A 115,343-nucleotide genomic window follows, 5' to 3' on the forward strand; every position below is an offset into this window, starting at 1 on the left:
GCCGCATTTTCTTGCAAGGAAAACTTGCCTCGCAGATTGTGGGCAAGGTGGGTTTCGATGGCGTGGGAAGCATGGGCGTGGAACGCGTCTTTGACTTGCGTCTCCGCGGCAACGAAGGATTCCGCGTGGGAATCAAGGACGCAAGGGAACACGAAATCTACGGACGTTCCGAAAATGTGGCCGAGGCGAAGCCGGGAAAGAACCTGGTGCTCACCATCGACAAGAACATGCAGGAAATCGTGGAGAAGGCGCTCAAGGACGGTGTGACCGAGTTCAGCGCGGCGAGTGCCTCTGCCGTGGTGGTGGACCCCTACACGGGCGAAATCCTTGCCATGGCGAGTTACCCGACATTTGATCCGAATTCCAAGAAACAGGGTGTCGGCCGCATGGCGAAAAATGACATCGTTGCGATGTCGTATGAACCGGGGTCGACGTTCAAGGTGATTACGGCTGCAGCTGCCCTTGAAAACGATGTGGTTCCCGAAGATACCGTGTTTGTGAACGAAGGCAAGTGCTGGAGCTGGAATCCTAAATCAGAACGCATCTGCGATACGCACGTCTATGGTGATATGGATATGGCCGAGGCGATGGTGCAGTCGTCGAACATCGTGTTTGCAAAGATTGCCGACAAGGTGGGGGCGGATCGCTTCTACCGCATGGCTCGCAATTTTGGTTTTGGCATGAGAACGTCGGAAAACCTTTATGGCGAAGAATCCGGACGCTTGTACATGCCCTACGAGCTCACGAAGGACGACCGTACGCTGAAGACGATGGGCTTTGGACACGCCGTGTCCGTGACGCCGATTCAGATGGTGATGGCGTATTCGGCGGTTGCCAATGGCGGGAACCTGATGGAGCCCATGATTGTAAAGGAATGGCGCGATGCCGATGGAAACCTGGTGGAAAAGAAAAACCCCGTAAAGGTGCGGCGCGTGATTTCGGAGAAGACGGCTGCCTCGATTCGCAAGATGCTGAACCGCGTGGTGAATAGCGGAACGGCAAAGCGCGTGGCGAGCAAGAAGATTCCCGATGTGATTTTTGGCGGAAAGACGGGTACGGCCGAAAAATATAACCAGGAAACGGGAAAATACGACCGCGAACACCAGGTTGCGTCTTTCATTGGTCTTGCTCCGGTTGAAGATGTCCGCTACGTGTGCCTGGTACTGGTCGATGATCCGAACGCCGACAAACTTTACGGGCATACGGGCGGCGCGACGGCAGGGCCTATTTTCCGCCGTATTATGGAAAGTATCTATTACCATCCCGAGCTTTCGCCTGCAGCTCATGCACTGGCCTTGGTAAAGCCGGAATCGCCCTGCAAGGACGATTATGTGGGAATGGTTGCCGGTGCTGCAGAGGCTTTGGCGAAGTCCAAGAAGTGTGCGGTCTCGTTCGAAGGCGAGGGAAACCGCGTGGTCTCGGTTCGCAGGGATAAGGCGGATTCGCTGTCGCTTGTCCTGAAACTTGGAAATGTGGATGCGGAAAAGATGCCGAACTTGAAGGGGCTTTCGTTGAAGGATGTTCTTGAAATTGCGGGAAACATCCGTATGAACGTGGAGTATTCCGGAATGGGCCGCGTTGTATCGCAGAGCCCGAAGGCGGGTGAACCGCTCCGCAAGGGACAGATTTGTATGCTGACGCTAAAGGAGAAAGGCTGATGATTTCTGAGACTTTGATGCAGAAATTGAATGTGCAGGGCCTATGCGACGACTCCCGCCGCGTGAAGCCGAACGACTTGTTTTTTGCGATGCCGGGTGCCGAAGGCTTTGCCGTGAATGCGGTTGCGTCCGGTGCAGTTGCCGTGGTGAGTGAAGCGGTTGCTCATGCTGAACTGACCTCGAAATGGATTCAGGTGGCCGACGTGAAGGCTGCCCGTCAAGAATCGGCAAGGATTTTCTATAAGGATCCGTTTGCAAGACTGAATGCCCATGCGGTTACCGGAACGAACGGAAAGACCACCAGCGCGTTCCTGATGGATGCGATGCTTACGGCGGCCGGCCACAAGGTGGCGCTTTTGGGAACCATCAAGAACAAGATTGGTGACAAGTCGGTGCCGGCCACCCTGACGACGCCGGGACTTCTGGACTTGTATGCATTTGCCGCGAAGGCCGTCGAGGCCGGTTGCACGGACTTGGTGATGGAAGCGTCTTCGCATTCCTTGGATCAGGGCCGTATGGCGGGCGTGCTTTACAAGAGTGCCTTGTTCAGCAACCTGACGCAGGACCACCTCGATTACCATAAGACGATGGATGCCTACTTTGAGGCAAAGAAGCTCTTGTTTACGCGTTACCTCGCAGACGACGGCGTGGCCGTTGTCAATATCGATGACGCGTACGGAAAGAAACTATACGATTCCCTAGCCGGGATTGGAGCGGACCGGAGGGTGGCTGTCTCGCGTCTAGGGGTCGTTGGTGCTACTGTGAAGCCCGAAGGGGCTATCGAAAATACTGAAGACGGACTCAAGCTTCGCCTGCCCGCGATTAGTGCCGACGTGTTTGAAACTCCGCTGTGCGGCGACTTTAACGTGGACAACGTGATGCTCGTGCTTTCGTGGGCGAAGGCGATTGGAATTGCTGAACCGGCAATGCGCAAGGCTCTCTCCGAAGTTCGCGTTCCGGGCCGTTTCGAAAAAGTCTGGAACAAGAATGGCCGTCACGTGATTGTGGATTACGCCCACACTCCCGACGCCCTGGAACGCGTCCTTACGACCGCTCGTAGCCTCTGCCGAGGTAAGCTTTCGTGTGTGTTCGGCTGCGGCGGTGACCGCGACAAGACTAAGCGCCCGATTATGGGTGCAATCGCCGAACGCATTGCGGACAAGGCTTGGCTCACCTCCGACAATCCGCGTACCGAAAATCCGACCGACATCATCAACGATGTGCGTGCCGGCATGAAGACGGACAAGTTCTGCGTGGTCGAAAAGCGCGAAGAGGCGATTGCCAAGGCTTGTGCCGAACTCAAGGACGGCGATTGGCTCGTGATTGCGGGCAAGGGCCACGAAGACTACCAGATTGTGGGTAAGACCAAACACCATTTTGATGACCGCGAAGAAGCGGTGAAGGCAATGGAAAATGTATAAGCTGGACTTGAAAATCAAGGAACTCTTGGAAATCCTCGAAACCTACTCGGTAGGCATCGATGGACGTACCAAGAACCGCAAGGTGAATCTTTGCATGGATTCCCGTGAACCTGCCAAAGGTGTTGTGTTTTGGCCGATCAAGGGCGCCCGTTTTGACGCCCACCAGTTTGTAACTCAAATGGAAAAAAATGGAGCATTGATGAGTGTCGTGAATGCAGATGCCGAAGGCATTGAAAACTTCAAGATGTATGCGCCCGTCGACGATACGACGAAAGCGCTCCTCAAGCTCGCCAAGGGCTACCAGAAGAATTTTAAGGTAAAAAAGGTTGCCATTACGGGCAGCAACGGCAAGACGACTACCAAGGAAATGGTGAAGGCTGTTCTTTCGCAGAAGTACAATACGCATGCTACCGCCGGTAACTTCAACAACCACATCGGTGTGCCCATGACGCTGTTCCAGCTCAAGCACAGCCACGAAGCGGCTGTCATCGAAATGGGCACGAGCGGCCCGGATGAAATCCGTCCGCTCTCGCTCGCCGTCGAGCCCGATGTGGCCGTGATTACGAACATCGGTGCCTCTCACCTGGAACGCCTCAAGGATTTGGATGGCGTGTTCGCCGAAAAGAAGACGATTGTCGCTGGCCTCAAGAAGAACGGTGTGCTCATTGTGAACGCCGATGATCCGCGCCTTTGCAAGTGCCGTAGCAATACCAGCTACAAGGTGGTGACCTTCGGCGTAAAGCGCGGCATCATCAAGCCCGAAAAGCTCGAATGGAGCGAAGACAACTGCGCCACTTTCTTTGTGGAACGCACCAAGTTCACGCTGAACGTGCCGGGTATCCATAACCTTTACAATGCCCTCGCCGCTATTGCCGTGGGGCTCCAGTTCCGCGTGCCCAAGGCCGAAATCGCGAAGGCTCTTGCGAATTTCCGTTCGACCAATATGCGCATGGAAATCAAGAACGCAAATGGCTTCAAGATCGTGTCGGATTGCTACAATGCGAACCCGTCTTCGACCAAGATGGCCTTGCAGACCATTGGCAACATGAAGGTGAACCGCCGTATCGCTGTTCTTGGCGATATGCTGGAACTCGGCGCCCAGACCGACGCCCTGCACCAGGAAATGGGTGCCATGGTGCCCGAAATGAATTTCGATATGCTCCTGACTGTGGGCGAAAAGGCGAAACTTTATGTGAAGGGCGCAAAGTCCAAGGGCATGAAGGCCGCGCATCATTTTGCCTCTGTTCAGGAACTGATCGACACCCTCACCGAAATCGTGGCCGAAGGCGACGTGCTCCTGATCAAGGGCAGCCGCGGCATGCACATGGAGACTGTGGTGGATGCCCTGCTCAAGCTGACGAAGGTTAACGCATAGGTTGTAGTGTAAATGGAAAATACGGCAGCACATACCGGCATGAACAAGTTACTGCTTATTGCAGCGCTGTTGCTGATCTGTATAGGTGTACCTATCATCTATACAGCGTCATCGCACTTTGCCGTAGCCAAGGGCTTGCCTGCGGAATTCTACCTGCAGAAGCACCTGGTTAAGGTTGTGGGCGGTCTCGTGCTGATGTTTATTTGTGCGCGCTTTGTGGATTATGGACACTGGAGCTGGCTTGGAAGGATCACTTTTGTAATAGGCGTGGTCCTTACGATAGCGGCTCTGGTCAAGGGCGGCGCGGTTAAGGGTGCGAATCGTTGGATTTTTGGCATCCAGCCCTCCGAAATTATGAAACTGGGAATGCTGATTTGCATTTGCTGGAAGTTCTCGCAGGCGGGCGATAACATCAAGAGTGTCGCCTGTACTTTGGTGCAACCGGGAATATTCTTTGGAATTACGGCGTTGCTGCTTATTCTGCAACCGAACTATTCGATGATCGTGATGCTCTCTTTCGTGGTCGGCTGCGTAATGATTACGGCTGGTGTGAACCTGAAATACCTCGCGATGACTGTGGGTGCCCTAGCTCCGCTTGGCTTGATTATGTTGCTTGTAACGGGACATTCCAGCAAGCGTATCCACGCGTTTTTCGCTGACGAAGGAGAAATGGTCGCTTCTAACTGGCAGGGGGACCATGCTCTGCAGGCTCTTGGAAATGGCGGTTTCACCGGGACGGGATTTGGCATGGGCGTGCAAAAGCTGGGTTATTTGCCTGAAGCGCACAAGGACGTTATTTATGCGGTGGCGGGCGAGGAATTTGGCTTTGTCGGTACATTTGTCCTGCTGGCTCTTTATGCAATTCTTTTTGCGCAGGGTTTCAAGATCGCGCGTCAGTCCTCGACCCGTTTTGGCAAGTACCTGGCGGTGGCGTTCACTTATTCGTTGTTCTTTAACTTCTTGGTGCACGTCTGTGTTTGCGTTGGACTTTTCCCGATGACGGGGCAACCGCTGCCGTTTATCACCTTTGGTGGAACGAACCTGATCTACAGCTGCGTCGTGGTTGGAATTTTGCTGAATATCTCTAGACCCAATACGGGCAAGATGATCAAGGAACCTTATATGAGCGGCGCGTCGTTGGAAAGTAGCGCTTACAGAAATGTTGATTTTACAAGGAGTGGCGTATGAAAAAGTTTCTTTTCGTATGTGGCGGTACCGGTGGCCATATTTTCCCGGCCGTAGCCATTGCAAATAGCCTCAAGAAGATGGGCGTGACCGATATTACTTTTGCTGGCCGTAAGGATTCGATGGAAGAACGCCTCGTGGCTAAGGATTGGCCCTACGAATATATTTCGGCGGTTCCTTTGCACCGTGGCCCGTTTCTCAAGAATTTGGCGCTGCCCTTTAACCTTTCCAAGGCGCTGGTACGCGCGAAGAGTGTCATCAAGAAGGTTAAACCCGATGTCGTCGTGGCGACGGGCGGTTACGTGTCGCTCCCGATCGTGCTTGCCGCAGGGACAGCCGGTATTCCCGTTTATCTGCAGGAACAGAATGCGGTGGCGGGTGTCGCGAACAAGGTGGGTTCCCGTTACGCAAAGACCATCTTTGTCACTTCCGAATCGGCCTCCAAGTTCTTCCCTGCTGAAAAGTGCATGATTTTTGGAAACCCCGTCCGTGAATTGCCTGCAAAAGGCTCCATGACTCGCCCTGCTGAATTTGCTCCGGGCAAGAAGGCCGTGTTTATCGTGGGTGGCTCGCAGGGTGCCGTAGGCATCAACAACAAGATCGAAGAAAGCATCAAGACCATTGCTGCCCGCGACGATGTGTCCGTGGTGTGGCAGGTGGGTGTCAAGAATGTGAATTCCATCAGTGCCCGTGTCGGCGATGTGCCGAATGTGGCTATCCGCGGATTCCTGGATGGCATTTACGCCTATATGATGCATGCGGACTTGATTATCAGCCGCGCTGGAGCTTCGGCCTTGGCCGAAATCCTTGCCTTCGGCAAGCCCTCTATCTTGCTCCCGTTCCCGCATGCGACGGCGAACCATCAGGAATTCAATGCACGCGTCGTTGAAAAGGCGGGAGCCGCCCTCGTGGAACTCGATGCCGAAGAAAATCACCTGTGGGAAAAGGTGGAACAGCTCTTGGGCGATGAAACTCGTTTAAATGCGATGGCCGAAGCGGCGAAAAAACTCGGAATGCCCGATGCCGCAGACCAGATTGCGCGCGTTATCCTTGAAAAGGAGAATTGTTTTAATGCAGATTAATGATTGTAAGCGTGTCCGCAAGCTTCATTTTGTCGGTATCGGTGGCGCCGGTATGTCTGGCATTGCCGAGGTGCTCCATGCGAATGGATTTATCGTGAGCGGTTCCGATACGGGCGAAAGCGCCGTAATCGATTACCTCAAGGGTCTTGGTATCCGCGTGTTCTCGAAGCACGAGGCGTCCAATGTCGAAGGGACTGATCTTGTAGTCTATTCTTCTGCGGTTCCGCACGACAATCCGGAACTGGTTGAAGCGCGTAACCGTCGCATCCCCGTGATTCGTCGCGCCGAAATGCTCGGTGAATTGATGCGCATGAAGTACACGCTCTCGATTGCGGGTACTCACGGCAAGACCACGACCACTTCTATCGTAGGCCAGATTTGGGAAGAAGCCGGCCTCGACCCGACCATTATCGTGGGCGGAGTCGTTAAGGGCAAGGGCAGCGGTGCTAAGGTCGGTAAAGGAGACTACCTGATTGCCGAAAGCGATGAATTTGACCGCAGCTTCCTTTCGATGATGCCGTCTTCTGCAATCATCACGAACATTGATGCCGACCATCTGGACACCTACGAAAATATCGAAGACATCAAGGATGCCTTCGTGCAGTTCGCGAACAAGATTCCGTTCTACGGTCAGGTGATTGTCTGTCTCGACGACCCGAACGTGCAGCAGATTCTAGCCCGTCTCAAGAAACCGGTAATTACCTATGGCTTTACGCGTCAGGCGAAGTACCGCGTGGATAACCTTCGGTTCGAGAAGGGTTACCCTGTATTTGAAATTTTGAACGACGGCGAAAGCTTGGGTGAATTCAAGCTCCAGATTCCTGGCCGCCACAATGTGCTGAATGCGACTGCTGCCGTGGCCCTCGCGATCGAAGAGGGTATCTCTGCCGATGTCGCTCGCAAGGCCTGCGCCGAATTCGAAGGCGTCAAGCGTCGCTTTGAATTTATTGGTGAAAAGAACGATGTGCTGGTCTTTGATGACTACGCGCACCATCCGACCGAAGCCGCAGCGACACTGCTCGGTTTCCGCGATGCGTTCCCGGACCGCCGCATTATCGTGGCTTTCCAGCCGCACCTGTTTACGCGTACCCGCGACCAGCACGATGCCTTTGGCGGTGCGTTTGCCAACTGCGATGTGCTCTTGGCAACTGATATTTATCCGGCCCGCGAAAAGCCCATCGAGGGCGTGACCGGTGCGCTGGTGGCAAACAGCGCAACGGACCGCGGACATCGCGATGCCCGTTTCGTGGGCGACCAACTGAACTTGCTGCCGATTTTGAAGTCGGAACTCAAGCCGGGTGATGTCGTAGTCCTCATGGGTGCTGGCAACATCTGGAAACTCGGTGAACGCATTCTCAAGGAATGCCTCTAGGAGATTGGATTGAAGGAACGTAGTACCACATTGTTTGGCCGCCGCATTGGCACCAACGAACGCAAACGCAAGCAGGAACGTGCCCGCAAGGTAAAGCACGGGTTTAGCTGCGTGTGGTGCTGGTTCAAGCGACGGGGCTGGATTTTCGGCGTGGTCCTTGCCGTGATTGCGTTCCTCGCGATTCACAACCGGTTCTATTTGCAGCGATTCAATCCGCTGGAACTGCGCTACCTGCAGTATGTGGAAATCGAAGGCAACCGTATGCTTTCGTGGGAAGACGTGATGCAGAACGCCCAGGTGGAAACGGGAATGCGGATGTCCGAACTGAACGAAGATTCCGTAGCGGCCGCCCTAACGCAGCTTCCGCTAATCCTTTCGGTCAGTGTCGAAAAGAAGTTCCCATCTTCGCTGTACATCAAGTTGCAAGAGGCTACTCCCGTGTTGACCGTGCTCGAAGGTGGCAAGGCGACCATCTATTCGGAAAAGGGGCATCCGCTTCCGTACTCGGTGGCGACCGCTATGCGGCTCCCGGTGCTAGAAGTAGAGGCGCTCGATAAGGTCAAGATGATGTCGCAGTTCCTGCTTTCGATGCGAAACGCGGACAGCGAACTCTACGACAGGGTCTCGCAGCTGAGCTGGAGCGAAAAGGATGCCGCTATAAAGGTGTTCTTCAGGGATGTGGGCTATGTGGCCCTCTTCCCGGCAAAGAATTGGAACAAGGATATGTTTGTCTTGTATAAGGCCGTTGAAAATGGATTTGTACCCGACTTGCAGTGTGCAGGTGAACTCGATATGAGGTTTTCGGGCTTTGCGTACGTAAGGAATTATGATAAGAGGTGCGTCAATGGATGACAGTAAACAGGAAAAGAGAAAAGAGGAATACATCTTTGGTCTCGATATCGGGGCTTCGAAGCTGAACCTTTTCGTAGGCATTTCGGAAGGCGAAAATGTCCGTGTTGTGGAATGCGGCGATTTCCCTCTCAAGAATGCGGACGAATTTGACTCGGTGGTGGATACGATCCAGCAAGCGGTCCAGGTAATCGAGAATTCGACTCGCGTCGATGTCCGCGATGTCTACGTGGGCATTGCCGGCAAGCATGTCCGCTCTTACAGTTTTCAGGGAATTGTGACGCTCCCGACGGGCGAAGTTCGCGAAGAGGATATCGACAGTGTACAGCGTCAGGCTAGCGCGGTGCCGCCTTCGGCGGGCGAGATTATTCACGTGTTCCCGGGCGAATACTCGCTGGACGAAGAAGAACATATCCGTAACCCGAAGGGCCGTTCGGGCCGTCGCTTGGGAGTTGAAGTCCAGGTGGTGACCGCTCGTCAGAATGCCATGCAGAACTTGGGCAAGATGATCAACCGTGCGGGTCTCAATGTAGCGGGTTACGTGTTGGAACCTCTGGCCTCTGCATGCTCCGTGCTTACCGATGACGAGCGCGAACTGGGTGTCGCCTTGATCGACTTTGGCGCGGGTACGGCGGATGTTGCCGTTTTCGTGAACGATTCCGTGCGCTTTACGACCTCCATTGACTATGCCGGAAACGTCATCACGAGCGATATCAGCCGCTGCCTCAATGTTCCGATTTCGCTTTCGAAAGCCGAAGAAATCAAGAAGAAATACGGAACATGTACCATCAACAATCTCATTGAGGACGAAACGTTCCCGGTTCCTGCTGTCGGAAACCGTGGCGATGTTCAGTGCTCCCGCAAGTTGCTTGCGAATATCATTACGGCGCGCGTGGAAGAAATTTTCAGGTTGCTGAATGAGGAATTGAAAAAGTGCCAGATTGATACCATTATTAATGGAGGTATCGTCTTGACGGGCGGTTGCTGCGCCTTGGAAGGTATCGAAGATGTGGCGTGCAGGGTGTTCAAGAAGCCTGTCCGCATCGGTCGCCCCAAGGGAATGAGCGGCATCCAGGAAGCCTACCAGAATCCGTCGTATGCGACCGGAATTGGCCTCCTGTACTATGCGAACAAGCAACACCGCGAAAAGAAGAAAAATGAAACGAGCAAGATGCAGATCCCGGATACTGTCAAGAAGGGGTTCCAGCATTTCGTTGAAATCATCAGGAAGTATTTATAACAACAACCAACACTCACTACCAGGGAGATAATTAACATGAGTGAAATCGACAACTTCAATTTCGAAGTCAAGTCTCGCGTTATGGGCGAGGTGCCATCTTATAACAACGCCAAGGTCAAGGTGTTCGGCGTCGGTGGAGCAGGTGGAAACACCGTGAACCGCATGAAGGACATGAACATCGAGGGCGTGGAATACTACGCCGTGAATACGGACTCGATGGCCCTTGACCAGAGCAAGGCTGATCATACCATCCAGATCGGTGACAAGGCTACTCGTGGCCTGGGCGCCGGCATGGATCCTGAAATGGGCCGCAAGGCTGCCGAAGAATGCATCGACCAGTTCAAGGAAGCCATGAAGGATTCCGACATGGTGTTCATCGCTGCCGGTATGGGCGGTGGAACCGGTACGGGTGCAGCTCCGGTCGTTGCCGGTGTGGCCCGTGAACTCGGTATCCTCACGGTGGCCGTGGTGACCAAGCCGTTCCGCTGGGAAGGTAACGCACGTTCTTCGATCGCGCAGTCCGGCATTGCTGCACTCCGCGAATGCGTCGACACGATTATCGTTGTCGAAAACAAGAAACTGCTCGGTCTCCTCCAGGCCTCTAACCAGAAGGCGACCATGGAAGAAGCCTTCAAGATGGCTGACGAAATTCTCGGCAACGCCGTCAAGAGCATTTGCGGCATCATGTTCCACCATGGCCTTGTCCATGTGGACTTTGCCGATATCCGCAAGGTCATGCTGAAGGGCGGCACCGCTCTGATGGGTACGGGTTACGCACAGGGTGAAAACCGCGGTATCATGGCTGCCGATATGGCTCTTGCCTCTCCGCTTCTCGAAGATATCAATATCGAAGGCGCTTCGGGCGTGCTCGTGAACGTGGCTCACGGCGAAAACTACTCCTTGCTCGAACACAACGACGCTATGGAACACATCTACGAAAAGGTGGGCGAAGAAAACAACCCGAACATCATCGTCGGCGACATTACCGATCCTAACCTTGGCGACAAGGTCTGCATCACGATCATCGCGACGGGTTGCGGTGGTACTTGCAAGCCTGCTTCGAACCGTGTGAACGTGGGACCGCTTCCGTCCAGCTTCATTCCGCATCCTACGATTGCGATGAATACGACGGCTCAGACGAATCCGTTTGCTCCGGCGAATTCCTCCGCGGTGACTCAGGCCGCTCCTGCCGTTCAGAAGGCAACGCCGCGTCCGACCAGCGTGAACTTCTTCGCCCAGCTTCAGGCCCAGCAGCAGGTTCAGACTCCGGCTCAGCCCCAGGTGCAGCCGCAGGCCGAAATGACCGCATCGATTCCGTCTATTACGGAAACGCAGGTGGTTCGTTCCATTAACGCAGCCATGTTCAATTCTCCGGATTTCAACGCGACTGCCCCTGCTGAAGAAGAGGTCGTTGGTCAGGGTTCCGATACTGCGGAATTCTCTGCTGTTGCCGATGAGGACCGTATGAACGGTGGTCGTGGTGGCGTGGAAACCAACAATGTTGGTAGCCGCGAAGCTTCTTACACCTCTCAGAATGAGTTCGATATGCCTGCGTACGCTCGACAGGAAAAGTTTGCCGCTATGGAGCCTGCCATGGCTTCTGCCCGCAACGAAAGTGAAACGGAACGCGAAGTGGACTATCTCCAGCCCGCTTGGCTCCGTAACGCTCAAGGCAGCATGAACAACTTCTAATATGCGCTTGCTGATAAATTCGGCGAAAATATCTACGGGACTCACGTCTCGGTAGGTTTTGCCGGAATTCTCCAAGAAAATCACACACACAATGAGTGCGCAGGTGCGTACTCACCACAACACAAGGGGTTGCCCGGGACTCCCTGCCTGGGCAACCCTTATTATAACCGGAACGGCTTAGTGAATGTGGGTTCGTCCCCATGGCCGTTCCTCTCGCCTTCGTTACCAGTTTGCGCTTGGTAACTCCGGCTCACGGTTTTATACCGCTCGCGCTCAATTATGTGAATTCGTCCCCAGCGCGCTCGCTCTCGCGACCGCCACGGCTTAACGCCTGTGGCTTTGTCGCTCACGATTATACCGCTCGCGCTCAATTATGTGAATTTGTCCCCGGCGCGCTCGCTCCCCCCGCAAGGGGGGCCATGTCCACATAAGCACTAAAGTGCTAAGTGGCCAAAGGTCGCCAACACAGCACGCTTAACGCCTGTGGCTTTGTCGCTCACGATTATACCGCTCGCGCTCAATTATGTGAATTTGTCCCCGGCGCGCTCGCTCCCCCCGCAAGGGGGGCCATGTCCACATAAGCACTAAAGTGCTAAGTGGCCAAAGGTCGCCAACACAGCACGCTTACGCCTGTGGCTTTGTCGCTCACGATTATACCGCTCGCGCTCAATTATGTGAATTCGTCCCCAGCGCGCTCGCTCCCCCCGCAAGGGGGGCCATGTCCACATAAGCACTAAAGTGCTAAGTGGCCAAAGGTCGCCAACACGGTTCGCTCGCGCCGTGTCGCTCGCGTTCAATCGTATAAGTTTTACAATTAAGTCATCCTGGAACCCGAAGGGTGACGGGATCCATTTTTTTTTATAAATTTACGCATTATGCGATTCCGTGCTCTTTTGGTTGCAATAGGCTGCTTTGTGTCCGTCGCCCTGGCGACGGATTCTGTGAATAATTCCGCCCCGGCGGATTCCTCACACTACAAGGGCTACTTCCAAATCGGCACGGACTTCAACTTCGGCTTTAACGGCGGCCCGACCGACCCGACATTTGCTGTGGATACCGCCGAAACCTATGGCGGCAACTGGCGCGGGCTCCGCGTTCCGCTAGAAAACGCTCGCAGCTACGAGGAACATATCGAGCCGTTCTTTACGCTTGCGTTCCGTGCGGGCTACGGTGATTTCCATTTCCTTTTGGAAGCCCCGCTCCGCAGGGATATCGAAGCCTGGTACGATAGTGACCTCAAGACGAACTTTACCTACAAGCCGAGCGAACTCGACATCGGCGTGCCCATCAACGCCTACGCACTGTGGAACAATCCCGTGGGCTACGTGCAGTTGGGTCGTTTCGATCCCGAAGACCTCAAGGTATCCCCGAACGACCTGACGATTGGCGGCGTGCCGTACCACGACGGTCTGCATTGGAAATTCAAGGCCGGCATCTTCCGCTACGACTTCCTGCTTTCTTCCTTGAACGCGTGGCTCTTTGACGATGTCCCCGGCGAACCGGACGAAACTGGATGCCGTTACCCTGCAGGCTCCGAGGCGGCGGAACAGAAATGCCCCGAAAAAGACAAGCAGGCCGCCAACCAGCGCGACCGAATCTACGACGAGAATGTGAAAAATCTCGTGTACCACCGTATCGGTGTCGAAACTAAACATTTCTGGACTTATGTGATCGAAGAAAGCATGGTGGGTGGCAAGGACCTGGAATTCCGCTCCATGAACCCGTTCATGTTCCTGCACAATAATTTTGCGGGCGGCTACACCAAGGCGGTCACTTCGTTTGAACTCGGCTTTACCCCGATTCAGGGTTCCCGTTTTTACGGACAAATTTGCATGGAAGACATCAACAGCCCCGTGGGCGAAGATGACGACAAGGGCACGAACCGCAGCATGATCAGCTACATGGCGGGCTACTATCAGGAAATCCCGACACGCCGCTACGGAACGTTCTCGTGGCGCTTCGACGCCGTGCGTACCGATCCGCTGCATGGCAACGGACGTCTTCCGCTGCTGGAATATTCTAGCCGTCGCCTCTACCGCAGCAATTATCGCGAACAGGACGATCCCGATTACGCCGACATGTACTTTGTCGATTATCCCATCGGCTACCGCCGTGGCTCCGACGCGCTTGACCTGTGGCTAGACCTCGGCTGGAAATGGGGACGCCACGCTGCCAAGGTGACGCTCGCCTGGCTCCGTCAGGGCGACAAGGAACTCTACACCGACTACGACATCGCCATCAAGGAAGAATACTCCCCGTCGGGAATCGAAGAAAAACAGTACGTCCTCGACGGCCTTTATTCCATGCAGTATAACAGCTGGTTCGGTTTCTACCTGGGTGGCGGAGTACGCAAGTACAGGAACCTCGCGCACGACAGGGACGAGGACGGCGTAGACGGCTGGATCCGCTCTGGCATCAAGATGACCTTCAACCCGGTCGATACGAAGTTTTAATCATGGTGGGAGAGGCCTCTCCCAATAAAAATCCCCTTTCTGCAAAAAAATACGGAATGATACGGAATGTATCATTCCCGTTTAATTTATGCATTTTTATTTAAATTTTTAGGCCTTTTTGCTTAAATTTTGCACTTTTGTATCATTCCGGCTATTGCGCAATTTACATTTTCTAGGTAGATTTATAGACATGAAATCAATAACCGAATACAGAGACTACCGCAAGTTCATGCAAGACTTCTACGATGAGCGCAAGCGTACGGGCGCATTCTCGTGGAGGGAATTTTCGAAACTTGCTGGATTTGCCTCGCCAACGTACCTTAAACTGGTATGCGAAGGCAAAAGTGGGTTGAGCAAGGTTAAGATGAAACAGGTTTCCAAGGCGATGGGACTCACCGGATACGAAGAGGAATACTTCTCCCTCCTCGTGGTTCTGGCCAAGGCGACCAAGGATATCGACAAAAAGGACGCTCTATTAAAAATGGAGAAAATCGCCGCGGAACACAAGGTGCGCGTCGTCGACAGCGATGTCTTCCAATACTATGAATCCTGGAAATACCCCGTGATACGCGAACTCGCTCCGATGATGCCGGGGGCACGTCCGCGCGACATCGCCGAGGAATGCAAGGAATACGTCTCGGCCGAAGAGGTCCGCGACATCCTCGCCTTTTTGGTTAAAGCGGGGTTCCTGAAGAAGGACGGCGAGAAAATCTATTCGCAAACCGAGAAGGCCGTTATCGGTTCGGCAGAAGCGCAACCGATTGCCATCCGCGCGATGCACAAGGAGATGGGCAACGTGGCCGTGCGTGCGGTGGACCGCTACAATGCAAGCGAACGGTACTTCACCGGGATGACTATCGGCGTGAACGAAGCGAACTACGCGCGCATCGTCGCAGAAATCGACGCCTGCGCCAAGAAAATCGCTGCCATCGCAAACGAAACAGAAAACTTAAACCAGGTTTACGGGCTGAATTTCCAGCTTTTTCCGTTTACAAATAAGTTAGAAGGAGTGAAAGATGCTTAACCACAAAAAGAACCTCTATGTCGCAGGCGTGTTCGCCCTTTGCATTTTGGCGGCCTGTTCGTCGGACAATCCGTCAACCGCAGGATCTACGACCATACCGAATGCAACTGCAGATGGCGACACTGTCACCCTTGAAGGAAACGAGCTTGTTATTCCCGAACTCAGGGATCGTTGTTACTCAAGCCGAGACAGCAGCACAAATCAAGACAGCGCCACCTATCTCTGCGGTGCAGACCAAGATTTCTCCTTCTACTCAAAATTCACCGCATTCGAGACAGAACCGACTTCCCTAAGCAGCGACATGGACTGTCTTGATGTCATGCTCTACGACAAGGAAAATGGAGCGTCAGCGACTTGCTCCGCAGGCGACCAGTCCTTCGATGCCAAGTTCAAGATGGAAGCAAGATACGGCTATATCTTCAAGACATTGACAATGCACAATGTCGGAGCCGCCTGCGACAGCATTCTCCAGGAGTTCCAGGATGTATGCAACACAAACCCGAAAATCATCGTGGATGGCGGTTACAGTGGTTTCTGTACTTCAACGGGAGACTTGTACGCTTTCTGCGCCGATTTAAGCCATCTTACATTGGAATGCTCTGAACCCGAAGCTGATGGGACAAAGAAATGCCATGTAAAACGGGATTCCACGACAGCTCTCGACACGAACCGCTTTATCCAGGACTTCGTAAAGAAATCCGAAAGCGTCTGCACCGACATTAACACCGGCAAGCTTGACGTTTCGGACTTTGACCCCATCGAAGATTACTGGGCTCCCGGGCACAACCCCATTGACCACCTCGACACAAGCAACAAGGGAGAACCTATCGATACAGCAGCCTTCACTCTGGAAAAATATGCGGAGCAATTCGCGGATGTATCCGAAGGAATTTCGTTCGACAGTCTCATACTCGCCTACCGCATTCTGCCGACAAGCGAAGTAACCCTTGACACGACCTCAACGAGCTGGCTCACCATCAGGGAACCCTCACCCGCCGAAGTTGCCAAGTACTTCCCGATGACAACGGCCATTACCGGAGAAAATTTCAATTCCGAGCATTGCGATATCTACACTGTCGCCATCTCAGGGTCCCAATTCTTAGCCATAATTCTGACGCATATCGAATATGAATACGTCAAATACGCGCTTATCTTCGCCGACGGAGACTGCAAAAAAGGTGATGACTTCGTGCAAATCTTCCTTATAAAAGACTGCACAGGCGAATTCGATGAATATGCGATGACATCTGCAGATGGAGACTTCTTCGAAAACACTCCTTGGACATGCGACGAGAACGGAGTGCCCCCCGGCAGAGAGAACGGCCCCTACGGCGAATGGTACCGTGCGGACTTGCGCCAATAGGCTCTGTCCCATCAAATCGTGTAGCTACGGAAACATTGCGAAGTCGGAACCGGCCGAAATAGCCTAAAAACTACGGTTACGCAGCGAATAAACAGCCTGGAAGAGGCTTACGAAATAAGGAATGTTTGCTTGCCAGGGCTAAGTGTACGGATTGGCCTAGCAGAGCCTGATATATTTCTACACAAATGTTCACTAAAAATTAGACGGCAGGGCCGTCTTTTTCTATATTGAGTGGCATGACAAAATCTATTGAAATCCGCGATGCGCACGAGCACAATTTACGCCATGTGAACCTTTCTATTCCCCGCGATTCCATCGTGGTGGTGACCGGCGTTTCCGGTTCGGGCAAGTCGAGCCTTGCCTTCGATACGGTGTTCCAGGAAGGCCAGAGGCGCTTCGTGGAGTCGCTCTCGGCGTATGCGCGTCAGTTCATTGGCCGCATGAAGCACCCCGAGGTGGAGAGCGTGCGCGGCATTTCTCCGACGATTTCGATTGACCAGAAGACGGTGAACCGAAACCCGCGTTCGACGGTGGGTACGGTGGTGGAAATCTTGGACCATTACCGCTTGCTGTTTGCGCGCCTCGGCGTGCCGCATTGCCCCGATTGCGGGCGCGTGATCCAGGCGCAGACGGTGGATCAGATTGTCGATAATTTGTATGTGAGTGACGAGGGCAAGCAGATTACGGTGATGGCGCCGATTGTGCAGGAGCGCAAGGGCGAATACCGCAAGGAACTGGCCGAACTCAAGGAAAACGGATTTGTGCGTGCCCGCGTGGACGGCACGATTTATCGCCTGGAAGATGTCCCGGCGCTGGTGCGTTACGAGAAGCACACGATTGAAGCGGTGATTGACCGCCTGACGCTGGAACGCAAGAATATGAGCCGCCTGCGCGAGGCGCTGGAAGGCGCGCTGAAACTGACCGACGGAAAACTGGTGAGTTTCTTGCTTGCTGCGGCTAGTTCCGCAGGTGCGGGGGATGCGTCGCAGTCTGGAAATGCGTCGGCCAAGGAAGAATATCGCTTGCAGGGAACGCTGCTCGCTTGCCCTAAGTGCGGCATCTCTATTCCGGAACTGGAACCGCGGTTCTTCAGCTTTAACGACCCGAAGGGACGCTGCCCCGCCTGTAAGGGTATGGGCGAAAGCTACAAGTTCGACCTGGACTTGATTATCCCGGATAAGACGAAATCGATTAAGGACGGTTGCATCGCCACCATCAAGAAGGACGACGGGACGCTGATTTTCAGCGACTTCGGGCGCCGCAACCTGCGTAACATTGCAAACGAGATGCATTTTTCGCTGGATACGCCGTGGAACAAGCTCAAGAAGGCGCAACAGGATGCCGTGCTGTACGGCACGCCCAGCGGGAGCGAACGGGGAATCATGCCCATCATGGAAGAACTGTGGGACATGTGGCACATATACCATTTCCGCAAGTACATGCAGATTGGCGTTTGCCCTGAATGCCACGGCACGCGAATCAACCGCACGGCGAATGCGGTCACGTTCCATGGCGTGAATTTGACCGAGATGACGGAATGGTCCGTCGAGAAGTCGGTGGAATTTTTCAATAAGATAGACTTGTCCGAAAAGGAAAAGCGAATCGGCAAGGAGATTCTGAAAGAGATTCGCGGGCGACTTTCGTTCCTCAATGCGGTGGGGCTGGGTTACCTGACCATCAACCGCAAGGCGTCCACGCTTTCGGGCGGTGAAGCGCAGCGAATCAGGCTTGCAAGTGCCGTGGGCGCCGGCCTGCAGGGCGTGCTTTACGTGCTTGACGAGCCGAGTATCGGACTCCACCCCCGCGATAACGATAAACTGCTCGGGATGCTGGAACATTTGCGCGCGCAGGGCAACTCTCTGATTATCGTGGAACACGACGAAGATACCATGCGCCATGCGGACTGCGTGATTGACGTGGGGCCGGGTGCCGGCGTGGAAGGCGGTCGCGTAATTGCGGCGGGAACTGTCGAGGAACTCGAGAAGAACAAGGCGTCGCTGACGGGCGCGTACTTGAGCGGCCGCAAGGCCATTGAAATTCCCGAAAAGCGCAAGAAGATTGACAAGAATACGCCGAAACTCAAGATTTGCGGTGCCGCCGAAAACAACCTGAAGAACATCGATGTGGAAATCCCGCTCGATGGCGCGCTCACGGTGGTGACGGGCGTTTCGGGCTCCGGCAAGAGTACGCTGATTAACCAGATTCTACGCCGCGAACTGGCCCGCGTGTTCTATAACTCCGAAGAACCGGTCGGCAAGTTTGACCACCTGGAAGGTCTCGAGAATATCGACAAGGTAATTGAAATCGACCAGACGCCGATTGGCCGCACGCCGCGAAGCAACCCGGCGACGTACACCAAAATTTGGGACGATATCCGCGACCTTTTCGCCAGCATGGAAGAAAGCAAAATTCGCGGTTACAGCAAGAGCCGATTCAGTTTTAACGTGAAGGGCGGCCGCTGCGATGCCTGCGAAGGCGCGGGCGTGAAAATTGTGGACATGCACATTCTGCCCAGCGTGCAGGTGACTTGCGAAGTTTGCGGCGGCAAGCGCTTTAACGATGCCACCCGTGAAGTGTATTTCAAGGGCAAGAACGTCTCCGAAATTCTCGATATGAGCATTGCCGATGCGGCGGAATTCTTCAAGGACATTCCGAAAATTGCAGAACCGCTGAACTTGCTTGTGGAAGTGGGCCTCGGCTACCTTACTTTGGGCCAGCCTTCGACAACGCTCAGCGGCGGTGAAGCGCAGCGCATTAAAATTGCTTCTGAACTGCGTCGCCCGGGTACAGGCAAGACGCTTTACCTGCTCGACGAACCGACGACGGGCTTGCATTTCGAAGATATCCGCAAGCTGATGGATTGCCTGAATCGCTTGCGCAGTCTCGGCAACAGCGTCGTGATTATCGAACATAACCTGGACGTGATCAAGTGTGCCGACTGGATTATCGACTTGGGTCCGGATGCAGGCATCCACGGCGGGCGAGTGATTGCGACAGGTACGCCGGAACAGATTGCGAAGAGCAAGAAGTCCGAGACGGGTAAGTACCTCGCGCCGGTGCTTGCGAAAAAGCACGGCGAAAACCATCATTTTGACCGCACGCTCAAGGGCGGCGAAGACTTGTCGCTGGATATCGAGGTGCATGGCGCCCGCAAGCACAACCTCAAGAACATCGACGTGACGATTCCGCGCCACAAGCTCACGGTCGTGACGGGCGTTTCGGGCTCCGGCAAGTCGAGCCTCGCGTTTCATACGCTCTTTAGCGAAGGCCAGCGCCGCTTTGTAGAGACGTTGAGCACGTATGCCCGCCGCTTCTTGGGTCGCCCCGACCACGGGAGCATCGATTCCATTTCGGGCCTCGCACCTGCGATTGCGATTGACCAGAAGAGTGCGAGCAAGAGCCCGCGCTCTACGGTGGCGACCCTCACCGAAATCTATGACTACTTCCGCATTTTCTGGGCGAGGGTCGGCACCCCGCATTGCTTGAAATGCGGGAAGCCTGTGTCTTCGTACAGCGCGGGCGACCTGATGCAATACGCCTACGACCGCGACTTGAATAAGAAAGTCACGGTGCTTGCTCCGTTCGAAATCAAGGATGTGCTCAAACTTTCGAAAATCCTCACTGAGAAGGGCTACCGCAAGGTTTACCTCGGCGATAAGCTGGTGGAACTCCCGCTGCCGAAAATCCCGACCCGCGAAAAGCAGTTGTTCGCTGTCGTCGATACGGTGGTGGTCAAGGAAGAAAATCGTGCCCGCCTGGTAGAAGCCTTTGAACGCGGCTACCGCGATGGCAACGGAATTCTGTATGTGGAAGACGAGAAGGGCGGTCGCTTGGCCTGCTCCGAAAAGCCGGGCTGCCCCGATTGCGGCTGGTACATGGATTCGGCGCTGAACCCGAAACACTTCAGTTTCAACACGCACTGGGGTGCCTGCGAAACCTGCCTTGGCCTTGGCCACTTTAAAGATGGCGAAGTCTGCCCCGATTGCCACGGCGAACGTTTGAAACCGGAATATCTGGCGGTCCGCATCGGCGACAAGAACATTATGGATGTGAACCACATGAGCATCGCCCAGGCGCTCGAATGGTTCAGCAACGAAAACTTCAAACGCGACAATTTCGGAAAAGACAAAAATCCCGATGGCAAGATGACGGTCGCGGAACCCTTGCTCCGCGAAATTGTGGGGCGTCTCAACTTCTTGAAGGGCGTGGGGCTCGGCTATATTGGCCTCGACCGCGCGGGCGACACGCTCAGCGGTGGAGAATCGCAACGTATTCGCCTTGCAAGCCAGATTGGTAGCGGCCTCGAAGGCGTACTTTACGTGCTTGACGAACCCACGGTGGGCCTGCACGAAAGCGATACTGCCATGCTGCTCGATACGCTTTACCGCCTGCGCGACCTCGGTAATACGCTTGTCGTTGTGGAACATGACATGAAGATGATGCAGGCGGCGGACCATATTATCGATATGGGCCCCGCGGCGGGCGAGTTCGGCGGTGAAGTCGTCGCCGAGGGCTCTCCGGAGCAACTCTCCAAGCCGTATGCCTTGCAGCAGTTCCCGCGCAGCGAAACGGTCAAGTACCTCACGCATACCATCCCGATGGCGAACGAGATTGCGGCAAAGCCCATTACCGATTCTACGGAATTCTACGAGTTCGAAAAGCTCAAGCACAACAACTTGAAGAATTTGTCTGTAAAGTTCCCGAAGGGCGCGATTAGCGTTGTCTGCGGTGTATCTGGCTCGGGCAAGAGCTCCATGGTCATGGACGAAATCTACCCGCGCCTCAAGAAGAAATTCCAGGCCCGCGGTCGCAAGAAGCAGAACGGTGAAGTCTTGCTGGTGGACCAGAGCCCGATTTCAGGGACTCCTCGCAGCACGCCCGCCAGTTTTACGGGCGTGTTTGACGAAATCCGTAGGCTTTTCGCCAAACTGCCGCAAGCCAAGTTGAAGGGCTTCGACTATGGCCGCTTCAGCTACAACTTGGCTCGCGGCCGCTGCGAGGCCTGTGAAGGCCGCGGCGCCATTTCGGTCGAAATGCACTTCCTTTCGGACGTGTGGGAAGTCTGCGATGTCTGCGGCGGCAAGCGCTACAATCAGGAGACTCTCACCGTCACCTTCAAGGGTAAAAATATCGCCGATGTGCTCGACATGCGCGTCGCCGAAGCCTGCGAATTCTTCAAGGACCAGCCGAAAATCCTTCCGAAACTGGAATGCCTGCGCGATGTGGGCCTCCCGTACGTAAAACTTGGCCAGTCTGTAACGACCCTCAGCGGCGGCGAATCCCAACGCCTCAAATTGGCGGCGGAACTTGCCCGCAAACCTGCCCAGGAAATGGTCTACCTGCTCGACGAGCCGACTACCGGCCTCCACCTTAAGGATATTCAAATTCTCTGGAACATGCTTCGCAAGCTTTCTGCCCGCGGCGATACGGTCATTGTCATCGAACACCATCCGGACATTATCCGGCTTTCGGATTGGAAGGTGGAATTAGGCCCGGTTGGGGGCTCCGAAGGCGGTTATTTGCTCAAAATGGGGGTGAATGATTGAGTCTTTTTAGCAAAAATGTTATCTTTATGTGAGAAAAATGGAACATTTTGTGTGTTCTGGCGGATTTGAATATAGGAGTTGATATGTCCTTAAAACGATTGCTTCCGTTCTTGCTGTTGCTCCCGATTCTTGCGCTGGCTGACAGCGACAAGAACTTTAGGGTCGCCCCGGTGATGTTCAAGGAAGGCGTTTCCCTTCAGCCGATTGCCAATATGGCGATTATCAAGGAAGGCAATATGATCCTCTCGGAACCTCCCATGGTTCCGCTTAAGCCGAGTATCATGTTCCTGCGTCATAAGAAGGGCCCGAAGGAATACCTCTGGTTCTCCGGTCCGGTCAATGTTGAAAACTTCGAAAAACTCCATGCGTTCAGTATGGCAGATAACTACCTGAAACCAGCCGAAGTAATGCTGATGCGTTTCTATGCGACGCAGAATTCTAGAGCGTTCCAGGACGAAGCCGATATCTATTTCGACAAGGACTATATCTATTCTCCGCGTGTTCCCAAGCTCTTTTTCAAGAAGAACGGCCAGTGGCAGGTGCTGCAGGAAACGAGTCGCCCCGGTATCTTGACGATTGAATCTCCGGTTCCCAATTTGCAGGTGACATCCATTTCTGCCCGTATGAAGAATGTCCCGCCGCGCATTTACCCTCTGTCCCATGGAATGTACGCCTTCATTTTCGAGGCTCCTAATTACCTTCCGTATGTCGATGCCGTTTCCGTAGAGGATTCCGAAGTCAAACTCCAACCGCAAATGGTGGTTGCCGATACGGTTTCCAAGGTGAAGGTGACGACTTCGGTGACCATGGAGGCTGTTGCCAACGCGAAAACCCTGGAAGAAACTGAATCCCTGTTCGATATCCTTTCCAAGGAAATCCAGAGTTCGATTCCCAAGGTTGATACCAATGATTTCGGAAAAAACTATCCGTCGCTGCGTAAGCCCCTTTCTTTGGGTGTTGCTGCGGATGACAGCGTCTATATCAAGTATCGCAACCGCTACAACAATAAGCGCGAAGAATCCCTGTTGATGTGGCGCATGAACAAGATGGGTTCCGCAAGCATCATAAACAGGGCCCTGCGCCATAAGCTGGATAGCTTGCAGAGTCTTCCGTTGCAGGTTTCGCTGGTCCCGACAAAGATTGAACCTGTTTATGAAGACGAGACTTGCCCCGAGGAACTGGCTCCGGCTCCCGTTGATTCTGCTGTTAAAGCTGATTCTGTGAAGGCCGATACTACGGCTCAGACTGATTCTACTGCCCATGCGGCGGATTCCTCTGTGGTGACAGACTCTTCTGCGACGAAGAGTGCGCCGGCTGCGGCAGATTCTGCTGCGGTGGATTCCTCCAAGCAGGCTCCTGCCCCGGCTGCGGCTGAACCTGCTCCTGCCAAGGTTTGTAAACTCAAGGCCATCCGTCTGGTATTCGGCAAGCAGGGTGAACGCTTTGATGTGTCCTGGAGCGGTAACGCCAAGGGATACACGGCGGATTCTCTCTACGCGCTCCTTTCTTCGGGTGTTGCCGTGCGCGCGTTCATTAGCCTCGAGAACAACAAACCGGTGTGGCTTTATAACGGCGCCGACTTGGTCGGCCGTCACCATTACCGTTATGTGAAACTTGAACTCTCCATAAACAATGCGAAGGTTCCCTGCCGCGGTGCCTTTGAATTGCCGGGTTACATCTTTGATCATCAGGAAGTCCAGGAATGGCTGAACCGTCCAGTCGAAGAAAAACCGCACCTGCTCACTGAAACTCCTGAAAAGGTCAAGCCGCAGGAAGACGACGGTCTTGTTCTTGATATGGCTTTGCGTGTCCCTCGCGTGATTCGCGACAAGATGCACGGCAATGTCGCCCTGATTGATTCCGGTTCGTTCCGTTACAAGGGTAAGGTCGTGGCGATGTCCGGCTTTGGTATTCAGACGACCGAAGTGACGCAACAGTACTTCAAGGATGTCATGTCTCATCTGGATTCGACGAAACAGGTGAAGGACCGCTCCACTTTCAAGGGGGCCCGTATTCCGGTGCACAATATTACGTGGAGCGATGCCCGTGCGTTCTGCAAGGCTATTGGTGGTGACTTGCCGACTGAAGCCCAATGGGAATTTGCCGGCCGTGCCGATAACAACGAAGGCGCCTTGTGGAACCTGGACGAAGATCCGAACCCGGGACTTTATGCCATTTACAAGGCGAATTCTTTTAGCTTGGGCAAGAAAAATCCTGCGTATGGCCCGCAACCGGTCAGCAGCAAGAAGTCCAACGCCTGGGGTATTTTCGATATGTCGGGTAATGTGGCCGAATGGACCCAGGACTCCTACTTCATGTTCTCTGTCTGGGTAGAATCCTCTAACCCGACGGGTTCCTTCTTCGGTTCGTCCAAGGTCTATAAGGGCGGCTCCTGGAAAGACAAGGAAGATGACTTGAACCTGACTGAAAGCGACGATGAAGATCCGCGCTACTGGTCCGACAGGCTTGGTTTCCGTTGCGCCTTCCCGCGTAACATCTTTGAGGGACAGCAGAAGTAATGGCTGATATTGCTAAAAACGATATACCTACAGGAAAACGCGAAATGAGTCTTTTCAAGAAGTTGACGGCAATTCCCTATTTGCTGGTCCTTTTGGCTCTGTTGATGCCGTTAGCCAATGTTTCTTGTAACGATGAAAAGGTCGTTGCCGAGCCGAACCTGTATGAACTTGCTTCTGGTTTGAATCTGGAAACCGCTTTGAAGGAACCTGCGTTGGGCATTCTCCATAAAATGCAGTCCGGCAATCCGGCAGCTCTGGAAAAATTCAAGGACGCTATGCCCCATTTCCCGAAAATGGAACCTGTCTCGGCGCTTTATGCAGTGTTGATCGGCACTGTAATCGCGGCGGTCTTCGCCCTGTTTACGCCGCTCGGATCAATCGCCATGGGGATGATTACGATGGTCGCAATGTGGTTTTTCCTGGCTCAGCTAGGACAAGTTAATGCGAGCATGGGGATTCCTCTTTTGAAGGTGGAACCCGGCCCCGGAATCCAAGCGGCGTCGTTCATGATTCTGATTGGAACCGCGATGAACCTCGCAAGTATCATCCGCCCGATTGTGGACGAAATCAAGGCGAAGCGCGCCGCAAAGAAGAAATCGTAGAAGTTTGACGCTACGTCATCCTGGCCCCTCAAGGGCTTAAATGAAAAAGCTCGCCAATAAGGCGAGCTCGTTTTATAATTGTAACTTAATTGGTGTAGCCGCGATTACACGTTGAACAGGAAGTACATGATGTCGCCATCCTGTACCACGTAGTCCTTGCCTTCGGTGCGGACGAGGCCTGCTTCCTTGGCGGCGTTCCAGCTGCCGTGCTTCAGGAAGTCTTCGTAGCTCAATGTTTCGGCGCGAATGAAGCCGCGTTCGAAGTCGGTGTGAATCACGCCTGCGCACTGCGGGGCCTTGTAGCCTGCGTGGAACGTCCAGGCGCGGCATTCCTTTTCGCCGGCGGTAAAGAAGGTGCGGAGTCCGAGGATTTCATAACCCTTGCGCACCACGGCGTCGAGGCCCGATTCCTTCATGCCGAGTTCCTTGAGGAATTCGGCCTTCTCGTCGGGTTCCATGGCAGAAAGTTCTTCTTCGATCTTGCCGCTGATCATGATGACTTCGTGACCGTTTGCGGCTGCGTATTCCTTGAGCTTTTCCACATAGGCGTTACCGGTCAAGATATCGTCTTCCTTGACGTTTGCGCAGTAGAAGAGCGGCTTTGCAGTCAACAGGGCCAAGTCCTTTACGATCAGTTCCATTTCTTCGCTGTCGTGCATCACGGTGCGGGCGGCCTTGCCTTCCTGGAAGGCGTCGCGGAGCTTTTCGCAAGCGGCGAGGCGGGCCTTGGCTTCGGCACCACCCATGCGGGCGGCCTTGGCTTCGGTAGCGAGGCGCTTTTCGACAGAGTCGAGGTCCTTCAAAATCAGTTCGGTTTCGATGATTTCCACGTCGCGGACCGGGTCAACGGAACCGTGCACGTGCACGATGTTTTCGTCGTCGAAGCAGCGGATGACTTCCATGATGGCTTCGCATTCACGGATGTGAGTCAGGAACTGGTTGCCGAGGCCTTCGCCCTGGGCGGCACCCTTTACAAGACCTGCAATATCCACAAATTCTGTAACGGCGGGGACGATGGATTTCGGATTGTAGACCTTGACCAGCTCGTCGAGGCGGCTGTCAGGCACGCTCACCATGCCCACGTTCGGTTCAATGGTGCAGAAGGGGTAGTTGGCCGCTTCGGCGCCGGCGTTGGTGATGGCGTTAAAGATGGTGGACTTGCCCACGTTGGGGAGGCCTACGATACCGCATTTAAAACCCATGATAATCTCCGTTTGATGGCGACCTGGAAAATTGTGGGCCGCTCTATTTTTTTGCGTAGTAAAGGTAGAAAAATGCCCTTGTGGGCGGCTGCGTGAAAATCTAAATTTACGCCCGATTTTAAGGTGAGTATGGCAAAGACCAATGTAGATATGTTGAATGGCCCCTTGGGTAGGAAAATCCTGTGGTTTGCCATTCCGATAGCCTTGAGCAGCATTTTTCAGCAGCTGTTCAACTTGACGGATGTTGCTGTGGTGGGGCAGTTCGCCGGTGACAAGGCGCTGGCGGCGGTCGGTGCGAACACTTTCGTCATCAATTTGCTCATCAACCTGTTCGTGGGAATTTCGGTCGGGGCGAATGTGGTGGTCGCCAATTCCATCGGTGAACGCAGTTACCGCTCCGTGACCCGCAGTGTACACACTTCGGTGATGGTGTCGTTCTTTAGCGGAATTTTCCTTTCGTTCGTGGGAGTCCTATTCGCGCATCCCATTCTTTCGGCCATTTCGACTCCGGCAGACATTCTGGACGACGCCGTGCTTTACCTGCAAATCTACTTTGTGGGAATGCCTTTTGCCATGGTCTATAACTTTATTGCGGCGATCCTGCGCGGAAAGGGCGACACCAAGCGCCCGCTCTATGTGCTCATGGTGGCAGGTGCAGTGAATGTGGTGCTGAACCTGGTTCTGGTGGCGGGCTTTGGCCTGGGCGTGTCGGGTGTGGCAATCGCGACGGTCATTGCCAATGCTATCAGTGGCGTTACTTTGTTCTATCTCTTGCTGCATGAGGTGGGGCCTTTCAAATTGGAATTCTGGAAGTTGCGCGTGACACCCTTCTTCTTGAGCCGAATCCTGCGCGTAGGGATTCCGACGGGACTCCGCGGCGTCGTATTCTCGTTTAGCAATGTGTGCCTGCAGTCGGCTATCAATAGCCTCGGTTCTGCAACGGTGGCGGCTTCGTCGATAGCCCTCAATTACGAATTCGTGGTGTACTATTGGCTGAGTTCTTTTTCGCAGGCGTGCGTGACATTCGTGGGGCAGAATTTCGGTGCAAAGAATATGGATCGCTGCCGCCGCACCGTCCGCTGGTCGCTTTTACTAGGGTGCTGTTCTACGGTTGTCTTGAGCGCGCTTTGCTGCATTTTCGCCTATCCGATGCTTTCGGTGTTTACGTCGAATACCGAAATTATTGAAATTGCCTCCATCCGCATGTATGTGGTGGTGGGGCTCTTGTTCATTAACGTTTTCCTGGATGTGTTTTCCGGGGCGCTTTCGGGAATGGGCAAGTCCCTGGCGCCTGCGCTTACCTGCATGGCGGGGGTGTGCGGAATCCGAATCCTTTGGGTGATTTTCGTGTTCCCCAGGTACAAATCCTTTGCCTCGTTGATGGTGGTTTATCCGATAAGCTGGGTTCTTACGATTTCTGTGATTATGGGAATCTACTTCTACCACATAAAACGGGTTAAGTTTTAGTATATTTCGGTTGATGCGATATTTAAGCCTTACAGCCTTATCTTTAATGTTCGCCCTTTCGGCATGCGTTTACGAACCTGAACAGTTCGTGGAATCTGAAAAAGGGGAAAATTCGAACTCCAACAATTCGGTGACCGATATGGGGACGCTTTATGCGGTGAACGACGGAAAGCAAATTTGCAATCCCTCGGTCTCTCAAGATCCTAAAAACTACCCGGCTTCGATGCTGTGGTTGAATTTTGGCGGCACGCTCAAGGTTAAGGCTCCGGATTCCGTTTACACGACGTCGAAGGTGGTGCAGCATGATCGCCTTTCGGTGTCCGATACGTCGGGCAAGGTGCTCTGGTACCTGATGCGCGATACCGAGGCGGGAGATTGCCAGTTCCAAGATCCTGAATGGAGTACGCATCCGAATTATATCGTTGCTCTCCGCGCTTTCAATTCCAAGGGAGAAAGTGGCTGTAAGGAAAGCGATATGGATTACGGCATGTTTGCAGTCCGTATGTCCGACAAGAAAAAGTTCTTTTTCTACAACAAGGAAATGAGCGAATTTGCGACGCCTCACCTGTGGGTAGAAACTGGTGCCGAACCCGATACGGCTGCCGCGGATAGCACGGTGGAAGGTTTCTTCGGTACGAATCAGGTGCGCCTGGTTTATGTGAACAAGAAAGATGAAATTGTATTTGTGGATTATGCAAACGGCGGAACCAAGGGGGCAAAGACGCTCAAGAAACCGTCGGGAGTCGATGGCTGGATGATGGACAGCCCCATGATTTCGCCTGATGGAAATTATGTGGTCTACAACATGATCAATTCTTCGATGACGGGGTGGAAATCCTTTATTCAGGAATTGTCCGGAAATTCGAAGCCTATTGAAATTGAAAAGTCTTCGGGCATGATTTCGGAACCGGTTCAACCGCGCTGGTTTGCCTATGCGGAACGCCTGTTCGTGATGTGGACGGAATTCCCGCAGGGATCGCAGTTTGTGAACAAGAATGACTTGTCCGAAGTTTCGGTGCAAGATGGGAGTGCTGGTCGTACGGTGATGCGCGAAGTCTCGGTTGCGACGGGGGCTCCTGCCGACCTTGCTTTTGCCTGGGCCGGGGATGTGATTGAAATTGCCCCGATTCCGATGATTGGCGGACGTTCTCCTGATGGTCGCTTTGTGGCGACCGGTACAAACTTGGGCTTTTTGCTTGAACTCCCGTGAGGTGAATCGTGAAGAAGAGTTTATTTAGCGGGATTTTGTCGGGAGCTGCCGTGGCGGCTCTTTCGGGCGTTGCTTTTTATGCTGGTTTGAATTCGCCTGTCGAAGTGGCGACTCCGTGGGAGTCTATCGGCGGTTGCGGTGCCGGTGGCTCGGGTGGCGGCTCGGGAGATGGTATCAAGTGGATTGGTCAGGGTGTTTCGGGTGGATACCTTGAAACCGAAGTCTTTACCAAGTACAGCGTCGGGCAGAATTTTTCGGGTGTGACATTTACTCCGCATTTTTCGATTAAGCCGACATGGTCCACCAAGCTAGGCGTGTCCATTCCGTGGATGAGCCACAGTGGCGAAGTGCAGTACCGCAGCAACCAGATTCCGACCGACCGTACGACGGGCGGTATGGGTGATATCAGCTTTGACTTCAGCAAGACAATCGGTAGCGGTGGTGCCGCATCTCTTTCGGCAAGTCTCACCATTCCTACGGGGCAGTACGACATCAAGCGCGGTACTGATGCCGCCGAAGAAATTTTGCCGAGTAGCTTCCAGAAGGGCTCGGGCCTGTATTCGCTCACTCTCGGCTGGGATTACAGCCGAGATACCGACCAGGGAATTTGGCTTTACGGTCTTAGCTACACGCATCCGTTTGCCATGCACCTGATTTCGGGTGAAAACGAATTCAACGATTCCTACTGGAAGGATATGGACCATAAGGGCGATCGCTTCGAGTACCGCTTCAAGCCGTATGGCGAAAACGACCTTGGCGCCTACACTCCTCCTTCTGTCGGTGGTTCTATCGCTTATGGTTACCGTGGCCGTCCGGGAATCGTGCAGAGCTTCGGCGTGAATTTCTCGATTCCGCTCGGAGTCGCTTGGATCAACTCCGAAAAGGTCGGTACCTACGATCCGCGTCCGGACCCTGATCATCAGGCGTGGTCTGTGGCTTTCGCTTATGGCATCGAGTTCTCGAATGCGGATTTCCCGGTGTTCCTCGCCGTTTCGCTGCCGCTGCACGACAAGGCCAATGCGGCTGACCCGAGCGACGAATACGATGAAAGCCCCATGCGTAAGTGGGACGCTCCCGATTGGAGTGACTTTGGCCAGCAGTGGACCATCGCCGTCGGCATCAAGGGAAGCTTCTTTTAGTTAGACAGTGGTTAGTAAACAGTGGTTAGTAAACAGGTTTATAATCCTAACCACTAATCACTAACCACTAGCCACTTTTTATGCTCTTGGGTGCGTCTTCTTGAAGGCGGCGCGCAGGCGTTCTGCATTTACATGAGTATAAACTTGAGTGGTGGAGATATTCGAATGCCCGAGCATCTCCTTGACGCTCATAATTTCGGCGCCGTTTTCGAGCAGGTGCGTGGCGAAGCTGTGTCGTAGCACGTGCGGGCTTGCCTTGCCTTCCCAGCCGATTTCGCGAAGCAGGTGCTGGATGTCGTTCCGGAGCGTGCGTAGTCCGAAGGGCTTGCCGTCTTCGCTTAAGAAAACGTAGCCGGTGGCGGTGGGAACGTGTCCCGCCGCAAGTTGCATTTGTTTGTAATTTGCGATGCGACTCACGAAACTTTCGGTGAGCGGTACGATGCGTTCCTTGTTGCCCTTGCCGAGTACGCGCACCAGGAATTCCTTTTCGTTGATGCGGTCCCAGGTGAGCATCTGGCATTCCGAAATACGCAGGCCCGAACCGTAGATGAGTTCTAGCAGGATGCGGGCGCGCACTTGCGGAAGTGTCGCATTCTCGGGTAGTTCGGGAAATTTTTCTTCGGCGAGGTCCTTTTGCCCGAGCACGTTCACGAGGCGCTTGGGGCGTTTGGGCATCGGCACGTTTTCGGCGGGATTCTTCTCGGTGATTTTACTCTTGACCAGGTACTTGCCAAAGCTCTTTAAGGCTGCCAAATGTTCGCAGATGCTTGTCGGGGCTAGCTTCTGCTTCATCTTCAGGTCCCATACGAAGGCCTTGACGTTCGTATCCGAAAATGCGGAGAGTTCCGGAGAGTTCTCGAACGGTGGAAACGATTCCTGCGGGGCGTCCTGAACGGGGGTTGCACCCAGATGCTCCAGAAATTTCGTCAGCGACTTGCGGTAAGTGTCCACCGTGCGCGGCGAAAAACGCCGCCTGTCCGCGATGTACTGCAAAAAATGTCCGATGTGTTCCGAAAGGTTCATCTAAAACATGTTCCTGGTGGTCTTCACCCTAAAAATAATTCTATTTTGAGAATCAAAGTATGGCGTTTGCAAAAAAATATGTGGGTATTGCTCTGGTTGCCGTGTCGAGTGCATGGGCTGCCGACCGTGTCGTGGGTGCAAATGCGACTCTCGATATCGAACCGGGGGCGCGCTCGGCGGCACTCGGTTCTGCGACCATGGCGGTCGACGGTGACTACCTGGGGCTGATGTCGAACCCCTACCAGCTTGCAAACGTGAACTATGCCTGGGCTTCCTTTTCTCATACGGAATATTACGAGGACACCAAGTACGATTTCGCATCGGCGGTCGTTCCGCTGGGCGAGGGACAGGGCCTCGGTATCTCGTTCTCCCGTTTCGGTGCAGACGATATTCCCTATATCAAGGAAGGAGAACCGCTTCCCGAAGGCTCTAACTATAACACGCTTTCGATTGCCGACTGGGTTTTCTCGCTGACTTTTGGCCGACGCATTACGGATAGGCTCGAATTGGGTATCGGCTTCCACGGGCTTTATCGCGAAATGGACCAGACCGGTTGGGGCTTCCGTGGCGATGCGGGACTGCGCTACCGCCTTGTCGATGAACTATTCGTATCGACCCTCTTGAAGGGGTGGACTTCTTCGGCGGCGTCCTGGGAATCGGGCGAGTTCGAGTATTCCTCTCCTGAACTTTATCTGGCCGCAAGTTACGGTCTCCCGGTACCGTACCTGTACGGCAAATTGAACCTGTACTGGCAGGGAGCGGAACTCTTGCATCGCGAAGCCCGCGACATGGATTACGAAACGGACGAGTCCCGTGGCAAGCGCGTCTGGGAAAATCCCCTGGACTGGCTCTCGGGTGGCCGCGGCGGTATCGAGTTCGCCTTTGACTTCGGCCTCAGCCTGCGTGCGGGTCTTTCTAGCTTTACCACCTTCCAGAGCGTGACTGCGGGTGCGGGTCTAACCATTGCGAAGTTCGTGAAGGTTGACTACGCATTTGAATCGCATCCTGTGCTTTCGCCGGTGCACCGCGTGAGCGTGAGCATCAGCCCGTATCTGTTTTCTCATTCACCTAGGCCGGGGACGACCGAGGCGACCGTCCGTACGACCAAGGTGCTTACCGAGGAATCCGAAGAGACGGATGCCTACGAAGAAATGGAACGCGTACCGGATGAACCTGTGGAAAAATCCGTCCAGGAAATGCCTGCCGAATCCGCTCCGAAAGTCACTGCGACTGAATCGTCTACGCCCGAAAAGGAACCTGTGCAGGCAGCCCCCGCTGCTCCTCAGACCTCGGTTCCTGCCCCTGCACCTATTATCGAGACAGATGACGAGGTGCTGGAATAAATGGGAGTTTTTTTGACTTTTTTTGTGATTAATCGCACAACTTGCATTTTTTAGGTTATATTTAAGGTATGCCGCAATTAAAGAACTATCGCGAAGTTGGTGTTTTCGATTTGATTTCAGCCCCCTTGAATCCTATCGGGGCTTTTGATGCTGAACAGTTTAAGAAAGACGTTCGCGCGCTCCTTGCCGAAAAGAAGGACGAACAGTTCTTGGCCGTTGACTTGACCGGACTTGACTTTGTCTATAGCGATGCCTACAACGCTTTTATCCAGTTCCAACAGGAAATGGAAGATCGTAGGGGAATGTTTGCTGTCCTGACCAATAACAAGACCATTGTCGATGGACTCCGCAAGGCGGGGCTCGACAAGAACATCAAGGTTTTCGCCCTGGAAGCGGACATGATGTCGTTCTCGCTGCACGCCCAGTCGCCCGAGGGCGAATCTGCTACGGAATCTGCTGGCGAACCTGCCGCTGTTGCCTCGCAGAATGTCAGCGCCGCGTCTGAGCCTGCTCCTTCGCCGCATCTGGATCGTCGTACGGGTCAGCACCGTCGCTTTACCAAGAGCTTCAACGCCATTGCGAAAGAAGAACCGGGTTCCAAGAAAAAAGGCCTGGATGTCCCGTTCGACGATGAACCGTCTTCGGCAAAGACCGTAATTATCGTGGTCCTGCTGTTGCTTGCGGCTGTGGGCGGAACGCTCGCGTTCTTCTACATCTAGTCCGATGTCGTTCGAAGTCCAAGAATATAAGGGAAAGAGAAAAAACTACAATCCCCAACATAAGTTTCCGCTGATCCGGCTATTGTTGCTGGCATTGGCGGCTTTCTTTGCTTATTGGTCCGGTCTGACATCCAAGATCGCCGATGCGCTCCCGTTGCCGGGAAACTCCGATGAGGTCCCGATTGAAACTTGGGATTCCCGTTGCAAGCTGTACGGGGGAACTCCGTTTGAGTTGCCGCGTGGGTTGGCCCAGTGTTCGTGGATTTTGGATGATTCCGTTCCGGTGGTACGCCTGCCCAATCCTTTTTTGCGCTACGTGGCGTCGCTTCGCAAGGGTGAAAAGTCCAAGTTGCACTGGGTCGCCCCTGTCGAAGATTTCAAGGACGCGATTCTCGTGGTGCACGAGGATTCCACGAATGCCGTTTACCTGCGTTACATGAACGAGGATTCGACCCGTTTCTGGATTTCCAAGAATACCGGCTGCAAGTTCCCGGGCGTGTGCCCGCAGCTTCCGCTGGAATGGTCCGCCCTCCCGATTAGCGAAGGTTTCGACTTCGAGGGGCAGGAATCCCTCCTGGCCATGGACGTGTTTTACGGAATAGGCGAGGCCCCGATTTATCCGGTGCTGCCGGGCCGAGTTATCGAGATTGGGCGCGATTCCCTGGGTTTCTTTGTCGAACTGGATCATGGCTACAATGTCGCGAGCAAGACTTCCGGAATGGGGGCTATCGGTGATTCCCTGTCTGTCGGTGATTCTGTCGGCATCGGTTCTGTGCTGGGACGGCTTTTGCCTAGGGACAGTGCCATGTTTTTCTTGACGGTCCGTCAGAACGGTCAGTTTGTTCGCTGGACCGATTTTTACGCTTTGACTCACCCTGTATTGCCAGACTCGCTTTCTTCTTTTGAAAAGTCGATCGGTTTTTAATACTTTTGGTCTTATGAAGTTTTGCCTTAAGTCTCTATCCGGTCTCTTGACGATACTTGCCTGCATGGCCTTGTTCCTTGCGGGTTGCGAAAAGGATAGCGATGGCCCGATGGAAGTATCCGTCGATCATTTCAGCTACCGTGGCGAGGGATTTTTCAAGGCGGCCAAACTAGATTCGGGCCGGACAATCCATCTGTCGAAGGATACCCTGTTCCTGAACATGGGGCAGATGTGGACCTTTTCTAACTGCGCTCTGGAATCGATCGACCTGCAACTCCATAAGGAAGATTCCGTCCTTTGGATTTCACCGGTGCTAAAAATTCACGCGACTTCTGAAGATTGCCCTGCGCCTTATTACCGCCCCGATACGGTTCTCAAGTTGTTGCTTTCAAATTCGCAGATGGATGGTGTCGGGCTCATCAAGGTGAAAAACGATACGGATTCCCTTCTGGATTCAATCCTGCTTCGTCGTGGGAGCATTACGAAGGATACTTTCGATATCTACCTAGATTCCTACTTTGCGGATGTGCACGCCTATCCGCTCCGTACCAAGGAGAAGAAGAATGGCAAGACCGTTCCGACTGTTATGCGTGTGCTGGATTCACTGACGCCGCGCGTGTTCTACTGGCGTACGATGAAGTCCATTTGTACCTATCGCGTCGATAACTGCGTCAACACGGTTGCCGATACGATTTATCCGAGCCGCTGGAATATTAATGATACGAACCTGGTTCCCGTGCATTACGCCTGTGCCGATTCCGATTCCGTTTACTGCATCAATTCCAAGTGGGAAAACGATTCTACCGAACTGGGAAGTGTTCAGGAACGCCCCGATACGATTTGGCATTACAGCACTTACTATATGGAAAATATCCCTGATTGCGGAAGCTACGATTCGATTGCGGTCAGCAATTACGGCATTGGCAACCGGGTGCGTTTTATCCGTAAGCTATTGACTCCCGATGGCGATGAAACCTTTTGTGGTCCGTCATCGCTGAAAAATTGGATGGTGTATAATTTGTCTGGAACGGTGATGGTCGTGGATTCGGATTCGCTAAAAGTACTTGATAGCTTGTCTGCAACTTGGAAAAAGGCGACCGTCGCTCCGGATACGTTGATTCAGAAAGAAAAATGATCGAATATACTTATTCTCCCGAAATTGCCGAGGCGGACCGCCCGATTATCCTGGAATCCCGCATTTACAAGGATTGGCTCGAAGCCTCCCAGAAAAAATTTGTCGTCAATAAGGTGCATTTTGCATCGGTGGATTTTTTGCGTAAGGGCCGTCAGCCGTTGTTTATCAAGCTAGCCGCCACGGCGACACTCCCCGACGGGCGCCCGGTGCACGGGATTGTCCTGGTGCGCGGTAATGCGGTCGGTGTTCTGGTGGTGCTCCGTTGCGAAGGGAAAAAGTACTTGCTGCTCGTGCGCCAGCCGCGCTTTGCCATCAGCGAACAGGCTTCCCTAGAGATTCCCGCAGGAATCCTCGACTGGACGGGGGACTACCGCAAGGTGGCGCTTTCTGAACTGGAAGAAGAAGCTCAGATCAAGGCGGAAGATTCCGAACTGATTGACCTGATGGATTTTTGGTACAAGGGAAAGAGCGACGGATTTGCAGCGAGTTGCGGCCTGTTGGACGAACGCATTCGTTTGTATGCCATCGAACGTGACGTGACTCCCGAACAGCTGAAAGCCATGGATGGCCGCGACCAGGAATACACCGAAGAAATCGAATGGATCAAGACTGTGGTGATGCCTTACGAAGAGGCCGCCCACGAATTTGTCGATGGAAAGAACTTGATCGCGCTCTTCTTGTACGAACGCTGGCTACGAGAAAATTCGGAATTATGATTTCAGATTTCAGAATTTGAATAATCGCGGCGGAGCTGCTAGAAGAAAATAATTCCGAACTCCGAATTCTGAAATCCGAATGAACTACCAGTTGCCAAGGTTATTGATGGTCAGGCCTAGGAAAAATATTGTCAGGTAGCCGTACCAGAGACCCGTGAGCACGTAGTTCAGCTTGCGCTTGTAGGCCTTGGGCTCGTTCTTGTTCTTTTCGCGGATTACAAGAATGTTCTTGCGCAGAAAATATGCGCAACCAGCAAGACCGATCAACGAAGCGAGAATCAAAAGAACGTAAGCCATGCGCGAAATATAGCAATTACGGAACGAGCTGGAAAACTTTCTCGCCCTTGCGGCTCATACCGTAGCGAGTACGAAGGAGGCTTTCCTTGTAGAGCGAATCGTTTTTGAGGCGTTCGATTTCGATATTGCAAGAATCGATGGCATGCTTCAGCGAGTCGATTCTGGCCTGGTAGAGCTCGATGTCATGGGCGACCTTGTTCTGTTGGTTGATGCTGTTTTTACCGAACAGCAACTGAGACGCCACCACCGCGATGGCGATGACGACTGCGAGCAAGGTTAACCAGAATCGTTTGTTCAAGTCAGGGTGTCCCGTTAAAGTAGAATTGGAAATTGTCCGGAGTGCTTGCCAATCCGGCAAGTTCCAGCTCTGTTAATATAGCTAATATGTTGACTGGCTTGAGGTTACATTCCCGCTGAAGGTCGGGAAAAGTCTTGCGGAAACCGTTGAACTGCTTGAAAAGGCGGAGCGCGTCGGGTGAAAGGGTGCATCCGGTGGCGGCAACTTGAGAAAGACTCGGTGCCGTACAGAGAGAATCGTTTGACTTGACCTGCGGAAGCCCGGCAACCAGACGCAGACTTTCGGGGATGAAGACGGGGGTTGCCTTTCCCTGGTCCAAGTAGAAATTCGGGCCGCTTGCGACTTCGCTGTCGAAATCTCCGGGGACGGCGAACAGAGGCTTGTTCTCTTGCAGGCAGTTGTCGGCGGTGATCAGGGCTCCGCCCTTAAGTTTACTTTGTACTAAAACCGTTCCTTGAGAGAGTCCGCTGATGATGCGGTTCCTTGCCGGGAAGTTCCCCTTGTAGGCGGGGAAGTCTTTTTCGTATTCAGTGAGAATGCAGCCTCCTTTGTCGACAATCTGCCTGGCGAGTGTGGCGCGGTCTCCGGGAATGGGAATGTCGAGCCCTTGAGCGATCACGGCGATGGTCGGAATCCCGTATTCAATGGCGGCCTCGTGGCAGTAGCTGTCGATGCCCTGGGCGAGTCCCGATACGACAACGGCGTTCGTTCCGATGAGCGATTTGACGAGCCTGCGACAGAGTTCTTTGGCGGAATTGCTCGGACGGCGCGTGCCGACCATGGCGATTCCGACGGATTCTTTTTCGGGGAGTGTCCCGATGCCGTACAGGCGCTTCGGCATGAACTTGGATTGGGAAAGGGCGAGAGGAAAATCTTCGGGCGCAAGTTCCATATACTTTCTATCTTTGTGGGTCATGAAATACTCCTTTCAAGACTTGTTGAATATCATGGCCACCCTCCGTTCGCCCGAAGGGTGCCCTTGGGACCGTCAGCAGACGCACCAGTCCCTGTTGCCGTATCTTGTCGAAGAATCCCACGAATACATTGACGCCGCACAGGCGGACGACAAGGTCCACATGGCGGAGGAACTGGGCGATGTCCTGTTCCAGGTGGTATTCCATTCCCAGGTCGCAAAGGAAAATGGGGATTTCTCAATCGACGACGTGGTGCAGGGAATCTGCGAAAAGATGATCCGACGCCATCCTCACGTTTTTGGGGACGCGAAAGTCGATGATTCGAAAGGCGTTGTTCGCCAGTGGGAACGCATCAAGGCGCAGGAAAAGAATAATCTACCAATGGCGGGCAAGTCTGCTATGGACAAAGTAAGCAAGAGCTTGCCGACGCTCGCACGTGCCCAGGAACTTCAGCGCCGTGCAGCCAAAGTGAGCTTTGACTGGACCGAGGCTGAACCTGTCTTTGACAAGGCTGTAGAAGAATTTAGTGAATTTCGCACCGAAATGCAAGCGGCCTCGCCAGAAAATCGCAATATTGAGCGTATGGAAGATGAATTTGGCGACATCATGTTCAGCTTGGTGAATGTGGCGCGCCACTGCGGCTTCAACGCGGCCCTTGCGCTGGAACGCGCAAACTCCAAGTTCGAACGCCGTTTCCGTGTTGTCGAGCAGATGGCCCGCGATCAGGGCAAGGAAATGAAGGACATTGGCCTCGAGGGCCTGCAAGAATTGTGGAAACAGGCTAAAAAAAAAGTCATTGCGAGCGTAGCGCGGCAATCCATTGGACTCTAATTTGGAGCATTCCACTTTGGAATAAGACTTTTACGAAATTTTTTCCGCAAGCAAATTTTTTACGGTATATTATGTAATGTGCTTCCAGTCCATTCTGGTTTAGCGAAGGGATGCTGGAGCAAATCACGGGGTAGAATAGACCGGAAGCACGCTTGTTTTCTTCTAATTCCACTCGTCCCGCAGGGTAAAACCTGCGGGATTTTTTTGTGGATCCCGTCGCGATTTTCAATCGCTCCAGGATGACTAGCAAAAAAAGAACCCGGTGAGTATTATGACCGCACGAGCTGCAAATAAGTTGGTTCTTATACTTGGCTCGTGCTCTCGCCACCGCCCCAACTTTACGTTTGGGGCTTTGTGGCTCACGGTCTCCCATCAGGATGACCAACTAAAAAATCCCCGGTGCATTGCACCGAGGATTTTAAACTTCTAAGAAGTTTGGCTTAGCTTTTTTTTGTGAGCCTCAAGCGACTCGTATTGCGATAATATCGCATAAACCAGCGCCTCAACAATATAAACAAGCAAGCTTGTTTCTGCTGTATTCGGCTTAGGCTTATTTAACGAGTCGTGGTGGCGAGAGAACTGGCTCCAGAGTAAGAACTCTGTTGAATTTAGCCGGTTCGGTCGTCTGTGAACGACGAAGCCCCGGTTATTAAACCGGGGCGGTCGTGAGAGGTTTGACTGAAGAGTAAGAAACTACTTAAGTCTAGTCAAACCGGTCTGTTTAGGCTCTAGCCTTGGCCTTGTCGCCGTACTTCTTGATGAGTTCGTCCTGGATGTTCTTCGGAACCGGGAGGTACTTGCAGAATTCCATGGTGAATTCAGCCTTACCCTGGGTCATAGAACGCAGGTCAGTAGCGTAGCCGAACATTTCGGACAGCGGGACTTCGGCGGTGATGGTGGTCATGCCGAGTTCTTCGTTCGTACCGGTGATGGTACCACGACGCTGGGAAACGTTACCCACGACAGAACCCTGGAATTCGGTCGGAGTCTGGATTTCGACCTTCATGATCGGTTCGAGGATCTGAGCGCCAGCCTTTTCGAAAGCTTCGCGGAAGGCCATACGGGCTGCAACCTGGAACGCCATATCAGAGGAGTCAACCGGGTGGTATGCACCATCCTGGACTTCCATTTCGATACCCACAACCGGGAAGCCGATCAAGGAACCAGCTTCCATGCAGCTCTGGAAACCCTTGTCGCAAGACGGGATGTATTCCTTCGGAATACGGCCACCCACGACGGAGTTCACGAAGTTGTAGACCTTTTCCTGGTCGCCTTCGACAGCCATCGGACGCATTTCGCCGACAACCTTAGCGTACTGACCAGAACCACCGGTCTGCTTCTTGTGAGTGTAGTCGAACTTGGCCGGACGGGTAATGGTTTCGCGGTAAGCCACCTGCGGAGCACCGGTCGTCACGTCGCACTTGTATTCGCGGCGCATACGTTCGATGTAAACGTCGAGGTGAAGTTCGCCCATACCCTTGATGATGGTCTGGCCGGATTCCTTGTCGACTTCCACCTGGAACGTCGGGTCTTCCTTGGTGAAGCGGTTCAGAGCCTTGGACATGTTGTCCAGGTCGTCGCGGTTCTTGGCTTCGATCACGAGTTCGATCACCGGATTCGGCACGTGCATAGAAGTCATGTTGTAGTGGTTCTTGCCATCGGTAAAGGTAGTACCGGAAGCGCAGTCGATACCGAACAGGGCAACAATGTCGCCTGCACCGGCTTCGGTGATATCCACCATCTCGTCGGCGTGCATACGCACGAGACGGCCCACGGACACCTTCTTGCCGGTGGCCATGTTGGTGATCATGTCGCCCTTCTTGAGGGTACCCTGGTAAATACGGATGTAGGTGAGCTGGCCATAGCGGTCGTTCACGAGCTTGAACGCGTAGCAGACGAGCGGAGCGTTGTCTTCGGACTTCAGCACGACTTCGGCTTCGTTGTTGTCGAGGTCGAGAGCCTTGTTTTCAACTTCGGTCGGGTTCGGGAGGTAGTCGATAACGCCGTCGAGGAGCTTCTGGACACCAACGTTCTTGTGAGCGGAACCCATGAACACCGGGGTCACTTCGAGGCTGATGGTAGCCTTGCGGATGGTGGCCTTGATGAGGTTCTTGTCGATTTCGTCGACGCCATACTGGCCTTCCATAGCCTTTTCCATGATTTCGTCGCTGTAGTCTGCGCAGCAGTCGATCAGCTTTTCACGGTATTCGTTAGCCTGGTCAACGAGTTCGGCCGGGATTTCCTTTTCGATCATGTCGTCGCCGTTAGCGCCTTCGAAGTAGTAGGCCTTCATTTCGACGAGGTCGACCACGCCCTTCAGTTGGTCTTCGAGACCGATAGGAATCTGCATGACGCAGGGCTTGTGGTTGAGCTTTTCCTTGAGCATGACAGCCACGCGGAGCGGGTTTGCACCGGAGCGGTCGCACTTGTTCACGAACACGACGCGCGGCACATGGTAGCGCTTCATCTGGCGGTCAACGGTAATAGACTGGGACTGAACACCTTCCACGCCGGTGAGCACGAGGATAGCACCGTCGAGCACGCGGAGAGAACGTTCCACTTCGATCGTGAAGTCCACGTGCCCCGGGGTATCAATGATGTTGATGGTGTCGGCTTCGCCAGACTTGGTGTGGGTCCAGTTTGCAAACGTGGCAGCAGACTGAATCGTGATGCCGCGTTCGCGTTCAAGTTCCATGGAGTCCATCGTGGCACCGACGCCGTCTTTACCACGAACTTCGTGGATAGCGTGGATACGCTTTGTGAAGTAGAGGATACGTTCGGTAAGGGTGGTCTTACCGGAGTCGATGTGGGCAGAAATACCAATATTTCTGTGCTTTTCAATGTTTTTCATATTTTATTCCACAAATGGAGTTGATGTTTGAGTTGCGCCCAAAGATAGAAAAAAAAAGCCCCCTTTCAAGGGCTTAACTTTGGAGAGGGGTGGGTTTATGCTTGAATTTCGGCGTCTTCGACTACCGGTTCCTCGGGGTTGTCCGCCAGGGCCTTGAAATAGGCGGCGGCCGTTTTCCCGACTTCGTAGGTGTCGTAGAAGGAGTACGCCCCGTTCCCGATTGCCCCGATGGCCGGGATGGCGCGGAGGGCAATCTTGCCGAGGAGCTTTGTCGAAATCTTCAGACCTATCTTTTTGAGCAGTACTTCAAGGGCGGCAAGCGAGAGCTTCTGGACCACGATGCGGCTTCCGGTACGGACGGCAATGTCGCGGACCAGCTGCGCTGCACTGTGGCGGAAAAGGCACCAGACCATGGCTTCTCGGCTGAGTTGGGCGAACTTGCCGTAGGTAGCGGCGATATCGGATACGAGCTGCGCCTGGATGCGCCAGATGGCGGCAATGTCGGGAATGGAGGTCAGAACGCCCGTGACGCCCGCCGGAACCGAAAGGGTGGCGCTGACCATGGAGGCCTTGACGGCCGCTTGACGGATCAGTTTGTTAATCTTGTCGTCCGAGTTCTCGGTGGGGGAGTACAGGGACTCCGGAATGTCCGTTATCAGCTCGAACAGCAGCGAACTCAGCTTTTCCTTGATTTTTTCCATCTTTTCGTCGGTACAATCGCTCATAAGAAACTCCTTAAGAGACTAATATACATTATTATGAGGTATGAGGTCGCTCGCAAGCTCGCTATGAGCTATGAGGTCGGCACTTTGTGCCTTTGAGGTGTCTAGCCTCACGATTCATAGCCTAGAATATAATCTTCGCGATTCCGCCGGCGAGTCCGGGGAGGGTATAGCGGAAGGTCTTGCCTTCGAGCCAGTACGAAAGCGCCTGGTCTATCCATTCGCGTTCGCTGGTAATCTTGCGGATGACGATGTCGGTACCTTTGTCGGTGTCGTCAAAGTAGTAGTAGCCGCGGAACTTAATCGGGAAAATTTCGCCGTGCAGGAGCACGCTAACGTCGGCGGTGCCGTTGTCCGAATCAATAGAGATGGACTGGACATCGCCGAAGCGCTTGACCAGTTCGTGATTCTTGACAAAGGCTTCGACCGCCTTGTTGCGTAAGTTACCTAACAGCGACATAATCAATTATGAGTTCGGATTTCAGAATTCAGAGTTAATATTAAGTTGAACTTTAACTCCGAAATCCGAATTCCGAAGTCCGAATTATATTAGCGAGGGAGCGTTAAAATTTCAATTCCGTTCTTCGTGCGGGCCACGGTGTGTTCCCACTGGGCGCTCAAGGAGCCGTCGCGGGTCACTGCTGTCCATCCGTCACTGAGCGTCTTGGTGCCCGGACGACCCACGTTGATCATGGGTTCCACGGTAAACACGTTTCCGACTTCGATAAACTGCTTGAGCACGTTGTTGCGGAAGTGGTACAGGGTCGGTTCTTCGTGGAAACCGCGACCGATACCGTGACCGCAGTAGTCTTCGACCACGCTGAATCCGTGTTCGTCGGCGATGTCCTGGATGGCGTTACCGATGTCATAGTAGCGAGCACCCTGTTCGCCAGCGGCGCGGATACCTTCTTCCATGCAGAACTTGGCGGTGTCCACCAGCTCCTGGGCGAGGTTGCTGACGCGGCCAACGCAGAACATGGCGGATGTATCGCCGTGGTAGCCCGAAAGAATTGTTGTGATGTCGATGTTCACGATATCGCCGTCTTTCAGGATGGTGTTTGCACTCGGGATGCCGTGGCACACGACTTCGTTGATACTGATGCAGGCGTAGCGCGGATAACCGTGGTAACCCATGCAGGCCGAAATACCCTTGTGCTTGCGGGTATAGTCGCCGATGAATTCGTCAATTTCGAGTGTGGAGACGCCGGGCTTGCACATTTCGCCCGCGCGGATCAGCGTTTCGGCAGCGAGAGCGCCGGCGTCGCGGATCAGTTCGATTTCTTTTGCAGATTTGATTTTAATCTTAGCCATTTGAAGTTTTGAGCTCGCGCTTCGCGCTTTGAAGTGTGAGGGCGCTCGCGTTGCTCACTTTGAGGTTAGTTCTTAGCGGTTAGTGGTTAGGATAATTTCCTGTTTGCGGCCTGACGGCCTAACCACTGTCTACTGTTTACTTTTTCCACGCGTAGCGGTCAACAAGGTAGGCGAGCAGCATCTGGTCTTCTTCGGTGCCGTTTGCGAGTTCCTTCACCAGCGGAATCACGCGGCTGATACGTTCGCGGGCCTTCTGGCCACCGAAGTGGTTCTTTTCCTGTTCGAGCTTGGCGCGTACGCGTTCGCTTACTTTCTTTGCAATTTCTTCGTTTGTCGGTACTTCCATCTTGATGAAGTTGATGCCGAAGTCAGCGGCAGTCTGCTTCATGTCGATTTCTTCGACCGGTGTAATCAGCGAAATGCAAAGACCGCTGCGGCCCGCACGGGCGGTACGTCCGCTACGGTGCACGTACACTTCGTGGTCGTCGGGGTGGTCGTACACAATCACATGCGTCACGTGGTCCACGTCAATGCCGCGGGCCGCCACGTCGGTACAAATGAGAATGCGGAGCTTTTTGTCGCGGAAGGCGTTCAAGGTCTTTTCGCGCATGCTCTGGGCGACATCGCCACTCAGGGCACCCACGTTGAATCCGTAGCCCGAAAGCACCTGTTCCAGGTAGCTCACGTCGCTCTTCTTGTTGCAGAAAATCATGCAACTTTCGGGGTTGTAGTATTCCAGCACCTTGATGGTCATGGAATCCTTGTCCATCACGTCGCAGGGGTACCAGCGGTGTTCCAGGTTATTTGCGATCACCTTGTCGTAGCTGAGCGACAGGAATTCAGCACTCGGACGCTGGAATTCGCGGGCGAGGCTCTTCACCGTCTGCGGAATGGTGGCGCTGAACATGGTGCAGGCAATCTGCTTGGGCAGGTAGCGGCGAATCTTCTGCATGTCGGGGTAGAAACCCATCGAGAGCATTTCGTCGGCCTCGTCCAGAATCAGGTCGCGGATGTCGAGGAAGTCTACATTGCCGCGCTGCACATGGTCCATCAGTCGGCCCGGTGTTGCTACAATGATATGCACGCCGTTCTTGAGTGCCTTCAGCTGCGGTTCGTAACTCACGCCACCGAAAATCGCAACGGAACGGATGCCCGTGCCGGCAGAAAGTTTCTCAATTTCGTCTTGAACCTGCAAGCAGAGTTCGCGAGTCGGCACCAGAATAAGAGCCTGCGGGAAAATATGGTCGCGTACAATCACCTGCAAAAGCGGGAGCACGTAGGCGCCGGTCTTTCCCGAACCGGTCTTGGACTGCACCAGCATATCGCGGGCGGCCAGCATGTAAGGAATCGTCTTGCGCTGCACCGGCATCAAGTCGGTCCAGCCGTGCTGTGCGAGAACAGCCTTCTGTTCTTCGGGCAGCATGTCAAAAGTGTAGTCGGGGAGCTTGTGTTCCGGCTCGATAATCTTAACGGGAGTCAGGAACGGGTTGACTTTCTCTTCTTTCTTTTCTTCTTTAACTTCTTCGCTCATAGTGCGAGCAAATTTAGAAAATAGACGAGAGGCGAAAGACGAGAGACGAAAGAAATGCTCCCTAAAATGTCATTTCCGTGAAGGCAAGAATCGTTTTTTGGTGTTAGAACTGGGCTAATCTATTGGTTCTAATTCAATGTTTTTGACCTGCTTTAATTCTTCAATGATTTCATTCCATGATTCATGGTGTTTTTGAGGGTAAAGAATTGCGCATGTAATATTAGGGAATGCTTTAGCGAAATCAAGATTGCTTTCGTTTAAAAAAAGAGTGACTCTATTTATGCTTGGATATTTTTTTCGCAATGTTTTGAACTGGTTAATTATGAAATAAGGATCCCAGGTAAATATTTTGGAATACCTCATTTTTAATATGATGCTTTTTTGTTCGTCATCACAAAAACGAAACCAGTCGAAATCAATGCCATTTTCAGTTCTTTTTGTTAAGCAAAGTGTTTTGTCTTCGAGTTGCTCTTCAAAATTAGCAAGCCATTCTAGTTTATTTTCAATATTATTGCATTGAATAAAATTCGATTCGTCTAGAATATATTTAGAAAATGGATCGTTTATAGCATTTTGCATTCCATAGGCAAATGAACCCATAGTGTGTTTGGCAAAATGGTCAAAATCGGGCAGGTTGTTTAGATGAATTGGATTTTTGCAGAGAAAACGGGTTCCTTCTAATGAGTATTCTAGGCCGTGCATAGATTCAATAAGGGAAACTTCTTCTATTTGCGTATATTCCCATAAGAAAAAATCTTTTCATTTGTGAAAATCCTGTTTTATTCCAAGAATTAAGTAGATTTTCTGGCCTTTCAGTTTTAAGCAGTCTCTTTTTTTTGATACTGTGGTTGAAAAATCTTCTGCTTGATTGTTTAGAATGGATTCTTCTCCAGGTATGTATCTTAACGCATCGTAATTATGGTATTGCACATAGCAGAATTCTTGATTGTTGTTGTCCTTTCTAGGCCACATTCTGTCGGGGCTAGGTGGACACATCATTCTGTTATATTCTGGTTGAAGCTCGTCTATTTTTGCGTATTCGTATTCTGTTAGGCTATCTCTGTCACATTCTAAAAGAACTTCAAATTTGAAATTGCCATAGATACCCGGTTGCGAAACTTGTTGCGTTAGCCCGTATTTGCAAAATGCTCTGCGGAGTGGATTTTCTTCATCAGGATTCTTGATTTTATCAAGTGATTGCGTATGCTGTTTCCATCTGCTTGAAATGTTGATGGATTGTCCAATGTAACTTTTTCCATTGACTAAGTTTGTGATTTGGTAAATACCGCAGACGGGTTGCATAGGTCTAAAATAAATAGGCTTTGTAAATCAATGAAAAAAATAATAAAAAACAGCTTGGCTTTGCGATGCTCAAATTGAAGTTCGCGGATATAAAATAAAAAACAATCATCAATAAGTTTTTGCACATACATCGTTTTTGATAAAAAGAAATCTTGGCGAAAATAATTTTTACAGTTAAAAGTTGAAAAAAATGTCTGAAAAAAGCGTGTATAGTAATAGGGGCCTAAAATGAGCCTTTGAAAAAATCTCTGTAAATTTAATATAAGACATTTATTGATGGGTCTTCTATGATAAAATCTTAAAATATCAAGGAGGCCCATTTTATATGGCAAACAAGAGACACGACATTTACAAGGCAAAACCAAAGACAGAAGGAAAAAAGGCTGTAATCCAAGGCTTACTTAATGAGTATGATATTCAAATTTGTCATCGTGTATGAAACTGAATTTTATAGATCTGCACTTTTCGTTACGTTGTAAAGAGTTACTCCTTCCAGTCTAAAATCCATCTGAACTTCCCAAAACTCAACACCTGCTTCTGATGCCTCTTTGAAGGTTTGAGAAACCTCTTCATAATGTGTTGAACGGAGTCTTTCTTTCCTTTCGGTAATGCGATACTGAAACACCTGGAGAAAAACAGCCTTCTCATGATTCTTAAGAGAGCCTGCAAGTTCCTTAAGATGTTTTACCATCCTATCTGTTGATGAAAACGGCTTAGGTGGTAGTGTTTTAATGTCCTGTCCATATTTTACATTGATAGTTGTCAGCGGAGTCTTTACTTCCATATAGGTATCTCCGACTTTGAAATCAAGTTTGGATATTCCCAGTTTAACCTCTCGCTGGACACTGTCAAAATCGGGCACGATCGCATCCAGTTCATGTTCTTTTAGAAAGAACTCTACAAGTCTGTTGGAAAGAATCTGATTAATCCCTATCCAGTTTTCATCATCGGAAAGAAGCACCGCTTCTATATCATATTTTAGTTTACGCTTTGGATCATCATGATATGAAAGAAGGCAGGGCAGATTCTTATTCTCCACATCTCCGATACGATTTGTTGTCGGAATATGAGCAACAAGTTCCTCACCATCTATCTCTACCAGAGCAGTAAACTGACTCTTTCTTTTTAACATTTTCCCTCTGATAAGAGGTTTCTCAAATATATATGTACTCATTTCTTCACCACAATGGTTAGCATAACCAGGTCTTCCTCTCCTGTATTTATGATAGAATGTTCTGAACTTTGAGGACAAATGTGCATTACTCCAGGCATCAGTAATTCCTCTACCCCATCACAAAATGCTTTTCCTGTCCCGCTTATTATATAATTCATGTCATCTCCGGAATTCTGCTTATGCGTTCCTATACTTCCTCCTGGATGAATTGATGTTGGAATTATCCGATAGGAATCATCATTATACATACGGGCACTCATAGTACCGGTACCGTTATCCATACCTGGGAAGGTCATTGAATCTATCTTGTTAAAATCTATAAGCATTGGTTTTGCCTCCATATATCATGTATCATTCAGAAATTATGCTTCATCACTCATCCCGACAAATGCCGATTTGTAAAATTCTTTACAGCAAAATAATACAATAGTGTCATCAAAAATCCAAATATATCTTGACTTACATTTAAGATATAATGTATATTCAGAAAAGGATGTAGCCAATCTGACTACATCCATCAAAAATCTAAATAGTCATAGAAGTTCCATATTTACAGAAAAAAATTCAAAGGCTCGGGGGAAAAATGAAAAATCGAAAAAATTCATTTAGATGAAGCTCTTTTTAGCAGGTCTATTCTTGAATTTTCAATAATTTGGCGACACCACGTCTCTCTTTCGGCGCTGTATTCGGAGCCTGCCAAGTACTTAGCGTTATATTCCGCTTGGCGGTTGAATTCCTCGGCAATTTCTCCCGTTAAAACAGGAATGTAAACAAATGGAAAAGCCATACCTTAAATATACTTTTTTAATGATCAAGATGCAATAGTATCAATGTTTCCGGTAAATCTACCAAATGAATTTGAAAAATGTGACAACAGTTGTTTGCAAAATTCAAATTTTTTTGAGAGCGGGTATTACCTCAGCATCTCGATGGCTTCTTTGTATTCGCTGAGTTTGCCTGCTTTCTTGATTTTCTTGAAAATCTTTTTAGGAATGTTCGGCTCCAGATAATCCCAAAAGGTTTGGATGTGCGAGAGGATTTGGCTGTCGCCTTGGTATGTTTTGCAGGCGTTGTCGAAAATCGCTTGATGCATTTGCAGAATCTTGCCGAGAAGTTCCTGCGGGGTGGCCTCGCAATCCGTGCTGTGGACACTTGTGGAATCCGTTTCGTTGCGCAAGGCTTTGTATTCTGCGGCGAGGCTGGGGCGGGCGAGTAATCCGCGACCCATCATGATACCGGCAAGTTTCGGATACTTGCGTTCAAGCTCGTTGATTTGAGAAACCGTTGTGATGTCTCCGTTGTAAACGAGCGGGTGCTTGCATTCGTTGTAGAATCGCTCGAACGAATCAAAGTCGATGGCTCCCTTGTATTGCTGCTTGCCGAGTCGCGGGTGGAGCGTGATATGGGCGAGGGGAGTGTCGTTCAGGAGCGGAAGCAGCGCGAATGCCTCGTCGGGAGAATTTTGCCCGAGCCGCATCTTGACGGAAAATTTGATCGGTACTGTTCTATTTGCAATTGTGGACGCGGTTCCATTTAAATCTTTGGACGCGGTTCCTGTTGCGGAATCTGACATTTTTCTGATTTCGTCCATAATGTCCTGGACAGCGTGTACGTCGCCTAGAATTCCTGCGCCACGGTGGCGGTTGACCTGCATCGGAAAGGGACATCCCATATTGAAGTCGATTTCCGTGAAACCCTTTTGCAAAAGAGCTTTGGCGAGAGTCTTGAATTCATGAACGCTGTTCGCGATAATTTGCGGCACGACTTTATAATCTGCGCCAGTTGCATCTGCGTTTCCGACGCTGTTTGCGTTTGCAATCCCGTCAATGTCCGGACTTTCCAAATCCCGCAGGTCCTTTTCGCGAGGCAGGCCGTTTTCTATCCGCAAAAACGGAGCGTAATAAGCGTCGACTCCGCCAAAAATTTTGGCATGGGCCTTGCGGTAGGGGCCTGTCGTATAACCTTGTAGCGGTGCGAATAGGATTTTAATCTTTAAATCTCCGAGTTACTTGAACGGAGTCCAATGGTATTCCAAACCGACACTGATGAACCAGTCGACAGTGGAGGCGCCAATCGTTGTAGGTTCTGCGGCAGCATCGGGCGAGGGCTCGGTGTAGATGTCCTTGCCGCGGCTCGAAATACCGGTGCGAACGCTTAAGCCGTAGTGCTGCAGGAATACGCTTTGAAAGCCGAATCCGAGGAGCGCGCCCTTGTAAGGGTCTTCGGTCTTGAAGCGAGTCTCGTATTCCTTGGAGGGCTTTTTCTTGGAACTCTTGAGTTCGATATCTTCGGAGTAGAAACTATACTGGAATCCGAGGAAGGCGAACAGATGGAGGTCCATCCACTTGATGGGCGAATAGCTCCTGGAAAACATGACGTTCAGGCCGATTTCGTGCTGGGTAAAATCCCAGTGATCAAGTTCCTCGTATACGGAGTCGCGTTCGTCGATCTTGACTTCGTGATTGGAATAGCGGTAGAAAATTTCACCACCGATAAAACCGAACCAGATTCCGCCTGCGTACAAAGTAAATAACGGAGTGGAATCGTCCATAAAGTTCCAAAGGCTTACGGAGTCGCGGGTGGCGCGGTAGTTTCCGACGCGGCTCTTGATATGGCTTCGGTACCAACTGTCGGGGGTGAATGGAATTTGCGCCTGGGCGTACCCTGCCGAAATTCCGACCCACGATCTGAAAGTTGGAGATTCCTTGTAGAGCTCATCGGGCTCGGTTTCCATCTTGAGGCGTTCTTCCTTGGTCAGGCGACGCTTGGTATGACGGTCGAACAGGGCGCTGGCGATTTCGTCGCCGAGGGCGATTTTGTCGGCTTTTTTAGTAACGGTGCCCGCCGCCTTGGGCTCGCTGGAGGTCTCGTCGAAAATAGCGACTTGAAGGTTGTTCCCTTTGTCGGCGACGTAGAGGACGATCTTGTCTTCGAGTGTCTGGAACTTTGCCATCATGGCCGGGTGGCGGGCCTTGAGGTAGTGGGCGTCCAGCCCCGGCTCCATGTTGTTTGAAAGCCAGGTGGCGTATCGCGAGGCGACCGTATCGCGTTCCCATTCGCCGAATAGTCTGCACTTGGGCTCGCCGATTCCCGTGTTGTTGCGTCGCAGCGACAGGCAGAATTCCTTGGGATCGATAGACGGTTCCTTGTCGGGCGTCCAGATGAGAATATCTGCATTTTGCCACAAGGTCCAGTGGGAATCAAAGTAGATGTCCTTGGCGTGGGCTCCACTCGCAAGTAGCGCATGTACCGCCAGCACGAACATAAACGCAATCAGGGCGAACTGGGGAAAACGTTTCATTTACCCACCCCCTGGTACAGGTTCTTGCGAATCTGTTGGACGGTCTGCCGCATCAGCTGTTCCAGGTCAGTCAGGCCGAACTGGATGATCGGATGCTGGATTTCGTCGACGGCACTGAAGAGGGGACGCTGCTTGATGTTGTCCCAGAGCGTGTAAGAGATGACGGCGCTAATGTTTTTGACTTCGCGTTTTTCCTCGGATTCGTTGTGGATGAGGGCGTAGTCGAAAAAGTTCTCTCGCTTGAGGTCGGTGCCGACGATGACTTCGTGAATCAGGAGGATCTGTTCGGGAATGGTGCCGTCGGGGGCCTTGACGACAACGCCTTGCTCCGGGAGCTTTCCCTTCATGAAAATGCGGTCGTCGAGTTTCTGGCTTTCCTCGGGGGCGCTGTCGAGAACGGAATCCGGTAACACGGTCAGTTTTGCGTAGCTGCCGTGAAATTCTTTTTCCATTGCCTTGGCGCAGAATTCGGTCGCCCTGATCTGCGTACTGTCGCCGAAGTCGAGGCGGTTCGCGAACCACTTGGTCCGCGTGAGTACGAACGCCTTCTGGAGTCCTGTCACCGTCAGTTCCCCGTAGGGGGCCTTGTTATAGGCGGGGTGACTTTTTGACCATTGGTAAGAACCGGCGCATCCCGAAAAGAGAAGCGCCGCCATTACGAACAATGTCCAGAGGCGTTGCCGCATGAGTCCTGTTTACTTCGCTCCCCACTTTTCGCGGTAGGCGTACACCTTTTCAAGGATTCCTTCGGGAGCGTTGATTTTCTTACGGTTCTCTTCGCTTTCCAGGAAGGCGATGATGTCGTTGATGTTCACGATGGAATGCGCCTCGATGCCGTATTCGTCCTGCACGGTTTGGAGTGCGGACTTGCCGTGTTCGAGTTTTTCCTTGCGGTCCACCGAAATCAAGAGGCCGATGACATTTGCGTTTTCAATCTTCGAAAGCGCCTGCATCGTCTCGTTCACGCTGGTACCCGCGGTAATCACGTCTTCGATAATCACGACGTTCGTCTTCTCGGTGTACTTGTAGCCGACGAGCATGCCGCCTTCGCCGTGGTCCTTCGCTTCTTTGCGGTTGTAGGTGAAGGTCAGGTTCTGGGCGAACACGTCGCTTAATTTCATGGCGGTGGCAGCGCACAGCGGAATGCCCTTGTAGGCCGGACCGTAGAGGTTTTGTGCCTTGCCGTCAAAATGCACCATGAAAGCGCTTGCGTAGTATTCGGCGAGTTTCGAAAGTGTGGCTCCCGTACGGAATTCTCCGGTATTGATGAAGTACGGGGTTTCGCGGCCGCTCTTGGTCACAAAGGAGCCGAACTTGAGGGCGCCGGCTTCGACGAGGAAATGGACAAATTGATCTTTGATGTCGTTCATGGTTATGCACCCGCTCCGCAGAGCATGCTGAAGATTCTAGAGAATACGTTCGTTTCTTCGGTCAACACTTCGATGACCGTCAGAAGAATAAACACGAGGACGCAGAGCCCGATGTAGAAGTAGAAGGACTTCTTGAAGCCCTTGATTTTCAGCTTGAAAATCACCCAGGCGATAATGCTGAAGATGGCGCTGAATGTCCAGGCGGCGATAGCTCCGAGTGAAATGCCCGGAATGAGGCTGATCGCGAAGGTGAGAGCGATGCCCGGCATAAAATAGAACGCGATGCAGAGAACGCAGAGGAGCGCAAATCCTACGTAGTGGGCGAAACCTCTTTCCTGCTGCACGATAACCTGCGGTTGCGGGGCGGGTTCTGCGGCGGGAATGGGCTCCGGTGCCGGTTCGGTGGAGGTCTGTTCGACGGGGGCCGTAGGCTGGGTCTCGTCCTGGGGGGCGGATTCCATCACCGGGGCGTTTGTCGGGGTTTCAACCTGCGGCTCGGCGCTGTTCTGGTTGTTCAATTCTTCGGACATGTTGTTGTCTCCTACAGTTCAAAAATTTTTTATTCCTAATTCCGAAATATGAATTCAGAATTACAAAATAAACGTTCTGCCGGCGTACACGAATACGCGGTGTTCCAGCCAAAGCTTGAGGGCTGCCGACAGGGTGCGCTTTTCGATGTCCTTGCCGAGTTCCACGAGTTCGTCGATGCTTGCGGTTTCGGGCACGCGCTGGATGTCCTGGCAAATGATCGGTCCCTGGTCAAGGTCTTCGGTGGCGAAGTGGGCTGTTGCACCGATAATCTTCACACCCTTGTGCCATGCCTGGTGGTAGGGCTTTGCACCCTTGAATGCGGGCAGGAATCCGTGGTGGATGTTGATAATGCGGTACTTGAATTCTTCGGTGAACGATTCGCTCAGGATCTGCATGTAGCGGGCGAGAACGACCGTGTCGGTCTTGGTTTCGGCAATGATTTCGCGGAAACGGTTCTCGGGAATGCTCTTGTCCGGGTTGGACGGCACGTAGTAGAACGGCACGCCGAAAGTCCCGCCTACGGGGCCGAGGTCGGGGTGGTTCCCCACAATGCAGCTGAACTCGCAGGGGAGGTCTCCGTCGCGGCGCTTCAGGAGCAGGTCGTAAAGGCAATGGTCCGTCTTCGAGACGAAAATGGCGACGCGTTCGATTTTCGTGGTGTCGAAAAGTTTCCAGTTCAGGTGGAGGTGACCTTCCAGGGTTTCCAGATGTTTACGGACTTCTTCGATGTTTTCGGAATCCGCCTCAAAAACGGCTCGGAGGAAGAAAGTCTCGATATCCTTTGCCGTATGCTGCTGAAGGTCAACAATGTTTGCGCCCGCCTTGGCGAGCACCTGCGTAGTTCCGGCAATAAGGCCCTTCTGGTCGGGGCAATGAATCTGCAAAATGTAACGGGTAATAGCCATAGCCCAAAATTATAAAATCGTGGGGATAAAGTCTTTGTTCTCTTTCCGAAAATCTAAAATATTCTAACTTTAAAACCGAAAATTTTATGCGAGAAGGAAAAATGAAACACGTATTCTCTCTAAAGCCCCTGTTTGCCTTGGTCTGTGGTATGGTTGCGGTCCAAACGCTTGCCGCTCCCCAAAAGACCTGGGATGCCATTTACAATGCCGAAGGCGAAGGCGATTACGCTGCCGCCAAGATTGAAGGTAACATCCGTTTCGGTAAGTATACGCACTATAAGGAAGTTCAGCCGGTATCCTTCAAGGTGAAAGACAGTTTGTTCGTGTTCTCGGTCGCGGGTAACATGACTGTTCCTGCCGACAAGATCGAGAAGGAACATTTCTACGAAAAGTGTAACGAAACCATGGAAGCTTGGGTTTCCTACTTCAACAAGCCTCGTGATTTCGGTGGCGAAGAACTGATTATCAATATTGCGGGTGTCGACCTTGCCTGTGGCGATGAACTCTTCGCCGTGGGTGACTTGCGCATCAAGTTTGCGAATGCCAAGGCTCAGGAATCTTGGGCGAACACCTTGGAAGGCCGCGAAAAGTACAAGCGTGAAAAGGTGGTGGAATACCGCAAGGCCGAACAGGAACACCGTGCGTCGCTCCGCGATGTGTCGGGCATGGTCAAGGACCCTCGCGACGGTCAGGTCTACCGCACGATCAAGGTGGAAGGTCGCGAATGGTTTGCCCAGAATGTGAACTATAATGTGGAAGGCCACTCCTGGTGCTACGACGACAAGGATTCTTACTGCGCCCGCGGCGGTCGACTCTACGATCTGGAAGGCGCCCGCAAGGCCTGCCCCGAAGGCTGGCACCTGCCGCGTGACCGCGAATGGATGGATTTGCTCATTGGCCTGACCCACTGCTACGATGGCGTGGACAAGTGCGAAAAGTTTGCCAACAAGATGAAGGCTACCACCGGTTGGCAGGGCGGTGGCGGTACTGACGAATACGGCTTCTCCGTTTTCTCTTCGGGTTACCGCAAGATGGTGGGCAAGTCCATTGTCCGCTACGAAGATATGGGTGAATATGCCGGTTTCTGGTCTGCACAGAATGGCCGTAACGAAACGATCTGGATTTGGGCCATGGGCCGTATGAGTGACCAGATGGTGCGCCAGCTCGTGCCGAGCAAGACCAATGCCTATTCTGTCCGTTGCATCAACGGAAACTAGTAGACGCTAGACCGTAAGCAGACGGTCGCGATTAGGATTGAGTCATCCTCGAAAAACAAGAATGTCATCCCCGACTTGGTCGGGGATTTTTTAATTGAAGAAGTTGGTGTCCAGTTCCGTCTTCTTTCTACCGGCGGGCTCGATGACGGCGGCGGAGAATTTGGCGGCGCTGAACAACTTGTTGGTGGTTTCGACCACTTCTTCTTCGGGCATGGCGTTGATGAGTTTTTCGGAATGCTCCATAGAGAAGAATTCGCCCAAGTGCAGCACTTGCTCGGCCATGCGCACGACGCGCTTTTCGGGGCTGTCTGCGCCCAGATACATGGCGCCGAGGATGTTCGTCTTGGTGCGTTCGTATTCACCCTTGTTGAATCCGCGTTTCAAGAAATTGTGGACTTCGGCGAGGGAAAGGTCGAGGGCCGTTTTCAACTGGTGCGGCTCCGTTGCAAGGGATATGCCCCAGTCGGTACAGTCGAGATAAACGTCGGCGGTTGAATACACGGAGTAGGCAAGCCCCTTGTCTTCGCGGATTTTCTGGAACAGGCGGCTGGCCATGCCGGCACCCATCGCTACGTTAAAGAGCGAAAGGGCGCAGCGGGCGCGTTCGTCCATCAGGCTGCGGTCAAAGCTTAATCCCCAGAAAAGGTTCGATTGCGCAATGTCTTGCTTCTGCACGACTTTGACGCTGTTGCTTGCCTTGTAAATGTCGGTGGGTGTAGTGCCGTTTACTTTCTTTTGTGCGAATTTTTCTGCACAAAGTTCTACAAGTTCATCGTGGTTGACTTTACCCGAGGCGCAAATCAGGAGCGGAATATCGTTGATGACTTGCTCTTTGTACTTGAGCATTTGCTTGTGGGTGAGCGCCTTGACTTGCTTGATGTTTCCGGTAATGGAATGGGCGATGCCGCAGCCTTTAAAATGAATGGCGTTAAAGACGTCGCCTACGATTTCTTCGGGAATGTCGTCGTAGCTGTGGATTTCTTCGATAATCACGCGGCGTTCTTTTTCCATTTCCTTCTTGTCCATGCGCGGGTGCATGAGCATATCGGCAATCACGTCGATAGCGAGCGGTAAATGGCTGCGTTCAATTTGCGCGTAGAAACCCGTTTCCTGGCGGGTGGTATAGGCTTCCAGGTTTCCGCCCTTGTCTTCGATGGCGCGGGCGATTTCGAGAGCGCTCCGGTTTTCGGTTCCCTTGAATACCAGGTGCTCATAAAAATGACTCAGACCAAATTCGTCTTTCGCTTCGTGACGCGATCCGCGCGGCACCCAGACGCCAACCGCAACCGAGTAAGCGTGCGGCATGTAGTCCGTTAAAATCGTGATTCCGTTATCGAGAACTGTTTTCTTTACAATCTGTTTCATATAGGTCTCAGCTCGGTCGCCTAGGGCTCCCTTTGAGGGGTGAGGACGGGGCTTTGCCCCTTTGAGTTAAAAATAATCGCGCCTAGGGCGCCTAATGTTTTGCTCAAAGCGCAGTGCGCTCGAAGCGAGTTTACGAGCGACCTCATTGCTCACTCCGTTTACTAGCATACTCCCTGTGCTTTGCCTTCACTTCTTCGCTCACGTTCATGCAGCCTCGCAATTTATAATAAAAGTCTTCGAGTTGTTGCATGCTGTAAATGGTCTTGCGGCCCGTGATGCGCTTGAGTAGAGCGTCTTGCAATTCGCTGCAGTGGACGATGCTCCAGAATTCGTTATCCTTGGGCACTTTTCGTAAGGTGCAGCGGTCGCTGAAAACCACGAACGAAATAAAGTGCGCTTGTTCGTGACGGATTTTCAGAAAATGTTCCAAAGCTAAAATATGCCCAATATTTTGGCGAATCGGATTGTGGAACGTATGCTCGGTGCTTGCGTTCAAGTGCTGGTTCCAACGTTCACTTTCAAGGTCGCCTGCAATTTCGCCCGAAAGGTTTTTGCTTTCAAGAACGTAAATGCCCGACTGGTGCAAGAGCAAGGCGTCAATTTCGGTGTAGCCTGCGCGGGCCGGAATGTAGAGATTTCGCATTAGAACGTAGCGGCGCTTGTCGGTGTCGCAGACGCGTGCGGTCAAAGCCATCATGGCCGCTTCGCCAAAAATGCCGCGCGGGTCGTTCGCGATGCGCTCGTCGTTGAATTTTGTGGCCGGCTTAAAAAAGTTCTCGCTGCGGGTAGGCGCGTGCGTGATACCGTAGCCGCCCAGTTCAAAAGGCTTGTCCAGCCCGCGAATTCCGTCGCTCAGACCCTTGCGGCGTTCCTGCTCAAAGTCGCGGAATGTTTTGCGACGGCCGTCTCCATGGTACATTTTCGGATTCTTCTTCGGCGATTTGCCCTTAAGCTTAAAAAAGACAAGGGCGAGCAACAGAATGATGCCGATGAGAGTCGAAAAAGTCATGCCGCAAGTATAGTAATTTTAGATGGGAAAAAATTTTTATTTTATTTATTGTGTTGCAGGGTATCAAATCAATTATTCTTTTTTCTGTGCTTGGCTTGACCATTGGGGTTGCCCCTCTTTGGGCTGAGGATGTTTGCGAATTTGACTTTTTCCTTTTGGACCATTTTGTTCAGCCTGAGTTGTCTAAGGTCCCTGCGGTGTTGGACTACCTGGTAGAAAATGCTCCTAAAGTTAAGAATGAATTGTGCAAAGACAAGTCTAAACAAAAGGGGCTGACTTACAAGGCTGGGAAACTTTATTCTACCAATCGTGAAGGCTCTGGAGCTGTTCCTCAGGTGAGCACAAGATATTTTGGTTTTGAAGGCCGTGAAGTCGATGGCCGTAAACTGACTGTAGAAGACAATGCCGCTTATAACCTAGTTCTGGATTACATTATTGCAAAGTACGACGGATTCTATGCATTAGCGAAAAAGACTTCTTTACAGACAAGTTCAAGACTAACAACGGGCGGCTTCCTTGAATATATGCTTAGGTATCGGGTTTCCCCAGGTACTGTTGCTGATGTGGCAAGAGAAGTTGCTTTAGCACCCTCTACAATTGCTGCCGATGCGGCTGCATCATGGGCAATGCTCTGGATTCAGAAAGAAAGCCCCTATGAGCGTGACAGCTATTACGAATTTGATTACAGCTGGTTGTTAGTTGCCCGTGACAACTTTCTAGCTCGGTATCCCAATAGCCGTTACCGTAACGCATTGAATGCTTTGATTAACGAAAATATCGTTTCGGAGTTGTACAACGCCGATAAAAAGAGTGGGGTGCTTTCCCTTGGTGTAGGGCTTTCGGTGGGGAAGACTGTAAAAAGCTCATCTCTCGACCCCATCGATGAAGCTGTTACTTTTTCTCTTCCTAATGGACGCGTTCAAGTCTATCGTTTTGTCTTTCAAATTCAAGCGGATATCCTTGTGGCGAACGGTATTTCTGCTGCGGGATTGGATGCCATGATTGGGCCGACATTTGAGTTCAATGAAGAATATGCCGTTGATGTTCTTGCGGGATTGGGCTTTGAAGAAATTTATGTAGGCGAAGATTCCATCATGAGCCTAGCTTTCATGGGTGGCGTTCAGGCCTTGCGAAGACTGCCCCTTGGCGATATGGCGTATATCGTCCCCAAGTTGCAATGGCTTGTTAAGACATTCAAATTTGACGATCCGATAAAGAACCGCAAACGTCGTGCGTTCATGAATCAGTTCAGTATCGGCATTTCGTTTGAAGGCCGCCAGCCCCTTTCGAGGCTGAATATAGGCAAGTGATTTAATTACACTCTTCCAAAACGACGCGTCTTGCGGAAGGGTTTGTCGCCAAAGCTTCGCTCGTCGTGATCTTTGCGGAACGGGCGATCTTCGAACTTGCCCGGCTTACGGTCCGCAAACATCTTTTCGCGGCGGGCCTTACGGTTTTCGAAAGGCTTGTCGTCACCGAACTTTTTGCCGTGACGGTCTCCATCGCGATGGAAACTACGGCGGTCTTCGCGGCTCGCGCGCGGGCGGGTTCCCGGAGCGGGGCCGGTAGGCGGTTCGTCGGTCATCAGGCGGAATCTGGATTCATTACCGCGAATTGTCATGTCAGCGAGAATGTCGAGGACTTCCTGCGGCATGGTTTCGGGGAGTTCTACAGTGCTGAACTTGTCGAACAGCTTGATGCGCCCGATGTTGGAACTGCTGATGTTGCCTTCGCCGGCGATGGCGCCTACGATGTCCCTGGGCGTCACGTGGTCGCGGCGGCCCACGCCCAGGTAATAGCGCAGGTAGCCTTCTTCGACGCCGTTTGCGCCTTCGTTGCGTTCCTTGCGGAGGCGGCTCTTTTCTTCGCGGTCGAGGCCAAAGTTGTCGTTGCTGCGATCGCGACGTTCGCCTCTTTCACGCGGAACATCAAGCGGCTTGAGTTCCGGGAATAGCGGCTGCTTTTTCTGCCATATCTTGATGACGGCGGCGGCGATGTCGATGGCGGTTAATACTTCGCTAGATCCTTCGACTTCGCTATCGCTTCGCTCAGGATGACACTCTGCGTTTTGACTTTCGTCTACCATCGATTGGACGAGTTCCTTGAACTTGTCGAGTTCGCCGGTGGTAATCACACTCTTGATTTTGTCCTTGAAGGCGGCCACGCGCTTTGCGCTGATGATTTCTGCCGTCGGCAATTCCATCGTTTCGATTGGCTGACGGGTTGCCTTCTCGATAATTTTCAGCATCTTCTTTTCACGCGGCGTGATAAAGAGGATGGCGTTTCCGCTGCGGCCTGCGCGGCCTGTACGGCCGATGCGGTGCACGTAAGATTCGGTGTCGTAAGGAATGTCGTAGTTCACCACGTGCGTGATGCGGTCCACGTCGATGCCACGGGCGGCCACGTCGGTGGCGACGACGATATCAAGCTTGCCCATCTTGAGTCGGTTGATGGTACGTTCGCGCATGGACTGGGCGAGGTCTCCGTTCAGCGGGGCCACGTTGAATCCGCGGCTTTCGAGCTTTTCGGCGACTTCGGTCGTATTCTGCTTGGTGCGCACGAAAATCAAAACGCCGTCAAAATCTTCGCCTTCGAGTACGCGGGCGAGCGCCTCGATCTTATGTTCGTTCTTTACAAGTAAGTAGCGCTGGCGGATGTTTTCTACCGTTGTCGTCTTGCCTTCGATGCAGGCTTCTTCGTATTCGCCCAGGTGCTGTTCAATAATTTTCTTGACTTCTTTAGGCATGGTGGCGCTAAAGAGGGCGCGCTGGGCGCTTGCCGGGATTTCCTTGAGGATGGTTTCCACATCTTCCATGAATCCCATGTCGAGCATTTCGTCGGCTTCGTCGAGAACGATAGCCTTTACGCCCGAAAGCACGATGGAACCGCGCTTGATGTGGTCAATCAGGCGGCCTGGAGTGGCGACCACAATGTTCGCCTGGCGCTTGAGGGCTCGCAACTGCACGGCGATGTCCTGTCCGCCGTAAACCGGAACCACATGCACCTTCGGCATCTTGGCGGCGTACTGCTGAATGGCTTCGGATACTTGGATCGCGAGTTCGCGGGTCGGCGTGAGCACGAGCATCGAGGTTTCGTGACCGTTAAAGTCGAGCCTCGAAAGCAGCGGAAGCGAGAATGCGGCGGTCTTGCCGGTACCGGTCTGGGCCGTGCCGAGCAGGTTTCCGCCCTGCAATAGGGCGGGAATCGCCTTCGCCTGAATGGGGGAGGGTGTCTCGTAATTCAGCGCCTTGATGGCTTCAAGAACTTCGTCTGCAAGTCCGAGGTCTTCGAAGGTCACCAAAGCTTCGTCGGCGGGTTCCGCATCTTCGGCTAGTTCATCGTCAGAATCGGCTTCTTCTGCTGTTTTTTCTTCGTTTTCTACGATGCTGTCATTCTCGACCCCGAATTCAGTTCGGGGGAGGGAATCCATTGTAGCTTCTGAATCCTCGGCACAGTCCTTCTTGGATTCTGCGTAGTCTTCGTCGCTGTCTTCTTCGGGCTGTTCTGCTTCACCTTCTTCAATTTCGACCTTCGTGCCGACTTCGATGGCGGATTTCTTGCCTTTTTTGAGTACGTCGCCCTCTTCGTCCACAACCACGCCATTCGGGTTCACTTCGAGGAAAGCGGCTTCATCCGCTTCGTCTTCGTCGGCACCACTGGCAATGGCGTTCAAGAACGCGTTAGCTTCGCGAGCAATCTTGGATTTGGGGTCAATAGATTCTTCGGGAATACGTTCTTCAGTATTCTTCGTCATAATGCACCTTCAGGACCCGTAAACTTCATCTGCGGCACATGCCGCACTATCGAATGGTTCTGGCGCCGGCTGTCCGGCTGAACCTTGAAAAGCCCCGAAGCGCACTCGCGCTTATAAACCTGAAGTTTTTTGGATCCATTTTGTTGGATTTGGCGCCAAATGTAGAAATAAGCCCCTCTATTTCAAAGGGTTGGAAGATTTTATTAAGATTTGAACCCTATTATATATAGACAATTTTGAAATTATTTGCTAAATTGTGCAAACCTCGGAGAGATGCCAGAGTGGTCGAATGGGCCGGTCTCGAAATCCGGAGTCTGTCACAGGACCGAGGGTTCGAATCCCTCTCTCTCCTTGAAACAAAAAGGTCCCCTTTGGGGGCCCTTTTTGTTTCACAGAAAAAAGGAATCGAACCCTCGCAGAGGGTTCGGCAAAACCCGCAAGAGCGAAGCGAATACAGCGGGTTTTGAGATTGCGGTCGAAGACCGCAACCCGAAGGGCAACAATTGAACGAAGAGAAATTGTTGTCTTATCCCTCTCTCGTATTGAGAGAGGTGCGTTGGCAACAAATGAACGAAGAAAAATTGTTGTCTTATCCCACTCTCTCCTTGAGAGGGGGATGTTAAGCGAAATGAAATGAGCTTGTAGTACCATCCCTCTCGATAAATATTCATACATCCCTTGACAAAACCTTCTGTTGTTTCTATATATGAAAATATGAATAGTTATTCATATATCAAAAATAAGAATTTTGCTCATCGATATCATGAAAAGGTCCTCCCGGCGCAGGATATCCCCCTGGATACCCTTTTCGAACTTTCTGAATTCTTTAAGTTCTTTGGCGACACGACTCGCATCCGCATTATCCATCTGATGCTTTTGGGCGAAATCTCTGTAAATGATATCGCCGAAAAACTGAATCTGGAACAGTCGGTGGTCAGTCATCAGTTGCGTATTTTGCGTACGGCGAACCTGGTAAAGCCTCGCCGCGAAGGTCGCAGGATGTTCTATTCGCTCGATGACGAACATATCGGTCTTATTTTCAATACAGGTCTCACGCATATTTTGCACAAGAAGGGTAAGTAAAATGTCTGCGGTTGTTGAAATTCTTGAAAAGTTTGTCTGGCAATTTGTCACGCTGTTTTCGGAGATGGCTCCGTTCCTGCTGCTCGGCTTTTTGCTGGCGGGCATTCTGCACGTGTGGGTGCCGAATCATCTTTATGTTCCCAAAATTTCGAAATCGAACTTTAAGTCGGTGCTTTGGTCGGCTTTGTTTGGCATCCCGCTCCCGATTTGCAGTTGCGGTGTGATTCCCACTTCGATTGCGCTCCGTAAAGAGGGTGCAAGCAAGGGCGCGAGTGTGAGCTTCTTGATTTCGACGCCTGCGACGGGCGTGGATTCCATTTTGGCGACGTATTCTCTGCTGGGTGGACCATTTGCGATTTTGCGCCCGGTAGCCGCTTTCGTGACGGCGATGCTTGGTGGATTGTTTACGAATGTAGTTACAAAAAATGAGCCTGAAACGGGTGTTGCTGTTGTGGGTGAAACGCACGAACCTCATTATGAACACGAGCATTGTGATTGCGAAGGCGATCATTGCTCATGCAGTCAAGAGGGCCACGATGAACATTCGAAAAAATCCTTTGTCCAAAAGGTTCGGGAAACTTTTGAATACGGCTTCGTGAACATGATTGGCGATGTGAGCAAGTGGCTCATCATTGGACTTCTGCTGGGGGCGCTGATTGCAGCCTTTGTTCCGGACGACTTCTTCCTGTTCCTGCACGAATACCCGCTGCTTTGTATGGTGGTCGTGTTGGTGTTGGCGATGCCGATGTACACTTGCGCGACGGGCTCCATTCCGCTTGCGCTTGCCCTGGTAGAAAAGGGAATTACGCCGGGGGCCGCTCTCGTGCTTTTGATGGCAGGCCCTGCAACGAGTATTGCGAGCATGCTCGTGGTAGGAAAGGCTTTTGGTAAGCGTACTTTGGCCGCATACCTGACCTCCATTGCGTTTGGAGCATTGTTCTTCGGATTCGTCGTCGATACGTTCTTTATGGATACATTCCTTGCGTCTATGCTTCCTCACGCTTCAGCCGAATGTCATGGTCATGGAGCCTTGGGCGTATTGGATTATATCTGTGCGGGACTGTTCGCTTTGTTGATTGTTTATGCCAAGTTTGCACACAAGGGCTGCGGCGGACATTGTGGCTGCGGTTGCGAAAATCACGATTGCTGCTGCGAATGCAGCGACGGTCACGAGCATTGTGAATGCGGCGAACATGACGAACATCATCACCATGAAGGCGAATGTCATTGCAACGGACATCACCATGAACACGAGGAACCTGTAGTAGTGACGTATCGTGTTCTCGGCATGAGTTGTAGCCATTGCAAAGCGTGCGTCGAAAAGGCGACCTTACGCTTGGACGGAGTTCTTTCCGCAGAAGCGGATGTCGCAAGTAAGGAACTCCGCGTGCAATGGCACGGAGACGATGACGTTGATGAAACCGCCCTTAAGAATGCGGTTGAAGAGGCTGGCTTCGAATTTGGCGGAAAAAAGTAGGTGCTATAAACCTATATTTGTCCTATGCAAATTTCCCCGATAGGCAAATTTTACGGTGACGCCGTATACAAATACGATGCTCCTCGACAAGGGCGACTGTTTGCGGGGCATCCTGGCTGTATCGAACTTGCTGCGGGGCAGAATTTCGAAATGGCGTTGCGGGATCTGGAAGGTTTTGAACGCATCTGGGTGATTTTTCAGTTCCATGAAAACGAGGGCTGGCGTCCGACGACACGCCCGCCCGTTCCTCCCAAGGGAAAAGACCGTGTTGGAACCTTTGCGAGTCGCAGCCCTTACCGTCCGAATCCGATTGGGCTTAGCTGTGTGCGCCTGCTGAAGGTGGAGGGCCTTACGTTATTTGTAGACGAGGCGGACTTGCTTAACGGGACCCCGGTGCTTGACATCAAGCCGTACATCCCGATGGCAGACGCTTTCCCCGATGCCAAAGCGGGCTGGGTCGAAGAACAGGTGGGCGACCTATGGACGGTCGAAATGTCCGATGATTTTTCGGCGCAGCATCGCTGGATTGTAGAACATAGCGATTTCAATCTCGAAAGTTTTGCGCAGGTGCAGCTTTCCCGCGGAAATTTCTCGAAAGATGTCTTTGACAGTTCCCGTCGCCGCTTGACCGTCGACACTTCCGCACATGCAGGTGTGCTTGCGTACCGCACTTTTCGTATCCATTTTAGCTACGACGAACCGGCCCGCTGCGTTCTCCTGCAACGCATTAGCAGCGGCTATTCAGCCGAAGATTTAAAGCCCGGTGCCGAAGACAAGTACGGTGACAAGGAACTTCATCGTGATTTCTTGTGTTGCCGTCGTCCTGGAACGAAGTGACGGGATCCAGCGCGTCATATCCCATTTATTTTAGGCTTAACTTCCACTTCAAATATCCGGCCATCTGGAGCGGGTGATTGAACGAACCGTCTGCCATTTTGGCCTGCAGGGCTTCGTCACTCAGCAGTAGGCTTTCAATTTCTTCGGTGCTGTCGAAATGCGTGCAGCCGTTCTTGACGACATTGTCTATGAAAACGACATGGAATCTACCGCGGTGCCTGTCCGGATTCACGGGAAAAGAGCCGAGGTAACTGATTGTGTCATTCTGAGCGGAACGAAGTGGAGTCGAAGAATCTAGACCCGTTCGACTTCGCATCTTCGATGCTTCGCTCAGGGTGACACATTGTTTCTCAATGCCATATCCGCTTTCTTCTTGCAATTCCCGCAGAGCGGCCTGTTCCGGAGTTTCGCCCTTGTCAATAATCCCGGCAGGGAATTCTAGGGCGATTTTGCCTGTTCCGTGGCGGTATTGTTCCGTCATGATCCATTCGCCTTTGGAGGTCCGGGCCAAGATCAATACCCAGTCGGGTTGCCATAAAGTGTAAAAGTCGTCAATTACCTTTCCGTTCGGCAATTCGCATTTTTCTTTGGCGACTTTTAGCCATGGGGCGTCTACCAGGTATTCCGTATCCAAGAGTTTCCAGGGTTTCATGCTCTGTAATTTAGAAATTTTTGACCTTTGAATGAAATTTTGTATATTTCTTGGTATGAGCGAGTTAGGATTTTATGCGGAAGTGTGCGTGGGGTGCGCATGTGTCCTGTTGATTCTTTTGTATAGCATCAAAAGACTTCCGACGCCGCAGCTGAAGTTTGGGCTGTTTTCTAAACTCGTTTTTTGGCATATCATCTATTTTTTCAGCGACGCACTTTGGGCTTTGGTCAATGATGGTGTCATTGCTAAAAATTTGATATCGGTTTTGGCGGCAAATTATTCGAATGCCGTTATCATATCAATCCTTTTTTACAGTTGCTTTGTTTTTGCCGAAATTAGTTCTCGACCAGAAATGACTCGCATGCAAATTCAAAGTCTTCAGACGAAATTGAAAATTCCGATTGTTATTGAAGCGGTTTTATTGCTGGTGTCGTTTGTGGCGGTTCCAAAATTCTGGTTGAAAGACAATCTGGAACCGAATGATCTTTATTACGTTGTTTTGATGTTCCTTCCTTTTGTGTACATCATGACTCCGACGTTTCGTTGTTTTAGCCGCGTGCTTAAACCACAAAATCGGAAAAATTTGAAGACTTATCTGGTTGTAGCAAGCTATGTTCCGTGCAGTATTGTTGCTGCGTCCTTGCAGGTGTTCTACTCCCTGAATACACCGATATTCTGTTTTGGCTGCACTCTGATTATTTTGTTCGTCTATTTGAATTTGCAGAGCCAACTCATTTCGACGGATTCGCTGACATCGCTTAATAACCGTAACCAGTTGGAGGTTTTTCTGCAGCAGCAAAGCGAACAGAAATCTTATTATGTGGTGATGGTTGATGTTGACCACTTTAAGCAGATCAACGACACTTATGGACATATCGAAGGGGATAATGCTCTTGTCCTCGTTTCCTCGGCGCTCAAGAAAGCGTGTGTTCGCCTGGGAAAATCGATGTTCCTCTGCCGTTACGGTGGCGATGAATTCCTGCTGGTGGTTCCGACGGATATGCCTGGATACGCTGTCCGCGAAATTCAGGAATGCCTGCGCGAAGAACTTTCTACCCGTCAGGGACCGCAGTACTATGCAATAGAAGTGAGCATCGGGTATGCCGGTTGGAATGGCCGTGTATCCAGTTTTAAGGATAGCGTTGTTAACGCGGACCAGATGATGTATGTCGAAAAGCGTTCCGCCTAAGCAAACTTTTTGCTAGGATTTGTCAAGGTTCGCTTTATCTTGCGTAGCGAAAGCTCGCTTAACCTTCCAATTTGTTCTTCAGGTAATGCCTTGATGTCCAGGTGAAATACAGGACGTCTGCGATGACGAGTGCGATTGCGCATGCGAAAAAGACTTGGCGATGCATGCCGAAATAGTTGGCCATGGAGCCGCCTATCAAAATGCCGGTACCGATACCGATGTCCCAACCGCTCAGGTAGGTGCTGTTGGCCGTGCCGCGCTGGTCGTGGCGGGCGAGGTTCACGCACATCGTCTGGTAGCCCGGGAAAATCAGGCCGAGGCTTGTCCCGATCAGGAACGCGGATATAAAGAAGGTGATGGGCGAGTGGCTGAAGGCGAGGATAAAGTAGGCAATCACGTTCAACGTCATGCCGGTACCCACCAGGTGAATCAAGTAACCGCGGTCAATCAAGCGCCCTGTCATGACGCGGTTTAAGATGAGACCCGCTGCAATCAAGGCGTAGAACCAACCGGAACCGCCGATGCCGAGTTCCTTGGCATAAAGGGCGATGTAGTTCGTGACCGGGCCGTAAGCGAATCCCACGAAAATAAAGTTCGCAAATTGCGGAATGGCGCGGGTGAGGAAAAACCGGTCAAGCGAAAGCGGCGCGTGCGATTTTTTTCTCTTTGCGCGGCACATTCAATGTCTGTACAAGAACCAAACCGATAACGCACAAAATAATCGAAATCGCAAAGACGATGGTGTCGCCGAAGGCCTCGTACAGGAACATGCCGGTCATGGGGCCTGTCGCGAACGCCAGATTCACACTGATGCCGAAGTAGCCGATACCTTCTCCACGGCGGCTTGCGGGTAATGCGTCGATGGCCACCGTGTTGCTCGCCGTGCTCGAAATTCCGAAGAACAAACCATGCGCAAATCGCACCGCGGCAAGAATCGGCAATATGCCGACCGTCTTGTAACCTAAGAAACATACGGTAAATCCGAAGAAAGTCCAGAAGTACAAGGGCTTGCGGGAGAGAGTATCTACGAGGAATCCGGCGAAGGGCCTGCAGGCAAGAGCTCCGATTGTATAAAGCGATATAATGAATCCGGCGGTCGCATTGTCGGTCGCGAATTTTTCGATAATGTAGAGCGGTAAAATCGGCAGCAGCTGGTAAAAGCTAAAGAACAGCAGAAAGTTCGCGGCGGCGACCGTCACGAAATTCCGCGTCCACAGCGGCGGTTTTTCTGTTGTCAAAACATCAGCTGGCATAATCCCTCTTCAATATAATGCGGAATGTGAAGTGTGTAATGTGGAATGATTTCATTTCTCATCTCACACTTCACATCTCATTTCCTCTCCAGCATCACGATGGTTTCGAGGTGCGGGGTGCCGGGGAACAGGTCGAGTGGCTGCACCTCGCGCACGCGGTAACCGTAGCGTTCCCATTCCTTGAGCGATGCGGGAATTTCGTCGGTGCCGCAGAACACGTGGCATACGCGGATCGGCTTTCTCATCGCGAGTGCGTGAATCACGCCCGGTTCGCAGCCCTTGCGCGGCGGGTCCAGAAGGATTTTTTCCGGTTCGTTCACGATCGGCCGCGGCAGTCGCGTCTGCACGAACATTTCGTCGATCTTGCCTGCGATAAAGCGGTAGGATTTTTTGAGGTGCTTGGCCGAAGCCTTCGCACAATCAATCGACGGACCTTCCCATTCTACGCCGAGAACGTCCTTGGCGGCTTCGCCGAGCGCAAAACTGAACAGTCCGTAACCGCAGTACAAATCCAGGAAATGGTCTTCCTTGCTTAAGCTCAGGAGGCGGCTTGCGGCCTTGATCAAGTTGTGAATTTGGCTTTCGTTAATCTGGCTGAATCCCGTGACGGGGTAGCGCAGGCTGAACTTGCCGAGTGACAGGCTCATTTCACGCGGGCCATAGAGCTGCTTGAAGTTGAGGCCCTCGGTGGGGCGCTTCGATTCCAGGTAGTAGTCCGATTCGGTCGTATCTACGTAGGCGTGTGCCGCTGTCACCTTGAAAGGGGTTTCCTTCAGGGCATCCGAAATCAGCTTCAGCTTGCGAACGATGCTTGCGTCAATCTTCTTGATGTTGAAAATCACCACGCGGTACTGGTACGTGCCGCGGATAATGATCCAGTTGAGTGCGTAGGCGAGCGGCTTGTACGCCGGCGTAATCAACTTTTCAAAAAGAAAATCATAAATTCTGTTGTGTTCTTCGGGTTCGAGCATCGATTCTTGGCGGTCGAACTGCAAGTTGCCCGGCTGCATGAACACGCGGCGCTTACTCGTGGTGCGGTAGGCGCGGGGCATGGGGCTTGCTATCACCTTCTGCGGGTTTCCGGCGAGGCGGTTTACGTCCCAAAATTCCTGAATGGCGAGGTCCTTGATGCGGAGCTCGTCTTTATAGTCGAGCATGGCGAGCGATTCGCCGTGGGCGGAGTCGGCTTCGCGGGTGTAACCCGGAACCTGGTGTGCAATGGCTTGTTCAAAGAACATGGGAACCTCTTTTTTCAAATACAAATGTAGAAATTATTTGTTGTTTCCCAAATACTGAAATTCCTACAAAAAAAGCCCCCTCAAAGAGGGTGAATACAAAAAAGACCTCCCATTCGGGAGGTCTAAGAGCGGCGGACCGGGATCGAACCGGCAACCATTAGCTTGGAAGGCTAAGGCTCTACCATTGAGCTACCGCCGCGAGCAAGTCCAATTATACAAAATTTCGCCCATTTTCAAAGGGGTTCCTTAAAAAGTTCTTGCATTTTTTTGTAAAAAAACTATATTTACCGCCACAATAACCATTTACCTAGAGGTAGCTTAACTTGGCGTTACAAAATCCCCGCGACCGCCGCATGCCGAACAGACAGAGCGACGGAACCCGCATTAACGAAGACATTCGCATTTCCCCGATCCGTCTTGTGAAAGACGATGGCGAGGCCGTCATCATGGATACCAAACAGGCTCTCCAGATGGCCAAGGACGCCGGACTGGACCTGGTGGAAGTGTCTCCCAATGCTAAGCCGCCTGTATGCCGTATCATCAACTACGGCAAGTACAAGTTTGAACAGATCAAGAAGGCCAAGGCCGCAAAGGCCAAGCAGCACGTGGTGAAGCTTAAAGAAATCAAGATGCACCCGAAGACTGCCGAGAACGACTACCAGTACAGGATCAAGCAGGCAGCCGAGTTCTTGCAAGATGGCATGAAGGTCAAGCTTATTATGCAGTTCCGTGGGCGCGAAATGGCGCACATGGACTACGGCAAACGCCTGATGGAGCGCGCTAAAGAAGACTTGCTCCAGTACGGCGATCTGGAAATGGATTCGCGAGTCGAAGGCAACACAATGCTCTCGATTTACGGTCCTAAACGCGGTGCAGGTACTGCCAAAAAGCAGCCCCAGGCACCAAAGCCCGTAACCGAGCCCATGGCAGCAGGTGAGGCTTCAACTTAATAACCTAAAGAGGTAAAAATGCCTAAGATGAAAACACACAGCGGTGCTAAGAAGCGCTTCCGCCTGACTGGCTCCGGCCACGTCAAGTTCAAGCGTGCTGGCATGCGCCACATTCTTGCCAAGATGTCCACGAAGCGTAAGCGTAACCTGCGTAAGGGCGCTCTCGTTAAGAAAGTCGATGTTTACCATGTCAAGCGTCTGCTTGTCGTTGCATAAGGAGTGTAAGAATGCCACGCGCTAAAACCAGAGTTCCTTCCCGCGAACGCCGCAAAAACATCCTCAAGGCCGCCAAGGGTTTCTATGGCCGTCGCAAGAGCAACCTTCGCCTTGCCATTGACGCCGTAGCCCACGCCGGTCAGTATGCCTACGCTCACCGCCGTGACAAGAAGGGTGACTTCCGCTCTCTGTGGATCACTCGCTTGAACGCAGCTGTCCGCGAACATGGCATCAGCTACAGCCAGTTCATTTACAAGCTTTCTAAGGCCAACATCCAGATGAACCGCAAGGTTCTCGCCGATATGGCCGTCGCCGATCCGGAAGCATTCGCCAAGGTCGTCGAAACTGTGAAGGCTGCCTAATTGAGCTGAAGCCTAGCTTCATCTTCACGCGAGAAATTGCACCCTGCTCCAATCGGGCGGGGTGCTTTTCGTTTCCGAATGGGTGCTTTGACGGGGTGTACAGGTTAAAGAAGCTACTTAGATTGGATTAGCCTGTACGCATTTTTTTTAGCTCAAATTAAAATGTAGACAAACTAAAAAATACAGGCTGAACAGACATATTTGGCCTGTTAGCCTGTACGAATTATATTGAACACTAAGGTTTACAAAAGTTCTGCTTAAACAACTTGCACCAGCAATCCCTTGAGGTATTGCCCTTCGGGGAATGCCGTATTCACGGGGTGGTCGGCGGGTTGGCCGAAGCGTTCAATGATTTGAACGCGCCGATGGGCATCGGCGGCGGCATCCGCGATAATCTTCTGGAACAAGTCCATTTCCATGAGGCCTGAGCAGCTGAATGTAGCGAGCATGCCGCCTTCGGCCAAGAGCTTCATGGCAAGCAGGTTGATGTCCTTATAGCCGCGGGCGCCTTTCTGCAGGTTGTCCTTGCTTTCCACGAACTTGGGCGGGTCCAGCACGATGAGGTCGAAGGTTTCCGCCTTGTCGCGGCACTTGCGCAGGTACTGGAACACGTCGGCTTCCACATGTGTTGCGTGGGCGGTGCTGAGCTTGTTGCGCATGATGCCTTCCTTGGCGAGCTTGAGCGCGTCTTTGGAAACATCCACCTGGTAAACTTTTTCGCAACCGCCGCGGAGAGCGTAAAGTCCGAAACCGCCGGTATAGCAGAAGCAGTTCAGGACCTTCTTGCCTTTGGAAAGTTCGCCAATGCGGCGGCGGGCGTCGCGCTGGTCCAGATAGTAACCTGTCTTGTGACCGTTCTTCACGTCGATGGGGAAGAGAATTCCGTTTTCGTTAATGATGACGGGTTCGTCGCTCACTTCGCCATATACGCAACCGGTGCGCAGCTGCAGGCCTTCTTTCTTGCGCACATCGGAATCGCAGCGTTCGTAAATGCCGCGGCAGTGCGTCTTTTCGGCGAGCAGTTCGTAAATCGTTTCGCGGTGGACTTCGGCGCCGGCAGCCAGGATTTCGACAGAATAGATGTCGGCATACTTGTCGATGATGCAGCCCGGGATGCCGTCGTTTTCGGCGTTGATCAGTCGGAACGCGCTTTCCTTGTCTTCGATGTCGAAGCCGCGGCTCTTGCGTGCGGCGATGGCGCGGTCGAGCAAGTCGCTAAAGAATTCGCGGTCAATGTTTGCCTTTTCGCCGAACGTCCAGAAACGCCCGCGGATCTGGGACTTGGGCGAGTATGCCGCAAGACCCAGGAAGTCACTCTTGTAGCTGTAAACTTCAACGGTGTCGCCCAGTTCCGGGTCGCCGATGACTTCGTCAACGGCTCCGCTAAAAATCCAGGGGTGGTAACGCAATGCGGACTTTTCGCGTCCGGCTTTCAAGGTAATCGCTTTCATGGATTCAAATTTAGAAATAATATAGACTTTTGAAGATGTCCTCTTTTTCTATCCTTAGGCCCATACCTCATTCCCCAAAGCGCCAAAGGCGCGACCTCATACCTAATATGTTTGAATCGCTTTTTCAAAAGTACCCGTTTTTCCGAGCCGTTCCTTGCGTGCTCTGCATGGCGATTATCTTTAAACTGTCTTCGATGACGATGGACCAGCTAGAAGATTTCCCGCACATCTGGGATAAGCTTGCCCACTTTTGTGAATATGCAACGCTTGCCGGCTGCTACGCCATGCTTTGGACTCGTAACGAATGGTCCAAACGGCAGTGGCTGCGGGTGCTCGTGGTTGGCATCCTCGCTTTGGCCTATGGCTGCACCGATGAATTCCATCAGAGCTTTGTGGAAACTCGCGACAGCAGTGTGTTTGACTTGGTGGCTGACTTGACCGGTGGACTCACGGGCGGCATTGTTTATGCCATCGTCACGCGAATCCTGAATCGCTACGACCCCGTGCCGGAAGAGAAAGTAGACGGTAGGCAGTAGGAAGTTGATTGTGATTAGTGGTTAGAAGTCGGGTCCCTGAGCCTGCCGAAGGGCCACGAATCTGTCATCCTGGAGCGAAGCGACGGGATCTAGGTGTAAGATTTTTGATGGATCCCCTCCCGCGTTTTACTTGGTCGAGGATGACTTTGGTGAAGACATCAATCTTTACTCAAATTTTCCCAGCAATATTATTTCGCGGTGTAGTTGAATGCCGAATTTCTCGGTGACTTTATTTTGTACGAACTCGCTGAGTTCCATAATGTCGTTTGCCGTGGCGCCGCCAGCATTCACGATGAAGTTTGCATGCACGGTGCTGACTTCGGCGCCACCGATGCGATAACCTTTGAGTCCGGCTTGTTCAATGTAGTATCCCGGTGCAATTTGCGTGGGCGTGTCGGCCGATCCGACCTCAAGCCTTTTAAAGGTAGATCCAGCGTTCGGCATATTCAGCGGTTGTGTCGCCTTGCGCTTCGCCATGCATTCGGCAAGTTCCGTTTCGAGGTCGGCGACAGTTTTGCATTCTGCACTTGCGGCGGACAGTTGGAACATCGCTGACAAGATTGTCATAAAGGTTGGTGAGCTTGCCGAACCAATAGTGGACGGATTGTTACCCTGGAAAATACTTTGTCTGTAGCTGAAGGCGCAGTCGGCGTTAGAAAGTTCGCGAATGCTTCCGTCGCTGTCAAGTACGGTGACTTGTGTGCAGCAGGTTCCGATTTCTTGACCGTAGGCGCCCGCGTTCATGTAAATCGCGCCACCCAAGGTGCCAGGGATTCCTGCAAGTTTGTGAATGCCTGCAAAACCTTGCTTGAGTGCGCTGCGGGCAAATCTGCCGAGCGGGGTCGCCGCCCCGACTTTGAAAGCCCCGTTTCCGAGGTCCTGTATTTCTGAAAATTCTCCAGCAAGCGTGATGACAAGACCGTCGAAACCTTTGTCCGATACAAGCAGGTTTGTGCCGTTCCCTAAAATGAAGTAGGGAAGTCCCTTTTCGCAGGCCATGTTCAAAGCTTTTTTGAGGTCCTCCAGACATTCCGCCTTCGCAAAATAACGTGCGGGACCGCCCACCTTAAAGGAGGTGTGCTTGCTCATCGGTTCGTTTTCGAGAATCTGCATAGCAGAAAATATAGCATACCTTCTTAATATATAATTTCGAAATCTGAATTCCGAAATCTGAATTACTATTATTATACTCACCATGACCAACGAGGAACTGAAACAATTCAAGGCGGCGATTTCGATCACATCTGTCGCGCAGAGTCTGGGAATATCGGTTTCTCATGGTCGCTTCAGATGTTTTTTCCCGCAACGCCACACGCACGGCGACCGCACTCCCTCCGTTTCTATTTCCGAGGAACGCGGAACGTTCCGTTGCTGGGTTTGTGACGATGTTCGCGGTGACGTGATTTCGTTGGTGCAAATTGTAAAGGATTGCAGTTTTGTCGAGGCGCTCAGCTGGCTGATGGAACAGTACCCGTTTCTGGTACCGCCTTCTGCCCGCAAAGAAATGGAACGCCTGTCGCAACGAACGCAACCTGCTGCCGCAGGGCGTCAGCGACCCTCGGTGCAGGGGAATGCTCCGCAGAATTTATCTTCTCCGCAAAGTCGTCCGGAACCCGAGATGGTTCGGCCGCCCGAACCCGAAGAACCCCCGCTGGTATCCGAAGACGAACATAAGAAAATTATCCTTTCGTTCCTTAAGCGTTTGAGTCCCGTCGATAACACGCCCGCGGCCAAGTGGCTTGCCCGCCGTCGCATCTACAAGCCCGTGTGGGACAAGATGCTGCTCCGCACCATTACCAACTACGAAGAGGTGAACAACAGCCTCAAGGCGGACTTTGGCGAAGAGGTCTTGAAGTATGTGGGTCTCTTTAATGAAAAGGGCCATTTGCGGTACTACAAGCATCCGTTGATTTTCCCGTATCTCGACACGAAACGCCGCGCTTTCTATTTCCAGTCGCGGGCAATAGATAAAACGGTCGTGCCCAAGGAGCTTAACCTGCGTGGCACGGTGCCGTATCCGTACAACATGTCTGCGCTCGACAATAAGCCTGGCTGGGTCTACCTGTGCGAGGGCGTGGTCGATACGCTCACGTTTTTAGGACAAAAGATCAATGCGGTGGGGATTCCCGGTGTGCGGAGTTTCAAGGTGGAATGGCTGAATTTGTTCAAAAGTAAGAACGTGGTTCTTTGTTTGGATCACGACGAGGCGGGGCGCTCTGGAATGGAATATATCGGCAACCTGTTTACGCAAGCGGGCATTCATAATGTAATTTTGGGCGAAGGAATGGAAAACTTGCCCACGGCCATGAAAGAGGGTGAAGACATCAATGACTGGTTCGGAGGAAAAAAGTAATGGATAAGGTGAAGTTGTATTTTGGTAAGGTCAGGGATTTTTTCAAGTGGTTCACGAATACCACGTTTGCGAAGGTGACAGGATTCATTATCAAGTGGCTTTACCGGACGATTAATTTCGTCATCCGCCAGGCATTGCTGATTTTGATTATCTACTCGGCTGTTTTCTCGGTGGCGGCCTCGTATGCCCTGTACCGTGCGTTCATTTACGGTTACGAGATTTACGAAGGAGTCGAGGAACTCAAGGACACCCAGCCCGAAATGAGCAAGTACATGGAGGCCCTGCGCGATTCGAGTCCGAACCTGCAAATCAAGCATACCTATGTTCCGCTCGATTCCATCAGTCCGTACCTGCGGAAGGCGGTCATTGCAAGCGAAGATGCCGGCTTCTATTTCCATCCGGGCTTTGACGTCCGCGCCATCGCCGAGGCGCTCGATGCAAATCAGGTGGCAGGGAAAACCAAGTTCGGCGGCTCCACGATTACGCAGCAGCTTGCGAAGAACCTCTTCTTGAGTGGCGAACGTTCTTTCAACCGCAAGTTCAAGGAATTGGCGTACGCGCTCTTGATGGAACATGAACTCGGCAAGGACCGCATTTTGGAACTGTACCTGAATTATGCCCAGTGGGGCAAGGATATTTTTGGCTGCCAGGAAGCTTGCCGTACATACTATAAAAAGAGCTGTGCCAAGCTCAGCGTGGACCAGGCGATAAACCTGGCTGCCATGCTTGCAAGCCCGGGCAAGCACCACCCCAACATGCGCGAAAGCCAGTTCATGGCAAAGCGTCGCGCCGTGATTTACCAGAACATGTTCCCCAAGAAGGACAGCGTTCTGGTGGATTCCCTCCGCCAGCTGATGGCGCCGCTCCCGAAGGACTCTACCAAGCGTGTTCCGTAAAAAAGACGTTGTTTTTTCAAAAAAAATTTTCGTCTCTCGTATTTCGTCTCTTGTCTAATTCTATATTTTTCTCGTCTAAATTTTTCTCAAAGGAAATACAATGGCTAAGAAAGAATCCAAGAAGAAGGTTGTCCTCGCTTATAGCGGTGGACTCGATACTTCCATCATCATCCCCTGGCTCAAGGAAAACTACGACTGCGAAGTGATCGCTTTCGCCGCCGACCTCGGTCAGAACGACTTCCCGGACGCTAAGGCCCTCGAAGACAAGGCTTTGAAGACTGGCGCTTCCAAGTGCTACGTTCTCGACCTCAAGAAGGAATTCCTCGAAGACTACGTTTGGCCGACCGTTCGCGCCGGTGCCAAGTACGAAGGAACCTACCTCCTGGGAACCTCTTTCGCCCGTCCGCTCATCGCCAAGTACCAGGTGAAGATTGCTGAAAAGGAAGGCGCTTACGCTGTTGCTCACGGTGCTACCGGTAAGGGTAACGACCAGGTCCGTTTCGAACTGACCTACGCCGCACTCAACCCGAAGCTCGAAATCATCGCTCCGTGGAAGGACCCGAAGTGGACGTTCCATAGCCGCGAAGACGCTATCGACTACGCCGCCGCTCACAAGATTCCGCTGAACGGCATCAGCAAGAAGAAGATTTACTCCGAAGACGGTAACCTGTGGCACCTCTCCCACGAAGGTGGCGTCCTGGAATTCCCGGAACAGGAACACAAGTACGAATTCCTCAAGCACACCAACACGTACGAAAAGGCCCCGAACAAGGCTGATCACGTGACGATTACCTTCGATAAGGGTAATCCGGTGGCTATCGACGGCAAGAAGATGGGCGCTGTCGAACTCCTCGAATACCTGAACAAGATTGGCGGCAAGAACGCTTGCGGTCTCTTGGACATCGTCGAAAACCGCCTCGTTGGCCTCAAGAGCCGCGGCGTGTACGAAACTCCGGGTGGCACGCTCCTGTACAAGGCTCACGAATGCCTGCAGCAGCTCGTGCTCGACAAGGAAACTTTGTTCGAAGCCCAGAAGATGTCTATGACGTACGCGAACCTCGTGTACAATGGCCAGTGGTTCACTCCGCTCCGCCAGGCTATGGATGCCTTCTTCGCCGAAGTCAACAAGGTTGTTACCGGTGATGTGACCCTCAAGCTCTACAAGGGTAACATCATCCCGGCCGGCATCAAGAGCCCCTACAGCCTCTACGACATGGGCCTCGGCGGATTCACCGATGTGGACATGTACGATCAGAAGGATGCAACGGGCTTCATCCGCTGCTACGGTCTGCCGCTCAAGACGCGCGCCCTGTTGCTCGGCAACAAGACGAACGTGGACTTCGGCAAGCCGGTTGTGCTCCCGAAAAAGTAGTCGATAAAGTCATTCGTCAAAAAATCCCTCGGTTCAAAACCGGGGGATTTTTTCATAATGGTTCAGTGGCTCTGAAAAATGTGCTGAATTTCACGGAAGCGCATTTTTTACTTGACAATGTATTGCTTTTTTTTACATTTCGTCATTATATAATCCAGCAACACGAGGAAATTATGAATATCAAGTAGCTGCTTTTAGGGAGTGCTTTGGCGTCGATGATGTTTGCCGCCTGTTCGTCTGATGATTCCGGAACGGGAGCGTCGTCCGGTTCTTGTGATGTATCTGCCTTGCCAGCATCGTCCCTTTCTTTCGAAAAGACGGACAGTGGCTGCTACGCGCAGGGGACCATGGATGCGGTTGCGTTTGCGACCTATGTTGCCAATTATTCAAATGCGGGCTGGCTTCCGGTTACGGCGAATCCTTCGCTGGATGGTCAGGGCGGCGAGTATGTTTTTTCCAAGACCGAAGGGACCGTCTCGCATACGGTAACTTTGACGGGCGCAAGTGGTGCTGTCTCGGTAGTTTATGTGAAAACGGGTGACGCCTCTTCCAATGGCGGCGCGTTAGATATTCCGGTGAATAATGCTTCGACCTGCGACCTGGCAACAGCAAAGCTGCCTCCGTCTGAACTCGCCTGGAAACCGACCTTTGGTGGCAGCTGCGAAGTTTCCCAGACGATTTCGCTTGCGAGCCTGCAGAAGTTCGATACCCTCCTGATTGCGGCTGGTTACAAACAAACTAAAATTTCAAATGAAAGCTTTAGGTATACGATCGAAAAGCCGAATATGGTAGCCTCTACAATCGATAGGGATACCTTGCTGTTTACTTATTCGATGGAAACTTTCGTCGGAACATTCTCCGGCGTAACCGAGCAGATGACGGCTCGCCAAATATTGGCGTATGAATTGAATGAGGTTGCCAAGGCGCATTTGCCGGAAGACCTCTATGCTCTAGGCGAAATTTACGGCAATGCTTTTGAAGTGTCGTCTGTTCCCAGTGCGGTAAATAGTACCTATGTTGCGAACCAACTGAATAAATACGGTTGGAACTTGAAGGAGACGATAAGTTCTACTTATACCGTTGATTATGAAGGTTCTATTGTCTATAACGGCGCTGTGTACACAATGGAACTCACATACTTTGTTTTAGATTCAGATGACCACTATTACATCACAATTGAGAAAAAGTAAGTCTTTTTTCTAAGTTCTACCAGCTAAAACTCGACCATGTATCCTGCGCCCCACAAGACCTTCTTGGCGTCGTGGTCGATGAACCGGTAGGCGGGTACACTAATTTGTGTGTAGAATCCGTATAGGTGCGCCCAAAGTTCGAGTGAAATGTCGGCCTCTTCTTTGTAATTGTAGGGGCGAAGGAGCATGGCGCTGTTTGCCTTGTTGAATGCCTGGTGCATTTTGTTCGGGGCTTCGGCAAATTCGTAGCCGCCACCGATGCCTACATCGAAATTAAAGGGAAGATCCCTGAAAAATGTATAGAGCAGGCTTCCGCGGAATCCGCACCAGAAATCGTTCGCGCCTTGGTGCCAGCCCATTCCCTGCACGCGCAAGATGACGTTGTCGTAGCCCATTCCACCGATGGCGACAACTGGAGTCTGGTTTCGGATTCCGACGCCCAGGTTGAATCGAAAATGCTCCTGGCGCTCCCGGTCGCCTGCATGGCAGAAAACCACCGCAAAAAGGAAAATCAGTATCGGAAGTCGGGAAAAACGGACGCGTCGCATGGCCTAAATATAGACATTTTGACATTTTATACTCGCAAAAATGTGTTTTTATTCCTATATTGTTTGGCAAATCACGGCTTGGGGTTGACCGGGCCATAAAAAAGGAAAGAGAAATGAAGTTGAAATCTTTAATCATGGCATGCGCCGCGGCTTGCGCATTTGCCGCACCTGCAATGGCCGAAGGTGGCATGTTCGAAGGGGCTCTCCCCGAAAACTGGACGGCCGACGTGGTCGCCGCCGTTCGTTACAACTGGTACAATTTCAGCAACTGGCAGAAAGATGGTACCTCTAACTATACCTGGCTCGTGACTTACGATGCCGATGTGCAGGGTAAGTGGAAAATCGCCAACTGGCGTAACCTCATTGATATCGACCTCGGTCAGACCTGGACCAAGGGCGTTGGCAAGCGCAAGTCCGCTGACCGCCTCTTCTGGGAATCGATGATCGACTTCAACATGACCGAAGTCCTGAAGCCCTATATCGGTAACCGTTTCGAAACCCAGTTCATGAAGGGTTTCGAATATAGCGAAGACGAAGACGGCAATGAAATCAAGACTCCGATTTCGAGCTTCATGGATCCCGCCTACGAAACTCAGCTGGCAGGTCTTGCTTACGTTCCGAACGACAACTTCTCCCAGCGCCTCGGCTTTGCTAACCGCATGACTATTTCTAATGGTTACGGTTACGCCGACGACAAGGATACCGAGAAGTTTGAAAAGTTCCGTGATGAACCCGGTCTCGAATCTATCACCGAAGTCAAGTATGCATTCTCTGACATCGTGAGCTTCAAGAGCCGTCTGTGGGCATTCTGCAATTTCGAAGGTGTCGAAAAGATCGACGGCCTCTGGGAAAACCTGCTCTCCGTGATGGTTGCTCCGCTCGTTGAACTTCAGGTCGGCTTCGACATGGCCTACGACTGGGATCTCGACGAAGATACGCAGTACAAGAGCATGGTGCTCTTCGGCCTGACCTGGCGCTGGTTTTAATCGCAGAACCTAAAATATCGAAAAAAGAACCCGACTTTTTGTCGGGTTTCTTTTTTTTGCAAAATCAACTAAGTTCTAAGCTCTGTAACTAAGTTCTGCCGTCTAGATCCACTTTCATGGCGCGGATAGCGTTTCCGCGGTGGCTGATGCCTTTCTTTTCCGCAAGTTCCATCTGCGCGAAGGTGCGGTCGAATCCGTCAGGGACGAATAGCGGGTCGTAGCCGAAACCCATGTCGCCAACGGGCGCGAAGTTGATTTGCCCGCGGCATTCCCCTTCGTAAATTTTCGGTTCGCTCACGGTCCACTTGCCGTTTACCTCGGCGACCTTCTGGTAGGAGAGTGCGCAGAAATAGCGGGCGCTGCGGTCTTTGACACCTTCGAGCTTTTGCATCAGCTTGTCGTTGTTGGCTTGGTCGTTGCCGTGGTAGCCGCAGTAGCGGGCGCTGTAAATGCCCGGTTCGCCGTTCAATGCGAATACTTCGAGGCCGGAATCGTCGGCAAGGACGCTTGCCTCGATCTGTTTTTTGCAAAGCCACTTGGCCACTGTGCTTGACTTGATGATGGCGTTTGCTTCGAAGGAGTCGCCGTCTTCGACGATGTCGTCCGTAAAGCCGATGTCCTTGAGCGTCTTGAATTCCTTGTTCTCGGTTCCGAGAATGTGCGCGAAGTCCCTGATTTTTCCGGGGTTGCCCGTCGCGATTACGAATAAATGTTTCATGTGTAATTTGATTCCCGATACTTAGTTCTAGAATTTTTAATTCCGAACTCTAGAATCCGAACTCTGAATTAGTAGTGTTCCGGCTTCATCACGATAAGGATTGCGTCAATGACAACGCCGACTCCGCAGAGTCCGCCGGTGCAAAGCCAGAGAATACCCGTCCAGATTTTACCTTCGTAAAAACGATGAATTCCTAGGTATCCGAGCAAAATGCAAAGGGCGAGGGCGATCCATTTATTGTGTTCACCTTGTGCTGGCATGGTAACTCCTTTTATTAGGCACAAATATAGAAAATGTGATATTGGAATGCGTGGAATTTGTAAAAGCTATCATTGTCGCGCAGATATATAAGGATCTCGGCATTCTCGAGAAGGGGCACTTGGTGGAGTATGACTGGTCTTCCCTAGTGGCAGGGTATGCCGGACAGACGGCAATCAAGACGAACGAAGTTGTTGCCCGAAGACTTGCCGACGGATTGTTAGGAAACCTCGTTAGAAAGATTCCCTCAGGTCGATGGTGATGCCGAGGTGCTTCCCGTCTACGAGCGAGAGGTCGCCGCGGGCGTGCAGCTTTTCGCTACGGTTCAGGGCGAGGCGTCCGCCGAAACCTACGGCGTAATGAACCTGCCGCTTGAACAGTTCGCTGAAGTAGGGCGCCGATTGCAGAGCTTCTCCGAAGATGACTCCGGCGAATCTCCAGAACAGCGGCCTGCGCAATTCGATTTGCCAGATGGCGGCCTGCGTGTCGCTCCAGATTCCCGATTCTACGCCACGGAATCGCTTGGTGCCGTCGGGACCGGCGAGGCATCCGAGCGGAACGTTGTCACCGCGGCTCTGCTTGGCGTATAGCCCCAGCGCGATTGAAGTTTCCCAGAACAGGGGTGCATAGAGTCTGACATCGATGGTTTCGGTGTGGTAACTGAAATCGCCGCCGAAAAAGACCTCTTCGAAGCTGGCGTAGTATCCCTTGGTCGGCCAGTTGTCGTTGTCTTTTTGGTCGAGAATGAATTGATAGCCACCGCCCAGATAGTAACCATCTTGATAACTCTTGGGTACGTCATCGCCGAGTTCGTTGTTGCGAGCTTCGCCTTCTAATACAATGCCGTAGCGGAATGGAATGTTATTCGGAATGCCGAAATTCATCTCGAAGGGAATCCGGCCGTAAACGAAGGTGCTCTTGTATTCGTCGATAGCTTCAAAATCGCCACGGGCCCCACGTTCGAAAAGCGAATATTGCCACTTGTTCAGGTTTAACTTGGCGGGAATGTGCAGGTGGTCGCCGAGAAGCCACAGGTTCGGTGCGTACTGGAATTGGAATTGACCGCGTGTGGTGCCGCGGGCGATAAAGTCCATCGAAGAGATGTTTTCGCCTTCTTGGAACGGTCTGAAAAACAGGACGAAGACGGCTCCATATTGGATTTTTGTTTCTTCGGTGTAGGCTCCGAAGGGGAGCGCCGAATACCGTTGGAAATTTTCCTGCGCAAGGCACGAGCTTGTGAGGCTAGCGAGTAGCGAGCAGAATAAGAAAAATACCTTGAGGGGGTGAATCGACATACCATCGCAATTATATAATAATTTCGGTTTCTTGTTTTGCGGAAAAAATGGTGCTGCCGTGGGATGGGGCAACCTGGCGTTTTCTGTACATGATACAAGATGTAGCATATATAAAAATGAAATATAAAATATTTAAAAAATCTTGAAAATTTTAGTAAAAATCAAATTTTTGTATCATAAATGTCTTGACATGAGTCGAGCGAGAATATATATTTCTGAATGATGAAACCGATTATCGAATATACCGACTTCCGCAAGTTCATGCGAGACTACTACGAAGAACGCAAGCGCTGCTCCGCGTTCTCGTGGCGTGAATTCTCGAAAATCGCCGGGTTCAGTTCGCCCTCGTACATGAAAGTTGTGTGCGATGGCAAAAGCAAGCTGAGCCGTATCGGCGTAGAACGCACGGGTGCGGCTATGGGACTTGCTGGTTTCGAAATGGATTATTTCAGGGCGATGGTCAAGTTCGGCCAGGCCGAAGTCGAAGCGAAAAAGGTCGCCGCCTACGAAGAAATGCTTTCGATCGCAAAGATGTACAAGGTGCGCGTCTTGGAAGGGGACTTGTTTGAGTTCTACGATACCTGGCGTAATCCGGTGCTCCGTGAACTTGCCCCTCTAATGCCGGGGGCGACTCCGGGCGAACTCGCCAAGATGTGCTACCCGGAAGTGTCTGCCCAGGAGGTCCACGAATCGCTCGCGTTTCTGACGAAAGCGGGGCTCCTGAAGAAATCGGAGGGAAAACTAGTTCAGTCCGAAACGTCCGTGAAAGGCTCGAACGATGCCACGAGACTTGCCATGCGGGGCATGCACCGCATGATGTCGCAACTCGCGACGCCGGCGCTGGAGCTCCCTGTAGAAGAGCGCAATTTCAGTGGCGTTACCATGGGGCTTTCTCGTGAGTCTTATTCCAAGATCGAAAACTTGTTGGATGAATTCCGTCGCAAGATTATCGCCGTTGCCGCCGAAGAGAAAAATGTTGAACAGGTGTACCGTTTGAACTTGCAACTTTTCCCGCTGACAAAAAACGTGAAGGAGCGCGAAAATGAAAATGATTAATTTGTCTAAACCGCTTGCTCTTGTCGCTTTTATTGCAGTCTGTTTTTGCGCGGGCTGTAGCGATTCTCACGAACTTACGGGTACAGCCGAAGAAACCAATGAATTTGCTTTTGCGGTGTCGTCCAGTAGCGAAGAGGAAAGCTCTTCTAGTGGAATGTTGCCCTATTCGTCTAGTGAGAAATTTTCGCCAGAAAGTTCCTCGGGTAAAGGTGATGCGGTATCTTCGAGTTCTCGGCATGATAATTCCGGTGTGGGTAGTTCTGCCGTAGAATCGTCTAGCTCGGTGGAACCTGAAGTTTCTTCGAGTTCGCAGGAACAGGAGTCTTCTAGCAGTGAAGATGGATCTTCTAGTAGTGTGGCCGCTCCGCAGGGTGGAACGCAGTCGTCAAGCTCGCATGAAAATCCGAACTCGCTGGAGCATTACGTCGAGGAACTTGGCCTGAATGTCAATCAACTGTATGAGAATGTTTTGGCCGCTGGGCTGACCGAAGAAAAGGACTCCGATACGGCTCCGGGACAAGCGATGGCGACGGAGTTTGACGGACCTTGGCCGCATCAATTTGTCAAGGAAAATATTGGTGCTCTGCCGTATTTCTTCCCGGAAGCGGCCGATGAGTATGCGGGTCTAGTTGATTCTATTGAATCCGGATTAGCTGATGGCGGGTGCGGACTGTATATGATGAATGTTTACGGTAATGAAAAGGCGATTGCGTATGTGGTTGCAGACATTACCGCAGATAAGATCGTTGTCATGGATGTTGCTGCGGGAAGTTGCCCAAATTCCGCAGTAAACAAGATCTTCCATTTTCTCTTCCGGTATTGCGGCGAAATAGAATCCCGCCCCGAAATCGAACATGTTGAAGTCAATTTGAATGTTTCGGAAGGATCATGCCCCGATTTTGATATGGATAGCGAATGGGTGAAGTGATTTTTAACCATAAAGGAGAAGTAATATGAACAAAGTATCGAAAACCTTAAGTGCCGTCGTGGTTGCTGCTGCGGCGTTTGGTCTGATTGCGTGCGATGACGGTTCTTCGTCGCCTGCTGCACCGAATACGGATGCTCAGGAGCAGCAGAAGCAAGAAGAACGGGCTCCGTCCAGTTCGGAAACGGTGCAACCGCCTGTATCGTCGGAATCGAATCAGCCGCCTGAATCAAGCGAAAACAAAGCGGAAGGGCTTTCTAGTTCTGACGAAACGGTTGCTAGTTCCTCTTCGGAAACGCCGATCAGTTCTTCTGATGCAGAAATCTGCCCCCCGGGTAGCGACTGTGATGGCGACGGTATTCCCGATGGAATCTATAGACCGGACTTGGAACCCTGCGATACGGATACCTTGCTGGAATTCTATGGTCGCCATTACCAGTGTGTCTCAAATAAGTGGGTGTACTTGCCGGCTCCTGTTCCTGGCAAGATTGTAGAAGAAGCGACCGATGTTAGCGCCATGTACCGTGGTGGCCCTGCCGTGGCTCCGCGAGTCGTGAAAGTTCTTAATTCCGATGGCTCCGTTACCTTCCGGCACGACGATGTTCTTGTGAACGACGATTGCATGTTTAATGGAGTTAAGGCCGAATTGAGTAACGATACGTTGTATGCAACACTCCAGTATCCTGGATGCTCGGAAACGGGTGGCTCTATGGGGGTTGCCACGTTTACTTTGAGTGAGGCCTTTGCCGGTGCAAAGTACATCAAGTATGAAGATGGTATGTACGTTCACGAAATTTATGAAACCGATGAATTGCTGCCTTGTGGAAACACTTCCTCTTGCCAAACATGCGCCGAAGGCTTGGATTGTGGCGGCCGGGTTTTTTAGTAAATCGCGTCAATAGGTCGCTCTGATAGAAACGAAAGCTTCGCTCGGTGCGGGGCTTTTGTTATATTTACCAAGTTCAGAATTCGGATTTCGGAATTCAGAAAGGGTTTGCTGAACCACTCACCTCAAAGGACCGAAGGTCCGCGCTTATATTTCCTAACCACCAACGGGCTAAGCCCTACTAACCACTAATCACTAACCACTAACTACTAAAATATGGCCGAACAGAATAAAGCAGAAAAATTCGTTTTCTACATGTACAAGATGACCAAGTCCTATCCGCCTAACAAGGAGGTGCTGAAGGACATTTCCCTCAGTTTCTACTACGGCGCAAAGATTGGCATCATCGGCCAGAACGGTGCCGGTAAGTCTACGCTGTTGCGCATCATGGCGGGCATCGACAAGGAATTCCAGGGTGAAGCTTGGATTGAACCGGACCGCACCGCAGGCTACCTGCCGCAGGAACCGCAGCTGGACCCGAACCTCACCGTCAAGGAAAACGTGATGCAGGCTGTCGCCAAGAAACAGGCCATTCTGGACCGTTTCAACGAAATCTCCATGAAGTTTGCCGAACCCATGGAAGACGACGAGATGAACAAGCTCCTCGACGAACAGGCTAAGCTTCAGGACATCATCGACGCTCAGGACTTGTGGAGCCTCGACCGCAATATCGAAATTGCAATGGATGCTCTCCGCTGCCCGCCGGGCGACTGGCCGGTGACGAACCTCTCCGGCGGTGAAAAGCGCCGCGTGGCTCTCTGCCGCTTGCTCCTCGAAGAACCGGATTTGCTGCTCCTCGACGAACCGACGAACCACCTGGATGCCGAAACGGTTGCCTGGCTCGAACGCCACCTCCGCGAATACAAGGGCTCCGTGATTCTCGTGACCCATGACCGTTACTTCCTCGACAACGTAACGAACTGGATTCTGGAAATTGACCGCGGTCGCGGCATTCCTTGGGAAGGCAATTACGCCCAGTGGCTTGACCAGAAACTTGAACGCATGAAGAACGAAGAAAAGGGCGAATCTGACCGTCAGAAGCGCCTCGCTCGCGAACAGGAATGGGTGAAGGCTTCTCCGAAGGCGCGCCAGGCCAAGAGCAAGGCCCGTCTTAAAGCTTACGAAGACTTGCTCGCCGAAGATTCTCGCGAACAGATCAAGGTGGCGCAGATTCACATCGCGAACGGCAAGCGCTTGGGCGATATCGTTATCCAGGCGGAACACCTGCAGAAGGCCTTTGGCGACAAGGTGCTGTTCGACGATTTGAACTTCAGCTTGCCGCGTTCTGGCATCGTGGGCATTATCGGCCCGAACGGTGCAGGTAAGACAACGTTGTTCAAAATGATTATGGGCCAGGAAAAGCCCGATGGCGGTACGCTCAAGATTGGCGAAACTGTGGAAATCATCAGCATGGAACAGGGCCGCGACAGCCTCGATGACAGCAAGACCGTGTGGGAAGAAATCACCGGCGGGAACGACGAGATTATGGTGGGGGACCGCAAGATGAATGGCCGCGCCTACTGCGGACTCTTCAACTTCACCGGTGCTGCCCAGCAGAAAAAGCTGACGGCTCTTTCGGGTGGTGAACGCAACCGTGTGCTCATGGCGAAGAACCTGCAGAAACCGGGCAATGTGCTCTTCCTTGACGAACCGACCAACGACTTGGACATCGAAACGTTGCAGGCTCTGGAACAGGCAATCCTCAAGTTCGCAGGCTGCGCCGTGATTATCTCCCATGACCGCTGGTTCCTGGACCGCATCGCTACCCACATCCTCGCTTACGAAGGTGATTCGAAGGTGGTGTGGTTCGAAGGCAACTGGAGCGAATACGAAGCCGATCGCCGCAAGCGCCTCGGCGAAGATGCCGACAATCCGAAGCCGATTAAGTACAAGACTCTTACGAGACAGTAAGGCGGAGCTTTATTGCGTTAGTAGACGGTAAACCGACTTGCTGTGACGCGTAATGAAAAATTGCCCCTGCGAAAGCGGGGGCTCATTTTTTATTGCTGATTTGGGCGATGACTGGCTGTGTTGCTCTTTTTTATTTAGAAATGAATGTAAAATAAAATTTTGAGAACATTTTAGAAATGGCGAATTTTTGCAATTTTCGCCATTTTTGTTTATTTTGTGGTTGATTGCGGGTGGAATTACGGCGAAATGATAAAATTTCCTATTGACTTTTCTCGTTTTTGAATATAAATTTTGAGAAAAATTTTGAGAACAATGCGGGCGGGTTGCCTGTGACTCAAAAAAGGATGGATGTTATGGGTTGTAATTCGTTGAAAATGTCGCTCTCGGCGCTGCTTGTGTGCGGGGCAACGGTTGTCGGTACGGCGACTTCTGCGTTCGCGGTCACTTCGCCGGACTTCCCGATGGCGGGATTTGCCACGCAGAATGGCGGCACCACGGGCGGCAAGGGTTATTCCGAGGTCACGGTGGACAACGTGAGTGACCTTAAGAGCTACGCCAAGGCGGGCAACAAGATTATTTACGTGAAGCCGGGTACATACATGGGTCCGGTGGAAGTCGGTAGCAACGTGACGATTTACGGTTACCAGGGCGCCATTATCGCGCAGCCCAGCTCGGGTAGCGCCATGAAGCTGAGCGGCTCGAAGAACGTCATCATCCGCAACCTGAAATTTAAGGGCGCCGGCGCGCACGACGATGATGACGAGGATTGCCTGCAGGTGAATCACGAGTCGAAGAACGTGTGGATTGACCACGTGGATGTTTACGACGGTCACGACGGCAATCTGGACATCACCAACGCCTCGGACTACGTGACGATTTCGTGGACCAAGTTCAGCTATACCTCGGCATCGACCGGCCACCAGTTCAGCAACCTGATTGGCAACAGCAAGACAAAGACGAGCGACCGCGGACACCTGAACGTGACGATTCACCATACGTGGTGGGCGGACGGCGTGGTGGAACGCATGCCGCGTGTGCGCTTTGGCAAGGTGCATGTGGCGAACAACCTTTTCGACAGCAAGGACGCGAGCTACTGCGTGCGTGCAGCCATCGAGGCGGACATCCGCATCGAAAGGAACGTGTTCATTGGCGTGCAGAAAGCGCTTGACTTGTACACGAGCGATGGCGCTATCACGGCGGCGCAGATGATCGAAAATTACGAAGAAAACGTGAAGAAAACGCAGGCCGGTACGGGCACGGCGTTCAAGCCGAGCTATTCCATGAGCCTCACCGACGTGAGTACGCAGGCAAAGGCCTATGCCCTGCGCGATTCCATTAAGTTGTATGCAGGTGCGACTCTCCCGGATCCGGGTGCTTCGGGTACGGTGACTCCGGCAAGTTCGAGCTCGGCAAAATCAAGCAGCAGTAATGTCGTATCCTCATCGTCATCCTGGAGCGGAGCGATAGGATCCAGTAGTAGTTCCGTGAAGTCCAGCAGCAGCGTTGCCAAGTCCAGTTCGTCGCAAGGACAGGTTGTTTCGGGAACGGCGACTCTCACCAAGCATGGCTCGGGCAGCACGACGCAGACGGTTGCCGCAGGCGAATCGATTGCGGAATTCTACTTTACCGTTGCGGGTGCTACGGGTGCCACGGTGACGGGTCTTCCGGATGGCGTGACGGGTACGCTCAAGGGTTCTGACTTCTACATTTCGGGAACGGTTTCCGCAACGGCGGCGGCAGGTGCGTACAAGTTCACCGTCACCACGACGGGTGCTACGACGAATGCCTCAAAGAGCGGGACCATTACCGTGACGTCCGCGAATGGCGAGGCTCCTGCATCAAGTTCCTCTGCAATGTCCAGCAGTAGCAAGGTCAACGAGCCCGTCGAAACGTCCAGTTCGTCTCAGGGGACTGTTGTCGACGAATCCAGCAGTTCTGTGGAATCTCCGAATTCTAGCGACTCCTCCGAGTCCAGCATGGTGTTGTCTCCGGCTAATTTCGGTCAGCGTCTCCAGGTGTCTGTCGAAGGTCGACTGGTGTCAGTCCACGGAGTGGCGCATACGGCCTATCTCCTTGATGCGCAAGGAAAAATCGTAGCCAAGGCTGTCGCAAACGCGGAAACTCTGACCCTCTCGGTTCCGCGCGCAGGAACATACCTTCTGCGGGTCGGCCACGAAACTCGATGCGTGATTGTTCGCTAGTCGCCTTTCCTAACCCAAATACCGACGCTCCTTTGACGGGGGCGTCTTTTCTTGTGCGTGCGTAAACTCAAAAAATGCTAAATTTTATTGGAACGAACTTATGCTTCACGTCTTTAAACACGAACTTCGCCTTATCTTTAGGGATCCCAAATTTTGGATACCCTTCGTCATTCCGCCTGTGATTCTGGCGGCTAGCCAGGGCATTGCCGTGTCGCGGTACGGCGGGCAGATTATGGAAGGCATGGAAGGCTACATGATGCTCCTGCTCGGTTGCCTCATGGCGCCCATGGGTTCGCCGTTGGCCGGAGATTCGTTTGCGGGCGAGCGCGAGCGCAATTCGCTTGAACTGTTGCAGCTCTCGCCTATTGCCCCGACGCGACTCTTTTGGGGGAAACTCTTGGCGATAGTGCCATTCCCTGTGGTGTTCGCCCTTCTGGCTCAAGTTATTTACTGGGGCACGCATCCCGAAATTTCTACGGTTTCGGCCCTCGCCTCCATTCTCGGGGCACTTTCGGCAGTGCTGCTTACGACGTCATTTTCGCTGATGCTTTCGCTTCGCGTAAAGACGGTGCGCGCCGCGGCCCACATGTCGCTTTTTATGGTCGTGCCGATCCTTCTTTTGGTTCAGCTTGGCCATGAATCCTTTTTGAGCGGACTTTTCGTTCCCGTAACGACTCTTGCCATCTCGGTCTTGCTGACCATATTGGCGACTGTTATGAGCATGCGCAAGTTTGTAAGCTTGTAACTCGGCTAGTCTTTCAAGTAAAAGCTTCGCCCGTCGTTCAGCATCAGGATGACGGGCAATTTTTTTGCTGTAAACACGCCGCCGTTCAAGATGCCGCTTTCTATCAGTTGACCGTTCAGGCTGAATGCCTTGTACGGGGCGTTAGGCTTGGCGCCTGCAATTTGGTAGCGGTTCTGGCCAAGTTTTGTGAAGCTGGCGTTCGCTTGTAAAAATTTCGGGAAGATTGCGGTTGTGTTCGTGTCGGGTGCGAACCTGTAATCCGGGCAGAAGTTCAGCGTATCGAGGAGGAAGGCGTGTATTCCGGCCACAGCCGAGCTTGCTAGCGGTACATCAGCCTTGTCGATATCTTTACCGCCGTTTCTCCGTCTTAATTCTGGCGGATTGAATTCGCAGCCGGAGTAGCCCCCTTCCTTCCAATAGTATCTACCGCAGAGTTCAAAAACATGGTTCACCAGGGAATCCGCCTGTTCCGCCGTGCCCTTGAAAACGCCCGCCTTTTGCAACCGTGCGAACTCGTCTTTGAATACGGCGTCGTGATGCACGCTGAAAAGCGAATCGACGAAGTCGTCTTGGTTGTCGGAATAGGCGACGCGCGCCACCTTGACCACCTTCTCGGAGGCGATTACGATCATGGTGGAGTCCAGCTCGGATCTGTACATCCATACCGTGTCGGTGCCGGAGGTGTTCTTTACGGCGGGCTCGCGTTTATCCATCTTGGAGAGGTCCAGGTAGCTGCCCTCGAATAGATAGAGAGATACTGCTGGGTATTCAAAATAAGCTCCGGAGCTTCCTGATTCCCTGACGGGGGGCTCGTAGCTGCATTCCGCCGCCTGTAAGCTTGTGGCTAAGGCGCATGCGCAAAATGCGCCCGCAAACAGAAATTTGGTGAAATCCATACTCTTTTCTCCTTTTAATCCATCTCTAGAAAATAGTAAAAAAAGAGAGCCGTTTTCGAGCTTGTCAAAAACGAGTGATTTGAGTCATCGGATGCTGCCGTTTTCCAGCTCGTCTCGCAGCATATTTGATGCGGCGGACTTGAAGATGCTCCTCATGAATTCGTCGTAGCCTGGTTCGCCCTTCTTGGGGTGGGGCCTGGGGGCGCTGGCTGCGATCCTTTTCTTCAGTTCGAGAATTTCCTTTTCGTCCATATTTGCCTCGTTTTTTGTGGTCCTATTAAATATCGATTGGTTTGCACAAATTGTCAAGAAATCCCTGAAAAAAAACAGGTGCCCGCTTGGAGCACCTGTTTTTATTTTGTTGGTTTGTCGCCGAATTACTTCAGTTCCTTCAACGCTGCTTCGTTTTTGGCGATGATATCTTGTTGTGTAGCCAACTTTACTCGTTCAGCATTGACAACGGTCTCTGGTGCTCCTGAGACAAACTTTTGGTTAGAAAGCTTTTTCTCAATCGAAGCGGCGAATGCCTTGGCCTTCTCGATTTCTTTTTCGAGGCGGGCGATTTCTGCAGCCGGGTCGAGGATACCTTCCAGCGGGATGTAGAGTTCGCCACCGGGCACCACGGCGCTGGCGCTGAACTTCGGCTTGGCTGCCTTCACGGCGACGCTCAGGTCAGAAAGACCCGAAAGCTCGGTGATGATAGCCATGCAGTCTTTGACGCTGGCTTCCGTTGCAGCATCGTCGACGCTTACCACGGCGTTCAGCTTGGTGGCGGGGCTCACGTTGTAGCGGCCACGCACGCCACGCACGCTTTCCACCACGGCGAATGCCTGGTCGAATGCGGCTTCGATCTTTGCGTCAATGAGAGATTCGTCGGCCTTGGGCCATGCGCGGCTGATCACCATTTCGCTGCCCTGGAACAGAATGCTGTTGAGTTCTTCGGTAATGAACGGCATCACCGGGTGGAGCAAGTCGAGCACGTTCTTCAGCACGTAGCTGAGGATGGCCATGGCGTTCTTCTTCTCGGCGGTGAGTGTTTCGCTGTTGATCACGGCCTTCTTGATTTCCAAGTAGCTGGAGCAGACGTCGTCCCACACGAAGCGGTACAGGAACCCGGCGAGTTCGGCGAAGTGGTATTCTTCGAGCATGCGGGTGGCGTCCTTGATGGTCGTCTGCAGGCGGGAGAGAATCCACTTGTCTTCCAGGGCGAACAAGTTCTTGTCCATCGGAAGTTCGGCGGCAAGTGCGCCGGCCTGTTCGAGCTGCGGGTAAAGGAAGCGGCAGGCGTTCCACAGCTTGTTGCTGAAGTTACGACCGATTTCGAACTTTTCGCTGGTGTTGATTTCGCGGCCATCCGGCTGCTTTTCCTTCTTCACCGGCAGGCGCACGTCCTGGTTGTCGGTGCAAAGGCTTGCCATCACAAAGCGCAGAGCGTCGGTACCGTACTTCTCTTCGATATCCATCGGGTCCACGCCGTTGCCCTTGGACTTGCTCATGGTCTGGCCATTGCCGTCCAGAATCTTCGGGTGGATGTACACCGTGTGGAACGGGACCGTGCCCATGTTTTCCTGGCTGAAGAGCACCATGCGGGCGACCCACAGCGTAATGATGTCGCGGCTCGTCACGAGCACGCTGGTGGGGTAGTAGCGCTTGAGCGTGTCGGTGTTTTCCGGCCAGCCCATCGTGGAGTGCGGCCACAAGCCACTGGAGAACCACGTGTCGAGCACGTCTTCTTCCTGCTTGAGTTCGTGACCCGGAACGGCGTCGGACTTCAGGTCTTCTTCCTGGCTACACACCAGGTAGCCGCCGTTTTCGGCCTTGTAGAAGTAGATGTCGTCGCGGCCCGCGAATGCGGCCTTCAGTTCGTCTTCGCTAGCGTCGGTGTGCCAGATAGGAATGCGGTGGCCCCACCAGAGCTGACGGCTGATGCACCAGTCGCGCTTTTCGGCGAGCCAGTCCAGATACTTGTTGGCGTAGCGTTCCGGGATAATCTTGATCTCACCGGATTTTACGGCGTTCATCGCGTTTTCGGCGAGCACGTCCATCTTCACGAACCATTGGTCGCTGAGGTACGGCTCAATCACAGTCTTACTGCGGTCGGAGTGGCCCACGTCCATTTCGTGGTCTTCCACCTTGATGAGGAGTCCGAGTTCTTCGAGACCTGCCACCACGGCGTCGCGGGCGGCCTGGCCCTTGAGACCCTGGAACTTGCCGGCGTTCTCGTTCAGGCTGCCGTCATCGTTCATGATGTTGATCATCGGGAGCTTGTGGCGCAGACCCGTCGCATAGTCGTTCGGGTCGTGTGCGGGCGTCACCTTCACGGAACCCGTACCGAAGTCCTTGTCCACCAAGATAGCATCGGCAATCACCGGAATTTCGCGGTCAACGAAGGGCACCTTGAGCATCTTGCCGATGAACTGCGCGTAGCGTTCGTCGTTGGGGTGCACGGCGAGGGCGGTATCGCCCATGATGGTTTCTGGGCGGGTCGTCGAGACGGGGATAAATCCCGAACCGTCGGCCAGGGGGTACTTGAACGTCCAGAAGTGGCCTTTCACGTGTTCGTAGTAGATTTCGTCGTCGGCAACGGCGGTCTGGAGCTTGGTATCCCAGTTCACTAGGCGCTTGCCGCGGTAAATGAGGCCCTTCTTGAACAGGTTGAAGAAGGCGTGGCGCACGGCCTTCGCGCAGACCGGGTCCAGCGTGAAGCGCTGACGGCTCCAGTCGCAGCTGACGCCCAGGCTCTTGAGCTGTTTGGTGATGCGGGCTTCGTATTCGTCTTTCCACTTCCAGATGCGTTCCACCAGCGCATCGCGGCCGATGTCGTGGCGGGTCTTGTGTTCGTCCTGGAAAAGGCGCTTTTCGACGACTGCCTGCGTGGCGATACCCGCGTGGTCCGTACCCGGAATCCACAGCGTGTCGCGGCCCGTCTTACGGCGGTAGCGTACCAAAATGTCCTGGAGCGTATCGTTGAGCGCGTGTCCCAGATGGAGCGCGCCGGTAACGTTCGGGGGCGGAATCACGACCGAGAACGGTTCGCCCTTTCCGCTGGGTGCAAAACTGTTATTCTCAGCCCAGGTCTTATGCCATCGGGCTTCCACATCTTTAGAATTGTAACGAGTTTCCATAGTGCGGGCAAAGATAGAAATTTTTGGCCCGGAAATTATTCTGCCCAGATAATTCGGCCGTCTTTGCGGGGGTGCGCCGTGGGCTGTTCGCAGTCCGGGTAACCCAGGGCGCAGTGGGCTATGCCAACCCATTCGTCGGCATTCAGGCCGAGCGACTTGAGAATTTCCTTGCCCTCGTCGCTTTCGACTTCTTCCATGGCGCGGTGGATCCAGATGCTGCCGAGGCCGAGACTGTAGGCGGCGTTCATCAGGTTGCCCATGGCAAGCGAACCGTCGTACAGGTAGGTCGGAATTTCTTTTTTCGCAAGGACGAGCAGAATCACGGGTGCGCCGTAGAACGGGTCGAAACCCTCGTCCCAGCCGCCGATCTTACGGTTCATTTCGGAGATGCGGTCGCGCAGTTCCTTGTTCGTGATGGCGACCACGGTGGCGGCCTGCTTGCCCATGCCGCTTGCGGCGTAGATCCCCGCTTCGGCAACTTGTGCGATAAGCTCCTTGCTCACGGCGTCGGATTTGAATTTGCGGATGCTTCTGCGGTTGAGCAAAGTCTTGATTGTTTCGTTCATATAGTCTCCGTGAAAAGGGATGATAAATTTAAATCTACAAAAAAAGTAGGGAAGAACTGTAGCTTTCGAAAAAAATAAACTTTACGGAAGTTTTTAATGTTGACAGGTACCAATAATCGGACTATATTTGGTATTAAATTCAGTCTAATTGAGTGAAAGATGGCAAACATCAAGAATATCAAACCGATTTCCTACATCAAGGCGAATGCGGCCCAAGTTTTGGACCATGTGTGTGAATCGCATGTCCCCTATGTGGTGACGCAAAATGGCGAAGCTCGTGGAGTCATTCTTGATGTGGATACGTACCAGAAAATGCAGGATGGGTTAAAGCTTTTCAAACTGTTCGCACAGAGTGAAAGCGAAATCTCGCGTGGCAAAGTTATTCGCCAAAAAGACCTGTTTGATTCTCTGGAGCGCGAACTGAATGCCAAGTAAAAAGTTTCAAGTGGTCTGGTCGGAATCAGCGGCGCTCGACCTGAAATCGATAGTATTGTTCATTGCCCAAAACAGTATGCAAAACGCACACGAGGCATTCGCCAAAATAAAGAAGGAATGTCTGCTTTTGGAAAAGTTTCCCGACTTGGGTAAGATTCCCATAGAACTTGAAGATTTGCAGATAGGCGGATATCGGGAACTCACCATCAATCCATGGAGAGTCTTTTATCGTAAGCAGGCTGAACAGATTGTCGTTCTTGCCGTTGTCGATTCAAGGCGCGATCTTGAAGACGCCCTTTGGAACAGACTGATGCGGTGAAAGATTTTGTCACTTTCTGACGTCTGTTTGAATCTATATTTATAGGTGACTCTAGAAAGGAGGCTCCTATGCAGACAGATAATGAAAATAGGGACTTGAAATACTGCCGCTATTATCATGGCGAACAGCAGGATCCGTATAGGGATTCGTTCAAGGGACGCGCCTGGATGGCGGAGCAGTTAGCGAGTGAACGCGCTTCGGATTCAGCGAAGGATTTCTTGTCGTTTGTGGCTGCACATATCAGCAAGTGGGAACCTTATGGCTATGAACCGGATGTCGCTCGTTATATAGCCTTCTTTGAAGGTTGCTCCTTTGAAGAAAAAATCGAAATTGCAATTGGCTATGGGCTTGGAGATGCACTTCAATTCAAGAAATCTCGTGGGCGAACCATTTTCGAAAGCCATTCAGATGCGGGTTTCTATACTCCCGAGACAATTGATATGGGTGTTCTGCTCTATAGCGACGGGCGAGTCTATATTAAGAATGCTGTGCCGGAAGGCTGCGGTTGCCTGAATTTGCTGCAGGACGGGCAAGATCCCTGCACTCAGGTGTATTTTTATGCAGGGAAATACAAAGAAACTGCCGATGCTGTCAAGAAACTGATAGATGAAAACTGGGAACGTATTTCCACATTGCCTTCAAAAATTGATGATTTTGTTTGCGATGGCGGCTTTTCGCACTATAAATTCTTGAGCAAACATTTTAGGGGAATGATTTATGGGGGATCGGAGGAATCGAAGGCGGTTGAAACATTTCATAATCGGGTTCTGAATATTTTCTATCGAACGAATGCGCCTTCCTATGATTGGCTTGATGTTACGACCGATGTTGAAACTTTCGTCGAACAATGGGGTGCTTTGTTGGATGAAATTGATGCGGATGAAACCCGTGCAAAGGTTTACGATTTTATCGAAAGTGAACGATTTGCCGAAGACTGCCGAAATCTGGGCTTTGAAATGGATGTTTTTGAAAGCTTCAATAGGAGCGCTGGTCGCGATGTTTCGGCCAATGACAATAGATTAGCCGAGGAATTTATCGCGACGTGTGATGACTATCGAGCCTTGGGAAACGCAATATTCAGCCAGTGGCGCTATTATAACCACTGGGCGACTGATGTAAAAGCCGAGTTCAATATCATGTGGTTTAGACTCGCGTTCAAAAGATTGCTAGAGTTAGCGGAGTAAAAGTTGGTCCCGACAAGGGTAGTGTTAGTAGCTTGTAAAATTTTCTTACGCCCCTTGCCAATTCTAGTACATAATCTACATTTCAGTTGCGGTTCCTAATAGTGTAGGCTCCGAAAGGCATTTGATGATTATCAAATGTTTTTCTTTTTTAGGAGATTCTATGCCAGAGAACCAAAATATCGAATACAAGTCGTCGTGGTGGGACGAATATCTCAAGTGGATTTGCGGCTTTGCCAATGCGCAGGGTGGCAAGCTGTATATCGGCGTCAGCGACGATGGGCAAGTATGCGGTGTGCAGAATGCCAAAAGGCTCATGGAAGATGTCCCGAACAAGATTAGGGAATCGTTGGGCATGCTTGTTGATGTGAATTTACTTTCTGCAGATTCAAAGGAATACATTGAAATATCGGTTCCTGCCAGTTCTGAGCCTGTAAATTACAGGGGAGAGTATCACTATAGAAGCGGAAGTACGAAGCAGCTTTTGCAGGGGCCTGCTCTTACGCATTTTTTGTTGGACAGAACCAGGACAAAATGGGATGCTATGCCGGTTGATGGTGTTGAATTCAAGGATTTGGATAAGGAAAGCTTTGATATATTCCGTCGTGAGGCAAAGAAATCCGGCAGAATGACTGCGCAGGATTTGGCGATGACGAATGAAGAACTGCTCGACAATTTGAATTTGACCGAGAATGGAAAATTGACTCGGGCTGCGGTTCTGCTTTTTCATCGCAAACCGGAAAGATGGTTTGGCGGTGCCTATGTAAAAATTGGTTTCTTTGGCGATGGCCCTGATCTGCAGTATCAGGATGAAATTTACGGTTCCTTGTTTATTCAGGCGGACAGGGTTGTTGAACTCATCTATCTTAAGTATTTTAAGGCTCGTATCAGTTATGATGGCCTGATTCGTGTGGAGCGTTATCCGATTCCTAAGGATGCCATGCGCGAAGCGGTATTCAACGCGTTGATGCATTCTAATTACGATTCTGGGGTGCAAATCCAAATAAGAATACATGAAGATCTCGTACTAATCAGCAATGATTGTGTTTTTCCTGCAAATTGGACTGCTGAAACGCTTATGCAGCGACACCGTTCAGAACAATACAATCCTAAAATTGCGAATGCGTTCTTTAGGGCTGGCTATGTGGAGGCCTGGGGTCGCGGAATCGAGAATATGTGCAAACTTTGTGCCGATTATGGCGTAAAGACGGAATATACGGTGCATCCTTGCGATGTGATGCTGGAATTCAGAATTCCTCAATTGGATGCTTCTGATAAGTGGCCTGAAAAGGTCACTGAAAGGGTCACTGAAAAGGTCACTGAAAATCAGGCTATAATAATAAGAGAAATGGAGAAAAATCCTTTTATTACGGCAATTGGTCTTGCAAAGATTCTAGGAATTTCGCTTAGAAAAACGAAAGAGAACATAAAGAAACTGCAACAAAAAGGGCTTATCCGTCGGATAGGCCCTGATAAAGGTGGTCACTGGCAAATCACGAAGAACTAGCGCTTTGTAACGGGGTAATACGCTCCGTGTGCGGCTTTTCCCGGAACATTGCGGCCCTTGAGATCGGTCATTTTGCTGGCACGAACATTGCCGATACTGCCGCTGTTTAGAATGCGCCTGTCTGCGATAGCAGTGGTTCCGCCTTCGTCAAGCAACCCTGCGATGACTTCGGCGCTGGCGCTGAGGCTTGCCTTGTAGGGGATGGTCGCGCCTTTCAAAAGCTTGTCGCCGGTGATGGTGAGTTCGGGCGTTTCGCTGTCACCGATTGTGAGGCCCGCGACGGTGAAGGTCGCTTCTTCGCCGGGGAGGAGGCCCTTGAGCGATTTCTCGCTGCGCACGCCGTTCACGGTCACGTAGGCGTTGTGGTACAGCGGTGCGATGCCGATGTTCTTTACGCGCACGGCGGCCGAAACTTTGTTGACCGCATAGCCCGTGACTTCGAACTTGTAGCCCGCATAGGAACTGGCCTCGTACACGCGTTCCTTGGTGGCGTAACTGCCTTCGGGCGCATCGTTCCCGATTACGTACGTCATGTGGTACTTGCTTGCGGCATCTTCCCAGGTGACGCCGTAAAGGCCTGCCGGGTTCAGGAACTCGCGCTGGTCCTTTTCGGTGTAGTAGCTGACTTCGCCTCCGCCGGGAGCGGTTTTCCAGCGGTCTGTGCCCAGGTCGCGCCAGTTACGCTCGTTGTCGCCATTGCCCTGCGAAATGTCGTGTTCCTTGTGCATGAAGGAATCGTCGAACAGCCCGAAATTGAGCCCGAGCAAGGTCTTGTTGCCTGCGACGGGCGTGTAGTTGTTGTCTGCCGCATCGATGGAGATGCTCCACGGGGTCTCTTCGAACAAACTATCAAGATGCGTCAGGAATTCGGCTTGGTAATCCTTGGTGGCGAAGTTGACCCCAAAGTTTAGCTTGGTGCCGTAGATATGATATTCGCCCCAGTGCCCGAAACCCGCCTGCACGAATGCGATGCGCGGGTCGGTGTCGTATTTCGCGGCAAAGTCGGTGTAGAACTGCTTGTAGAACCACAGGAGTTCCTTGTTGCTCCAGTCGGCATAGTAGGTGGGACCGTCGCCGCCCGGGTCTTCGGAATACGTTTCGGTGTAGGACTTGTTCGCCTTGATGTAGTTGGGGACTGCGGTGGCGCCCTTCACATTCTCGGTGCAGCCCGATGCGTTTTCGATGATTGCGCTCGGGTACTCGATGCGGAACCGCACGATGGCCTGGTGCCCGCGGCTCGCAATATCGTCGAGCATTTTCTCGAAGCTGCTCCAGTCGTAGTCAATCTTGTCGTCGGTCTTGCCCTTCACCACGGCGCAGGGGAGGCAGTACGAGAATTCGAGCGAAATGGATTTTTGAAGGTCCTTCTGGTCTTTTGCCTGGTCGGGCCAGAACACGATTCCCTTCATGGGCTCGAGCGTCTCGATTTCTTTGTTGAGCGCGACGGAGCGATCCGCCGCGAATGATGCTGTTGCCAAAAATGCAATCGCGCCACCAACGATTATCCAATTCTTTTCCATACACACTCCTGTCGGGGAATACCCGTTACTCTAAATCTATCGTGTAGAATGGCTTAAGTCAAGTAAAAAATGAATCTTTTAAGGTTCGAAAATACGGATAAACTTCGGTTTGCCTTTCACGCTTTTGCCGAGGGCGTCTACCTGCTTGCCTGAGGTGCCTTGCGCCCGGGGTTGTGATGTGGCGCGGACCTTGCGGGCGTATGGAATTGCGTCGGTGGAACCGTCGCGCAAAACTACCGCGATGCTGTCGAGGATTGGGTTGCCTGTACCTTCGATGTAGTCGTGCGAGACTTCCCATACCATGATGCCCGCGTAGCCGTTATCCTTGACCCAGCGGCTCTTGACGGCGGAGGAATGCGGGTCTTCGAAGGTCACGTAGCCGGTCGAAGATACGCCGTAAGGTGACACGGAGACGCTGTCGAAAAAGAATTCCCATTCGGGATTCGCGACAATGTCCTTGTACGGGACCTGCTTCGCGGTTCCCTTGGTAAAGTCGGTGCCGGGGCCCGTCGCTCCCTTGAATTCAAACCCGAAGGAAGGAATGCCGAAGACCATCTTTTCGGTGGGAACGCCGCGCTTTTTCCAGTAGTCGCGGGTCTGTTCCCACGACCAGGTGGTGTAGCCGTTGTGCGGGTAGAGCGGCGAATCGAACATGGCTTTGTCGTCCCAGTCGCCGGTGATGTCGTAGGTCATGAACCCGAACCAGTCCTGGTTTTCGACGAGGACTTCGGGCGTGAAGAATTTGCCGTAGTATTGCGAGCAGGGGAGCGCTGCCGAGAGGGTCTTGCCCTCGGGAAGTGCTGCGCGGAGCTCCGTGAGCAACTTGTTGTAGGCGATGGTGTCGGCGTCGGGCACGGGATTGTATTCCCATTCCCAGTCCATGTCGAGGCCGTCCAGGTTGTGGTCGGCAACGAACTGCACGAGGTTCGCGATAAACTTTTGGCGGAGTGCGTCGTCCGATGCGACGGGCACGAAGTTCTCGCTCTGTCCGCCACCGCCGAGCGAGACGATGACCTTTGTTCCTGCGGCATGCCCGAGTGCGACCATTTCGTCGAGGGCGGTCGGGTCGTCTGCGGCATCGCCACGCAAGCTTCCGTCGGTATCCGGAGTGATAAAGCTCCACAGCACGTGAGTCAGCTTTTCGTACGGGACTTTATCGACGGTGTAGGCGGGCTTGTGCCACTTGCCCCAGTCGGGGTAATAGCCGATGAACAGCGGTTCGGCCCACGCCGAACAAGCGCTTGCGAAGATTAAAAAAGCCGCGAGGGTTTTTGCGAGGGAAAGTGTGCTCAATTGACTCATTTGAAACTCCTTGCTTCTAAATATAAGCTTTTTGTTGTTTAAAGACTCATTACGAACAAATTTGTATAAATTTTGAAGAGAAAAAGCGATTGTTTGAAGGCCGAAAAATGGAGAAAAAATCCAAAATTAGCTGAAAAATGACTATGAAAATCGATTTCAGGCATATAAATTGCTAATAAAACGAATTTTATATGCCCAAGGTGCGTTTGTGGGTGCTTAAAAAAAGGGGGGGGGCATGGTGCATTCAAATTTTTTATGGAACATCCCCAAAAAATGAAATTTAAACGGGTTTTACACATTTTGTGGTGCCTTAGGGGTGTCATTTGGGGATGAAGCGATGTAATTTTGAAGTATGCGTACCCCAAAACTCAATTTGTGGGATGTATGGTTTCTCTTAGTCTTGGTGTGTGTGGTGGCATGCTCGGACGATTCTTCCGGAACGAAACCGGATGTTTCCGAACCCGATGGATTTTCGTCGGATTCTCAGGTTATCATTGGCGAAGACGGCTTGCCGATTCCCGTAAGTAGTTCTGCGGCGCTTGATGATCCGTTGAATCCGCTGGCGGGAATTTCGTCATCTTCCAAGAAAAGCGATGGCTCGCACGAAGGTCCTCTTCCCGGTGAAGATCCGGGAATGGTCGCGGTTGATACGACGGTGCCTTTTGTGGGTAACTTCCCGGTCATTTTCTCCGAAGTTTCGCCGTCGAATGCAAATTTCAAGGATAACGATGGCAATGACCCCGGCTGGCTTGAACTTTATAATACGAGCGATGCTCCGGTGAGCCTCAATGGTGTTGCCTTGAGTAATGACCCCAAGTTCCCGCGTCGTTGGGTCTTTGGCAATGCGACTATTCCTGCCAAGAGCCACATGATTGTGTTCCTTTCGGGCAAGAACTATGCCGACTATATTCCGCCTTCGGATTCGGTCAATATGATCGGTTCCGATTGCAGTTCGGAATCTTCTGCGGGCGGGTTCGGCGCGTTCCCTGGCATGGGTGACTGGGGCGGCGGTATGGGGGATTTCGGTGGCGGATTCCCCGGTGGTGGCGCAGGTGCTGGTGTCGGTGGCGCCGCTGCTACAGGTAACTCCGGAAATGTCGAAAATCTTCCGGGAAAATCCTCGTTGTGCTTTAACGAAGGTGGCGTGAACCAAGTGGGAGCCGTCATGAAGGTGCCGCAGGGTGGTTCCTATTCTCGTGTGGTTGTGAATTCCGGTGCGGCAAAGCTCGGCAATGCAGACCAGCTCGTGATTCGAGGATTTATTACCAAAACGCACAAAATTCGCGTAAACTTTAAGGAGGGAAACGATATTAGTGCGTGGACCGGCAAGAATCTTCGTGGCTCGGGTGATACGAATTCGGTGTATTATGTGCGCCTTGGCGACAACGCCTCCGATATCAAACGTGGCAATGTCTCGGCAACGACGTTTGCTACCGAAACCCAGGGCTCTGAATCAACGACCATCAAGATTACATCGTACATAGCACGTAAACGTGGTCATGAACCGCATACGACCTTTAAGGCCGAGGATCAGGGTGGTGTTCTTTACCTCGTGAGTGAAACGGGAGTGCTTGATTCCGTGCGCTATTCTGCGGTGCCTACGGGTGCATCCTGGTCCCGCGATGCCGCGGGTAAGTGGGGCTTTGCCTCTCCTTCGCCTTATGGAAATACGGTGGGTGAGGTTTTTGCGGTACAGGCTCAAACTAACGAAGTGAATATTCCGGCATCCGGTTTCTATTCTTCTGCGATAACGGTCTCTTTCCCGGCGGGAACCCGCTGCGAACAGGGCGGAACGGAACCGACGGCGAATTTGCCTACGGTGGAACAGACTTTGACGATTAATGCGACTGCGGTGTTGCGCTGCCGTGCTTATGTTGCGGGGTCTTACCCGAGCGAAGAAATTGTACGGACCTACGTGTTCGAAAGACAGCCTTCGATTGCAACTTTATTTGTAACGACGGATCCTTTGTCGATGTTCAGCCCCGATACGGGCCTTTACATGACGGGTAATGGGGCCGCCATGATGGACCCCAAAAAGGGCGCGAACTTCTGGAGTAACCGCGAACTTCCCGTGTATGTAGAGCTATTTGAACCGAATAAACCGCAGGCTCCTGCGTTCGGCGTGATGGGCGATTACAAAATTTCGGGGCAGTACAGTCGCGCCAAAGAAAAGAAATCTTTCTCGATTACCTTGCGCGAAGAATACGGCGATAAACGCCTCAAGTACCCGTTGTTCCCGGATTATCCGGAACTTAAGAAATTCAAGGCGTTCTCGCTTAGGAATTTCGGAAACAACAGTGGAGACGACTATGTGCGCGACCGCATCGGAACTTCGATGACAGAAGGGCTTGACGTCGATTACCAGCGCGGGCGTTACGTTGTTGTGTATTACAATGGCAAGTATTACGGTGTACACGATTTACGTGAACGCAACAACGAGTACTATTACGAAACCAAGTATGGCCTTGACGCATCGGATATCGACTTGATTGATGCCCAAAATGAAGCGGGTGCGGGCTCGGCGACCGATTACAAGGCGATGATTGATTGGCTCCAGAGTAATGAACTGACGAACGATGCAAACTATCAGAAGATTGCCGACCAGATTGATGTCGATAACTACATAAACTATATGCAGGCCGAAATGTTCGTGAACAATGGCGACTGGCCGCACAACAATATGAAAAAATGGCGTGTCGCAAGTCAGAAGAGTAAATGGAAATGGTTCCTGTACGATGTAGACTTTGGCTTCGGCGCTGGTTACAATACGCAGAATGGCAACGTGTTCAGCTACGTGACCAATCCGAACGGTACAAACGGCATGGGAATGATGCCTGGTATGGGTGGCGGTCAGCAGAGTAGCGGCTCTATTTCGGAGCATACGATTCTCATGATCCGTTTGCTCGGTAACGAAGGATTCAAGAAGGCTTTCATTAATCGCTTCTGCGTACTCTTGTCTATGAACTTCTCTGCCGACAGGCTCGTGAAACGTATTGACGAATTGCAATCGCAGGTGCAAGCCGAAGTGGCGCGTGATGCGGAATTCTGGAACTACGACGCCGCATCGATGTCGAGTAATCTTGAAAAGATCAAGTCCTTTGCGCAGACCCGCCAGCAGACCATTATGAGCGAAATGCAGCAGTACTTTAGCTTGAGAGAAACTGCTTCGGTAACTCTTTCGGCGCAGGGCTCGGGCAAGGTCCTGGTGCATAACCTGCCGCTCGATCAAAGTTCTATGTCGGTGAACTTCTTTAGAGATGTCCCGGTAACCGTAACCGCGATGCCCAATGCGGGTGCCGTATTCGGTGGCTGGAGCGATGGCGTCCAAGAAGCAACTCGAACCTTTAATCCCGGCGAAGTAGCAACAGTCACTGCAACATTTAAGTAAGAAATCATACCAATCGCTTCTGGAGCCCGCCAATGGCGGGCTTTCTTCTAACATCCCACTTCCTACTTCCTACTTCCCACTTCCCACATCCCACTATTTACTACATTTTAGTACAATGAAATTACCTGTCGTATGTATAGTAGGGCGCCCGAACGTGGGCAAGTCCTCGCTCTTCAACCGCATCTTGGGGCGCCGTGCCGCAGTCGTGTCTGACCGCGATGGTGTGACCCGCGATCGCCATTACCAGAATGCGAATTACAAGGGCCATGAATTTACGGTGGTCGATACCGGCGGATTCTTGCCGGACGATTCCATCGATGTGCTCGCCGATAGCGTGCGCACCCAGATTTTTAACGCCGTCGAAGAGGCCGACTTGGTGCTCTTCATGGTCGATGTCCGCGTGGGCATAACCAAGCTCGACGAACAGTTTGCGCGCATGGTCCGCAAACTCGACAAGAAGGTGATTCTTGTCGCAAACAAGAGCGAAAACGGTGCCGACCGTCAAGAAAGCTACGAATTCCTGAAGCTTGGCTTTGGACTTCCGCGTACCATCAGTGCGCTCACGGGCTATGCCTGTCTTTCGCTCATGGACGAAGTCATTGCGGTGCTTCCGACTCCCGTTCGCGGTGAACGCAAGGAAGTTCGCCCGATTCGCTTTGCCATTCTCGGTCGCCCGAACGCCGGCAAGAGCACGCTCTTGAACCGCTTGCTGAACGAAGACCGCGCCGTGGTGTCCGATATTCCGGGAACGACTCGCGATTCCATTGACTGCGACTTTGCTGTCGACGGAGTCAAGTTCGTGGTGACCGATACGGCGGGCCTCCGCAAGAAGGCGAAGGTCGAAGACGAAGTCGAAATTTTCAGCAACATGCGTACGCTCGAAAGCATTCGCCGCTCCGACGTGTCTGTCTTGATGGTTGACTGCACCCGCGGTCTCGAAGTCCAGGACTTCCGCATCATTACCGAAATCCGCAAGGCGGGTAAGGGCTTGGTGCTCGTGCTCAACAAGTGGGACATTTTCCCGGACAAGACCGAAAAGTCCTTTGACCACATGGTCAAGGAAATGCTCGAACGCGAGCCGATGCTTGAATACGTGCCGATTATTTCGGCGAGCGCCAAGGAAGGCCAGCGCGTGAACCGCATTGTACAGGCCATTCAGACGGTGTATGCCAACTGCCGCCGTGTGCTTGGCCGCGACCGTGTTGCAACCGCCTTTGCTAGCTTCTTGGAAAAGAATCCGGTGCCTAGCCAGAACGCCCGCGTGGTGCAGCTTACTCGCGCCTGCCAGATTATGGTGGAGCCTCCCGTGATTGCTATCGAAACCCGCACGCCGGAACTGGTGGCCGATTCTTACAAACGTTACTTGCTCAAACAGTTTTACGAAGAATTCCAGCTGCAGGGCGCACCCCTCCGCCTGAACTTCGACCAGAAATTAACCCTTAGAAAGGATGAAGATCTTGAACAGTTTACTGAGTCTTCCAATAGCGTACTTGCTGGGGTCAATCCCGAGCGCGATCTGGATCGCAAAAATCGCAAGGGGAAAGTCGTTCGACATTAGAGATTACGGCTCCAAGAATGCGGGCCTCACCAACACGTTCCGCGTACTCGGTTGGAAACCTGCGCTTCCCGTTGTTTTCCTGGATTTGCTCAAGGGCTTCTTCGGTCCGTGGATTGCCATTAAGTTGTGCGAAGCCCAGGTGGCTGCCGGTGGTGCGGACTACTCACATTGGGTACCGCTTGTCGCTGGCCTCTTGGTGATCTTGGGACACAGCTTTACTTGCTTTGCCGGTTTCCGCGGCGGTAAGGGCGTGCTCGCCGCTTTGGGTGTGTTCCTTGCTCTTTGCCCGATTACGGCACTTGCAAGCTTTGGCGTGTGGATTATCCTTACGGTGGCGACAAAGTATGTGTCGGTCGGAAGCATCGGGGCATGCATCGCCCTTGCGGCTTTTTCGACGATGGGCTACTTTCAGCTGCCGTTCCCGCCCGAAAAATTCAACGAGGGCTTATGGATTACATGCCTGCTGGTGGCCATTTTCGTGATCGTGAAGCATAAATCCAACATTAAGCGCCTGATAAACGGCACTGAAAACGGTTTTGGCAGCAAACGCAAGAAATAATTCGGAATTCAGAGTCCGGAATTCGGAGTTAAAATGTTTCTGAATTCTGAAATTCGAATTCTGAATTTCTATAATCTAAATAGAAAGTTAACGGAAATAAGTATATGAAGGTTACAGTTTTAGGTACGGGTGGTTGGGGACTTTCTCTTGGCCAGGTGGTGTATGAGAACAAGAATGAAGTGATGTTCTGGACAAATTCCCAGGCCGAAGTGGACCTGCTTTCGACAGAACACCAGTACAAGGACAAACTTCCGGGTGTGATTTTCCCGGCCGACTTTAAGTACATGACCGACATGAACGCCGCCCTCGAAGGGTGCGAAATGGTTCTGATTGTAGTGCCTTCCCAGTTCATGGGCGGTGTCGCCAAGAACCTTGGCAAGTGGACTCCCGCCAAGGGTAAGGAACCGGTGGTGGTTTGCGCTACGAAGGGTATTCTCGAAGGCACGAACCAGCTCATGAGCGAAGTGCTGCTCGAAAACGTTCCTTGGCTCACCGAAGACAAGATGGTCGCCTTTAGCGGTCCGTCGCATGCCGAAGAGGTTAGCCGCCATATCCTTACGGCCATTGTGGCAGCCTGCGTGAACGAAGAATCCGCAAAGCTTGTCCAGAAGGTTATGAGTTGCTCGTACCTGCGTGTCTACAGTTCTACGGATATCGTGGGTATTGAACTCTGCGGTTCCGTGAAGAACGTGATTGCCATTGCTTCTGGAGTACTCTATGGACTCGAAGCCAGTGGCAAGTACAAGATTGGCGATAATACTCGAGCTGCCCTCTTGACCCGCGGCCAGGCTGAAATGTGCCGCCTGGGTAAGGCGCTTGGTGCAAAGCCTGAAACATTCGCGGGCCTCGCCGGTATGGGCGACCTTATCGTGACATGCCTTTCGCAGCATAGCCGTAACCGCTACGTGGGTGAACACATCGGTCGTGGCGAAACCATCGAACAGGTGCTTGCTGGCATGAAGATGGTGGCCGAAGGCGTTCCTACGTGCAAGAGCACCAAGGCGCTTGCCGACAAGCTCGGTGTCGAAATGCCTATCGTGGATGCCGTCCATGCCCTCCTCTTTGAAGGCAAGAAGATCGACGATGTCATTCAGGATATGTGGGGCCGTGAGCTCAAGGAAGAAGTCTGGGAGTAGTGTAGAGCTTAGCGCTCAGAGCTTAGTGCTTAGAACTTAGAGTTTAGAGTTTAGAGTTTAGAGTTTAGAGTTTAGAGTTTAGAGTGTTCTCTTCTCTCTATGTTCTACTAACTAAGTATCCTGTTTAGAATTTTAATAATAATCTTAAGTGGGTCGCAAATCCGTTACGGAAAGCGGCCCCTTTTTCTGTTTCGAGGTCGCCGGATTTTTTCTGCGAGGCGATATTTGTAGCATCGGACTCGCCTGGATTGCTGATTGTGCCGGTGTCGGGCAGATCGTTTCCGTTGCCACTTTCGTCGGGAAGAAATTCCTTGTAGCTTGAGTATACCGGGATTAACTGTGTAATACCGTATTCCAGTGCAATGGAAATGTCTCCGTCCCGACGGAGTTCTGTCCCGAGCGAGAGAATCCCTCCTGCACTTATTAGTTCCCGTCGATAGGTTTCGTGGTCTTTATGGTAGGTGAGCAAGATGAGCGTTTCGATCTGTTTGTCGATGTCAAGAGCTCCGCTAGCATAATAGCTCTCGATTCCGGCGCTCGGATTGAAGGAATATTTTTTCCCGAAATGCCATTGGTAAGTTGCTCCTCCGAGGAAAGCGCTTGCATCGAGTTCGGCATCTACCCGGAATAGTTTTTGCAGGAAACTGAACGAAAGCGATTTTAGCACCGAGGCGGGAAGTGCCCGGTTGGGGGCGAGTGTTTCGAAGAACCTGTTTTGATCGGCGCTGATTTTTCCTGCCGCGTGAATGTAATTCAGGTTGGCCGACAATCCTTCGTTGTTCCATTCGGCATAAGCCCAGTGCAGTTGCGCTTCTAAGGGAATGTACAAGAAGCGCTTGCGACTCGTTTCCTGATGGAATATTCCGTACAGGAGGGCGTCGGCATTGGTGTAGGTGTAGCCGAGGCTCAGACGGTTCTCTCCGAGAGTAACTCCGTAATCGCCTCGGGCTATCAACACGTTGATAGAATCCCTGATGTAGTACTGTTTGTCGGGATTTCTGGGAGAGGATTGCAGATAGGTTCCCGATACACCCAGGTGATGTCTGCCGGGGTTTAGTTTTGCGGCCACGGTGCGGGACAGCAGATGTGTCTCCCAGTCCACCGAAATTTCGGGAATGACGTTGTAATCGTAGTGCGGAATCCAGCGAATGTTGCCGAGTTCAATGGATCCGCGGGCGATACTGGTGCTTAAGCGGAATAACGAATCGGATCGATGGACGGCGAGTGTAGACCTTACAAAAGGAAGGTTGTTGACATCGACTCCGAGGGTGATGTACCTGAATCTGCTTTCGAAACCGACTGTGGCAATGTCGAGTTTGTTTGTTCCCTTGGCGTCCCACTGGTCGGTATAGCGGCCTTGGTAGGCGATGTGTCGGTAGTCGCCGTAAACCTTGAGTCCCTGAACTTCGAGGGTGTCGGAGACCCCGCATTGCTTTATGGAAAACTGCTTGTCGCTCGTGTGCAACAGAAACAGCCCACTGCAATCAGTGAAACCGATGTTACTCAAAGAATGGGCCGCAATATTTGCGACCCCAAGTACAAGAAGAATTAAGCGAGTTTTTTCCAAGACTATCGTAAATCGTCCATGTTAATCGGAGCGACTGGATCTGCGTAGAAAAAATCCTCGTCTTCTTCTTCGTCATCATCTTCCGTAGCGATGATGTTCCAGAACTTTTCTGCGGTCATGCCGGGCAGGACTCCGCCGAAGGTGATGTCCGGGAAGAATATGTAGTTCCCCAGGTTGCGAGCGTTGTATTCTTTCAGCTCGTCGCCTTCAATGTAGCCGTTTTCAAGAGCTTGAATCGACAATGTCTTGTTGCCCTTTGCATCGGTAAAGTAGAACATGTTCTTGACGGCGTTGCGGTAAGCCTTTGCAAAGAGTGTCTGTCCGTTTTCAACCTTGCAGTATGCGGAACCAATCGTTGCCGGAGCCGGTGCTACCGATACGGTCTGGTTGGTTTCTGTATCGTAGGGATTCACGTATTCTTCGAAGGAAACGGTGCAGTTATTGAAAGCCATGCTGTAGCACTTGCGGTCGCGTTGACCGTTAAACTTGTAACGAATGCATGCCTGCCACTCGACTTTGATTCCATAGTTTTCATCCCAGAAATAGTTTTCGAGAATATAGGGGTCGAGGTTTGTGAGTTGCGGGTTCTTTTCGAAATCCTTCTTGATAGCCAAGGCAATGTCGCGTACTGCGTAAATGTTGTAGGCGTCATCAAAACCTGCCGACCAGTAGAATCCGTCCACCGGAGTGTACCATTCGGATTCCTTGTTGATGTGATGGTAGGGGAGGTATTCCTGGAAACCGTCTGTGATTTCGAAGAACTTGGCGATGTTGATTGTAACCTTGGAACCATGCGGAAGTGTGACTTCGACGCCGGTACGCAGGGCCTGACGATAGTATTCCAGGGAGTCGATAGCCTTCTGGAAGTCGGCGACACTGACGTCGGCCATTTCGCCTTCGCCCACGACATACGGGTCGTTCTGCTGAGTGGCTAAGCCCGACTGCGATTCTTCGATGCCGTACTGCAGGCCAAGTTCTACATAGGAAATGGCGCTGTCGAGCAGGTTCGGGATGTTCTTGTAGCTGGGTTTCCAACTTTCGTAAACAGTGGTGAAAGAACTCTTCGTGTCAAGGAGTTTTTCTACCTGCTGCATCGTCAAAGTCGGGGAGCCGAACTCTTCGATAGTATCCAATTCGTTCAGCCAGTCGTACTTGCCGTTGTTGGAAAAGTCGATGTTCAAGCTGGCGCCGAAAGTAAGGGTAGCTTTCGCGACAAAGAGTGCTGCAAGTGCCGGTGCGAATTCGCCGCGATCTAGTTCGTAGGTGCGTTCATCGTAAGTGTACTTGCAGGTGAAGTCCTTGTTGCTTACGATGTTGCGCATATAGATGATGGCGGAATCCATGGAAGGAATTGCCTGTGCCATTGCGGACTGGGCGACACTTGTCATAAGCTTTCCGTCGCCGGTTACAAGGATCTTGTTAAAGTCGTGGATGTCCATGTCGACAAGGTCCTTCTTGTTGGCGACCGTGTCGATGAATGCCTTGATTTCAGCATTGTTGATGATGTCAGTCACGATGCTGAGAGCATAGCCGAGCTGAGCTTCGCAGTTGGCGGGGTACTTGTCAAGGACGGCCTTGAAGGTTGCCTTGGTCTGGGCACTGATAGCCTGTGCATTGCTGAAGTTTCCTTCGCCGAGGTATTCCAGGATGTCTGCGATTTTTGCCTTTGCCTCTTCCATCTGGGTGGCGATGGCTGCGTCAGAAATTTCTTCGCAGTTAGAAACACTGAAGGTCGGGGTACTTGGAATGTCTGCCGACGGTGCCGAAGGGCTCTTGTCGGAACTGCTGCTTTTGCTGCCGCAACCCGCCAGGAGAGAACAGGCTCCGATGGCGCAGATGAAAAGTTTCTTGGCCAAAGTCATGAAAAAGCCTCCTTTTGGCACTAAAGGTAGTAAAAGTAACCGCATTACAGGTAAATTATTTTGAAAATATGAATTTTTTTTATATATATTTAAAGTATGTTTGGGCGTTTTTGTTACATAGTGGCCCTTTGTGCCACCTTATTGCTGATAGCCTGTGTCGAAGACGATGTCAGGCGCGGTAACGATGCCCTGCGCATTGGCGATTATGACCGAGCCATTCAAAATTTTTCAAGGGCGCTAGATGTGGAACCCGCAAACAGGGATGCCCGCTATGGGCTGGCCCTTTCCTATTATGCAGTTGCCGAAGAAGCTGAACACTTGAAGACCCCGACTTTTGATATGTGGAATCGCACGGCCCGTGAGTTTGATATCTTGTCCAGGGTCGACAGTAGCGGACGCATCGATGCGAACTATTCTACATGCCTGTTCTATTTGGCGCGTGCGACCATGGCGCAGAATTCCGCTGCGAATGTGCTTCCGCTCCTGGACCGTTCCATCCAGCTGGATAGCTTGAATTTCTTCAGTTTTAACCTGAAGGGGTTGATTCTCTCGGAACGCGGCGACAAAGAAAGCGTCGAGAACGCGAAGAAAATCTTTATCCACGTCGTGACTCGCGAACCGCAGTTTATTTCGGCATACGTAAACCTCGGAAACATCTACTGGGACGAAGGCGACATCGAAAGCGCTTGGGATACCTGGTCGGCCGGATTGGAACGCTCCCCCAAGAATCAGTCGCTGATTTACTGGACGCAGGTCGCCGAAGATTCTCTCAAGTCCATGGTGCTTTCGGGTAGACTGTAAGGCGGTGGTGATTCGATGGATTCTGTCCCGCATCAGTCCAGTATTTTAGATAAGGTCCGTGAATGTATGCTATTGCATCACGGCGGCGAAGCCGATGTCTATGGAGTGGTCGCCGACGGGAACGAGTATGTTCTAAAGTGGTATGGCTCTGAGAATCGTTTTGACGAATCCGTTATCGAGACGCTTTCACACTTGAATATTCCGGGGCTTTATCGAATCCGCGAATCGGGCGTGCGCGAAAACACGACGTATCTTCTTTACGACTTTGTTCAAGGCATGAGTTCTGCCGAGGTCCCGCAGATTCCCGTTGCGGTGGCTCTGCTCCTGCTCCGGGAACTTGGCCGTACGCTAGAAGCCCTTTCTTGCAGAAACATTCATCACGGCGATCTGAATCCGTCGAATGTCATTCTTTGCCCGTCAAAGGGTGGCTTGCAGGCGGTCCTGATCGATTGCGGTATTGTGGGGCCGGGGGCGCTTGCCTATGCCGCTCCGGAACGATTTCAGGGGAAGCCCGCTTCTGTCAAGAGCGACTTGTTCAGTACCGGCTTGATGCTTTTCCGCTGGGTGGTGGGGCACGACTTGCTCGAGGCGAACAATTACGATGGTTATGCCGCTCAGGTTGCTTCTATCGACAATATCGATGTGACAGGCTTTCTTTATGGAATGGGTTGCTTTTCGGCTCTGGAACTTTCCGCCCTTGATCAGCTGTGGAAATCACTTTTGCGATTCGAAGCGGGGGAACGTCCCGAAGATTTTGATGAACTGGACGAGCTTTTGGAAATCGCCCTGTCGACTCTTGGGGTTGGCGAGGTGACCGCCCAGACCTCCCTGCAACATTTTTCCGAAAAGCTCTTCGACGAAAAAACGGGGCGAAAATTCCCAGCGTCTGCACTGGATGGTGAAAAAACGGCCATTCCGTATCGAAAACGCGATGTGCAACCTCAAAAAAAGATCCGAAAATTTGCCATTTTGGGCTTTTTTGGACTTATATTATTATTGGTTGCCCTGTGGCTTGCGTTCGGAACGAAATCTCCCGACATCGATGCCACGGGAAATCTGCTTTTGGAAAAGTCCAGGAATCTGGAATCCGTTGATTCGCAAGAAGATATTTTGAGAGGTGTCCCATGAAGTCGGAAACGATGCTTGCTACAGAAAAGATGCTTGATGTAGTGAAGACCTTGCTTGACGAGGTTCAGCCGGAATCCCTTTTTGTCAAGATTCTGGAAGTGGCCCGCAGCGTACTCCATGCCGATGCGGCCGTGTTGGATATCGCAGGCGAAAAGCCGCTTCACTTGAGCAATCCGGAGCAAGTGTCCATTTCTATTTCTGCGGTGAAACAGGCCAAGGCCGAAAAGAGGGCGGTGGTGTGGAACCAGCTGGACGATAATTCGGCGGACCTTTCCAAGTCAATCGTGCAGAACCAGCTCACCAGTATCATGGTGTCTCCGTTCCGTACGCCCGACAGCGAGGCGGGTTACCTTTATTTGCAACGTGCCGCCCGCAGCGATTCCTTTACCGAAGACGATAGCGCCCTGTTCGATTCCTTCGTGTCCGTTTGTGAAAAGTTTGCCTTCGCCGCGTTTGACCGCATTCGTGACAAGGAATCTCTCGAAACCTTCAGGAATGTAATCCGCAAAGACGGAATCGTCTATTCTAGCAAGGTCATGACCGACCTGGTAAAATTGGCCGATAAGTTGGCCGTCCTTCCGATGCCGGTGATTATCCGTGGCGAAACGGGAACGGGTAAGGAAGTCATTGCAAAATATATCCATCGCCATAGCCCGCGTGCCGACAAGCTCTTTATTGCGGTGAACTGCGGCGCCATTCCGGAGCACCTGATGGAATCGCTCCTGTTCGGGCATGCCAAGGGGTCCTTTACGGGAGCCATCGAAACACGCAAGGGCTTTTTCGAAGAAGCCGACGGCGGAACGATTTTCCTCGATGAAATCGGCGAACTCCCACTGAACATGCAGGTGAAGCTTTTGCGCGTGTTGCAAGAAAAGCATATTACGCGCGTGGGTGACAACCGCGAAATCCCCGTGAACGTGCGTGTCATCAGTGCGACGCATGTGGATCTCGAAGAAGCGGTCAAGGCGAAACGTTTCAGGGAAGACCTCTATTTCAGAATTCAGGTGATGCCCATGGTGGTGCCGCCCCTGCGTGAACGCGAACAGGATGTCGTCTTGCTCGCCGAGGAATTCCTGACCCGCTACGGGGCTGAATACGGTCGTGGCAAATACCACCTGAGCCGCAATGCCGAAAAGGCGCTCCTTGGCTACCATTGGCCGGGCAACGTGCGTGAACTCGAAAACAAGATCCAGAAGGCGCTTATCCAGGCGGTCCACGGGGTGGTGCAGCCGGGCGACCTCGGCTTGGACGATGTGCAGGCTCAGGCGAAGGAATCTCCGCGAACCCTCAAGGAAGCCCGTGAAATCGTGGAACGCGAAGTCATCAGCCGCGCCCTCCGCGACAGCAACGCGAACTTGACCTTGGCATCGACCATCCTCGGAATCGACCGTAAGGTCCTCCGTGAAATCATGGAGCGGCTTGGAATGAAGAAGGAAGATTTTAAGAAGTAATTTCTATATTGTTTAACGCCCAAAAGACAGTTGGCACGGAATTTGCAAGAAGATGAGTATGAAAAAGCTAAATCTCATATCAACGATTTTGATGGCTGCGGCTCTTGGCTATGCCGCTCCGTCTTCTGCGCGTCCGGAGTCCTCTGTCCCGACCCCCGCCGAAAATGCCGAAATTTCGCGAGAAATGCCGGATTTAGGTGCAAAGGAAAGCGCTGAATGGCAAAGGCTGCGTGCCGAGCGTCGTGCCGCCCGAGAGCAAATTCTTACGGACTTGCGCAACAGTTCCGCTGCAGAAAAGCAAAATATCCGCCAGGAAGTCTCGAAAAAACGAGACGAAAAACCTCGCTTCGAGGGGGATGTCCCGAAAAATCAGTCTCGCGAACGACGCCCTTTTTATGAGCGGCCCGAGTCTGCTCCGATGAACCCGATGCATGGTATGCCCGACCGTACATTCGAGGGTAATCGTGATCGCCGATAGATGCGTTCGATTGCAGTAGTCATTCTATTGCTTTCGTCTGTGCTGTTGGCAGAGACCCAGGAAGCCGCTTATTTCCGTGCCCTGAAGGCGGAAGAAGCGGGCGACATCACCTTGGCGTTGGAATCTTTTGAAGAGGCTGCCGCCCTCCCTGGCCCGTACACCGAAGAGATTCGTGAAATTGTCAAGGAATATTACAAGGCTCTAGGAGTATCGGAAGATTCCGCGGATAATCCGTGGTCTTTTCGTTTTTTAGGAAATTTGGGCTTTTACGGATTACGTTACAGTGAGTTCGGTGGTGTCGATGAGGTGACGGAGCATGGGGGAGACTTGTTCTTGTCGCTGACGCCGTTCCTGGATTATACGACGGGGGACTATATTCATTCGTTCGGCATCGGTTTCAATAGCGACTGGTTCCTGGCCAACGAAAACATGCCGGCGCTTGACACGAATGACTGGAAATTTTCTCTTGGGTTGGAGTATTCCCTGGTCGGAAGTTCCTTTCTGCTGGATATCGGCGTAGACCTGAATTTTGCCCAGGGAGAAGATGTCTCGCCTTCCTTTTTTGGGTGGATAGAAAAGGATTTTTTTAGGATAGAAAAGAACCGGTTGGGAATGGCCGCCTGGGGTTATTACGATGCCGACGGTCCGCTCGCCTTTGCTCTTTACGGGGCGTGGCATAGAACGTCTACTTACGGCTGGAATGCGGCTGTTTATGTGGGGGGACGCTTCGAGGCTGATTCCGCGGTAGACTACGTTGGCTACTTGGCGGCGTATGAGGCTGCCTTGCAAGATGCTTTCAATGAAGCCGCCCATTACGAAAGGGAACCTTTTGAGGGGGGCGGCGCTGAACGCTGGGATAATCGTGGCGCCAGGAATCCGATGGATGCCTGCCTCGAAACGTACGGCGAGGAATGTTTCGAATGGGAAATTTCAAAAATCGATTCCATTTACTGGTCGACGCATAGCCGTCCCGATTCAAGTTCGGCGAATTCGCTGGATTCTGCCACTGATGTGTCGGTCGCTGTTCCCAAGTATTA

General features: G+C 52.1%; 102 protein-coding genes and 2 tRNA genes (2 of these 104 running past the window's edge). 61 read left to right on the forward strand and 43 right to left on the reverse strand.

Annotation, left to right across the window (positions count from 1 at the left end; translation table 11 throughout):
* From BUA93_RS00870 to BUA93_RS00940, 15 genes are all read left to right on the forward strand, one after another.
* Positions 1-1,658, forward strand: the 3' portion of a protein-coding gene (locus BUA93_RS00870; RefSeq protein ID WP_072976612.1) for a penicillin-binding protein. The gene continues 241 nt to the left of window position 1, outside the view; the window shows 1,658 of its 1,899 coding nt (coding positions 242-1,899); its start codon lies beyond the left edge, outside the window; the stop codon is at positions 1,656-1,658.
* Positions 1,658-3,079, forward strand: coding sequence for a UDP-N-acetylmuramoyl-L-alanyl-D-glutamate--2,6-diaminopimelate ligase (locus BUA93_RS00875; protein WP_072976614.1), 1,422 nt, complete (start codon positions 1,658-1,660; stop codon positions 3,077-3,079). Before BUA93_RS00870 ends, BUA93_RS00875 begins: the two co-directional genes overlap by 1 nt.
* Positions 3,072-4,454, forward strand: coding sequence for a UDP-N-acetylmuramoyl-tripeptide--D-alanyl-D-alanine ligase (gene murF / locus BUA93_RS00880; protein ID WP_072976616.1), 1,383 nt, complete (start codon positions 3,072-3,074; stop codon positions 4,452-4,454). Before BUA93_RS00875 ends, murF begins: the two co-directional genes overlap by 8 nt.
* A 12-nt stretch (positions 4,455-4,466) precedes the next feature.
* Complete coding sequence (locus BUA93_RS00885) at positions 4,467-5,642, forward strand: peptidoglycan glycosyltransferase FtsW (RefSeq protein WP_083597064.1); 1,176 nt, start codon at positions 4,467-4,469, stop codon at positions 5,640-5,642.
* Positions 5,639-6,721, forward strand: coding sequence for an undecaprenyldiphospho-muramoylpentapeptide beta-N-acetylglucosaminyltransferase (murG, locus tag BUA93_RS00890; protein WP_072976620.1), 1,083 nt, complete (start codon positions 5,639-5,641; stop codon positions 6,719-6,721). The genes BUA93_RS00885 and murG overlap by 4 nt, the downstream gene beginning before the upstream one ends.
* Positions 6,711-8,093 (forward strand): UDP-N-acetylmuramate--L-alanine ligase, encoded by a 1,383-nt coding sequence (murC, locus tag BUA93_RS00895; RefSeq protein WP_072976622.1) that lies wholly within the window; start codon positions 6,711-6,713, stop codon positions 8,091-8,093. The genes murG and murC overlap by 11 nt, the downstream gene beginning before the upstream one ends.
* A gap of 9 nt (positions 8,094-8,102) precedes the next feature.
* Positions 8,103-8,945: a cell division protein FtsQ/DivIB gene (locus BUA93_RS00900; RefSeq protein WP_254793788.1), complete on the forward strand. Its 843-nt coding sequence runs from the start codon at positions 8,103-8,105 to the stop codon at positions 8,943-8,945.
* Positions 8,938-10,182 carry a cell division protein FtsA gene (gene ftsA, locus BUA93_RS00905; RefSeq protein WP_072976625.1) on the forward strand — a complete coding sequence of 415 codons (1,245 nt, stop codon included), beginning with the start codon at positions 8,938-8,940 and terminating at the stop codon, positions 10,180-10,182. The genes BUA93_RS00900 and ftsA overlap by 8 nt, the downstream gene beginning before the upstream one ends.
* Before the next feature lie 36 nt (positions 10,183-10,218).
* On the forward strand, positions 10,219-11,874 hold the full coding sequence (gene ftsZ / locus BUA93_RS00910) for a cell division protein FtsZ (RefSeq protein ID WP_072976627.1): 1,656 nt from the start codon (positions 10,219-10,221) through the stop codon (positions 11,872-11,874).
* 875 nt (positions 11,875-12,749) lie between these two features.
* Positions 12,750-14,327 (forward strand): hypothetical protein, encoded by a 1,578-nt coding sequence (locus BUA93_RS00915; RefSeq protein ID WP_072976629.1) that lies wholly within the window; start codon positions 12,750-12,752, stop codon positions 14,325-14,327.
* A 190-nt stretch (positions 14,328-14,517) separates the two neighbouring features.
* Complete coding sequence (locus BUA93_RS00920) at positions 14,518-15,351, forward strand: TIGR02147 family protein (protein ID WP_072976630.1); 834 nt, start codon at positions 14,518-14,520, stop codon at positions 15,349-15,351.
* Positions 15,344-16,714, forward strand: a complete 1,371-nt coding sequence (locus BUA93_RS00925) for a hypothetical protein (RefSeq protein ID WP_072976632.1) — start codon at positions 15,344-15,346, stop codon at positions 16,712-16,714. Before BUA93_RS00920 ends, BUA93_RS00925 begins: the two co-directional genes overlap by 8 nt.
* Positions 16,715-16,950: 236 nt before the next feature.
* Positions 16,951-22,260: an excinuclease ABC subunit UvrA gene (gene uvrA, locus BUA93_RS00930; RefSeq protein WP_072977221.1), complete on the forward strand. Its 5,310-nt coding sequence runs from the start codon at positions 16,951-16,953 to the stop codon at positions 22,258-22,260.
* Between the two features lie 83 nt (positions 22,261-22,343).
* Positions 22,344-24,779, forward strand: coding sequence for a formylglycine-generating enzyme family protein (locus tag BUA93_RS00935; protein WP_083597065.1), 2,436 nt, complete (start codon positions 22,344-22,346; stop codon positions 24,777-24,779).
* Positions 24,779-25,381, forward strand: a complete 603-nt coding sequence (locus BUA93_RS00940; RefSeq protein ID WP_072976636.1) for a hypothetical protein — start codon at positions 24,779-24,781, stop codon at positions 25,379-25,381. Before BUA93_RS00935 ends, BUA93_RS00940 begins: the two co-directional genes overlap by 1 nt.
* 104 nt (positions 25,382-25,485) lie before the next feature.
* Here the strand turns inward: BUA93_RS00940 and ychF are convergent, their stop codons facing one another.
* Positions 25,486-26,583 carry a redox-regulated ATPase YchF gene (gene ychF / locus BUA93_RS00945; RefSeq protein ID WP_072976638.1) on the reverse strand — a complete coding sequence of 366 codons (1,098 nt, stop codon included), beginning with the start codon at positions 26,581-26,583 and terminating at the stop codon, positions 25,486-25,488.
* A gap of 129 nt (positions 26,584-26,712) precedes the next feature.
* Between ychF and BUA93_RS00950 the strand changes: the two genes are divergently transcribed.
* Genes BUA93_RS00950 through BUA93_RS00960 form a run of 3 tightly spaced genes read left to right on the forward strand, consistent with a single transcriptional unit; the run spans position 26,713 to position 30,399 of the window.
* Positions 26,713-28,050 (forward strand): MATE family efflux transporter, encoded by a 1,338-nt coding sequence (locus tag BUA93_RS00950; protein WP_072976640.1) that lies wholly within the window; start codon positions 26,713-26,715, stop codon positions 28,048-28,050.
* Between the two features lie 13 nt (positions 28,051-28,063).
* The gene (locus tag BUA93_RS00955) at positions 28,064-29,260 is read left to right on the forward strand and encodes a hypothetical protein (protein ID WP_072976642.1); all 1,197 of its coding nucleotides are present in this window, start codon (positions 28,064-28,066) and stop codon (positions 29,258-29,260) included.
* An 8-nt stretch (positions 29,261-29,268) separates the two neighbouring features.
* Positions 29,269-30,399 (forward strand): hypothetical protein, encoded by a 1,131-nt coding sequence (locus BUA93_RS00960; protein ID WP_139257639.1) that lies wholly within the window; start codon positions 29,269-29,271, stop codon positions 30,397-30,399.
* Between the two features lie 78 nt (positions 30,400-30,477).
* Here BUA93_RS00960 and BUA93_RS00965 read toward each other — a convergent pair whose 3' ends face one another.
* A complete protein-coding gene (locus tag BUA93_RS00965; RefSeq protein WP_072976654.1) occupies positions 30,478-31,422 on the reverse strand; it encodes a tyrosine-type recombinase/integrase in 945 nt (314 codons plus the stop codon).
* Positions 31,423-31,481: 59 nt separating this feature from the next.
* Between BUA93_RS00965 and BUA93_RS00970 the strand changes: the two genes are divergently transcribed.
* From BUA93_RS00970 to BUA93_RS00990, 5 genes are all read left to right on the forward strand, one after another.
* On the forward strand, positions 31,482-32,765 hold the full coding sequence (locus tag BUA93_RS00970; RefSeq protein ID WP_072976656.1) for a hypothetical protein: 1,284 nt from the start codon (positions 31,482-31,484) through the stop codon (positions 32,763-32,765).
* Positions 32,766-32,833: 68 nt separating this feature from the next.
* Positions 32,834-33,484, forward strand: coding sequence for an STAS domain-containing protein (locus BUA93_RS00975; RefSeq protein WP_072976657.1), 651 nt, complete (start codon positions 32,834-32,836; stop codon positions 33,482-33,484).
* 4 nt (positions 33,485-33,488) lie between these two features.
* Positions 33,489-34,409: a M23 family metallopeptidase gene (locus tag BUA93_RS00980; RefSeq protein WP_072976659.1), complete on the forward strand. Its 921-nt coding sequence runs from the start codon at positions 33,489-33,491 to the stop codon at positions 34,407-34,409.
* Positions 34,410-34,422: 13 nt separating this feature from the next.
* Positions 34,423-35,544 carry a hypothetical protein gene (locus BUA93_RS00985; RefSeq protein WP_072976661.1) on the forward strand — a complete coding sequence of 374 codons (1,122 nt, stop codon included), beginning with the start codon at positions 34,423-34,425 and terminating at the stop codon, positions 35,542-35,544.
* Positions 35,541-36,260 carry an NUDIX domain-containing protein gene (locus tag BUA93_RS00990; protein ID WP_072976662.1) on the forward strand — a complete coding sequence of 240 codons (720 nt, stop codon included), beginning with the start codon at positions 35,541-35,543 and terminating at the stop codon, positions 36,258-36,260. Before BUA93_RS00985 ends, BUA93_RS00990 begins: the two co-directional genes overlap by 4 nt.
* A gap of 84 nt (positions 36,261-36,344) precedes the next feature.
* Here the strand turns inward: BUA93_RS00990 and BUA93_RS00995 are convergent, their stop codons facing one another.
* The 3 genes from BUA93_RS00995 to dprA are packed head-to-tail and all read right to left on the reverse strand — an operon-like array spanning position 36,345 to position 37,771.
* Entirely contained in the window at positions 36,345-36,557 is a 213-nt protein-coding gene (locus BUA93_RS00995) for a hypothetical protein (RefSeq protein WP_072976664.1), read from the reverse strand.
* A gap of 16 nt (positions 36,558-36,573) precedes the next feature.
* Positions 36,574-36,831 (reverse strand): FtsB family cell division protein, encoded by a 258-nt coding sequence (locus BUA93_RS01000; RefSeq protein WP_254793789.1) that lies wholly within the window; start codon positions 36,829-36,831, stop codon positions 36,574-36,576.
* 25 nt (positions 36,832-36,856) lie between these two features.
* Positions 36,857-37,771, reverse strand: a complete 915-nt coding sequence (dprA, locus tag BUA93_RS01005) for a DNA-processing protein DprA (protein WP_072976668.1) — start codon at positions 37,769-37,771, stop codon at positions 36,857-36,859.
* On the opposite strand from dprA, the gene mazG reads away from it, so the two are divergent.
* Positions 37,770-38,600: a nucleoside triphosphate pyrophosphohydrolase gene (gene mazG / locus BUA93_RS01010; RefSeq protein WP_072977223.1), complete on the forward strand. Its 831-nt coding sequence runs from the start codon at positions 37,770-37,772 to the stop codon at positions 38,598-38,600. The genes dprA and mazG overlap by 2 nt on opposite strands.
* Before the next feature lie 721 nt (positions 38,601-39,321).
* On the opposite strand, the gene fusA is transcribed toward mazG, so the two are convergent.
* The 16 genes from fusA to purU form a co-directional block, all read right to left on the reverse strand.
* Positions 39,322-41,451, reverse strand: coding sequence for an elongation factor G (gene fusA, locus BUA93_RS01015; RefSeq protein ID WP_072976669.1), 2,130 nt, complete (start codon positions 41,449-41,451; stop codon positions 39,322-39,324).
* Positions 41,452-41,546: 95 nt separating this feature from the next.
* Positions 41,547-42,176, reverse strand: a complete 630-nt coding sequence (locus tag BUA93_RS01020) for an EcsC family protein (protein ID WP_072976671.1) — start codon at positions 42,174-42,176, stop codon at positions 41,547-41,549.
* A 121-nt stretch (positions 42,177-42,297) separates the two neighbouring features.
* Complete coding sequence (locus tag BUA93_RS01025; RefSeq protein WP_072976673.1) at positions 42,298-42,633, reverse strand: hypothetical protein; 336 nt, start codon at positions 42,631-42,633, stop codon at positions 42,298-42,300.
* An 89-nt stretch (positions 42,634-42,722) separates the two neighbouring features.
* Positions 42,723-43,484, reverse strand: a complete 762-nt coding sequence (gene map / locus BUA93_RS01030; protein ID WP_072976675.1) for a type I methionyl aminopeptidase — start codon at positions 43,482-43,484, stop codon at positions 42,723-42,725.
* 136 nt (positions 43,485-43,620) lie between these two features.
* Positions 43,621-45,015 carry a DEAD/DEAH box helicase gene (locus tag BUA93_RS01035; RefSeq protein WP_072976677.1) on the reverse strand — a complete coding sequence of 465 codons (1,395 nt, stop codon included), beginning with the start codon at positions 45,013-45,015 and terminating at the stop codon, positions 43,621-43,623.
* 114 nt (positions 45,016-45,129) lie between these two features.
* Positions 45,130-45,717, reverse strand: a complete 588-nt coding sequence (locus BUA93_RS01040) for a hypothetical protein (RefSeq protein ID WP_072976679.1) — start codon at positions 45,715-45,717, stop codon at positions 45,130-45,132.
* Positions 45,718-45,774: 57 nt separating this feature from the next.
* Entirely contained in the window at positions 45,775-46,317 is a 543-nt protein-coding gene (locus BUA93_RS01045) for a GIY-YIG nuclease family protein (RefSeq protein ID WP_072976681.1), read from the reverse strand.
* Positions 46,318-46,765: 448 nt separating this feature from the next.
* Entirely contained in the window at positions 46,766-47,449 is a 684-nt protein-coding gene (locus BUA93_RS01050; protein WP_175547344.1) for a DNA/RNA nuclease SfsA, read from the reverse strand.
* A 38-nt stretch (positions 47,450-47,487) separates the two neighbouring features.
* Positions 47,488-47,817 carry a cupin domain-containing protein gene (locus BUA93_RS01055; RefSeq protein WP_072976685.1) on the reverse strand — a complete coding sequence of 110 codons (330 nt, stop codon included), beginning with the start codon at positions 47,815-47,817 and terminating at the stop codon, positions 47,488-47,490.
* Between the two features lie 275 nt (positions 47,818-48,092).
* Positions 48,093-48,278 (reverse strand): hypothetical protein, encoded by a 186-nt coding sequence (locus BUA93_RS01060; RefSeq protein WP_072976687.1) that lies wholly within the window; start codon positions 48,276-48,278, stop codon positions 48,093-48,095.
* A 126-nt stretch (positions 48,279-48,404) separates the two neighbouring features.
* Positions 48,405-49,379 carry a tRNA-dihydrouridine synthase family protein gene (locus BUA93_RS01065; protein WP_254793790.1) on the reverse strand — a complete coding sequence of 325 codons (975 nt, stop codon included), beginning with the start codon at positions 49,377-49,379 and terminating at the stop codon, positions 48,405-48,407.
* 117 nt (positions 49,380-49,496) lie between these two features.
* Positions 49,497-50,792: a hypothetical protein gene (locus BUA93_RS01070; protein ID WP_254793791.1), complete on the reverse strand. Its 1,296-nt coding sequence runs from the start codon at positions 50,790-50,792 to the stop codon at positions 49,497-49,499.
* The gene (locus BUA93_RS01075) at positions 50,789-51,448 is read right to left on the reverse strand and encodes a hypothetical protein (protein ID WP_254793792.1); all 660 of its coding nucleotides are present in this window, start codon (positions 51,446-51,448) and stop codon (positions 50,789-50,791) included. Before BUA93_RS01075 ends, BUA93_RS01070 begins: the two co-directional genes overlap by 4 nt.
* A 39-nt stretch (positions 51,449-51,487) precedes the next feature.
* Complete coding sequence (pyrE, locus tag BUA93_RS01080) at positions 51,488-52,162, reverse strand: orotate phosphoribosyltransferase (RefSeq protein WP_072976693.1); 675 nt, start codon at positions 52,160-52,162, stop codon at positions 51,488-51,490.
* Positions 52,163-52,164: 2 nt separating this feature from the next.
* Positions 52,165-52,692 carry a hypothetical protein gene (locus BUA93_RS01085; protein WP_072976695.1) on the reverse strand — a complete coding sequence of 176 codons (528 nt, stop codon included), beginning with the start codon at positions 52,690-52,692 and terminating at the stop codon, positions 52,165-52,167.
* A 60-nt stretch (positions 52,693-52,752) separates the two neighbouring features.
* Positions 52,753-53,598: a formyltetrahydrofolate deformylase gene (gene purU / locus BUA93_RS01090; protein WP_072976697.1), complete on the reverse strand. Its 846-nt coding sequence runs from the start codon at positions 53,596-53,598 to the stop codon at positions 52,753-52,755.
* Between the two features lie 101 nt (positions 53,599-53,699).
* On the opposite strand from purU, the gene BUA93_RS01095 reads away from it, so the two are divergent.
* Positions 53,700-54,815, forward strand: coding sequence for a fibrobacter succinogenes major paralogous domain-containing protein (locus BUA93_RS01095; RefSeq protein WP_083597066.1), 1,116 nt, complete (start codon positions 53,700-53,702; stop codon positions 54,813-54,815).
* Between the two features lie 90 nt (positions 54,816-54,905).
* Here BUA93_RS01095 and BUA93_RS01100 read toward each other — a convergent pair whose 3' ends face one another.
* Positions 54,906-56,180, reverse strand: coding sequence for a M16 family metallopeptidase (locus tag BUA93_RS01100; protein ID WP_072976698.1), 1,275 nt, complete (start codon positions 56,178-56,180; stop codon positions 54,906-54,908).
* Between the two features lie 142 nt (positions 56,181-56,322).
* Entirely contained in the window at positions 56,323-57,189 is an 867-nt protein-coding gene (locus BUA93_RS01105) for a nuclease-related domain-containing protein (protein WP_072976701.1), read from the reverse strand.
* Positions 57,190-57,239: 50 nt separating this feature from the next.
* On the opposite strand from BUA93_RS01105, the gene BUA93_RS01110 reads away from it, so the two are divergent.
* Positions 57,240-58,499 carry an NOT2/NOT3/NOT5 family protein gene (locus BUA93_RS01110; protein WP_139257641.1) on the forward strand — a complete coding sequence of 420 codons (1,260 nt, stop codon included), beginning with the start codon at positions 57,240-57,242 and terminating at the stop codon, positions 58,497-58,499.
* A gap of 5 nt (positions 58,500-58,504) precedes the next feature.
* Here the strand turns inward: BUA93_RS01110 and BUA93_RS01115 are convergent, their stop codons facing one another.
* Complete coding sequence (locus tag BUA93_RS01115) at positions 58,505-60,943, reverse strand: DEAD/DEAH box helicase (RefSeq protein WP_072976704.1); 2,439 nt, start codon at positions 60,941-60,943, stop codon at positions 58,505-58,507.
* A 267-nt stretch (positions 60,944-61,210) separates the two neighbouring features.
* Between BUA93_RS01115 and BUA93_RS01120 the strand changes: the two genes are divergently transcribed.
* From BUA93_RS01120 to tsaA, 5 genes are all read left to right on the forward strand, one after another.
* Positions 61,211-61,295: transfer RNA gene (locus tag BUA93_RS01120), tRNA-Ser, on the forward strand.
* Between the two features lie 32 nt (positions 61,296-61,327).
* Positions 61,328-61,450 (forward strand): hypothetical protein, encoded by a 123-nt coding sequence (locus BUA93_RS16645; protein ID WP_256374663.1) that lies wholly within the window; start codon positions 61,328-61,330, stop codon positions 61,448-61,450.
* A gap of 207 nt (positions 61,451-61,657) precedes the next feature.
* A complete protein-coding gene (locus BUA93_RS01125; RefSeq protein ID WP_083597067.1) occupies positions 61,658-62,026 on the forward strand; it encodes an ArsR/SmtB family transcription factor in 369 nt (122 codons plus the stop codon).
* A 1-nt stretch (position 62,027) separates the two neighbouring features.
* Positions 62,028-63,503 (forward strand): SO_0444 family Cu/Zn efflux transporter, encoded by a 1,476-nt coding sequence (locus tag BUA93_RS01130; RefSeq protein ID WP_175547345.1) that lies wholly within the window; start codon positions 62,028-62,030, stop codon positions 63,501-63,503.
* Between the two features lie 24 nt (positions 63,504-63,527).
* On the forward strand, positions 63,528-64,340 hold the full coding sequence (gene tsaA / locus BUA93_RS01135; RefSeq protein ID WP_254793793.1) for a tRNA (N6-threonylcarbamoyladenosine(37)-N6)-methyltransferase TrmO: 813 nt from the start codon (positions 63,528-63,530) through the stop codon (positions 64,338-64,340).
* A 25-nt stretch (positions 64,341-64,365) separates the two neighbouring features.
* Here the strand turns inward: tsaA and BUA93_RS01140 are convergent, their stop codons facing one another.
* Entirely contained in the window at positions 64,366-64,992 is a 627-nt protein-coding gene (locus BUA93_RS01140; RefSeq protein ID WP_072976705.1) for an NUDIX hydrolase, read from the reverse strand.
* A gap of 583 nt (positions 64,993-65,575) precedes the next feature.
* On the opposite strand from BUA93_RS01140, the gene BUA93_RS01145 reads away from it, so the two are divergent.
* Positions 65,576-66,181: a GGDEF domain-containing protein gene (locus BUA93_RS01145; protein ID WP_254793794.1), complete on the forward strand. Its 606-nt coding sequence runs from the start codon at positions 65,576-65,578 to the stop codon at positions 66,179-66,181.
* 58 nt (positions 66,182-66,239) lie between these two features.
* Here BUA93_RS01145 and BUA93_RS16480 read toward each other — a convergent pair whose 3' ends face one another.
* The 4 genes from BUA93_RS16480 to BUA93_RS01160 form a co-directional block, all read right to left on the reverse strand.
* Positions 66,240-66,764 carry an MFS transporter gene (locus tag BUA93_RS16480; protein WP_254793795.1) on the reverse strand — a complete coding sequence of 175 codons (525 nt, stop codon included), beginning with the start codon at positions 66,762-66,764 and terminating at the stop codon, positions 66,240-66,242.
* 49 nt (positions 66,765-66,813) lie between these two features.
* Entirely contained in the window at positions 66,814-67,434 is a 621-nt protein-coding gene (locus BUA93_RS16485; RefSeq protein WP_254793796.1) for an MFS transporter, read from the reverse strand.
* A gap of 77 nt (positions 67,435-67,511) precedes the next feature.
* Positions 67,512-68,672 carry a class I SAM-dependent RNA methyltransferase gene (locus tag BUA93_RS01155; protein WP_072976707.1) on the reverse strand — a complete coding sequence of 387 codons (1,161 nt, stop codon included), beginning with the start codon at positions 68,670-68,672 and terminating at the stop codon, positions 67,512-67,514.
* 127 nt (positions 68,673-68,799) lie between these two features.
* Positions 68,800-68,871: transfer RNA gene (locus BUA93_RS01160), tRNA-Gly, on the reverse strand.
* A gap of 124 nt (positions 68,872-68,995) precedes the next feature.
* On the opposite strand from BUA93_RS01160, the gene infC reads away from it, so the two are divergent.
* The 3 genes from infC to rplT are packed head-to-tail and all read left to right on the forward strand — an operon-like array spanning position 68,996 to position 70,200.
* Complete coding sequence (gene infC / locus BUA93_RS01165; RefSeq protein WP_249268781.1) at positions 68,996-69,622, forward strand: translation initiation factor IF-3; 627 nt, start codon at positions 68,996-68,998, stop codon at positions 69,620-69,622.
* A gap of 18 nt (positions 69,623-69,640) precedes the next feature.
* The gene (gene rpmI / locus BUA93_RS01170; RefSeq protein WP_072800243.1) at positions 69,641-69,838 is read left to right on the forward strand and encodes a 50S ribosomal protein L35; all 198 of its coding nucleotides are present in this window, start codon (positions 69,641-69,643) and stop codon (positions 69,836-69,838) included.
* A gap of 11 nt (positions 69,839-69,849) precedes the next feature.
* Positions 69,850-70,200: a 50S ribosomal protein L20 gene (gene rplT / locus BUA93_RS01175; protein ID WP_072976710.1), complete on the forward strand. Its 351-nt coding sequence runs from the start codon at positions 69,850-69,852 to the stop codon at positions 70,198-70,200.
* Between the two features lie 257 nt (positions 70,201-70,457).
* Here the strand turns inward: rplT and BUA93_RS01180 are convergent, their stop codons facing one another.
* Positions 70,458-71,651 (reverse strand): class I SAM-dependent rRNA methyltransferase, encoded by a 1,194-nt coding sequence (locus BUA93_RS01180; RefSeq protein WP_072976711.1) that lies wholly within the window; start codon positions 71,649-71,651, stop codon positions 70,458-70,460.
* Between the two features lie 107 nt (positions 71,652-71,758).
* On the opposite strand from BUA93_RS01180, the gene BUA93_RS01185 reads away from it, so the two are divergent.
* Positions 71,759-72,187: a VanZ family protein gene (locus BUA93_RS01185; RefSeq protein ID WP_072976713.1), complete on the forward strand. Its 429-nt coding sequence runs from the start codon at positions 71,759-71,761 to the stop codon at positions 72,185-72,187.
* 165 nt (positions 72,188-72,352) lie between these two features.
* Here the strand turns inward: BUA93_RS01185 and murB are convergent, their stop codons facing one another.
* Entirely contained in the window at positions 72,353-73,300 is a 948-nt protein-coding gene (murB, locus tag BUA93_RS01190; protein ID WP_072976715.1) for a UDP-N-acetylmuramate dehydrogenase, read from the reverse strand.
* A gap of 82 nt (positions 73,301-73,382) precedes the next feature.
* Here murB and BUA93_RS01195 point away from each other — a divergent pair, with 82 nt between their 5' ends.
* The 4 genes from BUA93_RS01195 to BUA93_RS01210 all read left to right on the forward strand — a co-directional run bounded on the left by BUA93_RS01195 (position 73,383) and on the right by BUA93_RS01210 (position 77,998).
* The gene (locus BUA93_RS01195; protein WP_072976717.1) at positions 73,383-74,540 is read left to right on the forward strand and encodes a toprim domain-containing protein; all 1,158 of its coding nucleotides are present in this window, start codon (positions 73,383-73,385) and stop codon (positions 74,538-74,540) included.
* Positions 74,540-75,436: a monofunctional biosynthetic peptidoglycan transglycosylase gene (mtgA, locus tag BUA93_RS01200; RefSeq protein WP_072976719.1), complete on the forward strand. Its 897-nt coding sequence runs from the start codon at positions 74,540-74,542 to the stop codon at positions 75,434-75,436. The genes BUA93_RS01195 and mtgA overlap by 1 nt, the downstream gene beginning before the upstream one ends.
* Before the next feature lie 100 nt (positions 75,437-75,536).
* Positions 75,537-76,808, forward strand: coding sequence for an argininosuccinate synthase (locus BUA93_RS01205; protein WP_072798409.1), 1,272 nt, complete (start codon positions 75,537-75,539; stop codon positions 76,806-76,808).
* Between the two features lie 206 nt (positions 76,809-77,014).
* Positions 77,015-77,998 (forward strand): hypothetical protein, encoded by a 984-nt coding sequence (locus BUA93_RS01210; protein WP_139257643.1) that lies wholly within the window; start codon positions 77,015-77,017, stop codon positions 77,996-77,998.
* A 23-nt stretch (positions 77,999-78,021) separates the two neighbouring features.
* On the opposite strand, the gene BUA93_RS01215 is transcribed toward BUA93_RS01210, so the two are convergent.
* Positions 78,022-78,546: a hypothetical protein gene (locus BUA93_RS01215; protein ID WP_072976723.1), complete on the reverse strand. Its 525-nt coding sequence runs from the start codon at positions 78,544-78,546 to the stop codon at positions 78,022-78,024.
* 113 nt (positions 78,547-78,659) lie between these two features.
* Between BUA93_RS01215 and BUA93_RS01220 the strand changes: the two genes are divergently transcribed.
* Complete coding sequence (locus BUA93_RS01220; RefSeq protein WP_072976725.1) at positions 78,660-79,532, forward strand: DUF3078 domain-containing protein; 873 nt, start codon at positions 78,660-78,662, stop codon at positions 79,530-79,532.
* A gap of 88 nt (positions 79,533-79,620) precedes the next feature.
* Here the strand turns inward: BUA93_RS01220 and rdgB are convergent, their stop codons facing one another.
* Together rdgB and BUA93_RS01230 are read right to left on the reverse strand one after the other, a co-directional pair.
* Complete coding sequence (rdgB, locus tag BUA93_RS01225) at positions 79,621-80,250, reverse strand: RdgB/HAM1 family non-canonical purine NTP pyrophosphatase (protein WP_072976727.1); 630 nt, start codon at positions 80,248-80,250, stop codon at positions 79,621-79,623.
* Positions 80,251-80,318: 68 nt separating this feature from the next.
* Positions 80,319-80,510, reverse strand: a complete 192-nt coding sequence (locus BUA93_RS01230) for a TM2 domain-containing protein (RefSeq protein WP_072976728.1) — start codon at positions 80,508-80,510, stop codon at positions 80,319-80,321.
* 50 nt (positions 80,511-80,560) lie between these two features.
* On the opposite strand from BUA93_RS01230, the gene BUA93_RS01235 reads away from it, so the two are divergent.
* On the forward strand, positions 80,561-80,770 hold the full coding sequence (locus BUA93_RS01235) for a hypothetical protein (protein ID WP_139257645.1): 210 nt from the start codon (positions 80,561-80,563) through the stop codon (positions 80,768-80,770).
* Here BUA93_RS01235 and BUA93_RS01240 read toward each other — a convergent pair.
* A complete protein-coding gene (locus BUA93_RS01240; RefSeq protein WP_072976731.1) occupies positions 80,742-81,803 on the reverse strand; it encodes a BamA/TamA family outer membrane protein in 1,062 nt (353 codons plus the stop codon). The genes BUA93_RS01235 and BUA93_RS01240 overlap by 29 nt on opposite strands.
* Before the next feature lie 222 nt (positions 81,804-82,025).
* Between BUA93_RS01240 and BUA93_RS01245 the strand changes: the two genes are divergently transcribed.
* From BUA93_RS01245 to BUA93_RS01270, 6 genes are all read left to right on the forward strand, one after another.
* The gene (locus BUA93_RS01245) at positions 82,026-82,859 is read left to right on the forward strand and encodes a TIGR02147 family protein (RefSeq protein ID WP_072977234.1); all 834 of its coding nucleotides are present in this window, start codon (positions 82,026-82,028) and stop codon (positions 82,857-82,859) included.
* On the forward strand, positions 82,846-83,787 hold the full coding sequence (locus tag BUA93_RS01250; protein WP_072976733.1) for a hypothetical protein: 942 nt from the start codon (positions 82,846-82,848) through the stop codon (positions 83,785-83,787). The genes BUA93_RS01245 and BUA93_RS01250 overlap by 14 nt, the downstream gene beginning before the upstream one ends.
* A gap of 25 nt (positions 83,788-83,812) precedes the next feature.
* Positions 83,813-84,670: a hypothetical protein gene (locus tag BUA93_RS01255; RefSeq protein ID WP_072976735.1), complete on the forward strand. Its 858-nt coding sequence runs from the start codon at positions 83,813-83,815 to the stop codon at positions 84,668-84,670.
* A gap of 216 nt (positions 84,671-84,886) precedes the next feature.
* A complete protein-coding gene (ettA, locus tag BUA93_RS01260) occupies positions 84,887-86,581 on the forward strand; it encodes an energy-dependent translational throttle protein EttA (RefSeq protein WP_072976737.1) in 1,695 nt (564 codons plus the stop codon).
* Positions 86,582-86,934: 353 nt separating this feature from the next.
* Positions 86,935-88,782 carry a pectate lyase family protein gene (locus tag BUA93_RS01265; RefSeq protein ID WP_083597094.1) on the forward strand — a complete coding sequence of 616 codons (1,848 nt, stop codon included), beginning with the start codon at positions 86,935-86,937 and terminating at the stop codon, positions 88,780-88,782.
* Positions 88,783-88,882: 100 nt separating this feature from the next.
* On the forward strand, positions 88,883-89,527 hold the full coding sequence (locus BUA93_RS01270; RefSeq protein WP_072976740.1) for an ABC transporter permease: 645 nt from the start codon (positions 88,883-88,885) through the stop codon (positions 89,525-89,527).
* Between the two features lie 5 nt (positions 89,528-89,532).
* Here BUA93_RS01270 and BUA93_RS01275 read toward each other — a convergent pair whose 3' ends face one another.
* The 4 genes from BUA93_RS01275 to BUA93_RS01285 all read right to left on the reverse strand — a co-directional run bounded on the left by BUA93_RS01275 (position 89,533) and on the right by BUA93_RS01285 (position 94,114).
* Complete coding sequence (locus tag BUA93_RS01275; protein ID WP_072976742.1) at positions 89,533-90,423, reverse strand: hypothetical protein; 891 nt, start codon at positions 90,421-90,423, stop codon at positions 89,533-89,535.
* Positions 90,424-90,507: 84 nt separating this feature from the next.
* Positions 90,508-90,675, reverse strand: a complete 168-nt coding sequence (locus tag BUA93_RS16105) for a hypothetical protein (protein ID WP_175547346.1) — start codon at positions 90,673-90,675, stop codon at positions 90,508-90,510.
* Positions 90,676-90,800: 125 nt separating this feature from the next.
* Positions 90,801-93,548, reverse strand: a complete 2,748-nt coding sequence (locus BUA93_RS01280; protein WP_072976743.1) for a valine--tRNA ligase — start codon at positions 93,546-93,548, stop codon at positions 90,801-90,803.
* Positions 93,549-93,583: 35 nt separating this feature from the next.
* Complete coding sequence (locus tag BUA93_RS01285; RefSeq protein WP_072976745.1) at positions 93,584-94,114, reverse strand: nitroreductase; 531 nt, start codon at positions 94,112-94,114, stop codon at positions 93,584-93,586.
* 159 nt (positions 94,115-94,273) lie between these two features.
* Between BUA93_RS01285 and BUA93_RS01290 the strand changes: the two genes are divergently transcribed.
* The 4 genes from BUA93_RS01290 to BUA93_RS01305 all read left to right on the forward strand — a co-directional run bounded on the left by BUA93_RS01290 (position 94,274) and on the right by BUA93_RS01305 (position 97,556).
* Positions 94,274-94,549, forward strand: a complete 276-nt coding sequence (locus tag BUA93_RS01290) for a type II toxin-antitoxin system Phd/YefM family antitoxin (protein WP_072976747.1) — start codon at positions 94,274-94,276, stop codon at positions 94,547-94,549.
* Positions 94,539-94,868 carry a type II toxin-antitoxin system RelE/ParE family toxin gene (locus tag BUA93_RS01295; protein ID WP_072976749.1) on the forward strand — a complete coding sequence of 110 codons (330 nt, stop codon included), beginning with the start codon at positions 94,539-94,541 and terminating at the stop codon, positions 94,866-94,868. Before BUA93_RS01290 ends, BUA93_RS01295 begins: the two co-directional genes overlap by 11 nt.
* A 68-nt stretch (positions 94,869-94,936) precedes the next feature.
* Positions 94,937-96,052 (forward strand): hypothetical protein, encoded by a 1,116-nt coding sequence (locus BUA93_RS01300; protein ID WP_072976751.1) that lies wholly within the window; start codon positions 94,937-94,939, stop codon positions 96,050-96,052.
* A gap of 160 nt (positions 96,053-96,212) precedes the next feature.
* A complete protein-coding gene (locus BUA93_RS01305; protein ID WP_072977235.1) occupies positions 96,213-97,556 on the forward strand; it encodes an RNA-binding domain-containing protein in 1,344 nt (447 codons plus the stop codon).
* Here the strand turns inward: BUA93_RS01305 and BUA93_RS01310 are convergent.
* Together BUA93_RS01310 and BUA93_RS01315 are read right to left on the reverse strand one after the other, a co-directional pair.
* Positions 97,553-99,076: a hypothetical protein gene (locus tag BUA93_RS01310; RefSeq protein ID WP_072976753.1), complete on the reverse strand. Its 1,524-nt coding sequence runs from the start codon at positions 99,074-99,076 to the stop codon at positions 97,553-97,555. The genes BUA93_RS01305 and BUA93_RS01310 overlap by 4 nt on opposite strands.
* A 78-nt stretch (positions 99,077-99,154) precedes the next feature.
* Positions 99,155-100,378, reverse strand: a complete 1,224-nt coding sequence (locus BUA93_RS01315) for a glycoside hydrolase family 18 protein (RefSeq protein WP_083597069.1) — start codon at positions 100,376-100,378, stop codon at positions 99,155-99,157.
* Positions 100,379-100,730: 352 nt separating this feature from the next.
* On the opposite strand from BUA93_RS01315, the gene BUA93_RS01320 reads away from it, so the two are divergent.
* The 4 genes from BUA93_RS01320 (at position 100,731) to BUA93_RS01335 (ending at position 107,019) form a co-directional block, all read left to right on the forward strand.
* A complete protein-coding gene (locus BUA93_RS01320) occupies positions 100,731-103,766 on the forward strand; it encodes a CotH kinase family protein (RefSeq protein ID WP_139257648.1) in 3,036 nt (1,011 codons plus the stop codon).
* A 115-nt stretch (positions 103,767-103,881) separates the two neighbouring features.
* Positions 103,882-105,324, forward strand: a complete 1,443-nt coding sequence (gene der, locus BUA93_RS01325; RefSeq protein WP_072976755.1) for a ribosome biogenesis GTPase Der — start codon at positions 103,882-103,884, stop codon at positions 105,322-105,324.
* Positions 105,257-105,883, forward strand: coding sequence for a glycerol-3-phosphate 1-O-acyltransferase PlsY (gene plsY, locus BUA93_RS01330; RefSeq protein ID WP_175547347.1), 627 nt, complete (start codon positions 105,257-105,259; stop codon positions 105,881-105,883). The genes der and plsY overlap by 68 nt, the downstream gene beginning before the upstream one ends.
* 104 nt (positions 105,884-105,987) lie before the next feature.
* Positions 105,988-107,019 (forward strand): NAD(P)H-dependent glycerol-3-phosphate dehydrogenase, encoded by a 1,032-nt coding sequence (locus BUA93_RS01335; RefSeq protein ID WP_072976759.1) that lies wholly within the window; start codon positions 105,988-105,990, stop codon positions 107,017-107,019.
* A 124-nt stretch (positions 107,020-107,143) separates the two neighbouring features.
* Here BUA93_RS01335 and BUA93_RS01340 read toward each other — a convergent pair whose 3' ends face one another.
* Positions 107,144-108,526: a hypothetical protein gene (locus tag BUA93_RS01340; protein ID WP_083597070.1), complete on the reverse strand. Its 1,383-nt coding sequence runs from the start codon at positions 108,524-108,526 to the stop codon at positions 107,144-107,146.
* Positions 108,527-108,588: 62 nt separating this feature from the next.
* Positions 108,589-110,448, reverse strand: coding sequence for a hypothetical protein (locus BUA93_RS01345; RefSeq protein ID WP_072976763.1), 1,860 nt, complete (start codon positions 110,446-110,448; stop codon positions 108,589-108,591).
* Between the two features lie 96 nt (positions 110,449-110,544).
* Between BUA93_RS01345 and BUA93_RS01350 the strand changes: the two genes are divergently transcribed.
* The 5 genes in view from BUA93_RS01350 to BUA93_RS01370 are tightly spaced (at most 58 nt apart) and all read left to right on the forward strand, a layout consistent with a single transcriptional unit that may run on beyond the window.
* A complete protein-coding gene (locus BUA93_RS01350; protein WP_072976764.1) occupies positions 110,545-111,249 on the forward strand; it encodes a tetratricopeptide repeat protein in 705 nt (234 codons plus the stop codon).
* A 15-nt stretch (positions 111,250-111,264) separates the two neighbouring features.
* Positions 111,265-112,377, forward strand: coding sequence for a serine/threonine protein kinase (locus BUA93_RS01355; protein ID WP_083597071.1), 1,113 nt, complete (start codon positions 111,265-111,267; stop codon positions 112,375-112,377).
* Positions 112,374-113,828 carry a sigma-54 interaction domain-containing protein gene (locus BUA93_RS01360; RefSeq protein ID WP_072976778.1) on the forward strand — a complete coding sequence of 485 codons (1,455 nt, stop codon included), beginning with the start codon at positions 112,374-112,376 and terminating at the stop codon, positions 113,826-113,828. The genes BUA93_RS01355 and BUA93_RS01360 overlap by 4 nt, the downstream gene beginning before the upstream one ends.
* A 58-nt stretch (positions 113,829-113,886) precedes the next feature.
* Positions 113,887-114,306, forward strand: a complete 420-nt coding sequence (locus BUA93_RS01365; protein ID WP_139257650.1) for a hypothetical protein — start codon at positions 113,887-113,889, stop codon at positions 114,304-114,306.
* Positions 114,307-115,343: the 5' portion of a hypothetical protein gene (locus tag BUA93_RS01370; protein ID WP_072976781.1), read on the forward strand. 310 nt of this gene lie beyond the right edge of the window; only the first 1,037 of its 1,347 coding nucleotides appear in the window; it begins with the start codon at positions 114,307-114,309; its stop codon lies beyond the right edge, outside the window.

This window comes from Fibrobacter sp. UWH4, from assembly GCF_900142475.1.
Taxonomy (GTDB): domain Bacteria; phylum Fibrobacterota; class Fibrobacteria; order Fibrobacterales; family Fibrobacteraceae; genus Fibrobacter.

Excerpts from the sequence above, each read along its gene's own strand:
- murG (WP_072976620.1), top strand. The coding sequence starts at position 5,639 with ATGAAAAAGTTTCTTTTCGTATGTGGCGGTACCGGTGGCCATATTTTC.
- BUA93_RS01355 (WP_083597071.1), top strand. The coding sequence starts at position 111,265 with ATGGATTCTGTCCCGCATCAGTCCAGTATTTTAGATAAGGTCCGTGAA.
- BUA93_RS01025 (WP_072976673.1), bottom strand. The coding sequence starts at position 42,633 with ATGTCGCTGTTAGGTAACTTACGCAACAAGGCGGTCGAAGCCTTTGTC.
- murB (WP_072976715.1), bottom strand. The coding sequence starts at position 73,300 with ATGCAGATTCTCGAAAACGAACCGATGAGCAAGCACACCTCCTTTAAG.
- BUA93_RS01195 (WP_072976717.1), top strand. The coding sequence starts at position 73,383 with ATGACCAACGAGGAACTGAAACAATTCAAGGCGGCGATTTCGATCACA.
- dprA (WP_072976668.1), bottom strand. The coding sequence starts at position 37,771 with ATGACCCACAAAGATAGAAAGTATATGGAACTTGCGCCCGAAGATTTT.
- BUA93_RS00975 (WP_072976657.1), top strand. The coding sequence starts at position 32,834 with ATGCCGCAATTAAAGAACTATCGCGAAGTTGGTGTTTTCGATTTGATT.
- BUA93_RS00980 (WP_072976659.1), top strand. The coding sequence starts at position 33,489 with ATGTCGTTCGAAGTCCAAGAATATAAGGGAAAGAGAAAAAACTACAAT.
- BUA93_RS01035 (WP_072976677.1), bottom strand. The coding sequence starts at position 45,015 with ATGAGCGAAGAAGTTAAAGAAGAAAAGAAAGAAGAGAAAGTCAACCCG.
- BUA93_RS01255 (WP_072976735.1), top strand. The coding sequence starts at position 83,813 with ATGAACAAAGTATCGAAAACCTTAAGTGCCGTCGTGGTTGCTGCTGCG.
- BUA93_RS01140 (WP_072976705.1), bottom strand. The coding sequence starts at position 64,992 with ATGAAACCCTGGAAACTCTTGGATACGGAATACCTGGTAGACGCCCCA.
- BUA93_RS00950 (WP_072976640.1), top strand. The coding sequence starts at position 26,713 with ATGGCAAAGACCAATGTAGATATGTTGAATGGCCCCTTGGGTAGGAAA.
- BUA93_RS00875 (WP_072976614.1), top strand. The coding sequence starts at position 1,658 with ATGATTTCTGAGACTTTGATGCAGAAATTGAATGTGCAGGGCCTATGC.
- BUA93_RS00940 (WP_072976636.1), top strand. The coding sequence starts at position 24,779 with ATGGCTGATATTGCTAAAAACGATATACCTACAGGAAAACGCGAAATG.
- BUA93_RS01075 (WP_254793792.1), bottom strand. The coding sequence starts at position 51,448 with ATGGCGGCGCTTCTCTTTTCGGGATGCGCCGGTTCTTACCAATGGTCA.
- BUA93_RS01275 (WP_072976742.1), bottom strand. The coding sequence starts at position 90,423 with ATGGATTTCACCAAATTTCTGTTTGCGGGCGCATTTTGCGCATGCGCC.
- BUA93_RS01310 (WP_072976753.1), bottom strand. The coding sequence starts at position 99,076 with ATGGAAAAGAATTGGATAATCGTTGGTGGCGCGATTGCATTTTTGGCA.
- pyrE (WP_072976693.1), bottom strand. The coding sequence starts at position 52,162 with ATGAACGACATCAAAGATCAATTTGTCCATTTCCTCGTCGAAGCCGGC.
- map (WP_072976675.1), bottom strand. The coding sequence starts at position 43,484 with ATGGCTAAGATTAAAATCAAATCTGCAAAAGAAATCGAACTGATCCGC.
- BUA93_RS01100 (WP_072976698.1), bottom strand. The coding sequence starts at position 56,180 with ATGAAACAGATTGTAAAGAAAACAGTTCTCGATAACGGAATCACGATT.
- BUA93_RS00920 (WP_072976630.1), top strand. The coding sequence starts at position 14,518 with ATGAAATCAATAACCGAATACAGAGACTACCGCAAGTTCATGCAAGAC.
- mazG (WP_072977223.1), top strand. The coding sequence starts at position 37,770 with ATGAAATACTCCTTTCAAGACTTGTTGAATATCATGGCCACCCTCCGT.
- BUA93_RS01300 (WP_072976751.1), top strand. The coding sequence starts at position 94,937 with ATGCAGACAGATAATGAAAATAGGGACTTGAAATACTGCCGCTATTAT.
- rplT (WP_072976710.1), top strand. The coding sequence starts at position 69,850 with ATGCCACGCGCTAAAACCAGAGTTCCTTCCCGCGAACGCCGCAAAAAC.
- BUA93_RS01365 (WP_139257650.1), top strand. The coding sequence starts at position 113,887 with ATGAAAAAGCTAAATCTCATATCAACGATTTTGATGGCTGCGGCTCTT.
- der (WP_072976755.1), top strand. The coding sequence starts at position 103,882 with ATGAAATTACCTGTCGTATGTATAGTAGGGCGCCCGAACGTGGGCAAG.
- uvrA (WP_072977221.1), top strand. The coding sequence starts at position 16,951 with ATGACAAAATCTATTGAAATCCGCGATGCGCACGAGCACAATTTACGC.
- BUA93_RS00965 (WP_072976654.1), bottom strand. The coding sequence starts at position 31,422 with ATGAACCTTTCGGAACACATCGGACATTTTTTGCAGTACATCGCGGAC.
- BUA93_RS01040 (WP_072976679.1), bottom strand. The coding sequence starts at position 45,717 with ATGCACGGCCTAGAATACTCATTAGAAGGAACCCGTTTTCTCTGCAAA.
- BUA93_RS01265 (WP_083597094.1), top strand. The coding sequence starts at position 86,935 with ATGGGTTGTAATTCGTTGAAAATGTCGCTCTCGGCGCTGCTTGTGTGC.
- BUA93_RS01115 (WP_072976704.1), bottom strand. The coding sequence starts at position 60,943 with ATGACGAAGAATACTGAAGAACGTATTCCCGAAGAATCTATTGACCCC.
- BUA93_RS01085 (WP_072976695.1), bottom strand. The coding sequence starts at position 52,692 with ATGTCCGAAGAATTGAACAACCAGAACAGCGCCGAGCCGCAGGTTGAA.
- BUA93_RS01345 (WP_072976763.1), bottom strand. The coding sequence starts at position 110,448 with ATGACTTTGGCCAAGAAACTTTTCATCTGCGCCATCGGAGCCTGTTCT.
- BUA93_RS01125 (WP_083597067.1), top strand. The coding sequence starts at position 61,658 with ATGAATAGTTATTCATATATCAAAAATAAGAATTTTGCTCATCGATAT.
- BUA93_RS01290 (WP_072976747.1), top strand. The coding sequence starts at position 94,274 with ATGGCAAACATCAAGAATATCAAACCGATTTCCTACATCAAGGCGAAT.
- BUA93_RS01230 (WP_072976728.1), bottom strand. The coding sequence starts at position 80,510 with ATGCCAGCACAAGGTGAACACAATAAATGGATCGCCCTCGCCCTTTGC.
- mtgA (WP_072976719.1), top strand. The coding sequence starts at position 74,540 with ATGGATAAGGTGAAGTTGTATTTTGGTAAGGTCAGGGATTTTTTCAAG.
- BUA93_RS01050 (WP_175547344.1), bottom strand. The coding sequence starts at position 47,449 with ATGTTAAAAAGAAAGAGTCAGTTTACTGCTCTGGTAGAGATAGATGGT.
- BUA93_RS01350 (WP_072976764.1), top strand. The coding sequence starts at position 110,545 with ATGTTTGGGCGTTTTTGTTACATAGTGGCCCTTTGTGCCACCTTATTG.
- murC (WP_072976622.1), top strand. The coding sequence starts at position 6,711 with ATGCAGATTAATGATTGTAAGCGTGTCCGCAAGCTTCATTTTGTCGGT.
- BUA93_RS01215 (WP_072976723.1), bottom strand. The coding sequence starts at position 78,546 with ATGCGACGCGTCCGTTTTTCCCGACTTCCGATACTGATTTTCCTTTTT.
- ychF (WP_072976638.1), bottom strand. The coding sequence starts at position 26,583 with ATGGGTTTTAAATGCGGTATCGTAGGCCTCCCCAACGTGGGCAAGTCC.
- rdgB (WP_072976727.1), bottom strand. The coding sequence starts at position 80,250 with ATGAAACATTTATTCGTAATCGCGACGGGCAACCCCGGAAAAATCAGG.
- BUA93_RS01130 (WP_175547345.1), top strand. The coding sequence starts at position 62,028 with ATGTCTGCGGTTGTTGAAATTCTTGAAAAGTTTGTCTGGCAATTTGTC.
- BUA93_RS01320 (WP_139257648.1), top strand. The coding sequence starts at position 100,731 with ATGCGTACCCCAAAACTCAATTTGTGGGATGTATGGTTTCTCTTAGTC.
- BUA93_RS01220 (WP_072976725.1), top strand. The coding sequence starts at position 78,660 with ATGAAGTTGAAATCTTTAATCATGGCATGCGCCGCGGCTTGCGCATTT.
- BUA93_RS01185 (WP_072976713.1), top strand. The coding sequence starts at position 71,759 with ATGTTTGAATCGCTTTTTCAAAAGTACCCGTTTTTCCGAGCCGTTCCT.
- BUA93_RS01055 (WP_072976685.1), bottom strand. The coding sequence starts at position 47,817 with ATGCTTATAGATTTTAACAAGATAGATTCAATGACCTTCCCAGGTATG.
- BUA93_RS01070 (WP_254793791.1), bottom strand. The coding sequence starts at position 50,792 with ATGAAACGTTTTCCCCAGTTCGCCCTGATTGCGTTTATGTTCGTGCTG.
- BUA93_RS01205 (WP_072798409.1), top strand. The coding sequence starts at position 75,537 with ATGGCTAAGAAAGAATCCAAGAAGAAGGTTGTCCTCGCTTATAGCGGT.
- BUA93_RS00915 (WP_072976629.1), top strand. The coding sequence starts at position 12,750 with ATGCGATTCCGTGCTCTTTTGGTTGCAATAGGCTGCTTTGTGTCCGTC.
- ettA (WP_072976737.1), top strand. The coding sequence starts at position 84,887 with ATGGCCGAACAGAATAAAGCAGAAAAATTCGTTTTCTACATGTACAAG.
- BUA93_RS01250 (WP_072976733.1), top strand. The coding sequence starts at position 82,846 with ATGAAAATGATTAATTTGTCTAAACCGCTTGCTCTTGTCGCTTTTATT.
- BUA93_RS01240 (WP_072976731.1), bottom strand. The coding sequence starts at position 81,803 with ATGTCGATTCACCCCCTCAAGGTATTTTTCTTATTCTGCTCGCTACTC.
- BUA93_RS01270 (WP_072976740.1), top strand. The coding sequence starts at position 88,883 with ATGCTTCACGTCTTTAAACACGAACTTCGCCTTATCTTTAGGGATCCC.
- BUA93_RS00925 (WP_072976632.1), top strand. The coding sequence starts at position 15,344 with ATGCTTAACCACAAAAAGAACCTCTATGTCGCAGGCGTGTTCGCCCTT.
- ftsA (WP_072976625.1), top strand. The coding sequence starts at position 8,938 with ATGGATGACAGTAAACAGGAAAAGAGAAAAGAGGAATACATCTTTGGT.
- BUA93_RS16485 (WP_254793796.1), bottom strand. The coding sequence starts at position 67,434 with ATGCCAGCTGATGTTTTGACAACAGAAAAACCGCCGCTGTGGACGCGG.
- BUA93_RS01360 (WP_072976778.1), top strand. The coding sequence starts at position 112,374 with ATGAAGTCGGAAACGATGCTTGCTACAGAAAAGATGCTTGATGTAGTG.
- BUA93_RS01155 (WP_072976707.1), bottom strand. The coding sequence starts at position 68,672 with ATGTTCTTTGAACAAGCCATTGCACACCAGGTTCCGGGTTACACCCGC.
- ftsZ (WP_072976627.1), top strand. The coding sequence starts at position 10,219 with ATGAGTGAAATCGACAACTTCAATTTCGAAGTCAAGTCTCGCGTTATG.
- BUA93_RS01060 (WP_072976687.1), bottom strand. The coding sequence starts at position 48,278 with ATGGCTTTTCCATTTGTTTACATTCCTGTTTTAACGGGAGAAATTGCC.
- BUA93_RS00985 (WP_072976661.1), top strand. The coding sequence starts at position 34,423 with ATGAAGTTTTGCCTTAAGTCTCTATCCGGTCTCTTGACGATACTTGCC.
- murF (WP_072976616.1), top strand. The coding sequence starts at position 3,072 with ATGTATAAGCTGGACTTGAAAATCAAGGAACTCTTGGAAATCCTCGAA.
- BUA93_RS01285 (WP_072976745.1), bottom strand. The coding sequence starts at position 94,114 with ATGAACGAAACAATCAAGACTTTGCTCAACCGCAGAAGCATCCGCAAA.
- BUA93_RS01280 (WP_072976743.1), bottom strand. The coding sequence starts at position 93,548 with ATGGAAACTCGTTACAATTCTAAAGATGTGGAAGCCCGATGGCATAAG.
- BUA93_RS01295 (WP_072976749.1), top strand. The coding sequence starts at position 94,539 with ATGCCAAGTAAAAAGTTTCAAGTGGTCTGGTCGGAATCAGCGGCGCTC.
- BUA93_RS01315 (WP_083597069.1), bottom strand. The coding sequence starts at position 100,378 with ATGAGTCAATTGAGCACACTTTCCCTCGCAAAAACCCTCGCGGCTTTT.
- BUA93_RS16105 (WP_175547346.1), bottom strand. The coding sequence starts at position 90,675 with ATGGACGAAAAGGAAATTCTCGAACTGAAGAAAAGGATCGCAGCCAGC.
- BUA93_RS00970 (WP_072976656.1), top strand. The coding sequence starts at position 31,482 with ATGGCGTTTGCAAAAAAATATGTGGGTATTGCTCTGGTTGCCGTGTCG.
- BUA93_RS01305 (WP_072977235.1), top strand. The coding sequence starts at position 96,213 with ATGCCAGAGAACCAAAATATCGAATACAAGTCGTCGTGGTGGGACGAA.
- BUA93_RS01335 (WP_072976759.1), top strand. The coding sequence starts at position 105,988 with ATGAAGGTTACAGTTTTAGGTACGGGTGGTTGGGGACTTTCTCTTGGC.
- tsaA (WP_254793793.1), top strand. The coding sequence starts at position 63,528 with ATGCAAATTTCCCCGATAGGCAAATTTTACGGTGACGCCGTATACAAA.
- rpmI (WP_072800243.1), top strand. The coding sequence starts at position 69,641 with ATGCCTAAGATGAAAACACACAGCGGTGCTAAGAAGCGCTTCCGCCTG.
- purU (WP_072976697.1), bottom strand. The coding sequence starts at position 53,598 with ATGGCTATTACCCGTTACATTTTGCAGATTCATTGCCCCGACCAGAAG.
- BUA93_RS00995 (WP_072976664.1), bottom strand. The coding sequence starts at position 36,557 with ATGGCTTACGTTCTTTTGATTCTCGCTTCGTTGATCGGTCTTGCTGGT.
- BUA93_RS01095 (WP_083597066.1), top strand. The coding sequence starts at position 53,700 with ATGAAACACGTATTCTCTCTAAAGCCCCTGTTTGCCTTGGTCTGTGGT.
- BUA93_RS00885 (WP_083597064.1), top strand. The coding sequence starts at position 4,467 with ATGGAAAATACGGCAGCACATACCGGCATGAACAAGTTACTGCTTATT.
- BUA93_RS00990 (WP_072976662.1), top strand. The coding sequence starts at position 35,541 with ATGATCGAATATACTTATTCTCCCGAAATTGCCGAGGCGGACCGCCCG.
- BUA93_RS00955 (WP_072976642.1), top strand. The coding sequence starts at position 28,064 with ATGCGATATTTAAGCCTTACAGCCTTATCTTTAATGTTCGCCCTTTCG.
- BUA93_RS01020 (WP_072976671.1), bottom strand. The coding sequence starts at position 42,176 with ATGAGCGATTGTACCGACGAAAAGATGGAAAAAATCAAGGAAAAGCTG.
- fusA (WP_072976669.1), bottom strand. The coding sequence starts at position 41,451 with ATGAAAAACATTGAAAAGCACAGAAATATTGGTATTTCTGCCCACATC.
- BUA93_RS01105 (WP_072976701.1), bottom strand. The coding sequence starts at position 57,189 with ATGACTTTTTCGACTCTCATCGGCATCATTCTGTTGCTCGCCCTTGTC.
- BUA93_RS00935 (WP_083597065.1), top strand. The coding sequence starts at position 22,344 with ATGTCCTTAAAACGATTGCTTCCGTTCTTGCTGTTGCTCCCGATTCTT.
- BUA93_RS01045 (WP_072976681.1), bottom strand. The coding sequence starts at position 46,317 with ATGCAACCCGTCTGCGGTATTTACCAAATCACAAACTTAGTCAATGGA.
- BUA93_RS01245 (WP_072977234.1), top strand. The coding sequence starts at position 82,026 with ATGAAACCGATTATCGAATATACCGACTTCCGCAAGTTCATGCGAGAC.
- BUA93_RS01180 (WP_072976711.1), bottom strand. The coding sequence starts at position 71,651 with ATGAAAGCGATTACCTTGAAAGCCGGACGCGAAAAGTCCGCATTGCGT.